Annotated in this window: 94 protein-coding genes, 2 tRNA genes, 2 pseudogenes and 1 riboswitch; of the genes and pseudogenes, 42 read left to right on the top strand and 56 right to left on the bottom strand. The window is 46.2% G+C overall.

The window, feature by feature from the left end; genetic code table 11:
- From NC994_RS18920 to NC994_RS18930, 3 genes and pseudogenes are all read right to left on the bottom strand, one after another.
- A pseudogene (locus NC994_RS18920) lies at positions 1 to 74 on the bottom strand (IS1 family transposase); the annotation flags it as partial.
- 38 nt (positions 75 to 112) lie between these two features.
- Positions 113 to 940, bottom strand: a complete 828-nt coding sequence (locus tag NC994_RS18925; RefSeq protein ID WP_190431715.1) for an SWIM zinc finger family protein — start codon at positions 938 to 940, stop codon at positions 113 to 115.
- A 68-nt stretch (positions 941 to 1,008) separates the two neighbouring features.
- Positions 1,009 to 4,200 carry a DEAD/DEAH box helicase gene (locus NC994_RS18930; protein WP_190431717.1) on the bottom strand — a complete coding sequence of 1,064 codons (3,192 nt, stop codon included), beginning with the start codon at positions 4,198 to 4,200 and terminating at the stop codon, positions 1,009 to 1,011.
- 165 nt (positions 4,201 to 4,365) lie between these two features.
- Between NC994_RS18930 and NC994_RS18935 the strand changes: the two genes are divergently transcribed.
- From NC994_RS18935 to NC994_RS18950, 4 genes are all read left to right on the top strand, one after another.
- The gene (locus tag NC994_RS18935; protein WP_199302422.1) at positions 4,366 to 4,719 is read left to right on the top strand and encodes a hypothetical protein; all 354 of its coding nucleotides are present in this window, start codon (positions 4,366 to 4,368) and stop codon (positions 4,717 to 4,719) included.
- Between the two features lie 336 nt (positions 4,720 to 5,055).
- Complete coding sequence (locus NC994_RS18940; RefSeq protein WP_190431719.1) at positions 5,056 to 7,212, top strand: polyribonucleotide nucleotidyltransferase; 2,157 nt, start codon at positions 5,056 to 5,058, stop codon at positions 7,210 to 7,212.
- Positions 7,213 to 7,850: 638 nt separating this feature from the next.
- A riboswitch (cyclic di-AMP (ydaO/yuaA leader) is annotated at positions 7,851 to 8,041 on the top strand.
- A 163-nt stretch (positions 8,042 to 8,204) separates the two neighbouring features.
- Positions 8,205 to 9,482: a glycosyltransferase family 1 protein gene (locus NC994_RS18945; protein WP_190431722.1), complete on the top strand. Its 1,278-nt coding sequence runs from the start codon at positions 8,205 to 8,207 to the stop codon at positions 9,480 to 9,482.
- Between the two features lie 362 nt (positions 9,483 to 9,844).
- Entirely contained in the window at positions 9,845 to 10,066 is a 222-nt protein-coding gene (locus NC994_RS18950; RefSeq protein WP_190431724.1) for a hypothetical protein, read from the top strand.
- 114 nt (positions 10,067 to 10,180) lie between these two features.
- On the opposite strand, the gene NC994_RS18955 is transcribed toward NC994_RS18950, so the two are convergent.
- A complete protein-coding gene (locus NC994_RS18955; RefSeq protein ID WP_190431726.1) occupies positions 10,181 to 10,588 on the bottom strand; it encodes a pentapeptide repeat-containing protein in 408 nt (135 codons plus the stop codon).
- Positions 10,589 to 10,923: 335 nt separating this feature from the next.
- Here NC994_RS18955 and tpiA point away from each other — a divergent pair, with 335 nt between their 5' ends.
- A complete protein-coding gene (gene tpiA / locus NC994_RS18960; protein WP_190431850.1) occupies positions 10,924 to 11,649 on the top strand; it encodes a triose-phosphate isomerase in 726 nt (241 codons plus the stop codon).
- 61 nt (positions 11,650 to 11,710) lie between these two features.
- The gene (gene folP / locus NC994_RS18965) at positions 11,711 to 12,664 is read left to right on the top strand and encodes a dihydropteroate synthase (RefSeq protein ID WP_347276926.1); all 954 of its coding nucleotides are present in this window, start codon (positions 11,711 to 11,713) and stop codon (positions 12,662 to 12,664) included.
- A gap of 111 nt (positions 12,665 to 12,775) precedes the next feature.
- Here the strand turns inward: folP and NC994_RS18970 are convergent, their stop codons facing one another.
- The 4 genes from NC994_RS18970 to NC994_RS18985 form a co-directional block, all read right to left on the bottom strand.
- Positions 12,776 to 13,588 carry a stomatin-like protein gene (locus NC994_RS18970; protein WP_190429171.1) on the bottom strand — a complete coding sequence of 271 codons (813 nt, stop codon included), beginning with the start codon at positions 13,586 to 13,588 and terminating at the stop codon, positions 12,776 to 12,778.
- A gap of 160 nt (positions 13,589 to 13,748) precedes the next feature.
- Positions 13,749 to 15,563 carry an alpha/beta hydrolase gene (locus NC994_RS18975; protein ID WP_242032488.1) on the bottom strand — a complete coding sequence of 605 codons (1,815 nt, stop codon included), beginning with the start codon at positions 15,561 to 15,563 and terminating at the stop codon, positions 13,749 to 13,751.
- Positions 15,564 to 15,754: 191 nt separating this feature from the next.
- Positions 15,755 to 18,046 (bottom strand): polysaccharide biosynthesis tyrosine autokinase, encoded by a 2,292-nt coding sequence (locus tag NC994_RS18980; protein WP_190431749.1) that lies wholly within the window; start codon positions 18,044 to 18,046, stop codon positions 15,755 to 15,757.
- A gap of 88 nt (positions 18,047 to 18,134) precedes the next feature.
- On the bottom strand, positions 18,135 to 19,553 hold the full coding sequence (locus NC994_RS18985; RefSeq protein ID WP_347276590.1) for an SLBB domain-containing protein: 1,419 nt from the start codon (positions 19,551 to 19,553) through the stop codon (positions 18,135 to 18,137).
- Positions 19,554 to 19,880: 327 nt separating this feature from the next.
- On the opposite strand from NC994_RS18985, the gene NC994_RS18990 reads away from it, so the two are divergent.
- The 10 genes from NC994_RS18990 to NC994_RS19035 all read left to right on the top strand — a co-directional run bounded on the left by NC994_RS18990 (position 19,881) and on the right by NC994_RS19035 (position 31,019).
- On the top strand, positions 19,881 to 21,251 hold the full coding sequence (locus NC994_RS18990; protein WP_190431758.1) for an O-antigen ligase family protein: 1,371 nt from the start codon (positions 19,881 to 19,883) through the stop codon (positions 21,249 to 21,251).
- A 274-nt stretch (positions 21,252 to 21,525) separates the two neighbouring features.
- Positions 21,526 to 22,440 (top strand): phytanoyl-CoA dioxygenase family protein, encoded by a 915-nt coding sequence (locus NC994_RS18995; protein ID WP_190431766.1) that lies wholly within the window; start codon positions 21,526 to 21,528, stop codon positions 22,438 to 22,440.
- 98 nt (positions 22,441 to 22,538) lie between these two features.
- On the top strand, positions 22,539 to 23,897 hold the full coding sequence (locus tag NC994_RS19000) for a flippase (RefSeq protein ID WP_190431768.1): 1,359 nt from the start codon (positions 22,539 to 22,541) through the stop codon (positions 23,895 to 23,897).
- Positions 23,894 to 25,087, top strand: coding sequence for a hypothetical protein (locus NC994_RS19005; protein ID WP_190431770.1), 1,194 nt, complete (start codon positions 23,894 to 23,896; stop codon positions 25,085 to 25,087). Before NC994_RS19000 ends, NC994_RS19005 begins: the two co-directional genes overlap by 4 nt.
- A 2-nt stretch (positions 25,088 to 25,089) precedes the next feature.
- Entirely contained in the window at positions 25,090 to 25,998 is a 909-nt protein-coding gene (locus tag NC994_RS19010) for a glycosyltransferase family 2 protein (protein ID WP_190431772.1), read from the top strand.
- 14 nt (positions 25,999 to 26,012) lie between these two features.
- On the top strand, positions 26,013 to 26,630 hold the full coding sequence (locus NC994_RS19015; RefSeq protein WP_190431774.1) for a DapH/DapD/GlmU-related protein: 618 nt from the start codon (positions 26,013 to 26,015) through the stop codon (positions 26,628 to 26,630).
- Positions 26,631 to 26,636: 6 nt separating this feature from the next.
- Entirely contained in the window at positions 26,637 to 27,368 is a 732-nt protein-coding gene (locus NC994_RS19020) for an acyltransferase (protein WP_190431777.1), read from the top strand.
- A gap of 49 nt (positions 27,369 to 27,417) precedes the next feature.
- Positions 27,418 to 28,341 carry an NAD-dependent epimerase/dehydratase family protein gene (locus NC994_RS19025; RefSeq protein WP_190431779.1) on the top strand — a complete coding sequence of 308 codons (924 nt, stop codon included), beginning with the start codon at positions 27,418 to 27,420 and terminating at the stop codon, positions 28,339 to 28,341.
- A 23-nt stretch (positions 28,342 to 28,364) separates the two neighbouring features.
- Positions 28,365 to 29,498, top strand: a complete 1,134-nt coding sequence (locus NC994_RS19030; protein WP_206753510.1) for a glycosyltransferase family 1 protein — start codon at positions 28,365 to 28,367, stop codon at positions 29,496 to 29,498.
- 30 nt (positions 29,499 to 29,528) lie between these two features.
- Positions 29,529 to 31,019: a hypothetical protein gene (locus NC994_RS19035; protein WP_190431783.1), complete on the top strand. Its 1,491-nt coding sequence runs from the start codon at positions 29,529 to 29,531 to the stop codon at positions 31,017 to 31,019.
- A 46-nt stretch (positions 31,020 to 31,065) separates the two neighbouring features.
- Here NC994_RS19035 and NC994_RS19040 read toward each other — a convergent pair whose 3' ends face one another.
- The gene (locus NC994_RS19040) at positions 31,066 to 31,668 is read right to left on the bottom strand and encodes a methyltransferase domain-containing protein (protein ID WP_190431785.1); all 603 of its coding nucleotides are present in this window, start codon (positions 31,666 to 31,668) and stop codon (positions 31,066 to 31,068) included.
- A 251-nt stretch (positions 31,669 to 31,919) separates the two neighbouring features.
- On the opposite strand from NC994_RS19040, the gene NC994_RS19045 reads away from it, so the two are divergent.
- From NC994_RS19045 to NC994_RS19055, 3 genes are all read left to right on the top strand, one after another.
- Positions 31,920 to 32,792, top strand: a complete 873-nt coding sequence (locus NC994_RS19045) for a glycosyltransferase family 2 protein (protein WP_190431787.1) — start codon at positions 31,920 to 31,922, stop codon at positions 32,790 to 32,792.
- Positions 32,789 to 33,991: a glycosyltransferase family 4 protein gene (locus NC994_RS19050; protein WP_190431788.1), complete on the top strand. Its 1,203-nt coding sequence runs from the start codon at positions 32,789 to 32,791 to the stop codon at positions 33,989 to 33,991. The genes NC994_RS19045 and NC994_RS19050 overlap by 4 nt, the downstream gene beginning before the upstream one ends.
- 146 nt (positions 33,992 to 34,137) lie before the next feature.
- Complete coding sequence (locus NC994_RS19055; protein WP_190431790.1) at positions 34,138 to 35,403, top strand: glycosyltransferase family 4 protein; 1,266 nt, start codon at positions 34,138 to 34,140, stop codon at positions 35,401 to 35,403.
- Here the strand turns inward: NC994_RS19055 and NC994_RS19060 are convergent.
- Both NC994_RS19060 and NC994_RS19065 read right to left on the bottom strand, forming a co-directional pair.
- Positions 35,394 to 36,725: a TIGR03279 family radical SAM protein gene (locus tag NC994_RS19060; protein WP_190431792.1), complete on the bottom strand. Its 1,332-nt coding sequence runs from the start codon at positions 36,723 to 36,725 to the stop codon at positions 35,394 to 35,396. The genes NC994_RS19055 and NC994_RS19060 overlap by 10 nt on opposite strands.
- Before the next feature lie 55 nt (positions 36,726 to 36,780).
- Positions 36,781 to 37,746 (bottom strand): undecaprenyl-diphosphate phosphatase, encoded by a 966-nt coding sequence (locus NC994_RS19065; RefSeq protein WP_190431794.1) that lies wholly within the window; start codon positions 37,744 to 37,746, stop codon positions 36,781 to 36,783.
- A gap of 382 nt (positions 37,747 to 38,128) precedes the next feature.
- On the opposite strand from NC994_RS19065, the gene NC994_RS19070 reads away from it, so the two are divergent.
- Positions 38,129 to 38,794 carry a DUF3120 domain-containing protein gene (locus NC994_RS19070; RefSeq protein WP_199299407.1) on the top strand — a complete coding sequence of 222 codons (666 nt, stop codon included), beginning with the start codon at positions 38,129 to 38,131 and terminating at the stop codon, positions 38,792 to 38,794.
- 139 nt (positions 38,795 to 38,933) lie between these two features.
- Complete coding sequence (locus tag NC994_RS19075; protein WP_190411854.1) at positions 38,934 to 39,923, top strand: FHA domain-containing protein; 990 nt, start codon at positions 38,934 to 38,936, stop codon at positions 39,921 to 39,923.
- Positions 39,924 to 39,937: 14 nt separating this feature from the next.
- On the opposite strand, the gene lipB is transcribed toward NC994_RS19075, so the two are convergent.
- Positions 39,938 to 40,633 (bottom strand): lipoyl(octanoyl) transferase LipB, encoded by a 696-nt coding sequence (gene lipB / locus NC994_RS19080; RefSeq protein WP_190431799.1) that lies wholly within the window; start codon positions 40,631 to 40,633, stop codon positions 39,938 to 39,940.
- A gap of 498 nt (positions 40,634 to 41,131) precedes the next feature.
- Between lipB and raiA the strand changes: the two genes are divergently transcribed.
- Together raiA and NC994_RS19090 are read left to right on the top strand one after the other, a co-directional pair.
- Entirely contained in the window at positions 41,132 to 41,788 is a 657-nt protein-coding gene (gene raiA / locus NC994_RS19085) for a ribosome-associated translation inhibitor RaiA (protein ID WP_190431809.1), read from the top strand.
- Positions 41,789 to 42,403: 615 nt separating this feature from the next.
- Positions 42,404 to 42,811: a hypothetical protein gene (locus tag NC994_RS19090; RefSeq protein ID WP_190431811.1), complete on the top strand. Its 408-nt coding sequence runs from the start codon at positions 42,404 to 42,406 to the stop codon at positions 42,809 to 42,811.
- A 23-nt stretch (positions 42,812 to 42,834) separates the two neighbouring features.
- Here the strand turns inward: NC994_RS19090 and NC994_RS19095 are convergent, their stop codons facing one another.
- A complete protein-coding gene (locus NC994_RS19095) occupies positions 42,835 to 43,734 on the bottom strand; it encodes a metal ABC transporter permease (protein WP_190411858.1) in 900 nt (299 codons plus the stop codon).
- A 148-nt stretch (positions 43,735 to 43,882) separates the two neighbouring features.
- Positions 43,883 to 44,653 carry a metal ABC transporter ATP-binding protein gene (locus NC994_RS19100; protein WP_242030569.1) on the bottom strand — a complete coding sequence of 257 codons (771 nt, stop codon included), beginning with the start codon at positions 44,651 to 44,653 and terminating at the stop codon, positions 43,883 to 43,885.
- A 141-nt stretch (positions 44,654 to 44,794) separates the two neighbouring features.
- Between NC994_RS19100 and NC994_RS19105 the strand changes: the two genes are divergently transcribed.
- The gene (locus NC994_RS19105; RefSeq protein WP_190431814.1) at positions 44,795 to 45,838 is read left to right on the top strand and encodes a metal ABC transporter substrate-binding protein; all 1,044 of its coding nucleotides are present in this window, start codon (positions 44,795 to 44,797) and stop codon (positions 45,836 to 45,838) included.
- A 204-nt stretch (positions 45,839 to 46,042) separates the two neighbouring features.
- Here NC994_RS19105 and NC994_RS19110 read toward each other — a convergent pair whose 3' ends face one another.
- The gene (locus NC994_RS19110; RefSeq protein WP_190431816.1) at positions 46,043 to 46,519 is read right to left on the bottom strand and encodes a DUF3592 domain-containing protein; all 477 of its coding nucleotides are present in this window, start codon (positions 46,517 to 46,519) and stop codon (positions 46,043 to 46,045) included.
- Between the two features lie 253 nt (positions 46,520 to 46,772).
- On the opposite strand from NC994_RS19110, the gene deoC reads away from it, so the two are divergent.
- From deoC to NC994_RS19130, 4 genes and pseudogenes are all read left to right on the top strand, one after another.
- On the top strand, positions 46,773 to 47,462 hold the full coding sequence (gene deoC, locus NC994_RS19115) for a deoxyribose-phosphate aldolase (protein ID WP_190431818.1): 690 nt from the start codon (positions 46,773 to 46,775) through the stop codon (positions 47,460 to 47,462).
- Between the two features lie 86 nt (positions 47,463 to 47,548).
- Positions 47,549 to 48,573: pseudogene (recO, locus tag NC994_RS19120) on the top strand (DNA repair protein RecO).
- Positions 48,557 to 50,251, top strand: coding sequence for an MFS transporter (locus NC994_RS19125; RefSeq protein WP_242030563.1), 1,695 nt, complete (start codon positions 48,557 to 48,559; stop codon positions 50,249 to 50,251). The pseudogene recO and the gene NC994_RS19125 overlap by 17 nt, the downstream one beginning before the upstream one ends.
- A 77-nt stretch (positions 50,252 to 50,328) precedes the next feature.
- Positions 50,329 to 51,519: a glycosyltransferase family 4 protein gene (locus tag NC994_RS19130; protein WP_190431822.1), complete on the top strand. Its 1,191-nt coding sequence runs from the start codon at positions 50,329 to 50,331 to the stop codon at positions 51,517 to 51,519.
- Here the strand turns inward: NC994_RS19130 and NC994_RS19135 are convergent.
- The 5 genes from NC994_RS19135 to NC994_RS19155 all read right to left on the bottom strand — a co-directional run bounded on the left by NC994_RS19135 (position 51,512) and on the right by NC994_RS19155 (position 57,977).
- Positions 51,512 to 52,477 (bottom strand): peptidase, encoded by a 966-nt coding sequence (locus NC994_RS19135; protein WP_190431824.1) that lies wholly within the window; start codon positions 52,475 to 52,477, stop codon positions 51,512 to 51,514. The two genes, NC994_RS19130 and NC994_RS19135, sit on opposite strands and share 8 nt — an antisense overlap.
- A 23-nt stretch (positions 52,478 to 52,500) precedes the next feature.
- The gene (gene secG / locus NC994_RS19140; protein WP_190411866.1) at positions 52,501 to 52,734 is read right to left on the bottom strand and encodes a preprotein translocase subunit SecG; all 234 of its coding nucleotides are present in this window, start codon (positions 52,732 to 52,734) and stop codon (positions 52,501 to 52,503) included.
- A 111-nt stretch (positions 52,735 to 52,845) separates the two neighbouring features.
- Positions 52,846 to 54,444 carry a 2,3-bisphosphoglycerate-independent phosphoglycerate mutase gene (gene gpmI, locus NC994_RS19145; RefSeq protein WP_190431826.1) on the bottom strand — a complete coding sequence of 533 codons (1,599 nt, stop codon included), beginning with the start codon at positions 54,442 to 54,444 and terminating at the stop codon, positions 52,846 to 52,848.
- A 945-nt stretch (positions 54,445 to 55,389) separates the two neighbouring features.
- Positions 55,390 to 57,084 carry an ABC-F family ATP-binding cassette domain-containing protein gene (locus NC994_RS19150; RefSeq protein ID WP_190411868.1) on the bottom strand — a complete coding sequence of 565 codons (1,695 nt, stop codon included), beginning with the start codon at positions 57,082 to 57,084 and terminating at the stop codon, positions 55,390 to 55,392.
- 395 nt (positions 57,085 to 57,479) lie between these two features.
- Positions 57,480 to 57,977 carry a hypothetical protein gene (locus NC994_RS19155; RefSeq protein ID WP_190429488.1) on the bottom strand — a complete coding sequence of 166 codons (498 nt, stop codon included), beginning with the start codon at positions 57,975 to 57,977 and terminating at the stop codon, positions 57,480 to 57,482.
- A gap of 329 nt (positions 57,978 to 58,306) precedes the next feature.
- Between NC994_RS19155 and NC994_RS19160 the strand changes: the two genes are divergently transcribed.
- A complete protein-coding gene (locus NC994_RS19160; RefSeq protein ID WP_190431828.1) occupies positions 58,307 to 58,519 on the top strand; it encodes a hypothetical protein in 213 nt (70 codons plus the stop codon).
- Between the two features lie 30 nt (positions 58,520 to 58,549).
- Here the strand turns inward: NC994_RS19160 and prfA are convergent, their stop codons facing one another.
- From prfA to rplC, 31 genes are all read right to left on the bottom strand, one after another.
- Positions 58,550 to 59,662, bottom strand: coding sequence for a peptide chain release factor 1 (prfA, locus tag NC994_RS19165; protein WP_190431830.1), 1,113 nt, complete (start codon positions 59,660 to 59,662; stop codon positions 58,550 to 58,552).
- Positions 59,663 to 59,755: 93 nt separating this feature from the next.
- Positions 59,756 to 60,010, bottom strand: coding sequence for a 50S ribosomal protein L31 (rpmE, locus tag NC994_RS19170; RefSeq protein WP_190411872.1), 255 nt, complete (start codon positions 60,008 to 60,010; stop codon positions 59,756 to 59,758).
- 113 nt (positions 60,011 to 60,123) lie between these two features.
- Positions 60,124 to 60,537 carry a 30S ribosomal protein S9 gene (gene rpsI / locus NC994_RS19175; RefSeq protein ID WP_190411873.1) on the bottom strand — a complete coding sequence of 138 codons (414 nt, stop codon included), beginning with the start codon at positions 60,535 to 60,537 and terminating at the stop codon, positions 60,124 to 60,126.
- Positions 60,537 to 60,992 (bottom strand): 50S ribosomal protein L13, encoded by a 456-nt coding sequence (gene rplM, locus NC994_RS19180; protein WP_190411874.1) that lies wholly within the window; start codon positions 60,990 to 60,992, stop codon positions 60,537 to 60,539. The genes rpsI and rplM overlap by 1 nt, the downstream gene beginning before the upstream one ends.
- A 101-nt stretch (positions 60,993 to 61,093) precedes the next feature.
- A complete protein-coding gene (gene truA, locus NC994_RS19185; protein WP_190431832.1) occupies positions 61,094 to 61,942 on the bottom strand; it encodes a tRNA pseudouridine(38-40) synthase TruA in 849 nt (282 codons plus the stop codon).
- A 58-nt stretch (positions 61,943 to 62,000) separates the two neighbouring features.
- Positions 62,001 to 62,351: a 50S ribosomal protein L17 gene (rplQ, locus tag NC994_RS19190; protein WP_190411876.1), complete on the bottom strand. Its 351-nt coding sequence runs from the start codon at positions 62,349 to 62,351 to the stop codon at positions 62,001 to 62,003.
- A gap of 107 nt (positions 62,352 to 62,458) precedes the next feature.
- Positions 62,459 to 63,427, bottom strand: coding sequence for a DNA-directed RNA polymerase subunit alpha (locus NC994_RS19195; RefSeq protein ID WP_190411877.1), 969 nt, complete (start codon positions 63,425 to 63,427; stop codon positions 62,459 to 62,461).
- Between the two features lie 135 nt (positions 63,428 to 63,562).
- Positions 63,563 to 63,958, bottom strand: a complete 396-nt coding sequence (gene rpsK, locus NC994_RS19200; RefSeq protein WP_190411878.1) for a 30S ribosomal protein S11 — start codon at positions 63,956 to 63,958, stop codon at positions 63,563 to 63,565.
- Between the two features lie 117 nt (positions 63,959 to 64,075).
- On the bottom strand, positions 64,076 to 64,459 hold the full coding sequence (gene rpsM, locus NC994_RS19205; protein WP_190411879.1) for a 30S ribosomal protein S13: 384 nt from the start codon (positions 64,457 to 64,459) through the stop codon (positions 64,076 to 64,078).
- A 61-nt stretch (positions 64,460 to 64,520) separates the two neighbouring features.
- A complete protein-coding gene (gene rpmJ / locus NC994_RS19210) occupies positions 64,521 to 64,634 on the bottom strand; it encodes a 50S ribosomal protein L36 (RefSeq protein WP_071782548.1) in 114 nt (37 codons plus the stop codon).
- Positions 64,635 to 64,761: 127 nt separating this feature from the next.
- Complete coding sequence (infA, locus tag NC994_RS19215) at positions 64,762 to 64,989, bottom strand: translation initiation factor IF-1 (protein ID WP_015203280.1); 228 nt, start codon at positions 64,987 to 64,989, stop codon at positions 64,762 to 64,764.
- A 194-nt stretch (positions 64,990 to 65,183) separates the two neighbouring features.
- Positions 65,184 to 65,750 carry an adenylate kinase gene (locus NC994_RS19220; RefSeq protein WP_190431834.1) on the bottom strand — a complete coding sequence of 189 codons (567 nt, stop codon included), beginning with the start codon at positions 65,748 to 65,750 and terminating at the stop codon, positions 65,184 to 65,186.
- Positions 65,750 to 67,090: a preprotein translocase subunit SecY gene (secY, locus tag NC994_RS19225; protein ID WP_190411881.1), complete on the bottom strand. Its 1,341-nt coding sequence runs from the start codon at positions 67,088 to 67,090 to the stop codon at positions 65,750 to 65,752. Before secY ends, NC994_RS19220 begins: the two co-directional genes overlap by 1 nt.
- Positions 67,091 to 67,138: 48 nt before the next feature.
- On the bottom strand, positions 67,139 to 67,603 hold the full coding sequence (gene rplO, locus NC994_RS19230) for a 50S ribosomal protein L15 (protein ID WP_190425624.1): 465 nt from the start codon (positions 67,601 to 67,603) through the stop codon (positions 67,139 to 67,141).
- 132 nt (positions 67,604 to 67,735) lie between these two features.
- The gene (gene rpsE / locus NC994_RS19235; RefSeq protein WP_190411883.1) at positions 67,736 to 68,260 is read right to left on the bottom strand and encodes a 30S ribosomal protein S5; all 525 of its coding nucleotides are present in this window, start codon (positions 68,258 to 68,260) and stop codon (positions 67,736 to 67,738) included.
- A 132-nt stretch (positions 68,261 to 68,392) separates the two neighbouring features.
- Positions 68,393 to 68,755 carry a 50S ribosomal protein L18 gene (gene rplR / locus NC994_RS19240; protein WP_190411884.1) on the bottom strand — a complete coding sequence of 121 codons (363 nt, stop codon included), beginning with the start codon at positions 68,753 to 68,755 and terminating at the stop codon, positions 68,393 to 68,395.
- Positions 68,756 to 68,757: 2 nt separating this feature from the next.
- Complete coding sequence (gene rplF, locus NC994_RS19245; RefSeq protein ID WP_190411885.1) at positions 68,758 to 69,297, bottom strand: 50S ribosomal protein L6; 540 nt, start codon at positions 69,295 to 69,297, stop codon at positions 68,758 to 68,760.
- 154 nt (positions 69,298 to 69,451) lie between these two features.
- Positions 69,452 to 69,853 (bottom strand): 30S ribosomal protein S8, encoded by a 402-nt coding sequence (gene rpsH, locus NC994_RS19250; RefSeq protein WP_190411886.1) that lies wholly within the window; start codon positions 69,851 to 69,853, stop codon positions 69,452 to 69,454.
- A 24-nt stretch (positions 69,854 to 69,877) separates the two neighbouring features.
- On the bottom strand, positions 69,878 to 70,423 hold the full coding sequence (rplE, locus tag NC994_RS19255) for a 50S ribosomal protein L5 (RefSeq protein WP_190411887.1): 546 nt from the start codon (positions 70,421 to 70,423) through the stop codon (positions 69,878 to 69,880).
- Between the two features lie 81 nt (positions 70,424 to 70,504).
- Complete coding sequence (gene rplX, locus NC994_RS19260; RefSeq protein WP_242028859.1) at positions 70,505 to 70,873, bottom strand: 50S ribosomal protein L24; 369 nt, start codon at positions 70,871 to 70,873, stop codon at positions 70,505 to 70,507.
- Positions 70,873 to 71,241: a 50S ribosomal protein L14 gene (rplN, locus tag NC994_RS19265; protein WP_190411889.1), complete on the bottom strand. Its 369-nt coding sequence runs from the start codon at positions 71,239 to 71,241 to the stop codon at positions 70,873 to 70,875. Before rplN ends, rplX begins: the two co-directional genes overlap by 1 nt.
- Before the next feature lie 224 nt (positions 71,242 to 71,465).
- Positions 71,466 to 71,714 (bottom strand): 30S ribosomal protein S17, encoded by a 249-nt coding sequence (gene rpsQ, locus NC994_RS19270; RefSeq protein ID WP_190411890.1) that lies wholly within the window; start codon positions 71,712 to 71,714, stop codon positions 71,466 to 71,468.
- A gap of 6 nt (positions 71,715 to 71,720) precedes the next feature.
- The gene (gene rpmC, locus NC994_RS19275; RefSeq protein ID WP_190411891.1) at positions 71,721 to 71,963 is read right to left on the bottom strand and encodes a 50S ribosomal protein L29; all 243 of its coding nucleotides are present in this window, start codon (positions 71,961 to 71,963) and stop codon (positions 71,721 to 71,723) included.
- 3 nt (positions 71,964 to 71,966) lie between these two features.
- Positions 71,967 to 72,389, bottom strand: coding sequence for a 50S ribosomal protein L16 (gene rplP, locus NC994_RS19280; RefSeq protein ID WP_190411892.1), 423 nt, complete (start codon positions 72,387 to 72,389; stop codon positions 71,967 to 71,969).
- 104 nt (positions 72,390 to 72,493) lie between these two features.
- Entirely contained in the window at positions 72,494 to 73,222 is a 729-nt protein-coding gene (gene rpsC, locus NC994_RS19285) for a 30S ribosomal protein S3 (RefSeq protein ID WP_190411893.1), read from the bottom strand.
- An 86-nt stretch (positions 73,223 to 73,308) separates the two neighbouring features.
- A complete protein-coding gene (rplV, locus tag NC994_RS19290; RefSeq protein ID WP_190411894.1) occupies positions 73,309 to 73,671 on the bottom strand; it encodes a 50S ribosomal protein L22 in 363 nt (120 codons plus the stop codon).
- Positions 73,672 to 73,737: 66 nt separating this feature from the next.
- On the bottom strand, positions 73,738 to 74,013 hold the full coding sequence (gene rpsS, locus NC994_RS19295) for a 30S ribosomal protein S19 (protein WP_190411895.1): 276 nt from the start codon (positions 74,011 to 74,013) through the stop codon (positions 73,738 to 73,740).
- Between the two features lie 91 nt (positions 74,014 to 74,104).
- A complete protein-coding gene (rplB, locus tag NC994_RS19300) occupies positions 74,105 to 74,968 on the bottom strand; it encodes a 50S ribosomal protein L2 (RefSeq protein ID WP_190411896.1) in 864 nt (287 codons plus the stop codon).
- Positions 74,969 to 75,084: 116 nt separating this feature from the next.
- Positions 75,085 to 75,387, bottom strand: a complete 303-nt coding sequence (locus tag NC994_RS19305) for a 50S ribosomal protein L23 (RefSeq protein ID WP_190411897.1) — start codon at positions 75,385 to 75,387, stop codon at positions 75,085 to 75,087.
- Complete coding sequence (gene rplD / locus NC994_RS19310; RefSeq protein ID WP_190411898.1) at positions 75,374 to 76,012, bottom strand: 50S ribosomal protein L4; 639 nt, start codon at positions 76,010 to 76,012, stop codon at positions 75,374 to 75,376. Before rplD ends, NC994_RS19305 begins: the two co-directional genes overlap by 14 nt.
- Positions 76,013 to 76,112: 100 nt before the next feature.
- Positions 76,113 to 76,751 carry a 50S ribosomal protein L3 gene (gene rplC / locus NC994_RS19315; RefSeq protein WP_190411899.1) on the bottom strand — a complete coding sequence of 213 codons (639 nt, stop codon included), beginning with the start codon at positions 76,749 to 76,751 and terminating at the stop codon, positions 76,113 to 76,115.
- A gap of 1,221 nt (positions 76,752 to 77,972) precedes the next feature.
- On the opposite strand from rplC, the gene NC994_RS19320 reads away from it, so the two are divergent.
- The 10 genes from NC994_RS19320 (at position 77,973) to NC994_RS19365 (ending at position 87,390) form a co-directional block, all read left to right on the top strand.
- The gene (locus NC994_RS19320) at positions 77,973 to 78,428 is read left to right on the top strand and encodes an NAD(P)H-quinone oxidoreductase subunit N (protein WP_190431836.1); all 456 of its coding nucleotides are present in this window, start codon (positions 77,973 to 77,975) and stop codon (positions 78,426 to 78,428) included.
- Between the two features lie 178 nt (positions 78,429 to 78,606).
- A complete protein-coding gene (locus NC994_RS19325; protein WP_190411901.1) occupies positions 78,607 to 79,212 on the top strand; it encodes a VWA domain-containing protein in 606 nt (201 codons plus the stop codon).
- Between the two features lie 76 nt (positions 79,213 to 79,288).
- Positions 79,289 to 79,783: a hypothetical protein gene (locus tag NC994_RS19330; RefSeq protein ID WP_190431837.1), complete on the top strand. Its 495-nt coding sequence runs from the start codon at positions 79,289 to 79,291 to the stop codon at positions 79,781 to 79,783.
- A 162-nt stretch (positions 79,784 to 79,945) separates the two neighbouring features.
- On the top strand, positions 79,946 to 80,551 hold the full coding sequence (locus NC994_RS19335) for a VWA domain-containing protein (protein ID WP_190411903.1): 606 nt from the start codon (positions 79,946 to 79,948) through the stop codon (positions 80,549 to 80,551).
- A 135-nt stretch (positions 80,552 to 80,686) separates the two neighbouring features.
- Entirely contained in the window at positions 80,687 to 81,295 is a 609-nt protein-coding gene (locus tag NC994_RS19340) for a VWA domain-containing protein (RefSeq protein ID WP_190431839.1), read from the top strand.
- Positions 81,296 to 81,406: 111 nt separating this feature from the next.
- A complete protein-coding gene (locus NC994_RS19345; RefSeq protein ID WP_190431841.1) occupies positions 81,407 to 82,639 on the top strand; it encodes a circadian clock protein LdpA in 1,233 nt (410 codons plus the stop codon).
- A 180-nt stretch (positions 82,640 to 82,819) separates the two neighbouring features.
- Positions 82,820 to 84,631, top strand: a complete 1,812-nt coding sequence (locus NC994_RS19350; RefSeq protein WP_190428646.1) for a R3H domain-containing nucleic acid-binding protein — start codon at positions 82,820 to 82,822, stop codon at positions 84,629 to 84,631.
- 381 nt (positions 84,632 to 85,012) lie between these two features.
- Positions 85,013 to 85,084, top strand: a tRNA-Gln gene (locus NC994_RS19355).
- A 124-nt stretch (positions 85,085 to 85,208) separates the two neighbouring features.
- Positions 85,209 to 86,006, top strand: a complete 798-nt coding sequence (locus NC994_RS19360; protein WP_190431844.1) for an HAD family hydrolase — start codon at positions 85,209 to 85,211, stop codon at positions 86,004 to 86,006.
- Between the two features lie 127 nt (positions 86,007 to 86,133).
- Positions 86,134 to 87,390 (top strand): DNA double-strand break repair nuclease NurA, encoded by a 1,257-nt coding sequence (locus NC994_RS19365; RefSeq protein ID WP_190411907.1) that lies wholly within the window; start codon positions 86,134 to 86,136, stop codon positions 87,388 to 87,390.
- A 9-nt stretch (positions 87,391 to 87,399) separates the two neighbouring features.
- Here the strand turns inward: NC994_RS19365 and xseB are convergent, their stop codons facing one another.
- Positions 87,400 to 87,669: an exodeoxyribonuclease VII small subunit gene (gene xseB / locus NC994_RS19370; protein WP_190426820.1), complete on the bottom strand. Its 270-nt coding sequence runs from the start codon at positions 87,667 to 87,669 to the stop codon at positions 87,400 to 87,402.
- A 27-nt stretch (positions 87,670 to 87,696) separates the two neighbouring features.
- The gene (gene xseA / locus NC994_RS19375) at positions 87,697 to 88,938 is read right to left on the bottom strand and encodes an exodeoxyribonuclease VII large subunit (protein WP_190426824.1); all 1,242 of its coding nucleotides are present in this window, start codon (positions 88,936 to 88,938) and stop codon (positions 87,697 to 87,699) included.
- 708 nt (positions 88,939 to 89,646) lie between these two features.
- On the opposite strand from xseA, the gene recA reads away from it, so the two are divergent.
- Positions 89,647 to 90,726, top strand: a complete 1,080-nt coding sequence (gene recA / locus NC994_RS19380; RefSeq protein ID WP_190411910.1) for a recombinase RecA — start codon at positions 89,647 to 89,649, stop codon at positions 90,724 to 90,726.
- A gap of 125 nt (positions 90,727 to 90,851) precedes the next feature.
- Here the strand turns inward: recA and NC994_RS19385 are convergent, their stop codons facing one another.
- Together NC994_RS19385 and NC994_RS19390 are read right to left on the bottom strand one after the other, a co-directional pair.
- Positions 90,852 to 91,625, bottom strand: coding sequence for an FHA domain-containing protein (locus NC994_RS19385; protein WP_339380224.1), 774 nt, complete (start codon positions 91,623 to 91,625; stop codon positions 90,852 to 90,854).
- 222 nt (positions 91,626 to 91,847) lie between these two features.
- The gene (locus NC994_RS19390) at positions 91,848 to 92,144 is read right to left on the bottom strand and encodes a DUF3493 domain-containing protein (RefSeq protein ID WP_190430332.1); all 297 of its coding nucleotides are present in this window, start codon (positions 92,142 to 92,144) and stop codon (positions 91,848 to 91,850) included.
- Positions 92,145 to 92,299: 155 nt separating this feature from the next.
- Here NC994_RS19390 and NC994_RS19395 point away from each other — a divergent pair.
- A tRNA-Thr gene (locus tag NC994_RS19395) sits at positions 92,300 to 92,371 on the top strand.
- A 270-nt stretch (positions 92,372 to 92,641) separates the two neighbouring features.
- Here NC994_RS19395 and NC994_RS19400 read toward each other — a convergent pair.
- Positions 92,642 to 92,848 (bottom strand): hypothetical protein, encoded by a 207-nt coding sequence (locus NC994_RS19400; RefSeq protein WP_190431846.1) that lies wholly within the window; start codon positions 92,846 to 92,848, stop codon positions 92,642 to 92,644.
- Positions 92,849 to 93,247: 399 nt separating this feature from the next.
- Here NC994_RS19400 and NC994_RS19405 point away from each other — a divergent pair, with 399 nt between their 5' ends.
- Positions 93,248 to 93,388, top strand: a complete 141-nt coding sequence (locus tag NC994_RS19405) for a hypothetical protein (protein WP_190431848.1) — start codon at positions 93,248 to 93,250, stop codon at positions 93,386 to 93,388.
- The last annotated feature ends 327 nt before the right edge of the window (positions 93,389 to 93,715 follow it).

Consider the following 93,715-nt stretch of genomic DNA (forward strand, 5'->3'; position numbering starts at 1 on the left):
CAAATGTAATTTTGCTTACCCCTTCTCTTGCCGTTTTTACGGATATGAGTAGATTGACAGTCTGGGCATTGCATCAAAACCAACCCTAATTCATCCCTCTATTATGCAATGCCTAACTCTCTTCTAAATTCATTGCCGCTAGAAAAGCTTGCTGACTGACTGTTTGATAAACGGTGTCTAGATATTGCATCACCGGCTGACTAGAACCGGATGCGAGAGGAATCGCTCCCAGTACATCTAATACAGTGTCGCCGGTCGGTGCAATCACCACCAGTGAAGAATCCAGCGGTTCGTCGTATTGCCAGAATTCCTCAACTTTAAGAGGAGTTGCTGGTAAGGATGAAGTATCCTCGCCCGATAGCTGGGATGTCTCAGCCGTGGTAATTTCATTCTCAGAATTTTGCTCGCTACCGCGTCTTAGCTTGCGTAAGGTATCGAGGATTTGTTCTTTGGGGCGTCCCCGCAACTGGAAGATGACGAAAGGATCTTCACTAAAGCGATCGCCTAACTGATAATAAACTGCACCAATGTGTTTGCAGGGAATTTCTTTATCCGGGCAACTGCACCGTGCATGGATATCAGACAAAGTAAAGGGAAATATACTCAAACCATTGGCGGTAAACACTTCTTGAATGTTGGGCGGCATTTCTCCCGCCAATAGTTGGGCAGAAAAAATCGCCCGTTGAGACATGGTTTCAATCACATAATCCCACTGTTCATCTGTAAAAGGGTCTAGGGATAGGGAAACTTGATAGGGTTCCGGTGCCGTACCTTGCACTTTTGCTAACACCTTTGGACCTTTAAATTCAATGCCGAGAACATTTCCCTGCATTGCATAATTTCGTGCCCTTTCCAATCGCTTTTTGAAGCGGGACTTCTCTAATAGATCGATCCATTCTTGTACCCACCATTCGCGGCTTTGAATTTCGTAATTGTTCATACTATGGCTTATTTGTTATTCGTCATTACTTTAGAAATCCAACTAACGAGTGATGACTCTGAACTGGCTCATTCATCATCAATTACAGCAGTCCGATCCAGCAGTAATAAATTGCGGAGTTGGTCAGTATTCAGTTCCGTAATCCACTGTTCACCGGCACCCACCACTTGCTCTGCCAATGCTTTTTTACTTTCAATCATTTCATTAATTCTTTCTTCGAGGGTGCCGGTACAGGTGAATTTATGTACCTGTACATTCCGGGTTTGACCAATCCGAAATACCCGATCCGTTGCCTGATTTTCAACTGCTGGGTTCCACCAACGGTCGAAATGAAAGACATGATTCGCACGTGTTAAATTGAGACCCGTTCCACCAGCTTTTAAAGAAAGAATAAAAATTCGGGGGCCTTCTGGGTCATTTTGGAATCGGTCAATCATTTCCTCCCGTTGTTGTTTGCGGGTGCCTCCATATAAAAATAGGGTTTCCCCACCTAGATGTTTCTCTAAATAGGGTTGAAGAAGTTTTCCCCACTCAGCAAATTGAGTAAAAATCAAAGCGCGATCGCCTTCTAATAAAGCTTCTTCCAACATCTCTTCTAAACGCTGAAGTTTGCCAGAGCGACGCTGTGTAACCAGTTCTTTTTCCTTTAAATATTGGGCGGGATGGTTGCAGATTTGCTTTAACTTTATCAACAAAGCTAAAATGATTCCCTTCCGTTGCACGCCCTCACTGGCTTCAATTTCAACTAGCGATTCTTCCACCAATTTTTGATAGAGTGCAGCTTGTTCGGCAGAGAGTCCGCAGAATACAGTCATTTCTTGCTTTGCTGGCAAATCTTGGATGATATTGCGATCGCTTTTCAGGCGGCGCAGGATAAAAGGACTAACCAGCGATCGCAATGTCTGCAACGAAGCCATATCTCCATATTTCTCAATCGGCAAGGCAAATCGGCGTTGAAAGAAATCCCGCGTTCCCAAATACCCCGGATTGAGGAAATCTAAAATTGACCACAGTTCTGCCAAGCGATTTTCCACCGGAGTTCCTGTTAGCGCAATCCGAAAACCTGCTTTTAACTGACGCACTGCTTGCGATTGCTTCGCCTGTGGATTCTTAATATTTTGAGCTTCATCCAGCACCACACCCCGCCAGGAAACACTCTGAAGGTCTTTGGCATCCCGAAACGCCAGTGAATAACTGGTAATTACCAAATCTTTGCCCTTAACGGCTTTTGCCAGCGCTTTCCCTTTCGGTCGTTTATCCCCGTGATGGACGACAACTTTCAGCGTGGGGCCAAATTTCTTAACTTCCCGTTCCCAGTTCCCCAAAACTGAAGTCGGGCAAACTAATAGCGTCGGTGCCTCTAATTTTTCTTCGTGTTGCAAATTTAGCAGAAATGCGATGCATTGAATTGTTTTTCCCAGTCCCATATCGTCTGCGAGACAGGCTCCCAAACCCCAGCGTTCGAGGAAAGAGAGCCAGCCGACGCCCCGCGCTTGATAAGGTCGCAACTGCCCCTGGAAATTGGCAGGAGGCGCGATCGCTTCCACCGCCTGATTATTGGTTAAAGTCGTTAGCAACTGCTGAAGCGGCCCTGCTGCCTCAAAGCTAACCACCGGAAGTTTTTCGATTACTTTGGTATCGCCGGTACTCAGCCGCAGAGCATCTTCTAAGGAGAGAGCCATCTGGTCTTTGGGCGTTGCCAGCAGCAACTGAGCGGCTTTAACATCGGAGGGTTGCAGAGCTATCCACTCCCCATTCACTTGCACTAGCGGACTTTGCAGGGCGATTAGGCGGTCAAATTCTTGTTTAGAAATCGTGCGATCGCCAATTGCTAATTCCCACTCGAAAGACAGCCAGCTTTGCAATCCCGACTGACCTTTGCCCGGTGTGGTGCTAGAGCGAATTTTCAGCCCCAAGTGCCTATTTTCTCCCTCCGCAGGCATCAGACTAGACGGCATCACGACTCCCAATCCACTGTCTTTGAGTCGCCATGCACCCGCCTTGATAAATTCGTATACCTGTACGGGTGTCAAGCGACAAGACTGTGGGCGACGTTCATGCAAGCTGGATTCAATGGGAGGATAAAGTCGGGCACCCAGACCTAAGCCACTCAGAAAAGTCTCCTGATGATGCTCAATTGTGCGACCTTTGAAGACCAAACGCTCTAAGGGATGGTTCCAGATAGTTTCTGCATTCACCAAAAATTCTGGGTCGCCCGTTGCCTGGAGAAAGTATTCTAAACTCCAATTCTCATCACCTGTATCAGGTGGTTGGAGAAGGAAACAGGTGCGAAATCGGTTTTGTTGGTATTGGCGGGTTCTCAATTCCCCGCTAGCGAACACCGGGACGAGTAAATGATCTCGTACTGGCGATGTCCAAGTCTGAAAGGCTGCTTCCAAGCGTCCAATTGCCGCCGGTTCTGTTTTGAGGGTATTGGATGCGGTAGAAAGGGCTTGCAACCACTCCTGCACTATCGGTTCTACTGCGGGTAAGGCAGAATTCCCAGCACTCGAACGCACTTGTGCGTCGATCGCACTGCCTAAGAATCCTAAGAGTAATTCCTTGGGTTCTTCTGGATCTAGTTGTTCTTTAGGTTTTTCTTTACCACTAACCTCCGAGTGTTGATAAGTGCGGCAGGCAGAGGGCATGAGCTGGGTAAACTTTTCCAAACGCACTTGATCTAACCCACTATCGAGTAGAGGTTGCCAAGCGGCGACAACAGTACCATCTGACTGCCGATGCAGGGTTGGTAAAAACTTAGATCGCACCAGAAGATCCAAAATCCAGCGGCTAACCTGTGCCCAAAAGCGTAAATCTCCCCCTACATAAGTATCAGATGCTTGAAAAGAGCCAAGGGGCAACGCTTGCAAAAATTGTATGGCTTCCAGAGGATCGAGACATAGCCCTTCAACTTGCCAGAGGTGTAAGGATAAGGTTGAAGCATCCGCACCGTCTGAAAGCATTTTGGTGGATAGCAGTGGGCAAACTGGATCTCCTGCCTCTATTTGGGTGGGCAAAGCGATCGCTTTCTTGTGCCATTTCTCGTTAGGCTGACTTTTCGCATGGCTGCGCGATTCTCCAAGGAGACTACGCGATCGCAAAAAAGCGATTAATTCTACCTGCGTCATCGCCATCGGATGGGATGCCACTGTATCGGGTTGAGAAGACATCGCAGGCGTCATGGGTCGCCAAATTTCTCCCCAAACAAATAGATAACCACCCTGAGGTTGAACGAGCCAACTACCGTGTAAAATTGCCATATTTAATAGCTTTTTTTGTGAGAATTAACTCAATTTATTAACGTTTATTAGAGCAGAAATTAGCAATTAGATAATTCGATGCTTTTTCCTTAGCTAAATTAAAGGCATCACTTTTTACAAGTTTTACTTAAAGATTAAAATTTATTTACTTTTTTAACGACCTTCTTGCCAAATGGGATTAAAGCCGAACTCGATCAGATGTTTCCTTCTGAGCAAGATGCAGTCAGAGAATTACTGAATCTGATTATTATTGAGGGTCAAACTTATCGCAAAAGTAAACCTCTATCCAAAGTAGAATTTGCTGCCTACTGGATGACCCACGATGCTTTTGTTGCCACCGACAACCACACTAAATCCACTAACGCCGATGAAAATCTTGGGAGCTTTACTATCTCAAGCCCAACTTTCCCGGACGGTGCAGCTACATCTGCAATGCTGGATTTATTGTACAACCTGCTTGAGCGGGGTCAAGGCATGAGTAGGTTGATGGAGATCAATGCTAGAAATAGCTGCCGTTAAGGGTTACACGGCGATGATGTTCAATTTTGTCTTGGCAATTAACACGCCTTCTATCCGATTGTGACAATCTTTAATATTTGAGAGAATCGGGCGGATTCTGAGCGCTGAACATTTATTTGATGGACTATCTCAGGGACGAGTAGGAGACGTCCTAAAGATGTACCGCTCTTTGCGCTAATTTATCAGCCGTCAGTTGTTATCGTCGATCCTCTGCGCCCTTACTCCTCTGTCCGTCCTCGTCTCCGGAATGCCGTCATCTACACTAAAGGCACCACCAGTACCTAAGTGCTACGATTGCGAAAGATAAAGAAAAATGATAGAAGGACAAAGTACCGCATGGTAGAGCTAGACAAGTCAATATCCTTTGATGGACGGGATATTCGACTGAAGGTGGGTTTGCTTGCCCCTCAAGCTGGGGGTTCAGTTTTAATTCAGTCAGGAGACACCGCAGTTTTAGTCACGGCGACTCGCTCCGGAGGCCGAGAAGGCATTGATTTCCTGCCGTTAATGGTAGATTACGAAGAAAGGCTTTATGCAGCCGGTCGGATTCCCGGTGGTTTCTTGCGACGAGAAGGGCGTCCCCCCGAAAAAGTAACGCTCACGGGTCGTTTGATTGACCGTCCCCTGCGTCCATTATTTCCTTCCTGGCTGAGAGATGACATTCAGGTAGTAGCAACCACGCTGTCGATGGATGAGCAGGTACCGCCGGATGTTCTGGCGGTAACAGGTGCTTCAATTGCGGTGCTTTTAGCACAGATTCCCTTCCAAGGACCGATGGCAGCGGTGCGGGTTGGTTTGGTGGGGGATGATTTTATTATCAATCCTACCTACGCCGAGATTGAGGCGGGGGATTTGGATCTGGTGGTGGCAGGCTCTCCAGATGGCGTGATTATGGTCGAAGCTGGAGCGAATCAGCTGCCAGAACAGGATGTCATTGAGGCGATTGATTTCGGCTATGAGGCGGTGCGCGACTTAATTGAGGCGCAGCGAGAACTCATGGCAGCACTGGGAATTGAATTGGTTCAAGAAATCCAGCCGGAAGTCGATTCGACCCTAGAGAATTTTATTCGCGATCGCGCGACTGCCCAAATCAAAGAAGTCCTCTCCAAATTTGAACTCGACAAAAATAGCCGTGACGCTCTTTTAGATCAGATCAAAGAGACACAAATCCTGGCAGCGATCGCAGAATTAGCTGAAGACGACCCCATCCGAGTTGCTTCTGCGGCTAACTCTAAAGCAGTGAGTAACGTCTTTAAAGACATCACCAAGAAGCTGATGCGCCGTCAGATTGTCGAAGACAGCGTCCGGGTAGATGGTCGCAAGCTTGATGAAGTGCGCCCTGTCTCTTGTCGCGTGGGTCTGTTGCCCAATCGGGTTCATGGTAGCGGTTTGTTTAACCGAGGACTGACCCAGGTGTTATCTGTTTGTACTCTCGGCACCCCAGGCGATGCCCAGGATCTCGCAGATGACCTGCATCCAGAAGATGAAAAGCGCTATTTACATCACTATAATTTTCCGCCCTTTTCTGTTGGGGAAACCAAGCCGATGCGGGCACCCGGTCGTCGGGAAATTGGTCACGGGGCACTAGCCGCACGGGCAATAGTGCCAGTGTTACCGCCGAAGGAAGACTTCCCCTACGTGATTCGGGTGGTGTCTGAAGTTCTTTCTTCTAATGGTTCCACATCGATGGGTTCGGTGTGTGGTTCCACCCTGGCTTTGATGGATGCTGGCGTGCCCATTGCGAAGCCGGTGAGTGGCGCAGCAATGGGACTGATTAAAGAAGGCGAGGAAGTTCGCATTCTGACTGATATTCAGGGCATTGAAGATTTCTTAGGTGACATGGACTTTAAGGTGGCAGGTACCGATACTGGTATCACTGCCTTGCAAATGGACATGAAGATCAGCGGACTGCCTCTGGATATCATTGCCAAAGCCGTCGAGCAAGCAAAGGGCGCTAGGCTGCACATTTTAGAGAAAATGCTGGCAACCATTGACCAACCTCGCACCGAGATGTCACCTTATGCACCTCGCTTGCTGACGCTCAAGATTGAGCCAGAACTCATTGGCATGGTCATCGGGCCTGGAGGCAAGATGATTAAGAGCATCACTGAAGAAACGGGTGCCAAAATCGACATTGAGGATGATGGCACGATCACGATTTCAGCAGTGGATGGCGAGAAGGCGAAGAAAGCCCGCAACATCATCCAAGGGATGACGCGGAGGCTGAATGAGGGTGATGTATACGCTGGTCGCGTAACCCGGATTATTCCAATTGGGGCGTTTGTGGAAGTGCTTCCCGGAAAAGAAGGGATGATCCACATTTCTCAACTTGCTGATTACCGAGTCGGTCGCGTCGAAGATGAAGTGGCTGTCGGGGATGAAGTCATTGTCAAGGTGCGGGAAATTGATAGCAAAGGTCGGATTAATCTGACGCGCTTGGGGATTCATCCAGATGAAGCGGCGGCTGCTCGTGAAGCGGCAGCAAGTCGCTAAAAAAAGCAATTAGCGATTAGCGATTAGCAATTAGGAATTGAAATTGCTAACCGCTAATCGCTGAACCGAGCTTTTTTCCTCAACAACTACCATTCCATTCGGTTATTAAATCTAATCTAATTATCCCGTAGCTATAGCAATCCTATTTGAGTTGCAAGCTAGGAGTTCAGATTCCTGACTTCTTCGATAAGTCGAATATCTCGCGTTTGAAAATGATTTAGCACCGAGCTATAAAAACTATAATTAGATGAATCATAGCAACAGTAAAGAGTTGTTTCTAGTAGTCTTTAACTCTTAGTTATGAGTTGGTTGATATTGAACGAATGACTGAAGGTTAAAGATGTAGAAAGCTTTTATTAATAACGAGTTGCATTTCTTGTCGTGTAGGTTAATGCCGTGCGCGAACGTTCGCTAACAAAAGTTAGCTGATGGTTTTCTTTACTTAGCCCAATGTACTCTATCGACCCCATCCGCCCACATCAAATGCTTGACTCGTAAGTCTGACGATTGGAGGGTAAGTATAAATATCATCATCGTATATTAAAAAACATCTATCTTAAGGTAGGTTGACAATTTTTAAATTGTAGTGTTAAGGTTGCAGTCAGTCTACATAAGTCAGCCTAATCCAGTATCTCACTTTAAAAAACGTACCTTATCTAATTAAGGTGAAGCTGGAGCGGAGGAACCAAATTTTGGGGCTTATCGATGAGAGATTAAAAATTAAAAATAGTAATCCTAATTTTTAATTTTGCATTCTTAATTTCTCAGAGAGGGACATCTCTCAGTCCTCGCCCGTCAGCTAACTCCGTCGGCATTGAGAGGAGACTGAAGAGTCAGCAATTTTGTAGAATTTGCGCGATCTCATCAGTGTCCTTGGCTGGTATCTGTTCGCTTCGTTGTACCTGCCCTCGACTATGAGTAGAGGCACATGCCGTGCTTCAACTGCTGGCGTAGGAAAGCAGGTGCGCTAGCTATGAGGAGAAAATCAACCGATGTTACTGACTGACAAAAATCGTATCGCCTTAATTTCAGTAGATGGCGATCCCGCGGTAGAAATTGGGCAAGAAGAAGCTGGAGGTCAAAATGTCTATGTGCGTCAAGTAGGATTAGCACTCGCTGAGCAAGGCTGGCAGGTGGATATGTTCACTCGCCGCAGCACTCCGGAGCAACTGGATGTCGTTCAGCATACGCCTAACTGCCAGACAATCCGATTAGCCGCTGGGCCAGCCCAATTCATGAGTCGGGATCGACTCTTCTGCTATTTACCAGAGTTTGTTGAACAATTCCAGGCATTTCAGCAGCGTGAAGGTTGGCAATATACCCTGGTGCATACCAATTATTGGTTGTCATCTTGGGTGGGAATGGAACTGAAAAAGCACCAACCTTTGATACAGGTACATACTTATCACTCGCTGGGGGCGGTAAAGTATCGTACAGTTTCCGAAATTCCAGCGATCGCTTCCACACGGCTAGCAGTTGAAAAAGCGTGTTTGGAAACAGTGGATCGAGTGATTGCTACCAGTCCGCAAGAAGAAGATCAAATGCGATCGCTTGTTTCCACTCAGGGACAGATTGAAATGATTCCCTGCGGTACAGATATCGTTAAATTTGGTTCCATTCAGCGCCAAGAAGCACGCCAACAGCTAGGAATTGCCAGCGACGCCAAAGTAGTGCTGTATGTGGGTCGTTTCGATCGGCGCAAGGGAATTGAAACTCTAGTCCGAGCTGTAGCAAAATCAAGCTTACGCAGGTCTTGCGACCTAAAGCTCCTCATCGCAGGCGGAAGCCGTCCGGGACAGAGTGACGGCATTGAACGCGATCGCATTGAGAAAATCGTAGCTGAAGAAGGCATTGGCGATCTCACTTGCTTCCCCGGTCGTGTGGAAGATAACGATTTGCCTCTCTACTACTCAGCTGCCGATGTGTGTGTTGTCCCCAGTCATTACGAACCCTTCGGTTTAGTTGCCATTGAAGCAATGGCTACCCGGACGCCGGTAATTGCAAGCAATGTAGGCGGCTTGCAGTTTACCGTAGTGCCAGAGGTAACGGGTTTACTGGTGCCTCCCAAACATGAAGTCGCCTTTGCACAGGCGATTGACCGCATCCTAGCCGATCCCGATTGGCGAGACCAATTAGGCCAAATGGGTCGCCAACGGGTAGAAATTGCCTTTAGCTGGAATAGTGTGGCATTACGACTCAGTCATCTGTACACCAAATTACTGTGCCAAGCCGCTGTTGGATCTGCGAGCAAACCTCAGCTAGTCGCTTGAGATTTTTCTCCCTGAAAAGTGCTGAGTCCTTTGGGATGGGATTTTCATCCCGATAGCGAGCAAGAAAAGGCACTAGAAAAGAGTTTCCATCCAACGTTGTGAGCTTTCAGTGTATAAGCGTTTCTTGCAATAAAAACAATCAATCTTCTTTGTTCCTCGCAAGGAGGAAATAAGACTCCCTCTTCGTTTCCGAAAGTTAGGACAGGTTCTCAATATTTTTGCAAGAACTCTATTCCCAAACCCTAGACAAATTTATTCCAAATCGATGGATTGTCGGTAAAAGCGGGATATCCATCCAATCATTTGAGAGCAATTCAAGTAGTAAGAAAACGGCAAATCACAAAATTAGGAGAGTTGAAATCATGCTGAATATCGGAGATAGCGTACTACATAAGAAAACCGGACGCTCTGGCAAGGTTTTTGCCTATGGCTATCAGATGGTTAATAGCACTTACTTGCCAACACTGATCGTCAGAGTAGTTGAAGCTGCAAGTTTAAACCAGAAAAGTTTTGTAGAAGATTTGTCTTCATCATGGATTTTGGAGCAAGAAGCTTCTCGGCTTTCGGCAAAGGCTGCACGCTAGAGCCTAGCCTGATTGTATCTGCGCTTTATGCGTAGGCGATCGCTCAAAACAAAACTCGGTCAGTTACTGACCGAGTTTTTTATTTTTGTCAAATATTTAGTTGTGAAAAACCTACTAATCCCATTTAACGTTATTCGGCAAAATCGCGTTGTCGAGAGCCGCATCCTTCAAGTTAGCATTTATCAAGTTAGCCTCTCTCAAATTGGCACTACTTAAGTCTGCTTTCTGGAGATCGGCGCTATTTGCAAATACACCCGTTAAATTAGCTTTTTCCAGATTAGCCTGCGTTAGATCGGCACCTTCTAAGTTCGCATTCGCTAGGTTAGCTCCCTGCAAATTTGCCCCTCTCAAATCAGCCCCAGTGAGATGGGCATTTACAAGATTGGCTCCTTTCAAGTCGTAGTCCTGACATTGCTTAGTTTCGATTAATCGTCTGACATGAGCGGGATTTTCGGCTCGGACGGGAGCAACTATGCCTAAGGGGAGCAGGAGCGCTGCGGCTGCTAAAAATTTTAGTTTCATATTTACTCCAATAATCTAAGTTTTTTATTTACGTTCTGGTATAATTTTAAACCTTAATTTTTTTGAGGAACATCCTACGATAGGGGGGAATCTTTTGGGTAAATACCCACCTAAAGTAATAAAAAGATTTTTGAAGTGAGTCGCGGCTAAGAGCAGCATCCGCAGGAGCGAGTGTTGGCGTGCAAGGATTGCGGGGTGAAATTATCGCGTCGCTTGACATTTGCGCTTTTAGCGACCAGAAAGTGTAAATGCGATCGCCTTTAAAGCAGGGGTTCCCCCGCCGTACTAAACTGGAGGTTACAGTTTTTAGCATTCTGAACTTGACTGAGTTAGCTGTGCGGAAAATAGTTATTGCCGGTAATTGGAAAATGTACAAAACTCAGACCGAGAGTCTGGAGTTTTTGCAAGGATTCATGTCTCACCTAGAAGAAACCCCAGACGAGCGGGAAGTAGTCCTAGCGGCTCCTTTCACTGCTTTGAGCATCATGTCTAAAAATCTGCACGGTAGCCGCGTGCAGCTGGGTGCCCAAAACATCCACTGGGAAGAAATGGGAGCCTACACAGGTGAAATTGCCGGACCCATGCTGACAGAAATTGGGGTGCGTTTCGTAATTGTGGGTCATAGCGAACGGCGTCAATACTTTGGCGAAACCGATGAAACTGTGAACCTACGGCTGAAAGCAGCGCAACGCTACGGTTTAACGCCCATTCTCTGCGTCGGCGAAACCAAGCAACAACGCGATGCAGGTGAAACAGAATCCCTGATTTCTACCCAACTGAAAAAAGGCTTGGTTGACGTTGATCAAGAGAACCTGGTTATTGCCTACGAACCTATTTGGGCAATTGGTACTGGCGACACCTGCGAGTCAAAAGAAGCAAATCGGGTGATTGGCTTGATTCGCACTCAATTGACAAATCCAAATGTCTCGATTCAGTACGGTGGCTCGGTCAAGCCCAATAATATTGATGAAATCATGGCGCAGCCAGAAATCGATGGGGCTTTGGTCGGGGGAGCCAGTCTGGAGGCTGCCAGTTTTGCCCGAATTGTCAACTTTCAATAAAGGATAAGGATGTTAGCGAAGCGGCGCTTTCTTCGCCGGATGACGGATGAATCAATCCAAAATCCAAAATAGCTTGACCCTGCGGGGTCAAACTTTTGACTGGGGACAGCGCACTTATTTAATGGGTGTGTTGAATGTGACGCCTGATAGTTTTAGTGACGGCGGAGACTTTAACACGCTAGGAGACGCCTTGGCTCAGGCTAAGCATCTTGTGGCAGCCGGAGCCAATATCCTCGATGTGGGGGGACAATCAACCCGCCCCGGAGCCGCCCAAATCTCTCTGGAAGAGGAATTGGATCGGGTGCTACCAGTAGTGCAAGCCCTCCGAAAGGGTGCAGAAGGAAAGATCGAGGATGACTCCGATTCTGCGGTAGGAGTCATAGAATCTGCTCAACACGGCAATCCCTTATCCCACCCTCCGGGATACATCCCTCATCCTTCTGAGGTTCCGATTTCCGTGGATACAACACGGGCATCTGTGGCACGGGCAGCGATTGGGGCGGGGGCTGATATCGTCAATGATATTTCCGGCGGTACTTTCGACCCGGAGATGTTTGCTGTGGTGGCAGAGTTGGGAGTCCCCATTGTGTTGATGCACATCCGAGGGACGCCAGCTACCATGCAGCAGATGACGAATTATCAGGACTTGATGGGGGAAATCTCCGAGTTTTTGTCAAGTCAAATTGAGCAAGCGATCGCATCTGGCATCGATCGCTCAAAAATTATCATCGATCCCGGCATTGGCTTTGCCAAAACTTACGAGCAAAGCTTGGAAATTTTGCAACGCTTACCGATGTTGCATTCTTTGGGCGTTCCTTTGTTAGTGGGACCATCCCGGAAAAGTTTTATCGGGCGGATTTTAAATCAACCCGATCCCAAAGCCAGAGTGTGGGGAACGGCGGCGGCTTGTTGCGGAGCGATCGCGGGAGGTGCTGATATCCTCCGAGTTCACGATGTCCAACCCATGCATGATGTCTGTCGCGTCGCGGATGCCATTTTCAGAAAACAAAAATAGAAAAGCTAAGAGCGATCGCTGTCTTGAAATGCCTTAAAAAGTGATGTTTTTAATTTCAAATCAGCTCGACTCTTAAAACTCTTTTCATTTTTGTTTTTTACCTTTTACCTTCTAAGTTCCCGATCCATTGCCATTAGAGCCATTAGGCGGTTCAGGAGTAGACATTAAATCAGTCATGGCTTCTGATAAAGCTTTCGGGTCCATAAATACCACTTTGGAGTTAGGACTCGCACTCAATTTCTGATTGGCATCGACATATCTTTGAGCAACGAGAAACTGCAATACTTCTCTACTTAAAGGTTGTGACTGCAAAGCTTGGCTCAGAATTTCTATCGACTTCACAGTTCCCTCCGCTTCCAAGATGGAAGCGCGTTTCTTACTTTCCGCTGCTCGTTCCAGCTCCAGAGACTCCAAGACAGTTTTTGCGGGCGTAATGTCTCGTACCTCGACGCGAGTCACCTTAACTCCCCACGCAGCCGTCGCTTCATCCAACTGCTGTAACAAAGTCTGATTAATTTCGGTTCTGGAAGAATACGTTTGCTCCAGTTCCATTTGACCAATCGCAGAGCGAAGCGTTGTCAAAACTAAGTTTTCGATTGCTTGCTCAATATCTTCAACGGCGTAGTAGGCTTTTTCCAAATCCAGAATCTGCCAGTACACCACTGCATCAACTTTCAGCGAAACGTTGTCTTTGGTAATTGCCTGTTGAGGGTCAATATTCAAAAACTTCTCGCGGCTGGTTTCCTCCACCACAATTGAGTCAACAAAGGGAACGATAAAGTTGAGACCGGGCGCGAGTCTTCGATTGTACTGACCCAAGCGCTCTACTAAAGCTTGATTTCCTTCGTTGATAATTTTCACAGAACCCACTGTATAGCCGATAATCACTAAGGCGAGGGGGGCAAGAATCGTGATGGGGTCCATAATGCGCTCTCTCCTGAAGAGGCTACTGTCAAAAGTAGCGATTAGCTTAATGCTAACTTTTAATTAGTCACAGCTTGACTTTGATTAAATCAGGATTTTTATCCAAAACTCGGAGCCTTGCCTTAGTTTTGAGAAACATTTCATTGGGATGCCCGCCTTTCTAGGGCAGTGGTGGCAAAGCCAGCCACGAAGTAACGCTTGGGGGTAGTTGCGTATTCAGGCGCAGCGCCAGTTCTGGGGTAGAGAGAGATTGGGCGTAGGCGGGTGTTAAAAAGGGTTCGTAAGTTGAGGCGGCTGGAGTCAGCTGTTTGACAAATGCCAAGGTGACGCCTTTAAGCAGCTGACGCAGGGGAGCCGCTACTTCACCAGTGCGTTCGTTGACGAGGGTTGTTTGAGTGAGCTGTTCGCCTTGGCTACCAGGAGCAAAATCGCTAATGCTTAAGTGAGTTCCGCCAATTGCTGTGAGGAGATATTTCGGGCTGGGTAGTTGGGTAAAAGGTCGTAGTTGATGGTTCAGCGATGGAGTGAGGGGATCGCTGGTGCCAGTCAAGATTAAGGTAGGAGTGCTAACTTTGCCAAGACCTTTTTTCCCAAATAAGTCTCCCACGACGGGGTTCAGCGCGATCGCTTGCGCCACGCGCCGATCCCGCAAGCTCAAACGTTGGTCGGGCAGATCCGCTGCTGCACACTGCAACCAATCGCCCCCCGATTTTCCTAGAGGATTGCGATTTTTGCAAAATTGTCGTAACTCATCTAGATTCAGTTCGCCTCCCGCCAACGCTAAAGCCGTGTAGCCGCCCAAGGAATGACCAATCACGCTCACTTTCTCGGTATTCAGCTTCCCCTGAAGAGAACCTGGTAGCTGGTTTAGCCGAGCTAGCTCATCAAGCAAAAAGCTAATATCTTTGGGCATGGCGACAAATTCGGACGCCGGTAACAAAGGTACTAAACCGGGTACTCCCACAGAGTTGCTGCCAAAATGCCCGCCAAAGATTTGGTTGGCATTGCTGCCCGGATGTTCGATGGCGGCGACGGTGATGCCATGAGACGCTAGGTGACGGGCTACATAAGCCAGGAAGGAGCGATCGGCTCCAAAGCCGTGGGAGAGGACGACGAGGGGATTCTGAGAATTTTGGTAAGGGGGCTTCTCGTTTGTGTTTGCCCAGTAAAGATCGACGACGATCTTGCGATCGCTGGTGTATGTCCCCAGAATCGGCTCTTGGCGTCGCCAGTCGTGAAAGGTCAGAGTCTGCTGCTGTACTGTTTCGGAACCCGCTTGGGCGGGGTTAAAGGCAGGACGAAATTTTCCTTTGGTGACGGTCAGTTCCCGCTCCAGTAGAGGGCCTAAAGCTCCGCTTTGCCAGTAGGGGGCGTTGAATTCTAGGGCGATCGCGATCGCTGAAGAGGCGTCTATGGTAATGGTGTCGGCTGGGTAGGACTGCAAAAAGCTGATAACGCTTAAGCCGTTGGCTTGCCGCAAGGCTAGAGTTAAACCTGCTTGCAGTTGTTCTACCGTACTATTCGGGAGCGCCAACCCCAGCTTCTTGATTAATTCTTCTCCAACGGGCGATCGCAACACGTCTTTTACCACTTTGTCTCCCAAATTCGGATCTAGGTGCAAGCGACGGTTGAGGATGTCTCGAAATTCTGAGCTGAGCAATGCCTTGTAAGGCTTGAGACTTGCAGGAACTTCCCCCGTTTTGGCAAAATCCTCTAAATCTTCGATCGCGACCGATTGCTGAAACGGTCCCAAGCGCAGCGTTACCCGTTCTGCTGCTAAGACGGGTGCCTCAATTAACAAAAGTGCGATCGCGTTGCTTAAAGAAGTTAGCGTAACGCCCCATAATAAGCTTTGAGCAAGTAAGCGCGTCCGTCCGATCTGCCTTGCCGTTTCTGAAAATGGCGGCGTTTGCGTTCTTGAAAGCGACTTTCGGAAACCCTTGTCCCGAAACCAGTCCAGCTTTAACTTCATCATTTCCATTCACCCCGTTTGAGTGCAGCAGCGCCGTAATGTAGAAGCAATTCGATTGTGGTTGTTCCCATTCTTAAAAAGCTCTGCACTTGTGCGATCGCTTTTATAGAAACTGGATAGTCAGTGCTGTTAGCACAGCAAAGCCAAGCATGGACTCAGCGAACATAAGAATACGCCCCTGCCCCGAAGCTCACTTAATTGCGACTATAGGTGCGGCTATAGGAAGGATACGCGGGAGAAGTATACCCTTTAATGCCATTGGCGACGATACCCAAGACTGTGCCACCGGAGATTTTTAGTCCATCTAATGCTTTCATCAGCATGGAACGGTCTGTTTGATCGATCCCCACAACTAAAATAGTGCCATCTGTATTCGCTGCCAAGATGTTGCTGTCTGCTAAACCAACTAGGGGTGGTGAGTCGTAGATCACTAAGTCGAAACGGGCTTGAAATTGCTCGATCAGATACTGCATTTTATCTGACGAAAGCAGTTTGATCGGGTCTGAAGAGTTGTGACCCGATGTTAAGACAAACAGGTTGTTGTCTTCTGGCGATCGCTGAATGGCATCATTCAGACTCAAATCCGTGGCGATGATATCGCTGAGTCCGCGCACGTTCGGTAAGCTTAAGCGAGTATGCAGACTCGGACGCCGCAAATCGGCGTCTATCAATAATACCCGCTGACCAATTGCCGCTGCGGCTTTCGCCAAGTGAATGGCAACCGTTGATTTTCCATCTCCCGGTGTTGCGGAACTGATTGCCAAAGAAGTAATCGGCGTCCCGGAACTGAGCAAGCGAATATTGGTATAGAGAGAACGGAAGGCTTCCAAAAATGGCGAATCGGTGTATACATTTAGCTTCTTGCGACCATTGCCATTTGCTTTATTGTCACCCAAAAGTTGATTTAAACCGGCAACATCCGCTGCGGTAGAGAGTTTGCTGGGTTTCTTGGGCGGTTTCTTGAGTTCCTTGGCAAAAGGAATCACTCCCAAAATCGGCAGTTTCGTTTCCCCTTTGACATCTTCGGGGGTATGGAAGACTGTATTGAGAGCCTCGATGAGAAAACCCAACCCGATACCCAATAGCGCACTTAAAACAATTGCGATCGCTAACTGTTTTTTCGTTTGTTTCGTCGCTACTGATATCAGGTTGCCATCTTCATCGCGCCGTAGCTGAGGCTCTTCAATGAGTTCCCAAGGCACTTCCTGCTGGGCAGCATCTAAGTTCAAGGCTTCTCGTTTGCCTAAAAATTGCTTGAGGTTATCGGTTGCAACTAATAATTTTCGCTGTATATCGGCGTGCTGGCGGGCTACCGCAGGTAATTCTTGCAGTTGTGCTTTGATTTTCCTTTCAGTTTTCAGAATTGTTTGGTAGCGCTCCTGTATTCCTTGGATTCTTCCCTCCAATTTTTTGAGAAGCCCTTGGGCTTGTTCGCTCAGCAACCGTTGCAAATTTTCCCGCTTTTCCTTAAGAACCAGAATCGGTGGGCTATCGTCCCGAAATTGGGGGGATTGTGCCGCAATAGTACTATCTAGAGTTTGAATCTGCGCTAGCAAGGTTTCGTAGGTTTTTGCATCAGTAGACAAAATTGCGGTAGAGTTCCCTTCTTGCAACTGTTTTTGCATACTGGTATATTGCGCTTGCGCGTCAGCGAGTTCCGCTTGGGTATCCGATCTTTGTCTTTCAAGCGTCAAAGCCTGCTCGTATAGCAAGGAATCTGCTTGTTCCGGATCGCTGACATTATACTGCTGCCGCAGTTTTTGGAGTTGTGCTTGCAGCGTATCAACTTGCCCTTGTAGCTGAGGTAGCTGCTGATTGATAAACTCAATTCCTTGTTTAAGGCTTGACAGGCGCTCTTGGCGGCTGTAATTCAGATAATTTTTATAAAGACTATCCAATATAAACTGAATTTTTTGCTGGTCTTCATCCCGGTAACTAACTTCTAAAATTTTGGTGCCGTATTGAACTCCATCTTTTTCATAATTGACTCGAAAAATTAAGAGTTTCGTCATTAAGGAGTTATATGTTATCTCCGGATATTTTTTTTGCAATTCCTTGATGACTGGCAACATCAATTTCGTACTTTGCAAAACTCGAATTTGCGTCTCATAATCCAATAAACTAGATTTTTCTACTTCGATTTTTTGGATATCTGCATTGTTCGTTTGAGACGATAAAAATTGCTTCGCCAATCTATCTTCAGCAGTCACGGGTTCCACCAAAAGCCGAAAAGCTCCTTCGTATTCTGGAGCAATCTGCTTTGAGGTAAAGACAATCATGCTTCCTGACATGACAGTTAATATAATTGTTACCCCTGCCATAATTGGGAGTCGGCGGCGCACAACCCCTAGTAGCCATGCCAAGTCCAGCTTCTGTTCCTCACTGTCGTCAGAGGGTCGAGTCAGGTGCCCTGGCAAGGACTGAGTCAACTTGCTATTGCTAGTGTGCTTATTAAAGAACGGCTGTGAATTGTGTTCGGTATCCATTTACCTATTAGATAGAAGTAGATAGAACAAAAAAAGCTAACTACGGTTTAAGAAAACGTTTATAGATACACCCTGAATATATGCTTACCTAGTCATCGTCTCCCAAAATTCCAAATAAATTAAAAATGTTGAAGAATGTGAAAACCTTTTCGATCGGTTCTAAGAATGTTCGCACACTGTCAGAAGTTTTGGCGCTTCCAGAACGGCTGACGACAATAATGTCGTTATTGCGGACGAGTGGATTATTTGTCTCATTGATTCCTTGGGTTAAATCAATATTGACTTTACTTTTTGACACTGTACCGTCAGGGTTGAGGCGAATTAAATCAACCGCCTTTCGATTCGCTCTAGCATCATTGAATCCTCCCGCAGTCAGCAATGCTTGATTCAAGGTTGTGTTTGGCGCAACCTGCACCACTCCTGGACTTTTCACTTCTCCGACCACACTTACCTTAATAGTACCGGGAGAAAAGCTAGTGGTCGCTAATTCAGAAATTTCTGCCGGGTTAACTGCTGATGCAGTGGGAATGAAAATGGTATCTCCATCTTGCAAAAGCGTATCTTGACTGAAATCCCCAGCCTGCAAGAGTTGCCAAAGATTCAGATCGATAATTTGTTCTGTCCCTGCTTTGGTGAGTCGCCGCAGCTGGATACGGCGAATATCAGCCAAGGGCTTAATCCCCCCAGCCAAATCGATTGCCCGCGTTACAGTTGGCAGTCCCAGGGTTCTTTGCTCTAGTGTTGTCTTTCCTCCAATCACAACATAAGTACCAGGACGGTTGACTTCTCCTACGACTGCAACACTGCGGGGTTCTTCTAAAGGAGGTGAAAAACGAGTTGTGGCAATTTGACGTACTTCGTCTAAGTTAATGGTGCTGGTTGTGGGAATAAAGACAGTGTCTCCATCCCGCAAATTTAAATCTTGCCTGCTGTCGCCGGTTTGTATCAGATCCCAAAGATTCAGATTGATTACTTGCTCGGAACCGGATGCTAGCTTGCGACGCACCTGAACCTTACGAATATCAGCCGTCAGCGTAATTCCCTGCGCTAGCTCAATTGCCTGGGTTACGGTGGGATATTGGAACCCAGGCACGCTTCCGACTCCGGCTATCAAAGGAATTGTGAAGCCCCCTGGGCGAGTTACCTCTCCTCCCACCCGAACGTTGATCGGGCGAGGAGACAGAACGTTAATGGTGATGATGGGTCGTTTGAGGAAGCGAAAGTATGCAGATGAAATAGCATTCGTCGCTTGTGGCACGGTTAGCCCCTGAACCGATAGGGTTCCAATCAAGGGTAGGGATAAGGAGCCATCTGCGAGAACTTGGTACTCGCCGCTATATTGGGGAACCTCGAAGATATCAAGGCGGATGCGATCGCCTCCACCCAATGTATAGGCTATATCCGGTCGAGCAGGATTAGTATTCGCTTGTGCAAGAATTGTAGGTTTTTGAAAACGCGGTACAGTCGCCTGGGTAGGATTGGGGCAAGCAAAGGCAAATGTTGCCACTAAGGTTATTCCGGCAGAAGTTCGAGTGAGTTGTCTATAAAAACCTAGATCGACCATACATAACCTACTTGTTTTATATTTTTAAATTTAAGCTGTGTGAGTAGAAACCTGCCACTCTAAATAGTATTTATTTATCCTCATTTTATAGGTGAATCTCTTAAACCTATTTATAGTAAGCTTTTTGAAGTTACTAGTTTTTAGTTTGTATCTTTAAAAGAATTAAATACTCGTAAATATACGGAAATACATTATTCTTCTCTGGTTTAATCAGTCGCTATACTCATATAGGGTCAGCTTCGCGTTATTTCTTGTCTAAGAATATTAAACATGAGTACTCTCGCTTCAAACCCTCTATTGTTAATAATCGCTGCCACCAGTGCGATTATTTATATCTTATTATTGTTTAACTTTGCTGGTAGAAGTCAAGCAACCTCTAAAACATTAGAAAAAATTTTTATTGGTTTAATAATCTTTGCGATTGCAGGAGTTACTTTAACCGGATTTGATAAAATCCATCCTAGAGCTTTATATCTACAGGGAAAAAAGCTTTATTCGACAATTTTTCAAATCGGCATTTACGCCACCTTTATATTCATTATTTATTCGCGATTCTTGCAAAACATTAAAGATTCAGTTTTTGTTATTTCTAGGCTTCTCATTAATAATGTTTATTTTTGCGGATTACTCTTTTTATTAATTCTATCCGCGGCTTGGTCAGAAACTCCAACTTATACACTCAAAGCTAGTATAGTTTTTTTAGGCACAACTGCTTTTTGTGTTTACGTTGGTAAGCAGTATAAATGGAAAGAACTATTTGATTTATTGCTTACTATCAACAAAATCATACTTTTACTGAGTGTATTTTATGCTTTGTTCAGACCGTCAATTGGAGTAACGTCTAAGGGCTGGCAAGGAATTTTACCCCACGGAAATGCTTTTGGATTCTTGATGGGTCTAACAGCTGTCATGTGTTATATACAGTCAGTTCGCAAACCAAAAACTAAATGGCAATCTCTGGGTTTTGCTGCTTTATCTATTTTTGCTTTACAACGCTCAAACAGCGGAATGGGGAAAGTTCTGTTGGTTCTACTGATAAGCGTGTTAATCGTTATCCGCTTTATCAAAAACTTGCCTCCCCGATTAGCTTTTGCCTGCATAATCTTTTTTATGGCTATCGCCATGTGTTTGTGTATTGTAATTACCCAAAATGCCGAATTTATTATTGTAGATACACTGAATAAAGATTTGACATTAACTGGACGCACAGACTTCTGGCCTTTAGTCATCAACCACATTAAACAACATCCATTGCTGGGATATGGATACCAAGGATTTTGGCAGTCTTGGCGAGGAGCAGCCGATCCAGCGGCTGACATCATCGTGGTAAAAACCCAATTTAAGCCAGAACATTCTCATAATGGTTTTTTAGACCTAGCTGTAGACTTGGGATTCGTAGGATTAGGGTTCTTTTGTCTTTCTTTCTTAACAAATATTGCTTTAGCAGTTCAGTATATGAAACGTACCCAAGAACCTGAATTAGTCATGCCCCTGCTACTGATTACCTGGGCAGTTCTGACAAATATTACTGAAACTGGATTGATATCAATTACCTATGCTTGGCTGTTTTATGTTATAGCAACAGTTCGATTATGCCTGGACGCTACAGGAAACAGTTCTCAAGAGAATTCCAGCGCTTAAGAACTGGTTTGCCGGTCTTGAGGGGTGCCTAACAAAGCAGGCGATCGCTAGAAGGGTTAGAGGCTCGGTAAGCGATCGCTTTAATTAAGGATGAGTTTCAGCCAAATATGTTAAGCCGTGTTGCAATAACATTCAACACTTTTTCGGGATATTTACGTAGGAAAATTTTCTCGATCTTTAATTTCCGGATATTTACGTAGGAAAATTTTCTCGATATCTAATAATATACGTTTAAAAGTGAACTAAAACAATCAGTTCCTAAAGGATTTAATTTATGGACACACCTAAAAATTATTACGAAACTAACGGATACTATGTCTTTAGAAATCTCATTCCTGAAAGTTTGATTAATAATATTTTAAAAGAGTATAAATCCAATATTCTTTCATCTAACTCTCCTTTCTTTAGACAATCAACGAATAAATGGGAAACCAATACAATTACTCCCAATGGATACTCTGAAGAATCTTTTAGAGATGTTCACGATTACCCAGATTATCCAGAATTTACTGAGGCAGCTAAAGAAATTTTCTGTTTGCAGCAGGTTAGGGAAGCACTGACTGAACTGACGGGTAGTGAGGAGCATAACCTCATGCAAACTATGTTCTTTGATATGAACACAGCTACCCCTGCCCATCAAGATTGGTACTATTTAGATTCCATGCCTAATGGTCATTTGCTGGCTGGATGGTTTGCTCTAGAGGACATCCACGAAGAAGCGGGTCGATTTTATGTTTTACCAACATCCCATCTCGTTGACTTTGAGTTAACAGATGATGAAAAACTATCTAATCGGTTTTATTTGGAAAAGTTGAAGGAGTACATCAATGCTCACAAGAGTAATATTCAAGCTCCTGCCTTGAAAAAAGGAGATGTCTTGTTCTGGAACTCTAGAACGATTCACGGTTCCTTAGAAACACTTAATCCTCAATATTCTCGCAAATCTCTCACCGCTCATTATTTACCAGCGGTATATCAATTCGGTAGCCGCAATGCAGAATCTCCGACTGCTGTAGATTATGCCACGTACAAAGGAATGAAGTATCGTTTGATTCCTGCAATGTACAAAAATTATTCAGCAGCCGCAAAACTGAAAACAGATTTCTTGCAGTATTTGTGGGAGCAACCAAAACTAATGCGAACCGCAAAATTTGTGAGAAAAGTTTTGCAAGGTGCTAAAGGTAAATAATCGATTCTGTTCTGTTCATCGCAAAAACAAATAGGGTTCTGTAGGACGACCTAGTTCTCGAACCCTATTTTTATCCCTTTATAAATTGCCCAATTCTGATGTTAGACAAGCTGAGTCTGGTCAATCAAAAGCTTAGCCCTGGTCTACGCAAGGTGTTCAGCAACATCGCGTGGCTGTTCGCTGACAAAATCCTCCAAATGGGCTTAAGCCTAATTGTAGGGATATGGGTGGCTCGCTATCTAGGGCCGGAACAGTTTGGCTTATTTAATTACGCGATTGCATTTGTAGCGCTGTTGGGGCCAATTGCCAACCTGGGGCTTGATAGTATCGTAGTACGCGACATTGTGCGCGATCCGTTTACCAAGAATGAAACACTTGGGACTTCCCTCGTACTAAAACTTATCGGCGGTGCTGTAACAACTTTGTTAGCGGTTGGCGCAATTTCCTTACTACAGCCCCAGGACTCTTTAACTCATTGGCTGGTAGGAATTATCGCTGCTGGAACCATTTTTCAAGCTTTCGAGACGATCGATCTTTGGTTCCGCTCACAAGTTAAATCCAAGTATACAGTTGTTGTTAAAAACTGCGCCTATTTGCTTGTCTGTGCTGTCAGAATTGTCTTAATTCAAATTAAAGCTCCTCTCATTGCATTTGCCTGGGCAAGATGTGGAGAGCTTGCCTTAGCTGCTGTGGGATTGATAATAATTTATCAGACTAGTGGGCAAGATATAAAAGCATGGCGTAGCAGTCTCCTTCAGGCGAAGAACTTAATCAAAGAAAGCTGGCCCCTGATTGTGTCAGGAATCGCCATTTATATTTATTCCACTATCGATCAGGTCATGCTGGGTTCCTTCTCTGCTCAAGAACTTAAATTCGATCCTAAATATGAATTAGGCATTTATGCCGCTGCTGTGAAGATCTCGCAGATATTTGATTTTATTCCCTCTATCATGCAAATATCTTTTTTCCCAAAACTCACTGAGGCGAAGGCTCAAGGGGAGATTGAATATTTCAAAAAATTTCAGGCTTACTTTGATTTAACCTTAATTTTGTGGTTGATAATCGCAATTCCAGTTTCACTGCTTTCCACTTACGTCGTTCATTTCTTGTACGGAGATAAGTATGCAGCTTCAGCAATAATACTATCAATCTATGTTTGGTCACAGTTTGGTAGCGGTTTTGGTCTTGCAAGAAATGCGTTTATTATGATTGAAGGAAAAGCCAAAAATGAATTACTTTTAACCTTTATAGGGGCAGTCGTAAATATAGTTTTAAATTTATATCTAATTCCTAAGAATGGAGCGGTTGGAGCTACCATAGCAACTTTGATTACTTATTTTATTGTAACTATAGTTCTCAACTTTATAATTCCCGATTTAAAGCCAATCAGTAAGTTTATTTTGCGTTCTTGCAATTTATATAAGGCTGCTACAAGAATTAAAGGAATCGTGCAATGATTGAAATAAAACCAAGCATTCAGCACAAATCCACCTGTCCCCACAGCGGTACACTGCTTAATCCTCAAGGTATTCTTTGGCAGGGAATGCATATTTGCGTAAAATCTAAGTGCGGCTCCTGTAATACAGAAATTATTGAGGATTTAGAAGTTGGTCATGCTGTCACTTTTCCTTATCAAATTGATTTAGCAAAAGGCGACGTTTTTGGAAATGAATCTTGTAAATATTGGTTAGGTCAAAAACTTCTTTACTCTCTGCAAAATCCCCAATCTGAAGAGATTGCGATATCTAAGGAGGTTTTTAAGCAGCATCAACGTGTCATTATCTTAAACTGTATTGATTATCTTTATGGGCATAGTTTGTTAAAGCTGCTTAATGTCCAAAGATATCTAAATAATTACCCAGATTGCGGCTTAATTGTCATCGTCCCAAAGTTTTTGAGATGGATGGTTCCAGAGGGCGTTACAGAAATTTGGACGGTAAATATCCCTTTACAGCAAGGGCAATGCTACTATCCGAAGTTTGACCAATTTATCTCTGAGGAATCCAAGCGTTTTGATAAAATTTACGTAAGTAAGGCATATTCTCATCCGAGTCAGTTTGATATTAGTAAATTTACGCGGGTTCCCACTCATAGCTTTGATAAAGATTCAAACCAAATAACCTTTATTTGGCGCGACGATCGGATTTGGTGTAATCCGCTTCTCTTCAAAACCTTGAGGAAATTAAAGATGGTTGATATTGCCCTCAAGCTTCAGAATGAAAGAGTGCAAAAACTATTTTTAAAGATTCGCTCTAAAGTTCCTTTAGCAAAGTTTACGATCGCTGGTTTGGGGAGGAAAACTCAGTTTCCCGACTGGATTGAAGATTTGCGGGTAAACAAGTTTAATTCAGACACTGAGAGGCAAATGTGCCAAGTTTATTCCCAAAGCCGCTTGGTCATTGGTGTACATGGTTCTAATATGCTGTTACCTTCTGGTCATGCTGGCATGACTCTCGATCTGATGCCAGAGGATCGGTGGGGAAACGTGGCGCAAGATATCCTCTATCAAGAGACAGAGCCTCGATTGGCTGCTTTTCGATATCGCTATGTTTCGCTTCAGACTCCTTTAGATGAAATAGGAGCGATCGCTTCCAGTATGCTCCTACATTACTCCGAATATAAACAGAATATGACTGCTGATAAGTGACCATGAAAACTCCCGTTGCTTTGTTAATCTTTAAACGACCTGAGACTACAGCCAAGGTTTTTGAGGTAATTCGTCAGGCAAAACCGCCGAAGCTTTTAGTAGTTGCTGATGGCCCTCGTAGCGATCAACCAGGTGAAGCAGAAAAGTGCGCTGCTACTCGTGAAATTATTGACACTGTAGATTGGGATTGCGAAGTTCTAAAAAATTATTCAGATGTAAATTTAGGCTGCGGTTTACGTCCAGCTACAGGTATTAATTGGGTATTTGAACAAGTAGAAGAAGCCATCCTTTTCGAGGATGATTGTTTACCTCATCCAACTTTCTTTCAGTTTTGCGAGGAGTTATTAGAAAAATATCGCGATGATGAAAGAGTAATGAGTATTGCGGGAACCAATCTTTTAAGCGAACGGAAGTTACCTGGACAAAGTTATTATTTTTCCTACTTTGGTGGAAATTGGGGTTGGGCATCCTGGCGTAGAGCTTGGAAATATTTTGATTATGACATTAAGCAATGGCCTGAGATTTTCGAGAGTCGGTTCCTAGAAAATTACTTAAGGGTACCAAAATATTATTTGTTTTGGCAAAAAATATTTCAAGATGCCTACCAAAATAAAAACAGATCCTGTTGGGATTATCAATGGTTGCTAGCTTGTTGGCTTCAACATGGATTAAAAATAGTGCCTGAAGTTAATTTGATTACGAATATTGGTTTCGGAGCCAATGCAACTCACACTTTTTCTACTGAAAATCCCTTAGGTAAAATGGGGACGCAAGAAATTAGCTTTCCTTTGAAGCATCCTCCTTTTATGATTCGAGATGTAGAAGCAGATACCTTATTTCAAGAAAACTTTTTTGACAATAGAAGCCTATTTACTAAAGTTAAAAATAAACTTCAAAGAAGTTTTGCTTAAGGAGTAATTACGAGATGAACCCCTTCTCCAAAATTAAGTCTAAAATTAATGCTAATTTAACCAAAAAAAAGTGTGTAATTGGCAATAATTCAAGCGTTTTAGACCACAATTCACTGATAAGCCACGATCGCGATAAAAATAGTATTATTCTGGGTGAAAACACTTACATCGAAGGTCAATTAATGACTTTTCCGGGAGGAAAAATAAAAATAGGCAATTTCTGTTATTTAGCCCAAGGCTCTAAAATTTGGTCAGACACTTTAATTGAAATAAAAGATAGAACAATCATTGCTCATAATGTAAATATATTCGACAATCAAACTCATCCACTCGATCCGGTAGCGCGTCATCAACAATTCGTTCACATTATCCAAAAAGGCTTTCCTAAAGACTTAAACCTAAATGGAAAACCAGTCATTATTGAAGAGGATGTTTGGATTGCTTGTAACTCAATTATTCTAAGAGGGGTGACGATTGGAAAATGCTCAATTATCGGTGCTGGCTCAGTCGTTACGAAAGATGTCCCTGCTTGGACGATTGTTGCGGGGAATCCAGCCCAGATTATTGGCAAAGTTCCTGAAGGTGAACGGAAGATTTTAAATAGCAAAGAAGTAGTAAGCGATCGCGGGTAAAAATCAATGAAGCGCTTTATAGTATCTAAACTAACAGACGCTCAAATAGACAGGATTAAATGGCTAGGAGGTAACTTAAAAGCCCATTTTAGTAAAAGGCAAAATGTAGGTAAAAACTCTTATATCGATCCATCGGTTCATGTACTAGGGTGGGGTAATGTAAAAATTGGTCAAAATTCAGTTATCGGTTCGGAAACAGTAATTGTCATTAACAAACGAGAAAAAGAAAAAATTTCTGTCATTGTTGGTGATAACTGTTTTATCGGTCGCAGAAACTTTTATAGTGCTGGAGCTTTAATAAAAGTCGGTGACTACAGTTTAATTGGTAATGACTGTAAACTGTTAGGAAGTGGGCACGAATACACTTCTCCGTTTATTCCGTATCACACTGCTTTAACAACTACTGATGGAGTAATAGACATCGGCACAAATTGCTGGCTGGGTGTAGACGTGACTATTTTGAAAGGCGTCCAAGTAGGATACGGCTCAATCATTGGAGCTTCCACCGTAGTAAATTGCAATATTCCCCCATTCAGCGTGGTGGTGGGAAATCCATGTCGAATCGTTAAAAGATTTGATATGCGATCGCAAGAGTGGGTAAGGGCTAAAGATTATTCTGAAGATGGCGATCGATATCTTCCTGGTGAAGATGAATATTTAGCAATATTAAAAAAAAATTTTCCCGCTACTAGAATGCCAACAATCGCTGTTAGCAAGTTCTTCGGGGATTTAGACTAACAAAGTAGGAAGAAAATAGATAATTTACGAATAAATAAAAAATATTTCCATGAAAACTGTTTTAATTACAGGTGTAACAGGGTTTATCGGGCGATATGTTGCTCGTCAGTTTACAGAAACTGGATGGAGTGTTATTGGGCTGGGAAATCGCCCTCCAGAGAATGCACCTAGACAAGATTTGTTTCGCTATGAACAATTAAATTTGCCTTCTGCGGATCTAGCAAAAATTGTTCAAGAGTTGCAACCGGAAGTTTGTATTCACTGCGCTGGAAGAGCTTCAGTAGAGCTTTCAATTGGCGATCCATCAGCAGATTTTAGCAACAGTGTTGCTGTCACTTTCAACCTTTTAGATACATTACGTCTTTATGTTCCAAAATGTCGTTTAATCTATCTTTCTAGTGCTGCTGTCTATGGAAATCCAGAAACCTTACCCATTCAGGAAAACCAAAGCTTGAAGCCAATTTCTCCCTATGGCTTTCATAAGCTGATGTCTGAGCAACTTTGCGCTGAGTTTTTCCAAGTTTATAACTTACCCACTGCTATAGTACGCATTTTTTCGGGTTATGGGCCAGGACTGAGGCGACAAGTTCTTTGGGATATGTGTCAAAAAGCTTTGATAAACCCCGCACTAAAGTTACGAGGTACTGGCAACGAAAGCCGCGATTTTATTCATGGTAGAGACGTAGCAAGGGCACTTCAGATTCTTGCTGAAAAAGCTAATTTTGAAGCCGAGGTTTATAACCTTGCAAATGGTGTCGAAACAACAATCAAAGAATTAGCAGCATTAGTGTTAGCCAAACTAGGGGAAGATATTCCGGTTGAATTTGATAATAGTACTCCTGTCGGAACTCCAATAAACTGGCAAGCCGATATGAGCAAACTTGCCCAAATTGGATTTACCCCTGAAGTAACGATAGAAAGGGGTGTAAACGTCTATGTTCAATGGTGTCGAGCTGAGATTTTAGGATGGTAAAAAATCTACATATTTGCCTCAACATGGTGGGTGGCTCTGGCTGGCTAGGGGGCGTGCTATATATTCAGAATTTAGCTCGTGCGATCGCTACTTTACCAGAAACAGAAAAAGCGAATATCAAGCTAACAATCGCTGTTCACGATAAAGATATAAATTTAATAGAACCAGCCCGGGGTTACGTTAACCAAATTTATGCTACTTCCAAGTGGCAGCGTGCCTATCTAAAAATGTGTAATTTTTTAGCTGAGCGTATCTCTTTCATTCCTCTGGAACTACTAAATCCTCAAAAAATAAATTTTCTTTACCCGGCGATAGCAGGAACCCGCTCACCTTATCACTGGGGAGGTTGGATTCCTGACTTTCAACACTATCACTTACCCAACCTTTTCTCTCCGGAAGAAATCGCTCAACGTAATCGAGATCAGCAACAAATTGCTCACGCTGCTCCTATTATTGTCCTCAGTAGCAATATGGCACAAGAAGACTTTAAACATCTTTATCCGGAAGCAGCTTCTCGAAGTGTTGTAATGAATTTTGTAAGCTGTCCCGCACCTGAATGGTTTGAGTTAGATCCCAAACTAACGCAAGAAAGTTATCAACTTCCAGATAAATTTTTCCTGATCAGCAATCAATTTTGGAAACATAAAGATCATGCTGTGGTAATTGAAGCTTTGGGGCTACTGAAACAACAGGGGCTTACACCTACCGTTGTTTGTACTGGAAGTGCTACTGATTATCGTAATCCTGATTATTACAATTACCTCTTAACAAGAATTGAGGAATTAGGAATTAGCGAACAAGTACGTCTTTTAGGATTAATTCCTCGTGTAGACCAAATTCAGCTCATGAGGAGGTCTTTAGCTGTAATTCAGCCTTCTTTATTTGAAGGTTGGAGTACGGTTGTAGAGGACGCACGTTCTCTTGGTAAACCCATGTTACTTTCTGACTTTCCTGTTCACCTGGAGCAGAATCCTCCTGATTCTTACTTTTTTGAGCGTAGTAATGCGGAACAACTAGCAGCACTGATTGATAAAAGTTTCACTACATTAACACCAGGACCAGATGTAGAAAAAGAAAGTTTAGCTAAACAGGATAATGTTGAACAAATCAAAGGATACGGTAGGCGTTTTTTAGAGATAGTACGCAGTGTTGTATAACCAACAAAATTTTATCTAGGGATTTTTTAGATGTTGAAACGCTCAGAGAAATACTTACATTACGTACTCTTTGATACGCTCAAAGAAAAGAATGTTATTCCTCCAGCCTTTTTCTGGATAGCTGTAGCTACTTTGTATGCAGTAGCGAATGCGCCGAAGAATAGGATAATCATGGCGTTTCAAGCAATTTTCAATCGCCTGCCTCAAGATTGGGTTTCTACAACTGTTCAAGCAATCGAAAGTCGTTTCAGCCAAGGGGTAATTTCTCCAGAAATCCTAGCCAAAACTGCTCCGCAGCAACTAGCTGAGATTACTACTAATTACGGCATAATCCCTATCAAAGGATTTCTCTTTTTTATCGCAACTTTAGTTATTGCATACCCAATTTTAATATCGGTTATTAAGCCGCGCCATTCACTATTTCAGTTTGGGTTTAAAAGAAGAGCGATCGCGTCTCTAACCATCTTTGCAATTATATCTTTACTCATCGTCCCTTTTCGCTATCCTTTAGGTCCAGGGGTGATGGGTTTAGAGTATGCCATTAGGAGTTTAGAGCCTTTTAGTCAAAATGCTGACTGGTATTATCGACGCTTGTTTATGCTAGCGATCGCTAACTTTATCCATATGAGTGGACCATTCCTATATTACATTTTTTCTCTGGCTTGTACCTATCTTTTAATCTTCTTGACTTTAACCTTTATCGACTCCAAAATCTTCGGTTCAAAAGAGACTGATGAGGGGCAACAAGAAATTGAATCCAAATCGATAAATTATCAAAAACTTGGTTTATATTACCTTTCAATTGCAACCAGTAGTTATTTAATTTTTAATTGTCAATTTCCGGGCTATGTCGATCAGTTATTTTTTAGCCTGCTATTACTTCCAGCTTGTATCCCTATGACTCGGCAGGGAAGACTCGCAACCCTTGCTTTTGCCTTAGCCACACATGAAGCCAGTGCTTTTGTCTTTATCCCAATTGTTATTTTCTGTTTTCCCAGAAGAGAAGTATTAACCGCTTTATCCTTAGTCCCCATTTATTGTTTTATTTGGTTTGCTGGCAGTGGATTTTCTCTGGATAGTCCAGTAAAGGCACACTTGATACTGGAGAATAAGACGGCATTGCAGTACTTAGCTGAAAATCCAATGTTGGGGTTAGCAGGGTTCTTTTTCTCCTACAAGCTATTGTGGATTATTATCCTGTATATCTTGTGGATACTTTGGCGTCAGGGCGAGACACTTTTGGTAAGTGCGATCGCTTGCATCATTGCATTCCCTATTTCTACAATGTTTTTGATTGTGGATACTAGCAGAAATGTAGGCTATGGTTTCTTTGGAATGTTAATTGCTTTTGCTATCCTGATTCGGGAAGAAAAAGTTTTTTCGGGGCATCTTATATTATTTTATATGGTCATTCTAAATATTATTATTCCTTCATACTATGTAGGTTTAAACACGGGTTTTCAGACTTATATGGGTCTGTATCATCTTATCCCTCTTTTTCCCTCCACTTATGTTCCATAAATATAAAATTTTAGGGTGAGCATTGCCCACCCTACTCATTCAACTATTATTTAATACATTCCATAAATAGGGATTCTGGGCGTTCTTCTCGTTCTGCAATCCCTGGTATTTTACTGTCTCGGTAGTTGCCTCTAACCACTTCCCGAAATCCAGTATCCAAGAGAATTTTTCGCAACGAGTTTTCGTTATAGTGCCAGTGGTGGCGATTTTTTTCTAACGTCTGCGTTGCTTCTAAAAATTCTGTCAAAAATACTTCAGGACAGCTAGGATTGTAGCTCTTTATTAATTGATCGAGGTCTGGAACTGCAACCCGAAATATTCCACCTGGCTTCAGAACTCGATAAACTTCAGAGATACAATTTAAAGCGCCTTCCAAGTATAAATGCTCAAGTACATGAGATGTATATGCTGCATCAACACTATTATCAGACCAGGGAAATTTTTTAGTCAGATCCAGATATGTAAGCTGACGAAAAATTCCTTTTTGATGCTCGTCATATCGTTCTCGATCGAGCTTCCCTACTTTATACATGAGATCAGGTAAAAAGGGGATTTTTGAAACCCAGATATGAGGAGTAATATCTGTATTGATCCAGCCAGAGAAAATGCGGTCGAAAGAGCCTAAATTTAATTTCATTGCCTCAGACATATTGTTGACCTCAGAAAGTGAATTAAGCCGCTATAAATTAGCTTAATAAAAATCAATATCAAGAATATTGAAAATATTCTTTAATTTTAGAAAAGGTAAGCTTAGGGCTTGCTAAATTGTAGAATATAGGTTGACCAAAAAAAGCAATTACATTGATACATTGTTCATGCTTCTAATTTTAGTATTCCCAAGTTCAGGAATAATATAGCTATTATGACAACTAACATTTATTTTAATAATGTGAGGCGCTGATGGAAAATACTAGCATAGCTGTTCTTATCACTTGCTATAACCGCAAGCAAAAGACTTTAGCAAGTCTAGAGGCACTTTTCAACCAGGTACTCCCAACTAACGTTAATCTTTGGGTCTATCTTGTAGATGACGGCAGTACTGACGGTACAGCAGCAGCCGTCAACCAACATTATCCTCAAGTAAAGATTATCCAGGGAGATGGAAATTTATTCTGGAATGGAGGAATGCGAGTGGCATTTTCTGAAGCCATTAAGCACCCTCATGATTATCATCTCTGGCTGAATGATGACACGCTAATTTACCCAGAAGCTTTAAGTAATTTGCTGACAACCTCTCATTTTTTAGCCTCGCAAGGAAATGCAGCAGCCATTGTAACCGGGGCGACTTGCGATCCGGAGACGAATACGGTTTCTTATGGCGGCGTCGTGAAAAGTACGTGGTGGCATCCCTTCAAATTTCGCTGGCTAGAACCGAGCCAAAAAGCTATACGATGTGACACCATGCATGGAAATTGTGTATTGATTCCTAAAGAAATATTCCAAGCAATCGGAAACTTAGATCCTGACTTTAAGCATTATGCGGGAGACTTTGATTATGGGTTACGCGCGAGAGGAAAAGGATATACGGTTTGGTTAGCTCCAGGCTACATCGGAACCTGTTTAGGAAACCCTCTGTACGCAAACTGGATGGATTCTAATTTGCCGATTCGCGAACGATGGCAAAAGGCAGAACAACCTAAAAATTTCACATTTCAAGAAAGGAAGTTATTTGCTCAGCGCCATGCTGGAATTTTATGGCCTATTTATTGGTTGCTGCCCTACAGAAAATTGCTTTTCTCAAGCTTTAGCAAACGGGGACAGGTGGGAACATGAAAATTATAAATTCTGGCGATAAAAAATTAAAAATAGACGATCTCCGCATTGCTATTGCGATCCCCTCAGTCGAATTTGGCTCTTACTGGCGACCTGTTTTGTACGAACTTACGAAAATCTGTAAGAATACAATTTTTTATACTGGCTGTCTTTGGCCGAAATTCGATGCTGATGCTCCAGGAGCTTCCGCGGTTAAACTTGTAGGAAAATTTAAATTTGTAGAAGCAACTCAAGTATCGGGTGGCTATGGTCGCGGTTTTATGGTAGCTTCCCCAAAGATTGTAAATGAGTTACTTGAGTTTAAGCCTCATGTTGTTTTTGTCAGCGCTTTCTCTATATGGACTGTTTTAGCACTGCTTTTCAAACCCTTGGGAGGTTGGAAAGTTGTAATTATTTATGATGGCAGTTCACCGAATACAAACTTTGAAGATTCTAAACTTCGTACCTTTTCGCGTCGTTTAATGGTTAAATTCACAGATGCTTTTATTGCTAATAGTAATGATGGCACAAAGTATCTTCATAAGGTAATTGGAGCTAAGGAAAGGAGAATTCATACTAAAACTTATCTGGTGCCTGAACCCCAAGCTTTGCGGGAACGTCTTGAAGCTGCAAAACCTAGTGAACTAAAGCTAAAGCGTCCGGTTTTTTTATTTGTCGGACAAGTGATTCCTAGGAAAGGAATAAAGCCCTTATTGGAGGCATGTTCTCTTCTTACAAGCCAGGGATATTCTGATTATTCGTTGCTAATTATTGGAGATGGAGCGCAACGTGAGGAATTGGAATTTTTTATTAAAAACAATAATCTAACAGAGCGTGTGACCTGGACAGGATGGGTAGATTACGGGCAACTAGGGGCATATTTTCAGGATGCCGATGTCTTTGTTTTTCCTACCTTTGAAGATGTATGGGGAATGGTGGTGCTGGAGGCGATGGTATTTGGCAAACCCATATTGTGTTCTAAAGGTGCAGGCGCTTACGAAATGGTGATAGAAGGAGAAAATGGGTATTTGTTTGAGCCGCAAAACCCAGAAGAAATTGCTGAAGGAATGCGCCGTTTTATAGATAATCCAGAGCTTGCTGCCTCAATGGGAGAAAAATCAAAGCAGTTGATCGGGCAGTACACTCCAGAGGCAGCAGCCAAATCGATGGCAGAAGTAGCAATGAATGTTTTACAAAAAATTCAAATAAATGCCGAATGATATTGAATTGAGACAGCGCTTCTAAAATTGCGTTTCTCAGCTTAGGCTGGAAACCAAAAAAATAATTTTGGGTAAATGGGTAATTTTGAAAGTGGGTGGGAACTATAGATAGAGAAAACGGCTAATTTTATAAAAGGTAAAAGCCTATGAAAATCCTTCTATCTGCATACGCTTGTGAGCCTGAGTGTGGCTCTGAGGAAGGGGTAGGCTGGAATACAGTTCGGCAAGTAGCAAATCATCACGAAGTTTGGGTGTTAACTCGAATTGGTTATCGTGCAGCAATTGAAGCCGAGCTAGCTTGTCACCCGGTTCCCAATTTACACTTTATTTATTTCGATCCATTTAATTGGACGGAAGATTGGCGGAATAAACAAGGGTTAGTGCAACTTCATTACTACCTTTGGCAAATCCAAGCTTATTTTCTGGCAAGGCGGCTGCATCGGGAGATTGGCTTTGACTTGGTGCGTCATGTCACTTATGTGAAACACTGGTCTCCTAGCTTTTTAGCCCTATTGCCAGTCCCCTTCATTTGGGGGCCTGTCGGAGGTGCTGAATCGGCTCCAAAAGCTTTCTGGAAAGATTTTAGTCGGCGTGGCAAGGTTTACGAATTGCTGCGAAACTTCGCTCAATCGCTGGGTGAACAAGATCCATTTGTGCGGCTGACTGCAAAGCGAAGTTGTGTAGGATTAGCAACCACTGAGGAAACGGCAGAACGCTTGCGATCGCTTGGAGTAAAAAATGTCCAAATCGCTTCGCAAGTGGGTTTATCTAAGGAAGAAATTAGTCAATTGGCGCACCATATTGTGCCTGATGATAGTCCCATACGGTTTACTACCGTGGGTCGGCTCATCCACTGGAAAGGAGTCCATCTGGGGATTCGAGCTTTTGCTTTGGCTCAAATTCCCCAAGCAGAATACTGGATTGTGGGAGATGGACGGGAACGGCAACAATTGGAAGCGATCGCTCACTCACTGGGAGTGGCGGATAAAGTTCGCTTCTGGGGCGCTTTACCGCGCCAGGAAACCCTATCTAAAATCGGGCATTGCCACGTCCTCGTTCATCCCAGCCTGCATGAATCTGGGGGATTTGTCTGCGCGGAAATGATGGCGGCGGGGCGTCCAGTCATTTGCTTGGATCTGGGAGGGCCAGCGGTACAGGTAACGGAGGAAACTGGGATTAAAGTGGCTGCGATAAATCCCGAACAAGTCGCACGCGACGTAGCTGCTGCGATGACTCGTTTAGCGGAAGATCCAGCGTTACGGGTGCGAATGGGACAAGCGGGACAAAAGCGGGTGAAGGAAGTCTTTGATTGGGATCTCAAGGAAAGGCTTTTGCTCGATTTGTATGAAAAAAGGCTATCTCAGTCCGCTATCGTCCCTTCACTTGCTAAAGGCTTGACGGATCAAGGGTGAATGCAGGCGTCGATGAGTTCTTCGATGCCATTGATAGGCAAGATTGGTGTACCCAACTCAGTGGCGAGTTGTTCCACAGTCATGTCATCCAGGAAGCAAGAATCGCCATGTTTTAGCATGACTGAGGGGAGGAGAATGCGATCGCCCAAATCTCTTCCCTTTAGTTTCAGCAAATCTTGACCCGTTAACAAACCAGTGACGCTAATCTCTTGTCCCCAGTATTCGCTACGCAACGCCGCCAGATTTACTTGCAGTCCTTGCACTTGATTCAGGCGTTGCAAGATAGGCTCAAAGGCTTTTTCCACTGCATTCCCCACCACCCAAGTTAATTTCTGGGATGTTTTTAAACGTCGCGGCAATTTTTTCTCAGCAACCTGCTGAAATTCCTTGAGAAATTGGCGAATCGAACCGACCCCATTGCCGATTTGAGGATAGTCTTCGTAGTCTGATTCAGGCGGTAATTCTTGCCCAGCAATTAAAAACCACTCGTCGGCTAACCAGGCGAAAGTAGATCCCATCTGGTTGCGGAATTTCTCCTGGAGTACCTGGACTTGCAAAATCACTTCAGCGGCTTTCTGGGGCGTCACTGGGGTTAGTTCGTCTTCGGTTGGACGGAAACGTGTCAAACCGACCGGAACCACTGCCACAGAGGCGACAGCCGGGATATCTCCCTGGTGAAAAGAGGCTAAATCCCCCAGGGTAGTCTCTAGGCGATCGCCATCGTTAATGCCAGGACAGAGAACAACCTGGGCATGGATTTGCAGACGCCGTTCTTGAAACCACCGCAGTTGCTGCAAAATCTCAGCGGCGCGGGGATTTTTTAACAGGCGGCTGCGGACTTCTGGTTCGGTAGCATGGATGGAAACGTAGAGGGGAGAAAGGCGCATCTGCTCAATCCTGTCCCATTCCCTCTGGGTGAGATTGGTCAGGGTTAAGTATGAGCCATAGAGAAAGCTGAGGCGGTAGTCGTCATCTTTGAGATAAAGCGATCGCCTTTTACCGGGAGGCTGTTGGTCGATGAAGCAGAAAGGACAGCGGTTATTACACTGAATTAAGCCATCAAATAGGGCAGTTTCAAATTCCAAGCCCAAATCATCGTCGTAGTCTTTCTCAATTTCCACCGAGTGGCTTTTGCCAGCAGTATCTAAAACTTCCAGTTCCAGCACTTCATCCGCACACAAAAACTGGTAGTCAATAAGGTCGCGGGGGCGCATCCCGTTGATGGAAACAATTGCATCTCCCGGTTCAAACCCGACTTCGGCGGCAATGGAGTCGGGGAGAACCTGGGTAATTAAGGCTGGACGAATAGAAATCTCGCTCATAAAACTAGGAGGAAACGAACCGCTTCAGGCACGGAGGGAGGAGAAGAAAAAGTAATTAAATATTAGGGATTAGTTTGACGAAGATCGCGCCCAAGATAGCTATTCCAAATGCTAACCGATACCAAATAAATACCCACGTACTCTGGGTTTGCAGGAAGCGCAGCAGCCACGCGATCGCGAGATAGGAAAATACTCCTGCTGAGATGACTCCCGCCACCAGAGACAGCAGTCCACCATCTCCCAGCCCTGTTTCTACAACATCTTTTAATTCCACTAACCCCGCTAGGGTAATTGCTGGGATTCCCAATAAAAAAGAAAAGCGTGCAGCGGTTGCCCGTTCTAAATTCATAAATAGTCCAGCAGTCAGGGTAGAGCCGGAGCGAGAAACGCCGGGAATTAGCGCCAAAGCTTGCGCCAAGCCCATCAAAATGCCATCTTGAAGTGTTAATTGCTCAAAGTTACGCTTTTTATGCCCAATACGCTCTGCAACGCCCAACAATAAAGCCATGAAAATAGAGGCAATGGCGATCGCTGCCATACTGCGTAACGGGGAGTTGTCAAAGTCGGGAATAAACTTTTTGATCAGCAGTCCAAAAAAGAGGATGGGTAAGGTTCCCAAAACGATTCCCAGTGCCATACGGAAGTCGTTGGATTCGTAATTCTTGTGAGCGATCGCCTTAAATGCACCCGTTGTAATTTGTGTCAAATCCCCCCAGAAATACCACAGCACTGCGGCAATACTGCCCAGCTGAATCACGGCGGTAAAGGCGACTCCTGGATCGCCCCATCCTAGCGCCACCGGCACCACCTTCAAATGCGCCGTACTACTAATGGGCAGAAACTCAGTCAACCCTTGCACCATGCCCAGAACCACCGCTTGAAAGATATTCATCTGGGGTGTGGTTGCGGCAACGGGTACCACGTCTTGCGCCCTTACCATCGCTTCTAAGGGGAAGGTCAACGCAGCGCTGGCAGCACCGACACCAAGAATCGCCAATTTTTTACGTTTTGATACAGCCATGAAATCCTCTAATAAGCAGCATTCCAGACAAGTCAGCCTTTCTTTTTTCTTCTTTGCGAGTCACCGGCAGAGGCATCTTGCGCCACTACACATAGCACAGGCATTACATAAGACGAGCAATTTTTAGAAAATCTCCGACTCTCAACGCCGAGTTCCTCCCAACTTCCCATTCATTTTCTGCCACCCTACTCCGAAAAGCCACTTGTATTGCTCAATAAAACTCAGCTAAGATTTCTATATCCCCCCCTAGGGCATTTTTCCTGTGATATCGTAAAAGATGTAAACTAAAGTAAAGAATATTAACAAAATCTTGTTTAACGATACCTGGTTTTCTAATTCATCTTCTTCTGTCCCTGGTAATCTTCCCCAGCCAAGTAAAACTCTGTTGGGGTTTTTTGATTGGGGAATCGGCACCCGCCAAGCTTGGTTAGTTTTCGCAGCTGCGTCTTTTCTGGTATCCGTGCCAGTGTTTGTGCAAGCCCCTTTAGTGCGGCTGCTACCAGAACTGAGTTTAGTAATGACAGCCGGGTGGGTTTGGCTGAGCGTGGTTCTCAGACGGCGTCCTGCGACTCATGTGTGGGGAGATTTGCTGCTGGGATTTAGCTGGAGTTGGTTGGCAGGGTCGATTTATTGGGGCTGGCTGCGCTGGGAACCCACGATCCACTTGCCGGTGGAAGCAATTGGTTTACCGTTTGCCTTATGGTGTTTGACCCGCCGTTGGGGTCTTGTCGGCAACCTATTTTATCTTGGCTCCCTGTTTGGCACGGCAGTAACAGATATATACTTCTACTTAGCTGGTTTGATTCCACACTGGCGAACCGTCATGCAAGTTGCACCAAGCGAGGCATCACTGGTTTTTCAAAGTGCGATCGCTCAAGTCAGCACCCCCTGGGGAACCAGTTGGGCAATCGTGCTTCTCGGAATCCTGTTAGGCGTTGGTCTGGTACCATTGCGATCGCGCCAGCTGCATTGGTGGGCGTTTGGTGGAGCCGTTTTGAGTACAATCTTGGTAGACGGTCTGTTTTGGCTGGCTGCTACTATGGCTTAAAAATATCTTGAAAGTGTCCCCTGAAAAATTTATTCATGTCGGGACATCTAGTTACAAAGGTTCCCAAATTACCCATCAAGCTCCAGAAGAAAGCTAAAATTTAACCACTCCATACGATGCGTCGTTGCTTCTCTAGCCTGTGGTGACTTTGCGACCCACTCCTTACTTACTCCTTCGTACCGAGTCCGGCAATCGCTATCTCCCCTTGGTAAGTAGTAACTGCTGGACAGTTGGTCGCAGTGACGACAACAATTTTGTGTTGCCGGATCGTTGGATTTCTCGCAACCATGCAATGTTGCAGTGTACCGAAACCGGCGAGTTCTACCTAATTGACCTAGGAAGTCGCAACGGCTCCTTTGTTAATGGCAGACGAGTCAGTATTCCAGTTACTTTACGCAATGGCGATCGCCTTACCTTTGGTCAGACGGATCTAGAGTTTCACTGTCCTACCGCCAACCGCAACAATGAGCCATTGCCAAGCGGGGACAAGGATACACTGACTTCGACTTTGCACGTACGCCGTCTGATGTCAGTCATGGTGGTAGACATCCGCGACTTCACAGTTCTCACCCGGCAACTAGATGAAAAAATATTATCGGCGGTGATCGGTACTTGGTTCCGCCATGCAGGAAATATTATTCGAGAGTATGGCAGCTGGGTTGATAAATATATCGGCGATGCGGTCATGGCGATTTGGTTTCATGGACCCCAAGGAGTGACCGATGAGGATATGCTCAACATTTGTCAAGCAGTGAGCGCCCTCCATAAAATCACAATGGATTTGAGTAATAAATATCCCGTGCCCTTTCCGCTGCGAATTGGGGCAGGAATTAATACGGGTTTTGCAATGGTTGGGAACACGGGTAGTGGCGATCGCCCCGATTACACCGCGATTGGGGATACGGTGAATGCGGCATTTCGTCTGGAATCTGCCACCAAGCAACTGGGTCTGGATATTGCTGTGGGAGAAACCACTCACGAATATCTCATCTCTTTAGCAAAGCAAGAGACTGGTTTTAAGCAATATATCGTCAATCTCAAGGGCTATGAAGTGCCCACCGTGACCTATGCAGGCTCCTACGCTGACTTAGATAGTTTTTTGCAGGTCAATACGCTCAATAAAGACTAAACAGCAATAAACAATTAGCAATTTTGCACAATTAGCTGAACGTGGAAAACTTCCGCAAAGGCTTTCGCTACTTCTTGGCGCACTTGGTGCAAGTCAATTCCGGGTACGAATTGGGCAAGACTGCCAACCGACTTATCAGCAATACCGCAGGGGACAATGCGCTCAAATCCGGTAAGGTCGGGACAAACATTTAAGGCAAAGCCGTGCATGGTAATCCACTTGCTGACCTTAATGCCAATCGCTGCAACCTTACAGCCTTCCAGCCAAACGCCAGTCATTCCGGCAACGCGATCGCCCTTTAACCCGTAAACATCCAGTACCCGAATCAATACCTCTTCTAACTGCCGCAAGTACCAGTGCAAATCTTGCTGGTAATAGCGCAGATTAAGGATTGGGTATCCCACTAACTGACCCGGACAGTGGTATGTTACCTCACCCCCTCGTTCCACTCGGAAAACCTCCCAGTCGGTCGCTGCGGGATCAAACTTAAGAAATTCCAGACTGGCTCCCTGTCCAAGCGTGTAAACGGGCGGATGCTCTAGCAAAATCAGGGCATCCGCCAGACTAGGGTCGTTGATGCGTTCGGAAACTAGCGATCGCTGCCAGTCCCAAGCTGCCGAATAGGGCATCTGCCCCCGATTGTATAACCGGAGTTGGCGCAGTTGCTCCGAGGCTTTCCCAGTAGACCCTTCAGACTTACTTAAAATCATGGCAAAAATCAACAGTAATTTGACTTATATTTTTTGCATAATTAATCTGCTGGAATCAAGAAATGTCAAAAGATGCAAAGGATTCTGAAGAGAAGTCAAAGGCATAAGTTCTCTAGAATACAAAGTGCTAGTGTTGAAGTTATAACCTCAAGTGTTGAGGGAGGATGTCTCTTCAAAATAACCCCAAAGATAGACTTGGAGATCGCAACCAAGCTGGGGAATGTACATTAGTTAAATAGCACCCTAGGAAACCTAAACAAAAACAGCGGCAGTTGCTTATTTGCGATAGAGCTGCTGACAACCCCTCTAGCTGGGGGACTGCCAGCAAGAACATCCTAGCAACAGTGTGAAATCGGGAAAAATTTGCTACTGCTCAAAGTTTTGGCTCCGTTCAACGTTTGCTAACACCAAAAAACGGGAACGCGATTGCTACTGAGAAAGCCGCAATTCTGCTGAGCTTTCTAAATTATCACAACGGTACAGCATGGAGTATCCGGTATGAAGCTTGTTATCCACGGCAAAAACATTGAAATTACCGACGCGATTCGTGAGTACGTAAATCAAAAAATTGACAAGGCAGTCAGCCACTTTCAGAGTTTAACGAGCGAAGTAAACGTGCATCTTAGTGTGGCTCGCAATCCCCGGATAAATCCAAAACAAGCCGCTGAGGTGACTATCTTTGCCAACGGTACAGTAATCCGTGCTGAAGAGAGTAGCGAGAGTCTCTACGCGAGCATCGACCTAGTTGCCGATAAAATTGCCCGCAAACTCCGGAAATATAAAGAAAAGCGTCTGGATAAGAAGACTCAGACTCAAATGAAGACTGGCATTGCGGTAGAACAAGAGCCAGTGCCAGAGGATCTCATTGGTTCTCGCACCCCCGAACTCCCCTCAGAAGTGGTGCGTACCAAGTACTTCGCAATGCCGCCAATGACGATGGACGAAGCCTTGGAACAGTTGCAACTGGTGGATCATGACTTCTATATGTTCCGCAATGCCGAAAGCGGTGAGATTAACGTTATTTATGAGCGCAACCACGGTGGTTATGGAGTAATTTTGCCGCGTAACGGGAATGGACATACCCATCACAAAAATGGCAAAACTGACAACCACAGCAGTGGAACGGCAGAAAAGTCAAGCTCTGCAAAGGCATAAACAGAACTGAAGAGCATCTAGATTCTCGTTCCCAGACTCTTAGTTGGCTCTGACTTGATCGGGTAGGGGCATCCACAAGGAATGCCCCTACCTTCCTGATTTCACAGGATCGCCCCACAGGTTGTAGAGAAACTTTTTCTTGCAAATCGCACTCGCCACTACTGTGCTGGTATTGATTCCAATTTAGGTTGCGATCGCTTTCCCAGCCTCATTACGAAACTGAGCGATCGCACCTTGCATTGCTCGTAGTTCATCTTCTGAAATTCTTAAACAATTTGTCTACATAACACTTTGTTGAAACCCTAATTTCTAACGATCAACACAAACAAGAAATTAGATAAACTTAGCGTCACAGTAGTTTTATCCCTGGGTTTTCTTCGGCAGCCACTTGCAGGTATCTTTCAACTAAGTGCTGCTATCGTTCCCTTCAAAATCAACCAGATGCAGTTGAAACTTCAAAACAACTTCTTTCTCAACTTTTAAAGGAGCTAGTTGGCAATAAGTAGGATCGTCGTTGCGATGAGTGGGTCAACATGACCAAACCTATATTAAGCCAGAGGATGAGAAGGATAAACAAGTATTAACCTGAGACAAGCGGGTTGTACAAAAAACAGGTTGGTAGAGAAAAAGGAAGGTAAAGTCATTATGCATGAGGTATCAGAGGAACACGCGAAGGCCGCAGAGGAACACGCGAAGGTCTCAGAGGAACATGGGAAGTTAATCGAGGAGGTAGGAAAGACTCTAAAGGAGCGTGGAAAGAGCGCCCAAGAGCATGGAAAGTTGATAGAAGAGTACGGAAAGGCCACACAGCAGCATGCGAAGGCATCGCAGCAGCACGCGAAGGCATCGCAGCAGCATGATGGAAACTCAACAGAGGAATTCGTGAAAGCTGCACAGGAACACTCCAAGGCAACAGAAAAACATACCAAAGCAGTCAAGGAGTTCCTCCAGGTAGCACAGGAGTTCGTCCAGGTAGCACAGGAGCAGGTAGAGACATCCAAGAAATTGTTGGACAAACGATAACTTGATTTGGATATCTATATGCCTTACGAGCGCGATCGCATCAGCTGTTTCAACTCTCGCCAAACTGGCGAGAGTTGTCCAAAATCCGATTGTTTATTCGTGAAGATTCCGTAGCTAGGGCTGAATAATAAAGCTAAAACAAATAATCCTGATGCAACTAATACAATCGCTGGGCCGGAGGGCAAATTTTGGTAATAACTGAGGTACATCCCGCTGATGCTGGAAATAATGCCAATCCCCGCCCCAACTATCATCACATTGTGCAGCCGCTTCACTAATAGATAGGCGGTTGCTCCTGGTGTAATTAACAGCGATAGCACTAGGATGACACCCACAGCTTTCATGCTGGCAACAATGGTTAAGGCAATCAGCAGCATTAAGCCAAAATTGAGCAAGTTAGTAGGCAATCCCGCTGCCTGCGCTCCCAATGGATCGAAGGTATAAAATAATAATTCTTTGTACAGTAGCACGACCACCAATAGGACAATTGCGGCAATGATCGCAGTGTCGCGGACTTCTTCAACGGTCACACCCAAGATATTGCCAAATAAGAAGTGATTGAGGTCAATTTTGTTATCTTTTTGGATCGTGGTAATTAAGGTGACGCCGAGGGCAAAAAAGGCAGAGAAAACAATACCCATTGCGGCATCTTCTTTAATTGGCGATCGCGTTCTGATCCAAGCGATCGCCATCGTACTCAAAACCCCGGCAATAAATGCCCCGACAAAGATATTGGCACCTACCATAAACGCGATCGCTAACCCTGGCAAAACCGAGTGGCTGATGGCATCTCCCAACAATGCCAGCCGTTGCACCATCAGATAGCTACCGACAACAGCGCACAGCAAGCCGACGAGAATGGCAATAATCAGCGATCGCTGCATGAAGCCGTACTGCAACGGCTCAATCAACGCTTCTAACATAAAAATTTAGAGGATTCTAACCGCTCCAGGCGCAAAGGACACAAAGTTTAAGAGGGAGTGAGAAGTGATTTCTTTAATTTAAAACTCACTCCGGGCGGATTGATGAAATATATTTCTGGGCGGATAGATAATGAGATAAAGACCGCCTCTACGCAGCTGCTTCTGTAAAGAACATCACCTGCCCGCCATAGGCACGATACAGGTTTTCCTGACTCAGCACCTCGTGGCGCGAACCGGAGGCAATTAACTCAGTATTCAATAAAATTAAGTCATCAAAGTGGGTGATAGATGCCCCTAAGTCGTGATTGACAACGAGAACCGTTTTTCCAGCGTCGGCAAGGTCGCGGAAAATGTCAAAAATAATTGCTTGGGTTTTCTGATCGATCCCGGCAAACGGTTCATCAAAGCAGAAAACCTCTGCTTCTTGGGCTAAAGCCCGCGCTAAAAATACCCGCTGCTGCTGTCCTCCGGAGAGTTGTCCAATCGGGCGATCGCGATAATCGCTCATTCCCACCCGATCCAAAGCATCTGCTGCCACCCGTCGGCTTACCGTAGAGAAGCGACGAAACCAGCCAGTTTTCTTGACACGCCCCATCATTACAGCATCCCAAACCGTCGCCGGATAAGTCCAGTCAATTTGCGATCGCTGCGGCACATACGCTACCCGTTCCCGTTGCTCCATCAAAGGTCTATCGCCATACAGCACCGTGCCACCCGTCACGGGAATCAATCCCAACATCGCCTTCATCAAGGTACTTTTTCCCGCACCATTGGGGCCAATAATCCCTGTCAAACGTCCCGGTGCCACTACACAACTGACATTCCGTAGCGCCTCTACCGTGCGGTACTGCACTCCCACCTGGCTGATTTTAATTGCTGTAGATGCCTCTAGTGAGGCGGCTGGCAGATGGCAAACCATCTTTGCCCAATCGGTATCAGGAGAGAAGGTGGCAGTATTCATAGGGTGGTTTTATCTTGCTTTCTTTTTAGATTACTCTAATAATGAAAAGAATATGAAAACATCTATAAAGAGAAATAATCTAAAAGATAGGTGAAATTGATGGTACAGCGCTCTAGGCTCTCCCAAAAGGTAAAAGAAAGTAATTTTTGCCTTTCCCAGGCAAAGTCGGAGAATCCTCTAGCTCTGGTTTCTAGCCTTTGCCTGGGAATTCTCTTGCCTTTTGCTTTATTCAGCTGTACCCAGCCTTCCTCAAATCGTGCAAATCCAATTGCAAATGGTAAACCTAATGTAGTTGCCACTAGCACTATCATTGAAGACTTGGCTGCGGAGGTGGCGGGAGACGAAATTCAGATCCAAGGCATTCTTAAACCGGGAACCGATCCCCATGTTTATGAACCTGTGCCTCAAGATAGTCAGGCTTTAGAGAAAGCGAACCTGATTCTATATAACGGCTATAACCTGGAACCAGGGCTGATTAAACTGATGAACGCAACCGGCGGCAAGATTCGCAAAGTTGCTGTAGGGGAAGTTGTGAAGTCTTTGCAACTGGATAAAGGCAGAGGAGAAGTGGTGCCAGATCCTCATGTTTGGGGCGATGTTGATAACGTCATTCAAATGGTAAATGCCATTCGTGACGCCTTGATTGAGCTATCACCCGAAGACAGAGAGAAATTTACTCAGAATGCAGCGCAGCTAACGGGTGAATTAAAACAACTGGATAGTTGGATTACCCAGGAAATTAAAACGATTCCAGAAAATAAGCGCAAATTAGTAACAAGCCACGACGCTTTTCAATATTATGCTCGTGCCTATAGCATTCCCGTTGCTGGCACTTTGATTGGCATCAGTACAGAAGAACAACCCAGCGCCCAAACAGTAAAGCGATTAGTAGAATCTGTAAAGGCAGCGACTGTACCGACGATTTTTGCAGAAACAACGATTAATCCGGCTTTGATTAAGACTGTAGCCGAGGAATCTGGGGTAAAGTTAGCCCCACGCCAGCTCTATTCTGACTCGATTGGTGCTGCTGGTAGCGATGGAGATTCTTACATTAAGATGATGGTTGCGAATACCCGCACGATTGTGGAAGCTTTAGGCGGGAAATATACGCCATTTGAGGTAGCAAAGACACCGAAAAAATAAGCTGTTTAGATAAACTAGCGTCAATTAAGATAAAGAGCGATCGCTTTCACCTGCATTAAACTGAAGCTAGAGTAGGTTACACAAAGCGATCGCTCTAAAACTTAGACTTAAAACTTAACTGTCTGATATCGGAAAAAAATTTTGGATTTTTTTTAACTGAGCTAAAAGTTACTAAATATATTCTTTGTACACCAAAATTTACTCCTAATTTATCAAAGATTCTTCATCAGCAAAATTCCCTGTAGTTTGAGATTTTTTGATAGGGAAAGAGTTAACAAGCATATTTAAACCTATTCCGGCAAAAAGACCACCCATCCCTAATAAAAAAATAGCTGCAAACCAAAGTGACCAAAAAAAGTTTATCTCTGCTTCGTTCGGACTATTAGGATTATAAATGATTGGAACAGATTGCCCAACTTGATATCCGGGTGGATTACTTCCCATATTGGATTCAACCTTTACGATCTCTCCATTTGGTGTCTGAAATTGGAATAAAGGGAAATAAATATGTGATTTTCTAGATGCTTGAAGTTTCAAATCAATGACAGTACCTGTAGTGGAAGACGAGTTTTTAATAAAATCTTGCGTTTGATGGTAATTTACAAAACTACCAAGTAGCATACCCGCTCCAACTACAAAAAATATGCTACCCATTGCCATTAACCCTTGCTTATCAGACATTTTCAACTTATTCTCCTTTTCCTAAAAATTTTTGAACTAAGTTTGCGACAGCTTAACTATCTAATTTCTCTCACTATCTCCTGGCTGGGAGTGTCAACCCCTCATCAGGTAAGGAAAGAACAACTGTCTATTTGGATGACCTGTACGATTAAAGCTACAGACAAGCCTGTAAAGATTCCGCGATCTTTTGTTTAATTTTTCTTAAATATCTGATAAAACTTAACAATAGGTGAGGTGAGCGAGAGGAGAAGCAATGGCTGTTACTCAGCCAAATATTGATATTGCTCCATTGATCGATCATGCGCTGCTAAATCCAACGGCTACTCCAGAGCAGGTTAAGCAGTGGTGTGAAGAAGCTGAAAGGTTTCAGTTCGCGGCAGTGTGCGTCTATCCGGCATACGTGCGGCAAGCGGCTGAGCTTCTCAAAGGCAGGCGGCCCAAAGTCTGTACAGTCATCGGTTTTCCCTCTGGAGCGACGACATCGGCGGTTAAGCTCTACGAAGCCCAAGAAGCCGTCGAAAATGGGGCGGAGGAATTGGATGTTGTCATCAACCAGGGTTGGCTGAAAATTGGGAAGACTGAGGAACTACACCGGGAAATTGCAGAAATTTGTGAAACGGGTCAAACTGTCAAGGCAATTTTGGAAACCACCCGCCTGACAGATGCAGAGAAACGACTGGCAGCGGAAATATGTATGGATGCAGGAGTGGCATTTTTAAAAACCAGCACTGGTTTGTTTGGGGGTGCCACAGTAGCGGATATCCAACTTTTGAAAGAAGTCGCACGAGAACGGGTCGGAATTAAAGCATCGGGGGGAATCCGTACCCCGGAGCAAGCCTTGGAGTTAATCATGGCAGGAGCGACGCGGTTAGGCACGTCGCACGGCCCCGATCTGATTCGTCAGCGCGATACGCTGGAGAAGGAGGGAAAGGGGAATTGGTAATGAGTAATCGGGAATGAGTCTGCTAACTCTTGACCCATTACCTCTTGATCAATTACCCATCACCTCTTGACCAATTACCCCACGTCATGAGTCGAACTTACAAAGCAACCGGAATCAATCTAAAGAGTATGGCGCTGGGCGAGTCTGACCGGCTGCTAACGATTTTGACGCCTGAATTTGGTTTGATTCGGGCTGTAGCACCGGGGGCACGCAAGCACCACTCGAAGCTAGGCGGTAGGAGTGCTTTGTTTGTAGTGAATGAGCTACTGATTGCCAAAGGGCGATCGCTCGATAAAATTACTCAGGCAGAAACGCTAGAATCTTTCCCCGGCTTAAGTCAGGATCTCCAAAAACTGACAGCCAGCCAATACCTGGCGGAAGTGGTTCTATGTCAAGCGTTGAGCGACCAACCGCAAATGGAATTGTATGAGCTGCTCAACGAACATCTGCATCGGTTAGAGCGGTTGCCTGCCAACAGCGCGGCTCTGGTTTTAGCTCACTTAGCCCACGGCGTGTTTCACCTGATGGCTTTGGCTGGCGTTGCGCCTCAGGTTCAACATTGTTGTGTCTCGCGGCATCCCCTGATGCCGGAATTTACCGATCCAGACTGGCGGGTTGGGTTTAGTACTGCTGCTGGTGGAACGGTGAGCTTACCAGCATTAGAACGCCTGCAAGCCGAAGCGCGATCGCGCACTTCTGCTAGTACAGCAAAAGGCATGGCAGTAAAGGAGAAATTCTCGCCTACAGCCATCGGCTTTTCACCTCAAGGTCAAGGCACAGTGCCAGAGGAAGCCAGTGGGAACTACCAAACAGTTGTTCATCCACAAACGCCCTTGATGCTGAACACCAAATTGAACGCCATCGAGCTGGCGCTGCTACAGCAGCTGGCTCAGCCAGAGCTACCCCAGAACGGAAAAAGCAATGAAAAATTAACTCATCCGACATCCCTAACCCCTCATCCTTCCGAAGACTCCGCTTGGGTTTCAGTAGAGCAACTGTTACGTCAGTACGTCCAGTATCACTTTGGTCGGTCAATTCGCTCTGCTGCTTTGATGGATGCTTGTTTCTCGTCCCAGCTGAATTTATCCTGAACCATGATGCAACGGTATGATTCCGATCTACAAGCTCGAATGTCCCTAAGTCAGTCTAGACAGAGGATTGAGGACGGCGAACGGTGGACTGAGGAAGGAAAATTTCCTCGCTCTTCCGGACTCAGCGTTCCCGCTTCCGAGCGCCCCCACCCTGCTTTTACTGGATCGTCAACACCTACCACATCACGCCCCTTGTCTGACGAGCGCTTAACACCCCCTGAAACTTCTGAATGGGAAGAGGTTCGCCCTGCGATTTCTTTCCCCCACTCCCCGGTGGACGATGCTGTAACCCCAGAGATAGATACAGAAACAGAAACGGACGCTCCCTCAAATGGAGGGTTGAACCACAGCGCCTCACCGTCCAATCTGGTTGTCAATGAGGAAGTAAAGAATGAGGAAGTAGAGGAGGACGCACAAGGATTTTTGCCGGTTCTAAAAAACCGGAATTTCCTGGCGCTATGGGGGGGACAAGTTTTCTCGCAGATAGCGGATAAGGTGTATCTGGTGCTGGTGATTGCATTGATTGCCACTCACTTTCAAGCACCCGATCAGACAATCAGCGTGTGGGTATCGGCGATCATGATGGCTTTTACGATTCCCGCCATACTGTTTGGTTCCGTGGCGGGTGTGTATGTCGATCGGTGGCCTAAGAAGGCAGTGCTAGTGGCAACGAACCTGCTGCGGGGGGTACTGGTTTTAGCAGTGCCACCGCTGCTGTGGATCTCGCATGGCTGGTTAACTCTTGGAGGGTTGCCGGTGGGATTCTGCATCCTGCTGGGATTAACGTTTCTGATTTCTACACTGACGCAGTTTTTTGCTCCTGCCGAGCAGTCAGTGATTCCGCTAGTTGTGGGACGCCATCATCTGCTTTCAGCGAACTCGCTGTACACGATGACAATGATGGCTTCAGTGATCGTGGGATTTGCCGTGGGAGAGCCGTTACTCGGAATTGCCGACACCCTGGTGGGACGTTTGGGTGGGGGAGCGGACATTGGCAAAGAATTGGTGGTGGGTGGCAGTTATGCGATCGCGGGATTGCTGTTGATGATCCTCCGCACAGGGGAAAAAACGAACGCTCCCGAACACGAATCACCCCATGTTTGGGAAGACCTGCGCGACGGACTGCGTTACCTAAACGAACAAAGCCGCGTTCGCAATGCCCTGATCCAACTGGTAATTTTATTTTCAGTTTTTGCGGCGCTGTCGGTTCTAGCTGTGCGGATGGCAGAAGTTATTCCTGGTTTGAAATCCTCTCAATTCGGTTTTTTACTCGCATCTGGTGGGGTTGGCATGGTTGGGGGGGCAACGGTGCTAGGACACTTTGGGCAGCGGTTCTCCCATACTCGGCTTAGCCTCTATGGTTCTATCGGAACGGCAGCCTCTTTGGTTGGTCTGGGATTGTTTACGAAGCAGCTATTGCTGGCATTCCTGTTGACAACGCTTTTGGGCTTTTTTGGGTCGCTGGTGGCTATCCCGATGCAGACAACCATCCAAGCCGAAACTCCCGACCAAATGCGAGGGAAAGTCTTTGGGTTACAAAACAACGTCATTAATATTGCTCTAAGCCTGCCTTTAGCCTTAGCAGGCGTTGCAGAGACGATTTTGGGTTTACAGGCAGTATTTCTCGGTTTAGCAGCGATCGCGATCGCAGGAGGACTCTTAACCTGGTATATTTCCGGTACAGGAAAAGAAAAGTGATGAGTTTTGAATGACGAGTTTTGAATGATTAACTCATAACTCAAAACTCAAAACTAAAAACTCAAAACTCTTAGAAAATGCACATAGCCTGGCTCGGAAAAAAATCACCCTTTTGCGGCAATGTCACCTACAGTCGAGAAGTTACGAATGCGTTGTTAGACCAGGGGCATCGAGTTAGCTTTCTCCACTTTGCCCAAGACGAAGAATCTGACCTCCAGGCTTGGCCTGGATGTGAAGAAGTGTCTCTACCTTTCCTGTACAAGTCCCAGGTTTATACGATTCCCACCCTGAGATCGAGAAAGGTTTTGACGCAATCGCTTGAAGAGCTAAAGCCAGACCTGGTGCATGCCTCGCTCACTTTATCACCCCTAGATTTCCTACTGCCGGAAATCTGCGAAGAACTGAATTTACCCCTGGTTTCCACCTTCCATACCCCTTTTGATGGGAAGCGACGCAATCTCAAATCAGGAACGCAACTGCTGACTTATCAGCTGTATGCACCTTTTCTGGCATATTACGACCGGACAATTATCTTTTCTCAAGTTCAGCGGGATTTACTAGCACGATTGGGAGTGGCAGCATCAAAGGTAGCTGTGATTCCGAATGGCGTTGATGTCCAGAAGTATTGTCCAGGGCCTTCTAACATCAAATCTGAATTAAACGCTAAGCGCCTCTTTGTCTACCAGGGTCGAATTGCTACCGAAAAAAATGTGGAAGCAATGCTCCGAGCCTGGAAAGAGTCAGAAATGGGGCCAGAGTGTAAATTATTAATTGTCGGCGACGGGCCGATGAAGCCCTCTTTAGAGCCTTTTTACGACTCAGAATACGGAATCATCTGGTGGGGAACCGAACCGGATGAGCAACGGCGAATCGAAATTTTGCGGGGAGCTGATGTGTTTATTCTGCCTTCTCTGGTGGAAGGACTTTCACTTTCCCTACTAGAAGCAATGGCTTGTGGCGTCGCCTGTGTAGCAACTGATGCTGGTGCTGATGGTGAAGTTTTGGAGGGGAATCCTTTAGAGGGAGACGCTGGGATAATTCTCAGAACTCAAGGGGTTGCGGGGCAGTTGCAAACTCTACTGCCTGTGTTACGAGGCAACCCGGAGTTTACGCAGCGACTGGGACAAAAAGCGATCGCAAGGGTTTTAGAGCGATATACCCTTAGCCGCAACATCGAGCAATTAGTAAAACTTTATACTGAGTTGCTACAGGAACGCCGAGTCCAGTTGAGTGATTGGCGTTATCCAGGGAGAACGAAAATCAGCTAGTCATCCTCCTCAAGGAGTAATCGCGTATTGTTTTATTCGCCAATACTCTACGCTTAAGCTGGCTTTGGGTGGCATTGGGCAAAGGCCATCCCAGTCGCGTTGGCTGCTGGTAGATCCGCTTGAGGGTGTTGATGTCTCTCGAAGAAATTTGGGGAGGATTACGCACCTGAGAAAAATACAGGGCATCTGTTTCTAAAGGACTGTGCCCCCAGATACCTAGTGCGTGCCCTAGTTCGTGACGGGCAGCGGATTGAATATAGTCGCCGGTTTGAGTTGGACTCAGTTGGATCGTAAATCGATGGGATAGTACAGATGGCGTGCCCGTCGCTGGGTTGAGGTAGAATTCATAGCGGGTTTCAGCAGAACGAGCGCGAGGCAGGTGAAATTCCCCGGTGCGGCGGTTAAAGGATGGCTTGAGGGGAGGAAGAGATCGCACGATCTTGATATCAGCTATCTCTGACTGCTCGACCACTTGGAGGGGCAAATAAACGCGCCATTCCTGCACAGCTTTTAACACAGCACTTGCCCACTGTTGGCTGGCGGTGGAAGTTTCTGGCATCTCTACGAACACCTTAACCGGAAACTGCGACCAAACCAGATAGCCAACGGGGGTAGGCTTCACCTGAGAGAAGTAATCACCACTGTTGCTGGTATCTTGCCATTGCAACAGTGTCGGTGGTAAGACGTGCGCTCGGAGTGTCGGCAGGGAGGTTGCTGATAGCGGGCGTGACCCTTCAGAAGTCCAAACATCACCCGCATCCACCACTCGAAAATGGGCTAAAACCGCCAATAAGCAAGTAGCGATCGCGATCCCCACCCGAATGAATCGTTTTGAGTTTTGAAAAGAGTTTGGATACCACAGGCGGTTCTGTAGGCTTCGTTTAAGAGTTTGAAAGTTTGAGGGTTTCGCCTTTTTTACTTTCCCACTTTTCTCCTTTTTCCACTCAAAAATCATCATTCATCATGCGTCACGATTTGATGCTATTGCCATAACCGATCCATGCTCAAAATTACCGACAAACCCAGAAAGATGACAGTGAATATCCAGGTTACTCGGTTCAGGGCTGTTTCTGCACTTCTAGTGCTGGTAAACAATTGAGCCTGTCCGCCAATCCCCCCAATTCCGTCTCCTTTAGGACTATGTAGCAGCACTAAAACAATCAGAATTGCGGAAGAAACCGCCCATATAATTTGCAGGATGCTATATAAATTCATAGTTGGTTGTTCGGTGTCAGTTTTTAAGAATTGTGAATTGCGGATCGTTAAGAGCTAACCGCTAAGCATCAGAAAGATGCAATGAGTCATTAGCTATTAGCTCCTAGCACTTTACAGAGAAACTCGCACGGGTGTGCGATTGGCGCGGACATCAAATTCCAGAGGAACCAGCATCGAACGACCTGTCATCTCTACTGGCTGTGGCAGCTTTAAGATTTCCAGAATCGTCGGTGCAATGTCCGACAAACGTCCATCACTTCGCAAAGTCACTTCAGTCCCATAGCCGGGAATTTTTAACCCTTCCCCTTCCACCAGGATAAAGGGCACAGGGTTCGTTGTGTGAGCCGTCCAAGGGTTGCCTTCTTTATCTTGCATATATTCAGCGTTCCCGTGGTCGGCAATGATGATCGCCGTGCCACCCGCCTTATTGATGCTTTCTAGAAGGCGTCCCAAACATTGGTCTACCGTTTCCAGTGCTTGAATGGTGGGTTCCATCTGACCTGTATGCCCCACCATGTCTGGGTTGGCGTAGTTGATGACCATGAAGGAGTAAATGCGTTTTTCAACGGCAGCGATCGCTACATCCGTCGCCGCTGCTGCTGACATCTCCGGTGCTTGGTCATAGGTTGGAACCATTGGACTCGGTACCAGTTCCCGATCTTCCCCTTCAAAAGGCTGTTCCCGACCGCCGTTGAAGAAATAAGTAACGTGGGCGTATTTTTCGGTTTCAGCAGTCCGAAACTGGCGCAGTCCCCGACTGGCAATGACTTCTCCCAGGATGTTACTCAGGTTCTGGGGTTCAAAAGCCACCAAAACTGGCAAATTCGGTTCGTACTGAGTAAAAGTAACAAAGCTCAGCGGCTCGATATGCTGTCGTTCAAACCTCTTAAAGCCGGGAGACACAAAGGCTTGGGTAAGTTGTCTGGATCTATCGGGTCGGAAGTTAAAGAAAATCACACCATCCCCCGCTTCTATAGCTCCAGGAGCAATTCGGGTTGGGATAATAAATTCATCGGTAACATTTTCAGCATAGGAAGCCTGCAAAACTTCTTGCGCCGAGCGACCATCTCCCAAGCCATCCTGAGTCATCACATCGTAGGCGCGTTTCACCCGATCCCACCGCTGGTCTCGATCCATTGCGTAGTAGCGACCGCTGAGGGTGACAATGCGCCCGACCCCAATCTGGTCAATGTGGTCTTGAATCTTCTGAATTGCCTCTATCCCCTCGTGGGGATAGGTATCGCGTCCATCTGCGATCGCGTGGATACAAACTGAGGGAATCTCTTGCGCTTTCGCTAAATCCAGTAATCCTAGAAGATGCGCCAGATGAGAATGCACCCCACCTTCGGAACAAAGCCCAACTAGGTGAAGCTTACCACCCCGGCTCTTGACTTCCTGACAGACTTGCACCAGTGCAGGATTGCTCAGTAAACTACCGTCTTCCACGGCGTCTGAGATCCGAACTAATTCTTGCGGTACAACCCGACCAGCACCAATGTTGAGATGGCCTACTTCTGAGTTACCCATCTGACCTTCTGGCAACCCTACAGCCTTGCCGGAGGTGTAAATGAGTGTGTGGGGATAGACTGCCCAGAGGCTATCCATCACAGGTGTGTTAGCGGCGGCTATGGCGTTTCCATCGGTTTCTTCGCGGTAGCCCCAGCCGTCTAGAATGACTAGCACCACGGGAGAGACAGGTGCTTGCGCCATACTCAATTGCCCTTTGTTTTCAGTAATTTCTCCGTCATGATATCATCGCCCTTTGTACTCGCAGTGTTATTTTTAGCAGCTTCTGTTAGCTTTTTTAGTTTTTTTGCCAGAGACAGCACAGCAATTCTCTCTAGATCGGATGACTATTTTATTACAGGGTTCTGAAGACAGTCCTGGTAGGAAGCGATCGCTAAAAGTACGTAAGGGAGCGCTACTCCCTTGATGACAACCGCTTGACGCACCTGCAAGAGCAGTAGGCGTCAAGCCCACACATCGCCTAGTCTGCCACGATGCGTTGGTCTTCCCCGGTTGTTGTGTCTGTTAAACCATCTAACCCGCACTAGGAAACAAGTCTAATAAGGTACAGGCTTTGCAAGCAGGCTTTTTGGCTTTAAGAACAGATCGACCGTGATATGTCAAGAAAACGAAACAATTCCCGATTCTTGCTGGAGCGTAGAGTGGTTTCTAACTCAGCGGGATCTGCCAAGAGCGATCGCATTGAGAAACCAGCGATACAGTTCTGCGGTAACTTGGATGCCTAGCTCGTCGGTGCCTTGAGCCGCCATAGTTACAGCCAGCAGCAGATGCACAGGCGGTTCGTAATTGAGATGACAAGGAAAGTCTGCATAAAGCGGCTTCCAAGGCTCCGAGATTTCTAAGGCTTGTTGCTAGTTGTTCGCCAGGTCGAGGAAAGTGGGCACGATTTCCTCCCGCGATGGAAACTTAGTCTTTTTATTATAACTTGCATCTACCTAAAGTAAGACTTTTGGAAACTTGGAAAGCCCACCCTAAGCGCCGTACCTTTTTAGCTCTCAAGAACGCAATAAGCAAGGGTTGAAACCTATCTTTATTGCCAAAGGAACGTCAGCAGTGGTGAGACTACTGCTGACGTTCCTTTGCGACGATTCTTTACGTTCTCTGCATTTAAAAAACGACTTCTAGACTTTATTTGCGTTTGCTAGATTCCTTAGCAGCTTTTGCAGCTTTCTTAGCAGCTTTATCAGCAGCGATCGCCTCTAATCTTGCCTGCTCTTTTTCTTCAGCAATTTTGTCTAGATAGTAATGGTAATCTCCTCGATACAGGCGGAATTCGCCGTCACGGATCTCGACAATTTTATTGGCAACTTTGGAAATAAAATATCGGTCGTGGGAGACTAAAATTACCGTACCTTCGTAGTTTTGGATTGCCTCTTCCAACATTTCTTTAGCCGGAATATCCAAGTGGTTAGTAGGCTCGTCCAAAATCATTAAATTAACTGGGCGCAAAAGCATTTTTGCTAACGCCAGACGAGCTTTTTCACCCCCGCTCAGAGCCTCAACTTTTTTAAATACGGTGTCACCGCTGAACAAGAAGCGTCCTAGAAGTGTGCGAACCTCCTCATTTTTCCACTCAGGAACTTCATCATGGATAGTTTCCATGACAGTTCTAGACAGATCCAACGCTTCCGCCTGATTTTGCTCAAAGTAGCCAGGAATCACGTTGTGAGCGCCTAATTGAACTGAACCTTCAGTAGGTTGTTCCATGCCCATAATTAGACGCAACAAGGTTGATTTTCCAGCCCCGTTCGGACCGAGAAAGGCAATGCGATCGCCTCGTTCCATTAGTAAATTCGCATCTAAAAATAGAATTTTTTCGTCGTAAGTATGTACCAAATTCTGAATTTCTACTACCTCGCGACCACTGCGGGGAGCGTCAGGAAAGCGGAAGCGCAGGGTTCGTAATCCCCCAGTCGGCGCTTCAATCCGTTCGATTTTTTCTAGTTGTTTCTCACGGCTTTTGGCTTGGGTGCTGCGAGTAGCACTGGCACGGAAACGGTCAACAAAGACTTGCTGCTTTTCTAGTTCTTTTTGCTGGCGTTCGTAGGCGCTAAGTTGGGCTTCTTGGTTTTCCGCTTTTTGTTGTAAATAAGCAGAATAGTTGCCTAAGTAGGTGGTAGAAACGCCGCGTTCTGTTTCTACAATTTGGGTGCAAAGACGGTCGAGAAATTCTCGGTCGTGCGATACTATCACGATTGGAGTCTTCAGCCCTTTGAGGTAGGTTTCCAGCCACTCAATGGTTTCTAGATCCAGGTGGTTCGTCGGTTCATCCAGTAGTAATAAATCGGGTTTTTGGAGTAAGATTTTGCCCAAACTCATCCGCATTTGCCAGCCACCGCTGAAAGCGCTAACGAGGCGATCGCCATCTTCTGGCGCAAACCCCATTTCTGGCAACATCTTCTCAATCCGTGCATCTAACCCATAGCCATCCAACGCTTCAAATTGCCGCTGTAGCCGATCCAATTTGTGGATCAGGCGGTCTAATTCCTCTGGATTCGCAGTTTCCATTTCTCTCGGCACCTGCGCTAGAGCGTGCTGTACTTCGTTGGCTTCTTTAAAAACCGTCCAAAGTTCTTCTCGCACAGTGCGCGTCGGATCTACCTCAAATTCTTGAGTCAGATAGGCAATGTGCAAATTTGCAGGACGAATCACTTCCCCAGCAGTGGGTTCCATTTCCCCTGCAATAATTTTGAGCTGAGTCGATTTTCCGGCACCGTTAACGCCGACTAAGCCAATGCGATCGCCCGGTTTGACTTCCCAGTTGACATCCTTGAGAACTTCGCCGGTGGGATAAATTTTACTGATATGTTCAAGTCGTAACATCAAGAGTCTCCAAGGATGCTGGGGGAATGAGCGAATTATTTGACGGATGTCCGTTGGTATTGCCAGTAAGTCCGTCAGGCGATCGCGAGAGTCCAGTTTATCTTAACAAAATTTAATTCTAAAATCGGAATTGGCAACTGTTGGAAGGCAAGTTGAAAATCCAACAGCGCGATCGCCTTTCTCTAGGTGTACTGAGTGGAAAGCTGATTTTAGATTACATAAGTCCTTCTTCTCGTCTATGACTTCAGGCGCTTTTGTTATCACCTGCTCACAGCAAATAACAACTACTGGTATTCCTTGATTCAGGAAAGTGATTAAAGATTAGTAAATCTTCTCCAGCCTCAAATTTCCCAAATAATCAGTTGTATTTAATTTTTCCCGCACGCTTACTCACATTAGCGATCGCCTCTGGGAGGTGGCCCATCCCGCACTTCAATCAACTCTTCAATAGATTTCCCTACGATTCGTGCAATTGGCCCTAGCTGATTATCGTTAATTTCTTTTCCTAAGAAAATTTCTTTCAGCTCTTTCCAAGACAATCGATAAGAGTCGCAGAATCGGGCAAATTCTTTATCACTAATATCAAGTTCATCTTGTCTATCCCTCAACAGCAAGGCGACCGCCGCCGATCCATATTTAGGACGCTCGGTACTTGCAATATATCTTTTCATTAAAAGATCGACTCTACTCGTATCGCCCCCTGCCTCAGTTATCAAGTCAAAACAAGCCATTTTGAGAGCTTTGCGTAGCCGTTCATCTTCATTGAGAAAGTCAACGATTCGGAGTGCATATTCTGGTTTTATAAATCCAACGACTGCTCCCTTATAGTAGATTGGAGAATAGGGATCGTTTGGATCGTAATTCCAATCCGAAGCTTGATTATTGTTTGGCATCTCGGCACCTCTGGTCAACGCTATTTATACAAGCCTTTAGAACGGTTTTTTTAAGGAATTTACAAGAGTCTATTTTTACATTGATTTACTTAAACATAGAGTTAGAGAACCTTGACTTAATAGTGTTATTAATAATACATGAGGAATTATTGATATCTCTCTAATAAGAATAAAATACAAGAAAAAAAGGCATTTGGACAGTTTGATTTATCCTAGTCTCACTTCCAATCCACATAGATAGAGGAAAAGTTAGCTCTTTTTTAGGTAAGGGCGATCGCTATTCCAATTTTCGAGCAACACAGCAGGGTCTAACCGTTCCTTAGCTAATTTTGCCAGAATTTCAGCCTGCGGATAGTGATATAGGAGGCAAAACCGCTGATGTTGAAGCGATCGCGTCTAAGAGCAGGTTTGTTAATTCTCCAGCATTCGCTGGCAGGCTGAGTTTCCCTGATTATGGGCAATTTACTAGATATGATTTGGAAAAAATAAAAACCCAGCCGTTTATACGTCGGCTGGGTTCAGGATGGCAAAAACGCGATTAATCGCGTCTGTCGATACATTTAGCGCTCATCTTAATTAAGCGACTCAGCGTTGGTAGTGGAAGCGGCTAATTCTGCCAAGCGTTCTTGCTGATCTTGAGAAATACAAGCCTGAATAATATGTTCTAGGTCGCCTTGCAGAACTGGGTTAAGGCTGTAATTCTGACCCAGGCGATGGTCGGTGACGCGGTTATCTTTGTAATTGTAAGTACGAATTTTTTCCGAACGGGAGCCAGTACCTACCTGAGAACGCCGCATGGAGGTCACAGCTTCCTGCTGTTCGCGCAGCTTCATTTCGTAAAGCTTGGCACGGAGGATTTGCATCGCGCGTTCTTTGTTTTGCAACTGCGATCGCTCTTCCGTACAGAAAATCCGAATCCCCGTCGGCTTGTGGAACAAGTCGGCAGCAGTTTCTACCTTGTTCACATTTTGACCGCCAGCACCGCCAGAGCGAGCTGTACTCATTTCAATATCCTTCGGGTCAATGTGTATCTCTACATCATCCACCTCTGGCATTACTGCCACTGTTGCCGTTGAGGTGTGAACCCGTCCTCCAGCTTCCGTCACTGGCACTCGTTGTACCCGATGGACGCCTGCTTCAAACTTCAGTTGGCTGTAAACGTTGTCGCCCTGGATTTCCAAGATGGCTTCTTTAAAACCACCCGACTCTGCCCGCGACTCGCTGAGTAACTTAATCTTCCAGTTTTGAGTTTGGGCGTAGTAAGAGTACATCCGCACCAAATCTCCCGCCCAGATACTCGCCTCATCTCCACCTGTACCTGCGCGAATTTCCAACATGATGTTTTTGTCATCATTGGGATCGCGGGGCAAAAGTAAAATCTTGAGGCGTGTTTCCAAATGCTCAAGCTTGCTTTCCAGTTCTTCCACTTCCAAGGCTGCCATTTCCTGCAACTCAGGATCGCTGGCAGATTCCTTCTGTACCAGTTTTGCTCCCACCAAGTTTTGCTGAGTTGTTTTCCAGCTTTCGTAGGTATTAACAACTTCCTCCAATGAGGAACGAGCTTTTGCCACCCGTTGATACTCATCTGGATTGGAGGCGGTATCTGGATCTGCCAGTCGGCGAGTTAACTCATTAAAGGTTTGCTCAACGGAATTTAATTTTTCCAGCAGGTATGTTTCAGCCATAGGAAATGCGATCGCTCCACAAAAACAGCAGGAAAGCTTATCATCAATAACTTCGACCCATCAGGCGGGTCGCGCTACGAGCAAGCCGGCCCGCTACTTTTTGCCTTGGGAACCCGAATCATCACCTTGGGCTTGGGTAGTTTCCAACATTCCATATTTCCGCATGAAGCGCTCTACCCGACCTTCGGTGTCAATAATTTTCTGGGTTCCAGTGTAAAAGGGGTGGTTCCCCGACCAAACATCAACGTGAAGTTCTGGCTGTGTTGAGCCAACGGTCATTACCACTTCTCCGTTGCAGTAAACTTTTGCTTCTGGATACCACTCTGGATGAATTCCTTGTCTTGCCATGATTACTCCTCGACTGGGTAATGTCCCTATATAATTCTAGCTTTCCAGGATCAGCGAGTGCGAGGCAGACCTCGCACCTACCATCGATAACCAACTCAAATGCGATCGCTTTTTTATCGCTTCGAGTACTGCGGAGCCTTCCGGGCTTTGTGCAAGCCGTATTTCTTCCGCTCTTTCGCTCTGGGATCGCGGGTTAAGTAGCCTTCGCTTTTCAGCGGTTGGCGATTGTCCGGGTCGAGTTGGCACAAGGCTCTCGCTACTCCCAAACGAATCGAATCAGCTTGCCCCGTTAATCCACCACCGTGGGCTTTCACCAGAATGTCATACTCATTTTCCAGACCCAGAGTTTCCAGGGGGGCTTTTGCCGCTGACATATAAGCCGGTTGGTAATTGAAGTAATTGTCGCCCGGTCGGTCATTGACAATCATTTGACCGCTTCCGGGAACCAGGCGAACTCTTGCTACGGACGACTTCCGGCGACCTGTTCCCCAATAAACGACTCGACCACTTTGTTCTACTGCTTGCATTAATTTTCTCCTCCTGGAATTGTTTGAATTTTGAGTTCCTGGGGCTGTTGAGATTCATGGGGATGGGATGGTCCCGGATAAACTTTCAGCTTGGTGAACAGTTGTTTCCCTAGAGAACTCTTGGGCAACATCCCGCGCACGGCGTGTTCGATAATCCGCTCTGGGATACGGCCCTGTAGCTTAGCAAAGGTTTCCGTCTTCATTCCGCCCGGACGTCCAGAATGTTTCCGGTAGAGCTTTTGAGTGCGTTTTTTTCCGGTGACTACCACTTTTTCGGCATTGACGACGATCACGAAATCGCCGGTATCCAGATGGGGAGTAAAGGTAGGCTTGTTTTTGCCTCTGAGAATCATGGCAATTTCACTCGCCAGACGACCCAGCCGCTGCTCTGCGGCATCAACGACGTACCAATTGCGTTCGATGGAATCTTGAGATGGGATGGGGGTTTTGTTCATGGTTCTTTTTATACGCTTCAAGGGGTGAGTCAAAAGTTGGTAAGTTGGAGCTTTGAATGTTGAAGAACCCTGTAACCTTCAACCTTCTCATCTTCAAGCTTTCAACTTAGGCAATATTCGGCGGTGACAGTCGGCAAGACCAACTTAGGCTGGGTGTCAAACCAGACTTCCGGGGGAAAGGGAAACTCTGGGTAGCCAACTCGCAACAGGCACAAGCCTTTAGCGGGCGCAGAGTACTTTACTTCGTGACGACGCTGGTTTAGCCACAACTCGGTGAAGCTTTCTGGCGATCGCTCTCCCTTTCCTACCTGCACCAGTAATCCCACCAGCAGCCGCACCATGCCATACAAAAATCCGTTGGCTTGAATCTCAATATGAATAAATGAGCCGTCTCGGTAGCACTCTGCCGCCTGCACATCCACCCAGGAATGCGATCGCGCCGAATTTGCCCTGTGAAAAGCAGCCAAATGATGGCTACCTATCAAAGGGGTTAAAGCTGCCTGGATGAGAGATTCATCTAGCGGTGCATAATAATAATGCCAACTGAAGGGCTGCACAAACAAGTTTGGCTTGGGATCTGTATAGAGCGTGTATCGATACCGACGCCAGCTCGCAGAAAACCGAGCGTGCCAATTTGAACCTACAGCCGCTGAGGCTCGAATCAGAATATCATCGGGCAGATGAGAATTAAGAATCGCAGCCCATTTATCAGGCGGAATGGGACCCGTAGCCTCAAAGTGTGCCACTTGTGCTGCTGCATGCACACCGCTATCAGTGCGCCCCGCACCGTGTAGAGTAACAGGTCGTTCCTGCACCTTAGACAGAACTGTTTCAATCTCTTCCTGCACGGTGCGCCCATTAGGTTGTCGCTGCCAGCCATGAAAATGAGTGCCCAGGTATTGGATTACCAGGGCAACTCGCTGGGTTGATAATGGCATGGCTTGTAACATGATGAGCTTTGAGTAGTGAGTAGTGAGTTTTGAATTCTCTCAGTCCTCAGTCCTCACGTTAAACCAGCTCGATAATTGCCATTTCAGCATTATCACCCCGACGTGGCACAGTTCGCAGGATACGGGTGTATCCCCCGTTGCGTTCGCCGTAACGGCTAGCGGCTTGCTCAAACAGGGCATGAACCAACTGTTTGTCATAAATGTAGCCCATGGCTTGCCTGCGGGCTGCCAGAGAGCCGTCCTTTGCCAGAGTAATCATTTTTTCCACTTCCGGGCGCAGCGCCTTAGCACGCGTCTTTGTGGTTGTGATTCGGCCCTGACGGATTAATTCGGTTGTCAGCGCCCTTAACAGCGCTCGACGCTGGTCGGCAGGCTTACCTAGTTTTGGAATACGACGACAGTGACGCATAACGATTTTGAATTGCTAATTGGGAATTGGTAACTGCTAATGGGTACTCGGTGAAGAAGTAATGGGTAATCGGTAATTAATTCTACCTATTACCATTACTCTTTACTTCAAGTTGTTTTCGCAGCCTTTTCGTGAGGCAGGGTAATTCCTAGTCGCCGCTGTAAGGCTTCGATGACTTCTTCTGCCGACTTTTGACCAAAGTTTTTAATCTCTAGTAGATCCTCTTGGCTGTAATCCAGCAAGTCAGCTACAGAGTTAATTTGCGCTCGCTTGAGACAGTTGTATGCCCTCACCGAAAGCTGCAATTCTTCGATTGGGATCTGGCTGGTAGGATCTTCATCATCGGCATAGTCTACCGTCATCGGATCGAGGGTGATATCTTTCAGGGGATTGAACAAATCCACCAGAATACTTGCCGCTTGAGAAAGTGCCTCTTGGGGACTGAGGCTGCCATTCGTCCAGATTTCAAGGATTAGTCGGTCTCTTTCCAGAGAACCGTCAATCCGGGCATCTTCAATGCTGTAGTTAACTTTATGCACGGGCATAAACACAGCGTCAATCTGGAGGAAGTCCAAAGCAGCAGTGTCATCTCGTCCCCGGTCTACGGCGCGATATCCCTTTCCTCGTTCGATGCGGAATTCCATTTCCAACCTAGCGTCGTCTGCTAGGGTAGCAACGTATTGATTAGGATCGACCACCTCAACTTCAGAGGGTAAATCAAATCGTCCGGCTGTCACCGTTGCTGGGCCTGTGACAGTTAATCGAGCAATTTGGGGATGGGAGGAGTGACTTTTGAGTACAATGTCCTTCATGTTCAGCAGAATTTCTAGGACATCCTCCCGAACTCCCTCAACTGTGGCAAACTCATGATTAACCCCAGCAATCCGAACAGCTGTCACGGCTGTCCCTTCTAAATTAGACAGTAGAACCCGCCTCAGCGCATTGCCGACGGTGGTACCTTGACCCCGTTCTAGAGGCTCCAGGACAAATTTGCTATATTGGCTCCGATTATTCTCAGTTTTGGACTCTACACACTCAATTTGAAACTGCGCCACGGAGTGACCTCCCTTCTTCATAAAACCCCTGGAAAGAACGCTAGAAGCTCTTCCCTAGCATTGCCCCTACTGTCTCAATGCCAATTTAGCAGTTAGCTGTTTGCCACTTGCTGCTAATTACGAATTGCTTTGACAGCGATCGCTGTCAAAGCAATTCTAGACTCGACGTCGCTTGGGCGGACGGCAGCCATTGTGGGGGATTGGCGTCACATCTCGAATTAAGGTAATTTCTAGCCCCGCCCCTTGCAGCGCTCGAATCGCGGTTTCTCGACCAGCTCCTGGACCGCTAACCATGACTTCGATCTGACGCATCCCCTGATCGGTCGCTCGGCGAGCCGCGCTTTCAGCTGCGGTTTGCGCTGCAAAAGGAGTTCCTTTTTTCGCTCCTTTAAAGCCACTTGAGCCAGCTGAAGCCCAGGAGAGGACGTCTCCATTCGTGTCAGAAATCGTGACAATCGTGTTGTTAAAAGTAGACTGAATGAAAGCTACGCCATTAGGTACGTTGCGTTTTTGTTTTTTTGGACCTGTTTTTTTTGTTGGTTGTCGCGCCATGTGGATCTAGTTGACAGTAGTTATAATGGGTTGGCTGAATTGGTTGGTCAATTTTGCTTTTAGCAAACGACCGAAATCCAAGCCTCTGCTTTTAGCTTTTCAGCTAGCACAAGAAGGTTATTTCGGCCCTGGTGCCTTTCTCTTACCTGCGACTGTGAGACGTCTGCCGCGACGGGTTCGCGCATTTGTACGGGTTCGTTGACCCCGAACTGGCAAGCCCATTCGATGACGCCGACCCCGGTAGGTGCCAATGTCAATCAGGCGCTTGATGTTCATCGCCTCCCAGCGTCTGAGATCCCCTTCAATTTGATAGTTGCTTTCCACTGCTTCGCGCAGAGCAGCAACGTCGGAATCACTTAAGTCTTTTACTCTTGTGTCTGGATTAACTTTGGATGCTGCCAAAATTTCTTTGGAGCGCGAGAGTCCAATTCCATAAATGTAAGTCAGACCAATTTCTACGCGTTTATCGCGAGGAAGGTCTACCCCAGCAATCCGTGCCACGCTTGTTGTCTCCCTAGTCTTGCTTTTAGTGCTATAAACTTGTCCTGAGGATCGGGTTGAGTTAACCTTGGCGTTGCTTGTGTTTTGGGTTAGAACAAATCACCATGACTCGACCGCGCCGCCGAATGACGCGGCATTTTTCACAAATTTTTCGGACTGATGCTCGAACTTTCATGCCTATTTTGGCTACATTGCAAGCTCTACATTATATCACTTTTTAAGTGTATTTAAAAGTTCATCTAATTGATGAAGTTTTTCATAACACAAGCTTTTAAAAACGAGCGAGTCGCTTTTTTTGGCAACTACTTTTTGTTGCGTAGCCGGTAAGTTATTCTGCCTTTGGTTAGGTCGTATGGGGTGAGTTCCACTTTGACGCGATCGCCCGGTAGAATTTTGATGTAATTCCGGCGGATTTTCCCAGAAATATGGGCTAATACATTAAACCCATTGTCTAAATCGACGCGAAACATTGCATTAGGCAGGGATTCTGTTACCGTGCCTTCCATTTCAATTAAATCTTGTTTAGCCAAGTTATCCTTTTCCTCAATTCTTCAGCTTGCCTACTGTCATTCACAGCTCATTCCCCTGACTGACAGTCAAGGTCTTATTAACATATTTTATCAAAAATTTACTTCATCAGGTTGGGGGTCAGTCCCAGCCGCCAGTCGGAAAGTAGATTGGCAACGAACTGACCCCTGACATTGGGAGATCGCACCCGCTCCTGTCAAGAATGAACAACTTGTTTGAGTGCGGAAGTAACTTCCTCTAGAGAGCGATCGCCATCAATTGAAACCAACTGTTGGCGCTGCTTGTAGAAATCAATTAGCGGAGCCGTTTGGTTGCGATAAACTTCCAAACGATGACGAATGACTTCTTCTGTATCATCCGTTCGTCCTTGCTTGCGACCTCGTTCCAGCATCCGATCTACCAAAACTTCGTCCGCAACTTCCAGATTGAGAACGTAATCGGAGACTTGGTCTAATTTTTGCAACAATTCATCCAGAAAAGTCGCCTGAGAGACGTTACGGGGGAAACCATCTAAAATCCAACCGGATTGGGCATCTGTTTGGGTCAAGCGATCGCGCACCAAATCCAATATCAAAGCATCGGGAACCAACTCACCTCGATCCATATAGGACTTCGCCTTCAAACCGAGTTCAGTTCCAGCCGCCTTGGCATTTCTCAAGATATCACCCGTGGAAACATGAGGAATTTCCAGCTCTTGAGCGAGGATATGTGCCTGAGTTCCCTTCCCTGCTCCTGGCGGCCCCAAAAAAATCAATCGCGTCACTACTGCTTCACCATTCCTTCATAGCGCTGGGAAATGACATAGGTTTGGATTTGCTTTGCTGTATCAATTGCCACGCCCACCAAAATCAGCAAAGAAGTAGCTCCCAGCCCTTGAAAAGTTGTAATGCCGGTGGCTCTTTCTACAATTGTGGGCACAATTGCCACTAATCCCAAAAAGATAGCGCCTAAGAAAGTTAGCCGATTCAAAACTCCTTCCACGTAATCGCTAGTAGCCCGACCTGGACGGATGCCAGGTATGCTGGCTCCCATCTTTTTCAAGTTCTGTGATAAATCCACAGGATTTACAATCAAAGATGCGTAAAAGTAGCTGAAAAACAGAATCAAGATCAGATAAACGACCTCATAAACTCCGGGCGTCTGACTATTGGGATTTAGAGCATTCGCAACTTGATTGAGAACTTGATGTATTTGACTCAAGACCGGATTATTGCCCGTATTTTGAGTCATCTGAGCTAGGAAACCTGGGAAAATTAGAACGGAAGAGGCAAAAATGATCGGCATAACTCCACCCTGGTTCAGCCGCAAAGGCAGGTAGCTCGTCCTTTCCCGGTAGAGTCGTTTACCTACCTGTCGGCGTGCCGAAATAATCGGAATCCGCCTGGTTCCCTCCTGCACAAACACAATTCCCAAGATCATGACTAGGAAAACTAGCAGCAGAATGATCACGGGTCCTACATTGCGATTGTCAACCTGGGCATAATTAATAGTTTGCCCAAGCGATTTAGGTAGAACTGCAACAATATTGATGAAAATCAACAAAGAAGCGCCGTTACCAACCCCCCGCTCGGTAATCAGCTCTGACACCCACATAACAAACATTGAACCAGCGGTTAGAGCGAGTGCAGTCTCCGCGATAAACAGGGGTCCCCGAACGTTTGTTGCATAGCGTTCAAGCCATACCGCAATGAAGCTAGTTTGAATCAAAGCCCCTCCCAGCGCTACATAGCGAGTAATCTGAGAGATTTTTCGCCTTCCAGCTTCTCCTTCATCCTTCTGCAATTTTTCCAAAGAAGGAATGGCAGCTGTTAGTAATTGGATAATGATGGAGGCATTGATATAGGGCAAAATCCCTAGAGCAAAAATCCCCAAGGCGGTAATTCCGCCCCCAGAGAAGATGTCCAGAAATCCAATTAATTGGTTATTTTGAATATCTTGAGCAAACCTAGCCCGGTCAATTCCTGGTACTGGCAAAAAGATGCCAATGCGAACTAAAATCAGCAAGCCGATGGTGAGAAGCAGCCGACCTCTAAGACCGGCTGCTTGAGCCATCTGTGCAAAGGTTTCCTGAGCAGTTGGGCTTTTGTCTCGACTAACGACCATGTAAGGAATACCTCAACGATGAGCAAGAGACGCTGGCATGCAATATGTTTAACCCTTATGGGCACGGGCAGCAACAACTTCACAACTGCCACCAGCGGCTTCAATCTTGCTGCGAGCCGAGCTAGTGAAAGCTGCTGCTTTTACGTTCAGAGCCACATTCAGTTCACCGTCACCGAGGATTTTCAGAGAACCATGATTTGCGGTGAGAATGCCAGACTCCATCAATGAGTCTAGAGTCACTTCCGTGTTAGCAGGGAGTGATGCCAGCTTACTTACGTTGATCGTAGTGTATTGCTTACGATTAATGACCGTAAAGTGCTTTAACTTAGGCAGGCGACGGTACAGTGGCATTTGTCCGCCTTCAAATCCGGGTCGTGTGCCCCGCCCCGATCTAGATTTTTGACCGCGCATCCCAAAGCCACCACTGGCACCTTGACCAGCTGCTATACCTCGTCCAATGCGTCGGCGGCGCTTCTTTGAGCCTTTTTTAGGAACTGCATCTTCTAATCTCATTCGCTTGACCTTGAGGATTGACGACTTATTTTTTGGGGAAGCTATTAGCTGTTAGTGTTTTGTTGTTTGTTCAAGATATTAAAGTTGCCTTTAAACTGAGAGTCACTAATAGCTAATCGCTGATGGCTAAATTTAGGCGTAGAGATTTTCGATAGGAATCCCGCGTTCTTCAGCCACTTCAGAAAATGTACGCAAGGTGGAAAGAGCATTCACGGCGGCTCTAGCATTGTTCAAAGGGTTATTAGAACCCAGCTGCTTTGCCAAGATGTTCCGCACACCTGCTAACTCCAGCACAGTACGTACAGCACCACCGGCAATAACGCCCGTTCCTGGAGCTGCGGGTCGCATCATCACTTGGGCACCACCCCCAGCTCCGTTAATAGGATGGGGGATAGAATTTGCCTTGGTCAAGGGGATGTCAATTAAGTGTTTTTTGCCATCGGCAACGCCTTTACGAACAGCTCCAATTACATCACTTGCTTTGCCAACGCCGACGCCAACTTGACCGCGCTCATTGCCAATGACAACGATCGCGCGGAAGCTGAGTTTTTTACCGCCTTTGACGACCTTACTAACACGACGGATCTGGATCACCCGTTCTTGAAAGGTGATTTCTTTTTCCCGACGCGCAGAACTTTTCCGACGCTCTTTTGCCATAGTTTTATCCTGAACCTTGAGAGTGAAAGTAAAAACTAAAAATGTAAAAAGGCAAAAGAAAGAGAAATCAAAGGTAGAAATATGAACATAAAAACTTCTTTCTTTTTACTTTTGCCTTTTGCATGCTTGTCTTTAGAAATCCAACCCAGCTTCGCGAGCAGCGTCTGCCAGGGCTTTGATTCGACCGTGATAAAGGTTGCCGCCTCGGTCAAAGACAACCCTCGAAATGCCTTGAGCGATCGCTCGCTGAGCAATTAACTTGCCTACCTCAACAGAGGCGGCACAGGAAGCTCCTGTTGTTAACTGTGATTTTAGATCCGGTTCCAAAGTTGAGGCACAGGCAAGAGTACGTTGTTGAGTGTCGTCAATTACCTGGACATAAATGTGCTGATTGGATCGAAAGACAGCTAACCGAGGACGCTCACTACTGCCATTTACCTTACGCCGCACCCGGTGATGCCGACGTTGAATTAGTTCTTTACGAGTTAGCTTCATCTTTACTTCTTACCTGCCTTTCCAGCTTTACGTCTTACGACTTCACCCGCATAGCGAATGCCTTTACCCTTGTAAACTTCCGGTGGACGGACAGCACGGATTCGAGCAGCGATATTTCCTACGATTTCTTTATCAATGCCGCTTACAACTACATTTGTGTTGTTTTCTACGGCCATTTGAACACCGTCGGGAGGTTCAATCTGAACTGGATGACTGTAACCCACGCTCAGAATCAGATTGCGACCTTGAACTGCCGCACGATAACCGACTCCCTGGATTTCTAGACGACGCTGAAATCCTTGGGAAACTCCATCGACCATGTTGGCAATCAGAGTACGAGAAAGACCGTGGCGTTGACGAGCTGCGCGAGATTCATCCCGCCGCTTGACTAAGATCGTTTCTCCCTCCTGCTCTATACTCACCTCAGATGGTAGAACCCTGGATAGTTCTCCTTTAGGCCCTTTCACTGCAACATGTTGCCCTTCGATCGAGACTTGTACCTTAGCAGGAATATTAATAGGGCGTTTGCCAATACGAGACATGACTTAATCCTCCTAATCAATTAGCCGTTAGCCGTTAGCTGTTAGCTGTTAGCTTTTGGTCTATCGGTGAGTCCGAAAGTCTGTGCTTTTCTAGGTTTTTGAAACCTACCAGCCAATCGAGCTAATAGCTAATAACTAATAGCTATTAGCTTATCTACCAGATGTAGCAAAGCACTTCTCCACCTACACCCTGACGCCGTGCTTCCCGGTCAGTCATAATGCCGCTGGAGGTAGAAATGATCGCAATTCCGATACCGCCCAGCACGCGGGGTAGTTCTTTGCGGTTAGAGTAGACCCGCAGACCAGGTTTGCTGACCCGCTTTAAGGTATTAATAATCGGTTGACGGTTTTTGCCTTTGTACTTTAGAGAAATTAGCAAGTGTTGCTTAATCCCTTCGCCAACTTCTTCAAATTCAGCAATAAAGCCTTCCTCCCTGAGGACTTTGGCAATACTGCGAGTCATCTTTGTCGCTGGTATTTCTGTTGTTTGGTGCCGCGCCAGATTCGCATTCCGAATGCGAGTCAGCATATCTGAAATTGTGTCGTTTGCCGCCATTATTCCCTCCTTATTTTGACTGCCTCATTGATCCCGGAAAGGCATTCCCATTTCTTTTAGCAAGGCGCGGCCTTCTTCGTCGGTATTTGCTGTAGTAATAATGGAAATGTCCATGCCCCGAATTTGGTCGATGCTGTCGTATTCGATTTCTGGAAATATCAGCTGTTCTCTAATGCCTAGGCTGTAATTTCCCCGACCATCAAAGCTCTTGGGACTAATGCCGCGAAAGTCCCGAATCCGTGGCAAGGACAGGTTAATTAATCGGTCGAGAAAGGCATACATCCGATCCGCCCGCAGAGTCACCATCACGCCGACTGGCATCCCTTGGCGAAGTTTAAATCCAGCGATCGCCTTTTTCGCCCGCGTCACTACTGGTTTTTGACCCGTAATTTTGGCAATTTCAGCAAGGGAAGATTCCAACGCTTTAGCGTTGGTAGAAGCCTCACCTAGACCTCGATTAACCGTAACCTTTATGACTTTGGGTACCTGATGGGTATTCGTGTAATTAAACTGAGTCATCAGTTTAGGAACGATCGTATCTTGGTACAGCGTTTTCAGTTTTTGTGTCATTGTTTTTTTCCTTAATATCCCTGGGCTTGGTCAGGGGAAATAGCAGTTAGTAATTAGCAATATGCTGTAACTAACAACTATTTAGTCAATAATTTCACCCGTCTTTTTGAGCATCCGCACTTTGCGTCCTTCTTCATTCAAGGTGTAGCAAATGCGGCTGGCAATCTTTTGTTGAGCCGAGTAAAGCATCACGTTAGAGCTATGGATTGGTGCCTCTACTGTCACGATTTGACCGGATTCACCTTCTTGCTGAGGTTTAACGTGCTTGGTTTTAATGTTGATGCCTTTGACAATTACTCGACTTTCTTGGGGAAGCGTCCGCAAAATTTCACCAACCTTGCCTTTATCACGACCGGCAATCACTTGTACTGTGTCGCCTTTTTTGACATGCATTTTATAGCGCTGGGGAAGCTTCGTCCCGTTTCTTTTAGACTGTTTTTTTGCGGCCATTAGAGTACCTCCGGAGCTAGAGAAACAATTTTGGTGAAGTTTTTGTCGCGCAGCTCGCGTGCAACTGGCCCAAAAACGCGCGTCCCTCTAGGGTTGCCATCTGCGTTGATGATGACGGCGGCGTTATCATCGAAGCGAATACTCATACCGCTGTCCCGGCGCATATTTTTTCGGGTACGGACAATCACGGCTCGCACAACATCCGACTTTTTAACCGCCATATTGGGAATGGCATCTTTGACGACCGCAATGATTACGTCGCCAACACCGGCATAGCGTCGGCCACTGGCACCTAAGACGCGGATGCACATCAATTTACGAGCGCCGCTGTTGTCTGCGACATTAAGGTAAGATTGGGGCTGAATCATAGTTCTTAGCTTCGGATGCGTAAGTTTTGAATAATAGTTTTGAGCTGTAAGTTTTAAGTTTTAGCAAAAGAAAGAACCTAAGAAGTTTGATTTTTATTCCCGACATTCTTTCGTTAGATTTCCGCTTAAAACTTGTTACTGACGGGTTTACCTCATTAAATATCGGTGTCAAATCGAAATTTTCGATGAACCCGCCTTTACAAACTCAAAACTCATAACTTTACTTATTGAACCTCACGGTTGAGAATTTCAGCGACTGCCCATCGTTTGGTGCGGCTGAGAGGACGTGTTTCGGAAATCCGGACGCGATCGCCTACCTTGCACTGATTTTCTTCGTCGTGAGCTTTGTAACGCTTTGTACGCACTACAATTTTTCCGTACTTAGGGTGCGGTGAGCGGTTCTCGACAGCAACCACTACGGTCTTTTGCATCTTGTCGCTGACGACCAAGCCAACTCGTTCTTTAACTGCCATTGGGGTCTACTCCTCGGATGTTGCATCTGGTTGTGGCTTTTGAGCCTTTGCAGCCCGTTGCCGCTCCCCTTCTACAGTTAGGAGCTGACCTAAACGATGCTTCGTATGCTTGAACTGGTGTAACTTTTCCAAGCGTCGGGTTGCCTGTTGCAGCCGTAAATCAAACAGCTGACGCTTGACAGCTAAAATTTCTTCAGCCAGTTCTCGATCGCCTAAATTTCTGGCTTCTTCTATCTTGGGCAGAGCCATAACTCACACAGTCCCTTCTTCTTCACGAGTGATGAACTTCGTCTTAATTGGCAACTTGTGGGAAGCTAGACGCATCGCCTCCCTGGCGGTTTCTTCAGGAACCCCGGCAATCTCAAACAAGATCCGGCCTGGCTTCACGACAGCTACCCAAAATTCCGGCGAACCTTTACCAGAACCCATACGGGTTTCAGCAGGGCGCATTGTAACTGGTTTATCCGGGAAGATCCGAATCCAGATTTTTCCACCCCGACGGATGTAGCGGGTCATGGCTCGGCGGCTGGCTTCAATTTGACGGGAGGTAATCCAAGAAGGTTCTGTGGATTGGAGGCCAAAGTCACCGAAGTTTAGGCTACTGCCGCGAGTTGCCAAACCGTTCATCCGCCCGCGCTGCTGTTTGCGAAATTTTGTTCTTCTGGGACTTAACATGACTTGGTAAGGGGTAATTGATAATTGGTAATTAGTAATTGGTAACTGGTAATTGGGCGTTTTCTTTTTGATTACCCATTACCGATTACCGATTACCTATCAACCTATTCATTAGAGCGGTCTTCAAATTGCTGGCGACGACGCTGTTGACGACGTCTAGGCTGAGCGTTGTTAGGAGCCGGAATTTCTTCCTGACCAGGAATCACTTCACCTTTGAAGATCCAAACTTTAACGCCAAGAATGCCGTAAATAGTTTTGGCAGTGCGGTAAGCGTAGTCAATGTTGGCTCGAAGAGTATGCAGAGGAACTCTGCCTTCCCTTGTCCACTCGGTTCGGGCAATTTCCGCCCCGTTTAACCGTCCGCTGACTTGTACTTTAATTCCCTGGACTTCAGCTCGTTGGGCACGTTGAATCGCTTGACGCACGACGCGCCGGAAGGAAACTCGTCGCTCTAACTGTTGAGCAATATACTCAGCAATCAGTCCGGCGTCGGCATCTACCCGTGCTACTTCGATCACGTTGATCCGAATTTGACGATTGCCACCGCCTAAAGCTTCTTGAAGATCGCCGCGTAATACTTCAATGCCAGTACCACCGCGACCTACCACAACACCCGGTCGAGCTGTGTGGATTTCTAAGTCAATTTGATCGGCTTTGCGCTCAATCCGTACTTGGGAGATACCAGCGTTACTGAGTTTTTTCTCTACGACCTGCCGAATAGTGTGGTCTTCTTGCAGGAGTTCTGGGTAGCGCTTAGCATCCGCAAACCAACGGGAGCGATGTTCTTGGGTAATCCCCAGCCGAAAACCAATTGGATGAATTTTCTGTCCCACGAATGCGTCCTCTTAAATCAGCTAATTGCTAATTGCTAATTGTTCAAAAGCTTGTTTCTGACAACTAGCGCTTAGCCAAAGTAGTGTTATTCATCTGCCGCTGCTTGTGCAACAGCTACAGTGATATGACACGTTGGTTTACGAATTTGATATGCACGACCTTGAGCGCGGGGTCGGAAGCGCTTCAAGGTTGAGCCTTGGTCAGCATAAGCCTTAGAAACCACTAATCTCGCGGGATCTAAACCGGCGTTATGTTCGGCATTGGCGGCTGCTGAGCGCAGTACCTTGCGGACGGGATCGCAAGCCCGATAGGGCATAAATTCCAGAACGATCAGTGCTTCCCGATAGGAGCGTCCCCGAATTTGGTCGAGAACCCGGCGCACCTTGTGGGGAGACATCCGGATGTATCGCGCGATCGCTTTCACTTCTTCTGTAGTATCAACTGCCATAGATTTCTCCCTTTTAATAATTTTGAATTTGGAATTCTGAATAATCTCAAAACCCAAACTTCAAAATTACCTCTTTGCCTTGGAATCTTTCGAGTGTCCCCGGAAGGTGCGAGTTGGAGCGAATTCTCCCAACTTATGCCCTACCATTTGCTCAGTGACGTAAACTGGCACGTGAGTCCGCCCGTTATGAACCGCGATGGTGTGACCTACCATTTGCGGCAATACAGTTGAAGCACGAGACCAAGTTTTAATAACCTGCTTATCGCCCCTAGCATTCAAATTTTCAATCTTTTTCAACAAATGGTCCGCAACAAAAGGACCTTTTTTAAGAGAACGACCCATAGTTCAAATAACCCCAATTACTTCTGGATTTTTGGATCTTGGATTTTGGATTTTGGACGTATTGCTAATCTAAAATCCAAAATCTAAAATCCTAGGACTCCCGACCGCCCCGACCTCGCTTAGAAGATTTGCGACGACGCCGGACAATTAATTTATTGCTTGGCTTGTTCCGCTTACGGGTCTTAGCACCTAAAGTTGGCTTACCCCAAGGTGTGACTGGTCCACTTCTACCAATTGGTGCCCGTCCCTCACCACCGCCATGTGGGTGATCGACTGGGTTCATGACACTGCCTCTTACCTTCGGACGGCGTCCCTTCCAGCGATTACGACCAGCTTTACCAGCACTCAAGTTGCGATGCTCAACATTGCCGACTTGTCCGATGGTAGCGTAGCACTCGCGGCGGATCATGCGGACTTCACCGGAGGGTAGCTTGATGGTGACATAGTCACCTTCTTTAGCGACTACTTGTGCAGTGGCACCAGCAGCGCGAACAATTTGCCCGCCCCGTCCAGCAGTCAGTTCTACGTTGTGAACGGCAGTTCCTAACGGAATTTTGCTTAATGGTAATGCGTTGCCAATTTCAATTGGGGCGTCTGGGCCAGCAGTGATAACTGTACCGACGGTTAAGCCGACTGGGTGAAGAATATACCGCTTTTCGCCATCCTGGTAATAAACCAGGGCAATCCGGGCATTGCGATTTGGATCGTACTCAATGGTTGCCACTTTTGCCGGGATATTACGCTTATCGCGGCGAAAATCGATTTCCCGGTAGAGTTGTTTATGACCACCACCCCGACGGCGGCTAGTAATCACCCCACGATTGTTTCGACCTTTGGGGCGATGCTTTGTGTAGGTTAGTGACTTTTCCGGCTCACTCCGCGTAACTTCGGCAAAGTCCGAAATGGTAACTTGACGAGTACTGGGAGTATAAGGCCGATAAGAACGGATGCCCATAACTTAAAAAAGAGGTTTGAAGGTTGAAGTTTGAAGACGCTTGTAGGGCGGCTTTCCGTTGAGGTGGTTGAAATTAGTTAAAATTTAAAATTTCAACTTTTCAACTTTCCAACTTATTAAACTTCTGGGAAGAGGGTGATGGTTTCTCCGCTTGCCAGAGTTACAATTGCTCGCTTGTACTGAGGCTTAAACCCTGCAAATTTGCCGACGCGGCGCTTTTTGCGCGGTAGGCGAAGGGTATTCACACTCACAACCTTTACTTTAAACAGGTCTTCAATTGCTGCTTTAATTTCTGGCTTAGTCGCTTTGGGAACAACTTCAAAGACATACTTGTTCTGCTCCATCAGCAGAGTTGCCTTTTCAGTTACGATCGGTCGATACACCAGATCCGCAAGTTCGCGGGGGTTATACTGACTCACTGTAAACCTCCTGAATTTTGGCAAGGGCGGATGGCGTTGTCACGATTTTGTCAGCTGCCAACAGGTCAAAGATATTCAATTGGGTGGCAGGGATGATCTTCATTTTGGCAACGTTCCGGGCTGACAAATAAACGTTTTCTTCCCGTTCAGCTAGGATCAGCAGGACTTTAGAATCTGGTTGGACGCCCCAACGTGCGATCGCTTCTACCAATTCTTTAGTCTTAGGCCGAGGCAACTTGTCAGCAAATTCCTCCACCACAATCATGTCTTCAGCTCGGCTAAAGAAGGCGGTTCTCAGTGCTAAACGCCGTTCCTTCCGGTTCATCTTTGTATCATAGTCTCTTGGCTTGGGACCAAAGATGACACCGCCGCCTCGCCACAGTGGTGAACGAATCGACCCAGCACGAGCGCGACCCGTCCCTTTTTGACGCCAAGGCTTACGACCTCCCCCCCTAACTTCCGCGCGGGTTTTGGTGCTGGCTGTGCCTTGACGAGCATTCGCCTGTTGCCTTACTAAGGCTCGGTGGACGATATGAGCCGCATTCTCTTCTTTAGCAACTTTTAATTCTAGAGTTGCCTGTCCGACCTCTTCCCCGTTCCAGTTTCGTACTACACAGTTAACCATATCCGTTGTCCTTTGTTCGTTGCTAATTGCTAATTGCTAATTGAAGATTGCTAAGTATCAAAAGCTCTTAGCGATTAGCCAGCCTGACCTTAGAAAATGACTACTTTCGACCTACTTTCTTGGCAGGAACAATATTAACCAGCGCCCCTGGCTTACCAGGAACCGCTCCTTTGATCAGTAGTAAATTGCGTTCTGCGTCTACCCGCACTACTGTCAATTTGCGAACGGTAACGCGCGTGCCACCTAGACGACCTGCCATCCGCTTACCAGGATAAACACGCCCTGGTGTGGTTCCAGGACCGATCGAACCAGGTAGACGGTGGTTTTTGGAACCGTGGGACATGGGTCCTCGCTTAAAGTTATGGCGTTTTTGATAACCGGCGAAGCCTTTTCCGATGCTTGTGCCGATTACATCCACAATTTGACCCGCAGTAAAAATATCTGGTTTGAGTTCTTGCCCTAGCTCAAACTCTCCCACATTCTCAAAGCGATACTCTCGCAGTTTTTTCAAGGGAGGAGCGCTTGATTTTGCCAAGTGACCCAATTCAGGCTTGTTCAAACTCTTGGGTTTGACTTCTTTATAACCAAGCTGGACGGCAGTATAGCCATCTGTTGCTTTGGTTTTAATTTGCGTAACGGTGCATGGCCCTGCTTGAATGACCGTCACAGGAATTGCTTTTCCTGTTTCGTCAAATATTTGGGTCATGCCGAGTTTGGTGCCGAGGATACCAACAGACACGGCTTTCTGGTCTCTCCTTTTTACACAGTACAAAGAGGCGGGATTACGAGTATTTCGTAAATCCGCTTGCTCCAACAAACGTTGTTATCAAACCAGCCAGCTGGGACGCATCCTCGGATTGAGAGAGGCAAGCTTTCAAGTCAGCCTAATTTAGGCTTTTTCTTTAGCTGGGATGAAGCTATTCGACGGTCGGGTAAGCGCTAGAAGCGCGTTGCCTATATTCGCGGGGACTTAGGTGGCAAGCCATCCAGTATCCGAGAAAGCGAAAGGGCTTTTTCCGGCTGAAAAGGGTTCTTCTCAAGAAACCTTCTAGATCGTCGCTAATCCTGAAATCGATGTCTCTGTTGCTTTACGCTCGCTGGGGGCACTAACCTCTTATGAGAAAGACTCAATAGTTTTTCACTCGGAAGGCGTGCTGTCCCTGGACTCGATTTCAACTTCAGCGGCAATAGCTGCTCGAATTTTGATCACAATCGTTAACTATAAACGATTTGTTACAACTTGTCTAGCAATTGTGCCAAAAAAATTTAGCAGTCTGCTGGATCGTCTGCCTCGCTTGTCGTGCAACTCCAGATCCAGAAGACAACTGTCCAGTTAACGGCTTACGGATAGATAAGGAAGAAGGCGAGCGCATACCAACGACCCGCACTTAGGTCGGTTATAGCATTTCACAATGTGTTTGCACAGTATTTGTAAACACTGTATTACAACTCCGGCGACATCTTCCCTACAGTTAAAAGGACTACAAGAAATTGCAGATAGAAGCGAGCTGGCTTTCAAGTATAGATTCAGCCGTTCAACGTTACCTGTTTGAGCTTTGTTTTTCCGACCTGCGGGATTAAAGCGCAATCAGGGATTACCACTAGTACATGATTTTTGGGATTAGGTCGATTGCGATTCCATCTTCACGAGAAGCCTATTCACTTATTTTCAGTAGATGTTGAGTCAAAATAATGTCAAATATTTACAGCTCTACGTAGCGATCGCATCTCCACAAAAAGCGCGATCGCCCAAACAGTTTAACCTCGATTGTCTGTAAGCCTATGTTCAAACGAGGCTCAAAACTCAACACTGTCTGGAAAAAGTGCAACCTTACTAAAATTTTCAAAGCTTTTGTTGCACATTGCTTTTTGCTTAAAGTTGATAGGTTCCTCAACGCCCAACTATAATAAATTGCCAGCAGCAATTAACAAAACTTAAAGCTGGGTAGAACATAAAAATATGGCACTGATCACCATCGGCAATCAATTCGTCAAAGACTTGGAAAAGTCAGGTGCTTTAGGAACGTATGTACCCTTAGAAGGAGGGTTTGAAGGGCGTTACCAGCGGCGGTTGCGTGCAGCTGGCTATACCACTTTAAGCCTATCAGCACGGGGACTCGGCGACGTAGCAACGTATTTAACTGGCGTACACGGCGTTCGTCCCGCGCATTTGGGCAAGAAAGACATTCGTGTTTACTACGTGCCACCTATCGTGACCTATCAGTTGGAACAACTACCTCCCAAATCGAAGGGACTGGTGCTGTGGATAATTGAAGGACACGTACTGTCCCGTGAGGAAGTGGAATATTTAACCACCTTGCCAAGTATAGAGCCACGCCTAAAGATTGCTGTAGAAATGGGAGGCGATCGCGCTTTCCGCTGGACACCGCTTAAAAACACGATCGCTGCTGCTTAAACCCGCGTCAGTCAATCCAATCTTAGGGTCGCACCAATGCTTGGGTGTAGCTCTAAGTCATGTCGAGCTAAAACGAGCTGGAACGTCTGAATAGTCAAGCTTTATGACCTACAGACGTTTTAGCTCGGCTAGAGGATTTTGATACCTTTAAAGAAGTAAGCAAATAAGGCAAACTCTTATGGTAGAAAACCGCGACTATACATTAATTATTGACAAAAGCGGCAGTATGTCGATGACAGACCAGCCAGGCGGGAAAAGCCGCTGGGTCATGATGCAGGAGTCTACTCTCGCTTTAGCCAGTAAATGTGAAGAATTTGATCCGGATGGCATCACTATCTATCTATTTTCCGGTCGATTCAAACGCTATGACAATGTAAACGCCAGTAAAGTCGCACAAATTTTCCGCGAAAACGAACCGTCTGGACGCACTGACTTAGCGGCAGTCCTTCTAGATGCGACGAATAACTACTTCCAGCGTAAAGCAGCAGGACAAACCAAGCCCAATGGAGATACCATTTTAGTCGTCACAGATGGGGAACCGGATGACCGGAAAGCGGTAATGAAGGTAATTATTGAAGCGTCGCGCCGTATGGATCGGGATGAAGAACTCGCGATTTCCTTTATCCAAGTTGGCACAGACGCGCAGGCAACAAAATTTCTGAAAGTGCTGGATGATGAACTGCAAAGTGCTGGGGCAAAGTTTGATATCTGCGACACAGTCACGATGGATGACATGGAGGACATGACCCTAACGGAAGTGTTGATCAATGCCATTATTGACTAAGTTCAAAGTCTAATTTGGGATTTGGGATTTTGATCGTGAAGAGAAATCTAAAATCTCTCTAGAGGCGTCCAAAATTATGGAATCAATCGATGACATACTCGCGGCAGTCAAGGCTGAGTATGAGACAAAAGATAAACCAAAAGAACTGCAAAAACCGCCACAACTGAAAGAAGAACCAGTCAAACCGCAACCAGCGAACTTCTTACAAAATCATTCTGCGAACCTCCCGCTTGCAAACACAATTCCGGAATTGCCCCGGCAAAAATGGCAAAACGAGCCGATTAGCTCATCTGAAGACATTGTTCTGGCTCAAATTAGGGCTGAGTTTGAAGAACAAGAACGTACAGAACAGCTAAAAAAACAGCAACAACTCAGAGAAGAACAACTCAAACAGGAGCAACTAAGGCAGAAACAACGGGAAGTATTCAAAAACCAAGCGCGAGAATGGCTGAAAAATTTAAAGCCACTTTCAGAAGAAGGTCTTTGGTTTGAAGAGTTTGCCGATGCATATCCCTCTAAACTTGAGGCAGCGATTGATTATTTGCAAGCCTTGCGGGAGACTAAGCCGTAGAAGCCAGCAGCGATCGCCAGAATGATAATTAATTCCCTCTCTGCTGTAGAAATTTTTATATTTCTTTTATCTAATCCAACTAGATAGTCACAGCAGGTGGGCTAGGCTAGATTGGGAAATCTTGACAAACACTGGAGGTTATCTTTGGTGGAAGGAGGATCTGTGGCAGAAGACCGTGACTATACATTAATCATCGATAAAAGCGGGAGTATGTCTACCCCAGAGCCACCGAGCGGTAGAAGCCGTTGGGAAACCGCAGAGGAATCTACTCTAGCGTTGGCGAGAAAATGTGAAAAGTTCGATCCCGATGGGATTACGCTTTACCTATTTTCCGGTCGGTTTAAGCGATTTGATAATGTGACTTCTAGCAAGGTAGCGCAGATATTCCAAGAAAACGATCCCTCTGGCACTACGAATCTTGCCGATGTCTTGAAAAACGCCACCGACAACTACTTTGAGCGGAAGGCGGCTGGTCAGACTAAGCCAAATGGCGAGACAATTCTAGTGATTACAGATGGTGAACCCGATGACCGCAAAGCCGTGATGCGGGTGATTATTGAAGCCTCTCGCCGAATGGATAGAGATGAAGAATTAGCCATCTCCTTCATTCAAGTGGGTTCGGATCAAACGGCGAGTCGGTTTCTGAAAGCCTTGGATGATGATTTGCAAGGTGCCGGGGCAAAGTTTGATATTTGCGACACTGTAACGCTGGATGACATGGAGGGCATGACTTTACAGGAAGTGTTGCTCAACGCCATTAACGACTAGGTGCTATCTGTTTATTTTGGATTTTGGATTCCATATCTGAAATCCAAAATTTTGCTTGCCAGTATTTAATCGCAATTTTGTTGTGGGATCAGCAGCAAGTCATTCAATCTAAAGAAATAATAGGGAGATTAGCTAATGAGCACAGAAGATCGGGATTATACGTTAATTATTGACAAAAGTGGCAGTATGTCTACGCCAGACCAGCCGGGAGGCAGAAGCCGCTGGGATGCGGCACAAGAGTCTACCTTGGCGTTGGCACGAAAATGCGAACAGTTTGACCCGGATGGGATCGCAGTTTACTTATTTTCCAGCCGATTTAAACGCTATGAGAATGTGAATTCCAGTAAAGTCGCACAAATTTTTCAAGAAAACGACCCGGCTGGCACAACTAATTTAGCAGGTGTATTACAAGATGCGATCGCTGCCTACTTTCAGCGGAAAGCAGCCGGTCAGACTAAGGTGGGTGGCGAAACCATTTTGGTGGTCACAGATGGTGAACCCGATGACCGAAAAGGCGTGATGCGGGCGATTATTGAGGCGTCCCGACAGATGGAACGCGATGAAGAACTGGCGATTTCGATGATTCAAGTAGGGTCAGACGCTACAGCAGCTCGGTTTTTAAAGGCGTTGGATGATGACTTACAAGGTGCAGGGGCAAAGTTTGATATCTGCGACACGATAACGCTGGATGACATGGCAGATATGACCTTGGCGGAAGTGCTGCTCAATGCGATCGCTGACTAAAGGCAAACCCCTGATGCTTACGGTTTCTATGAAAGGGGGAGTGGTGAAAACTCCCCTAATTTTTGCTACTTGGATCTCCCCATTTATCCGGGAACGCACTAGCATATAAGGGTGACTGATACCTACTATCCTTTGCGTTCCTTAAGAGAGGGTCACTGGTTTAAGCTCATTTGCGGAGCTAGTTTCCAACACCTCCCTGCCGTCCGAAATCTTACGTTGGCATATACCCTTGCTGGGGCTGACTGTATCGATGTTGCCGCTGACCCAGCAGTTATTGCTGTGGCGAAAGAAGGTATAAAGGCTGCGGCTACCCTTGCCGATGCCGCCCGCGATCGCGGCTATTGCGTAGAAGGTTTGCCGTGGCTGATGGTCAGCCTAAATGATGGGGAAGATCCTCATTTCCGAAAAGCTGAATTTAACTCAACTGAGTGTCCAGCAGATTGCTGGCGACCTTGTGAAAGTATTTGTCCGGCTGATGCGATCACTTTTGACTTTGGCCAGAACGGTTTTTCAGGGGTGATCGATCAACGTTGTTATGGCTGCGGACGGTGTATTCCCGTATGCCCAAATAATTTAATTTATACTCGTTCTTATGTATCCGCACCGGAAGCGATCGCACCTTTGGTATTTCAAAGCGGCGTAGATGCCTTAGAAATTCACACGCAAGTTGGCAGAGTAGAAGACTTTAAACGACTCTGGAGTGCGATCGCGCCTTGGGTAAACCAGCTCAAGCTTTTAGCCATTAGTTGTCCAGATGGTGAAGCGATGCTTGATTACCTCCGAGCGCTATACGAATTGATGGCACCCCTACCTTGTCCTCTCATCTGGCAAACAGATGGGCGTCCTATGAGTGGCGATATTGGCGATGGCACAACGATAGCTGCTGTAAAGTTAGGTCAAAAAGTTCTAACTGCGGGATTGCCCGGATATGTGCAGTTAGCAGGAGGCACTAATCGCCACACTGTTGGCAAACTTAGGACAATGGGACTGCTCAACAACCACCAAAAGCCAGAAGTCCAAGAGTCAAAAGTCGGAAGGGCATCTCTATCAAGCATCCCTGTAGGGAACCAGGGATCAACGAAAAACCCGCCCAAACCAACTCAAACTTTTCCCGCTCAATCCCCCAATATCGCCGGGATTGCTTATGGCAGCTACGCTCGTGTTTTGTTATCACCCATTTTGGATGAATTAGAAAAAATGAATATAAACGAAGTAGGTGGGAATGCCTCCGCGTCAAGTCAAACACCTTTACCTAGACGCTTGGAAGAAAAGCCGGATTTACTCTGGCAAGCTGTTGATCTTGCTCACTCGCTAGTTTCTCAACTCAAAACCTTTTCCCAATAGCCAGTGGAAGCGCGATTTTAGATATGTCATCGATTAAAAGGTTGGAGGTTAAAAGATTGACGATTTGCAAAAAGCGACTTTTCAACCTTGCGATCGCCAACCTGCAACGCTTCCCAGGTAAAGAACAAACATCAGTTATTTAAATCACCGATTGTGGATAAAAACGTCACTGTACAAAGAATGCAGATTACAGACGATCTCCAGAAATTACTGGACGTGTTACCGAATGAAATTCGGCAACCTTTAGAGCAGCATCCGGGACGGGATAAGTTAGTTGAGGTTGTCCTAGACTTGGGGCGTCTTCCAGAGGCTCGGTTTGCTAAACAGGCAGAGTATCTCTCCGAAACGCCAGTATCGAAAGAACAACTGAATTATTGTGTAGACCGGGTAGGAAATTTTGGTGGGGATAACCGAGCAGGGCTAGAGCGAACTCTGCACCGGATTAGCGCTATCCGCAACCGAAGCGGCGAGATCATTGGTCTTACCTTGAGGGTAGGTCGAGCCGTGTTTGGCACCATCGGCATGATTCGCGACTTGGTAGAAACAGGTCAATCGATTCTGATGCTGGGGCGTCCCGGTGTTGGCAAAACAACAGCACTGCGGGAAATCGCCAGAGTTTTAGCCGACGATTTACAGAAACGAGTTGTCATTATCGACACCTCCAACGAAATCGCTGGGGATGGTGACGTTCCTCATCCAGCAATTGGTAGAGCTAGACGGATGCAAGTCGCCCGTCCCGAACTCCAGCATCAAGTCATGATTGAGGCAGTGGAAAACCATATGCCAGAAGTCATCGTCATTGATGAGATTGGCACAGAACTAGAAGCCTTGGCAGCTCGAACGATTGCTGAACGAGGTGTTCAACTGGTGGGTACAGCTCACGGAAATCGGATTGAAAATCTGATTAAAAATCCAACGTTATCTGACTTAGTGGGTGGCATTCAGGCCGTAACTTTGGGAGATGACGAAGCCAGACGTCGGGGTAGCCAAAAGACGGTATTGGAGCGCAAAGCCCCGCCAACCTTTGAAATTGCTGTTGAAATGCTAGAACGGCAGCGCTGGGTGGTGCATGAAAGTGTTGCCGATACCGTTGACACCCTGCTGCGGGGGCGTCAGCCGGGTTATCAAGTTAGGACAACCAGCGAGACTGGGGAAGTTACGATTACCCATGAGACCCCCCAAGCACCGTCACTCATGCGACCAGCGATGAGCGGAGGTAGCCGTATATCCTCCACCCACGACGCCCCAGCGCGACCAATGGGCTGGCGGGCTTCTGGGCAAATGACTCCATTACCAATGCAGTCAGAATCAACGCGAGGCATGAGGGCAGAACCGCAAAACCTATTAGCTAGAGGAGAAGAATCTGCCTCTACTTCATTGCCTGTCTCTTCTAACCTTGCACCTTCTTTTGAGCAGATGCTGGATCAATCTTGGCATCAACCTCAGGCGATCGGAAATGAAACCTTTGTGGGGCCAAATGGCGAAGAGTTGCCATTGCACGTTTATCCTTATGGGGTGAGCAGCCAACAATTAGAGCAAGTCATTCGGGTGCTGAATTTGCCCATCTTGCTGACGAAGGATATGGATAGCGCGGATGCAGTTTTGGCGATTCGGTCGCACGTAAAAAACCATTCCAAGCTACGGCATATTGCCAAAGCCCGTCAGGTTCCCATCCATGCAATTAAGGCAAGTACCATTCCCCAGATTACCCGTGCCCTAAGGCGTCTGCTGGATATGGATGACTCTCAGGTTCTAGATGTCCCCGAACTCAGCTTATTTACTAGTAGCGGTAGTGAAGACGAGATTGAGGCTCTCGAAGAAGCCCGCCTTGCCGTGGAGCAAATCGTGATTCCTAAAGGACAGCCGGTGGAACTCCTGCCGCGTTCTTCTAAAGTTCGTAAAATGCAACACGAACTCGTCGAACACTATCGTCTCAACTCTGACAGTTTTGGGGAAGAACCGAACCGACGGCTGCGAATTTATCCCGCCTAATCGAAAAAGCTGTGGATCTATATGGGGCGTTGCACAGTAGAAAGATGATAATGTCGTGCAAAGACGAGGTAGCGCGGAGTTTAAAAGAAAATCATCGCATGATTGTGCAACACCCTATATGGGTTTTGAGGAGGTAAAGATGTCGAAAAAGCTAAAACACTTTCCCGGCACGCTTTCCATAAGAGGGGGAGAAGCTGGCTAGGAGAGCCACACTGTTTAACTGGTAAGCGTTCAAGAAGCCTTTTCTATGAGTCAATTTCCAAAAATCCATACTGAGTCTTCACCATTTACCCACTGATGAAGAAGGATTTAAGAGAAATTTTCTAAAAGTGGTTGACAATTCCCTAGTAGGAACTGCTACTATAGCGAAGGTTGATGCGATGGGGTGTCGCCAAGTGGTAAGGCAGCTGGTTTTGGTCCAGCCATTCCGAGGTTCGAATCCTTGCACCCCAGTTAAATTTTGAAACCTAAATTTTGAGAACTCTAGTAGAGGCGCGGTTCCTCGCGTCTCTACTAGTTATTGGGCTTGTTGGGCAAATTGTGCCAAGATAAACCGAAAGATTGCGGCTTTAGAACCATGCGTGCAAGTTATCCAAATATTCTCGCCCTTGACTTTGACGGTGTTATCTGTGACGGGCTAATCGAGTATTTTCAGACAGCTTGGCGCACCTACTGTCAAATTTGGGCACCGCCTAATCTCACACCTCCACATGGTTTGGCTGAAAGTTTCTACCAGCGACGACCGATTATAGAAATCGGTTGGGAAATGCCGGTGGCAATCCGGGCGCTAATATTGGGCATTCCCGACGAAAAGATGTTGCAAGATTGGTCAAGGGTGGCTCAGCAAATCTTGCTAGAAGATAATCTAAATGCGGCTGATATCGGCACGAAGCTCGATCTTATCCGGGATGAGTGGATTGATAGGGATTTAGAGGGTTGGCTAGCCTTGCATCGTTTCTATCCAGGTGTTGTTGAAAAAATGCATCGGATGGAATCGGAGAAGGCATCGCTTCCAGATACACCCATCCAAACGTACATCATCACTACCAAAGAGGGACGCTTTGTCCGCCAGTTGTTGCAGCAACAGGGTATCCAACTACCCGATCGATGCATTATTGGGAAAGAAAATCGGCGTCCTAAGTACGAAATTTTGCGCGAACTCAGCAGCGATTCGTCGGTTCACCTTTGGTTTGTGGAAGATCGCTTGAAAACTCTGCAAACTGTGCAACAGCAACCAGACCTCAATGATATCAAGCTGTTTCTTGCCGATTGGGGCTACAATACTGCTGCTCAACGAGAGTCGGTCGCGTATCAGGAGCGAATTAAGCTTTTATCTCTGTCTCAGTTTGCTCAAGATTTCTCGGCTTGGGCTTAGATGAGAAAAGGGAACCCAAGGTTAAGGGATGAAGAAGTATCAAGTGTAAATTATAAATTCATCCCGATCGCCTTGATGTTTCATGCTTTAAGCTGAGAGCTGATAGGCGAAAAGCGGATAGCTGACTATGCTTGACCTAACCAAACTCGCGCGGCAAATGCAGGGGATTAGTCAACACCTGACGGTAGAGGCTGCTGCCAGTCGCCAACGCTTGGAACGCGCCCAGCACTTACTGACGCTGGCTCAAAAGTCTCAGGCAGATTTAGTACATCTGCAAGAAAAGTGGCGCGATCGCTTGGGGTTTGCAGCAGCCGCACCCATTGAATCTCTAAGCACTGCCATTGACCTTCCTACCCCTCCGGCTGTCCATACGATTATTGCTACAGACGGGTCTCAGATTGCTCCGAGTCACCATGAAATTGCCTACTGCTATCTGATTAATGTGGGTCGGGTGGTGCTGCATTACGGACAAAGCTTGTATCCGCTCTTAGATAGCCTGCCAGAAGTCTTTTATCGCTCGGAAGACCTATATATTTCCCGCCAGTGGGGAATTCGCCCTGAGGAATGGATGGGCTATCGACGCACGGCTTCGGAGGCGTCTGTGTTGGCAGAATTGGCTGCTAGCTGGATTAACCGACCTTCACAAGTCACGTCAAGACAGGGAAACGGAAACAGAAAATCGGAAATTCCATCTTCAATTCCCGATCCCAAATCCCCAATCCCTGCCCTAGCAATGGTAGATGGATCGCTAATTTATTGGTTTCTGGAGCAGTTACCAGGGGAAGCCCGCGACCATATTTTGCCTCCGATTCTGGAAGCTTGGGATGTTCTACGCGATACGGGGATTCCAATTATGGGCTACCTGAGCGCTTCTCGCAGCAGCGAAGCACTGAACTTCCTGCGTTTGCCAGCCTGTCCGCATCCAGTTCCCGACTGTATGACTCATTGTCCTGGTCAGTTTGACCGGGCACCCTGCCAGGTTTTCGATCCTTTGCGGGATACTGCCCTCTGGGCGTCTCAATTGCAGCCCGGTCAACGCAGTCCTCTATGGCGCAGTTCTGCACGAATTCTGGAGTTGTACGGTGCCCATCAAATCTACTTCTGCTACGTCCATGTCGGGACTGAAATTGCTCGCGTGGAAGTTCCCGCTTGGGTGGCGGAGAATCCAGAGAAGCTGGATGTTTCGCTCAGCTTGATGTTGGCTCAGGTGCAGAAGGGTTATGGCTATCCGGTGGCGCTTGCAGAGGCACACAATCAGGCAGTCGTGCGAGGGGGCGATCGCGCTCGTTTCTTTGCCTTACTCGAACAACAAATGATTAAGGCTGGTTTGAGAAATGTCGGGACTTCCTATAAAGAAGCCAGGAAGCGCGGTAGTATCGCCTGATGGCATCTCTCAAAAGGACGTTGGCTCGTCTGCCAGGGTCTCAATTAATAAATTCATCTGCTGTTGCCGCTCTTGCAGAAAGATTTCACATTGGCGCAAGTATTCTACCGCAGCGGTAAATTCTTCAAAAACATCGGCAAGTTCTAGTTTTCCGGCTTCAATTTGCCGAATGATCCCTTCAACTTTGGCAACCGTCGCTTCGTAGTTCCAATCTTTCGGAAATTGGGTATTGACGCGGCGATCGCTTGAGCCGTCGGTGGTGCTGGTGGGTTTGCTCATAAAAAATCCCCGTATCGCGTGAAATAGCTACTCCTTGCTATTTATAATTTCACTAATTTTGACTTTAATTTGTCCTGTGCCCAGCTGAACTTGTAGTTCCTGTCCGAGTGCCAGTCCTTCGGTGGAACGCGCGATCGCACCATCTTGTTGTCGGACTACGGCGTAACCTCGTTGCAGAACGCTTTCAGGGTCAAGCGTGGCTAGCTTTTGTCGGAGCATCTGACAGTGTTGGTTTGCCTGTGCTAAATGTCGCGCCGTTCCTTGTAACAGTTGTTGACGTTTCCAAGCGATCGCTTGTTTTTCTTGGTGAATTTGTCGGTCTAACGGAATCCGCCCCAAGCGGCTTCGCACTCTTTGCAATTGTGTTTGAGCGTTTTCCATGTGTTGATTTACGGCTTCAGTCAAGGCGAGGACACGTTCCTGGTGTTCTGCGTAAAGACTTGCCAGTTCTGGAACCACTTGTTCGGCGGCGGCGGTGGGAGTGTGAGCATAAGCATCGGCAACTAAGTCAGCCAAAGATTCATCTCGCTGATGACCAATGCCAGTAATCACGGGAATCGAACAATTTGCGATCGCTCGCACTACCCGTTCATCATTGAAGCAAGCTAGCTCCTCAACCGCACCACCCCCGCGCGACAAAATTAAAACTTCAGCGCGACCATCCCGTTCCACTCGCTCAATCGCCGAGACAATCAATGCTGGGGCTTGTTCGCCCTGAACTAACGCCGGTGAAAACAAAACTTGCAAACCCGGATAACGTTGCTTGAGCGTGCGTTGAATATCTCCCCAGGCAGCAGCTTGTGGCGACGTGACAACAGCGATGGTTTGGGGATGAGTGGGGAGCGATCGCTTGCGTTCTGGATCGAACAATCCTTCTGCCTCTAACCGATTTCGCAGCTGGCGATAGCGCAATGCCTGTAACCCCTCTCCCGCTGGTAGCGCCTGCCAGACAATTAGCTGGTACTGTCCTCGCTGGGGATAAACTCGGATACTGCCCAAAACAATCAACTGCTCTCCTTGCACCGGCAGCTGCATCAGCTTATTTAGCTGACTGTTCCATATCACACAACTCATTGCCGCCTTAGCATCCGGATCTTGCAGGGTGAAGAATAGTCCACTGCGATACTGAGAGGCGCTGGAGACTTCACCTGTCACCCAGACTTGCTGTAGTTGTTCATCCTGCTCTAACAGCAGTTGCAAATAAGACGTTAACCCAGCCACCGATACAGCTGTATCTGGAACCAGCTGATTGGAAAGATAATAGTTCATCGCCGAAAGATAAGGAAAATATAGGAATTGAGGCATCAGGAAACGCAGAGGATGCTCAAATAAGCCTAGATCAAGCCATTTACAGTTTCTGTCTCTAGATTAGCGAGACTCGGCTGCATTCGTTGACTTTTGACAAAACTGACGTGACCAAAGTGGCGATCGCAAATCTCACTTGTTGCTTAAAACAGGCTAGACGTTTATTGACCGATTTTCTCTCTCAGTGTTGGTTAAAAGTAGAACATTTGAACTACAATAGAGATTCCTATCGCGAGCCTTGCCAGGGGGTTCCCCCATCCGTGTAAAGCTTGATGTAAGGGCACTTGCGGCTCTCATTTGTTGCTAAAAGTGATATAATAAAATATCTGAAACTAAAATTTGTCGCTATTTGGGACAATTTTAAGTTTCGGTGCCAATCGTTGAAGTAACCCTAGTTAGTGGAAATTTCCTACTCACTTACAAAGCCAAAAACTTGGTAAACCTGAGTGGGCAAATGGCTAAAACCAGCATTCATTTTGTATCAAAAGGCGGTGGATTCCATCGTTTCTGCCTGTGGAGGCTGTAAGGATGTCTTGTTAGACATTTCTACTATCAGAACCAGCCATCGAAGCAGGAAACTCCAGTCCGCGAGGCGGAGAAGCCCACACAAAAGCAACTTTTGCTAAGTGTGAAAAAAATCTCACCACACCTGATTCTGTTCTTGAGGCATTAATGGCTATCCAAATCACGAACAATCCCGACAAGGACAAAGCCCTGAGCCTGGTGCTAAACCAAATTGAGCGCAGCTTTGGCAAAGGAGCAATTATGCGCCTAGGAGATGCCACCCGCATGAAGGTGGAAACAATTTCCACTGGAGCGCTGACCCTGGATTTAGCTTTGGGCGGTGGCTTGCCGAAGGGACGGGTGATTGAAATATATGGCCCGGAAAGTTCTGGTAAGACAACCCTCGCTTTGCACGCGATCGCTGAAGTGCAAAAATTAGGAGGAGTCGCTGCTTTTGTTGATGCTGAACACGCTCTAGATCCTGCTTACGCAGCCGTACTGGGCGTTGATATTGACAATCTTTTGGTTTCTCAACCCGACACCGGAGAAGCTGCCTTAGAAATTGTCGATCAGCTAGTTCGCTCTGCGGCAGTGGATATCGTGGTCATTGACTCGGTAGCTGCTTTGGTGCCTCGCGCTGAAATTGAAGGCGAAATGGGCGATTCCCACATGGGTTTGCAAGCCCGTTTGATGAGTCAAGCTCTTCGCAAAATTACTGGAAACATTGGTAAATCCGGTTGTACGGTCGTTTTCCTCAACCAGCTGCGACAAAAGATTGGCGTCACCTACGGCAACCCAGAAACAACCACTGGTGGTAATGCCTTAAAGTTTTACGCTTCAGTGCGCTTGGATATTCGTCGGATTCAAACGCTGAAAAAAGGCAACGAAGAGTTTGGTAACCGAGCTAAAGTTAAAGTTGCCAAAAATAAAGTCGCCCCGCCCTTCCGCGTCGCAGAGTTTGACATTATCTTTGGCAAGGGAATCTCGACATTAGGGTGTATGGTTGACCTAGCAGAACAAACTGGGGTCATTACCCGTAAAGGAGCTTGGTATAGCTACAACGGTGATAACATTGCCCAAGGCCGGGATAACAGCATTAAGTACCTGGAAGAAAACTCTGAATTAATTCAAGAAATTGAGCAAAAGGTACGTCAAAAGCTAGAGATGGGGGCAGTTGTTCCTGCCAACTCTGTCACGCGAGTTGACGCCGAAGACGAAGAGTTAGAGGAAGAACTTTTAGACGACTAAAAGCGCTGTAGGGTGGGCAATTCTACCCTATAAATCGTTTTTTGGGAAGCTTAGGGCTACTGTTACACATAAAAAAACCCGTTTTCTTATTGGAAACGGGTTTTTCGTATAAATTCTTATAAAGTTTAGTTTTGTGTGCCTGGATCGGAAATTCGTCTACTGAAAAAACGGTCTAAAATTTCTGATTGCTGAGTCGGAGTTAGCTGAGGGTCTACAGGAGATTCCAAAACTGGGACTAATGGATCTCTAATGGCAGAGGGGCCAGAGAGGAAATGTAGAGTCTCTTTTTGGCACTCGGTGTTGGGAGGCTGAACTGTTGTAGGAGAGGTAGGTGTTTCTACTTCTGTAACCGGAAGCGATTGCTCTGCATTTGTCAGGGCATTAATTTCTGCCATTAGGGTTGAAGAGACATTATCCACCATGCAGATAGTATTGCCCAGGAAAAAGGAGAAAGCCAGACCACCTAGACGAATGCGATCGCCGTCCTTGAGAAGAACACGTTTGTATACGGGTTCGCCATTAACGAAAGTCCCATTTGTACTATTCAGGTCAACCAGATAAAACCCCTGATCGTCGATATATCGAATCGCTGCATGATTGCGAGACAACCGTCTATCCGGAATCGGTAGAGCAGCTTGACGCGCCCGCCCCAGTGTCCAAATTCGCTGCGGCTGAAACAACATTTGCGTTTTAGCATCTATTAAATTTGTGACTAGATAGACTTGCTGCTCCTGCGCTACGCCTTGGATATATCGAGGTGCAATGCCACTAAGAAATTTATTGCCGCTATCTTCTAGCTTCAGAATCTCATCTAGTAAACCACGATGATGCTCATAGAGCTTAAGGAATACCTGATATAGACCCAAGCGTTGTTCTAGTTCCATGTGTTGGGATGACACTTAATCTTAGGTGAGGCTCAGCCGATGAAGTAACGCAGAACCTTATCGGCTTTCAACAAGGGAAGCCAAAGACTGCAAGAATGTCGTTAAGCCAAATAACTGAATCTAGCCTATTTTACTCGCAAGTTCTCAGGGTGCGAAATACTCACCAGATCCCTTCTTTCAAGCTTAGATTGTCTTACCCCTTAGAGGAATCCGCAAGATTACTGGAAACGATCAGCTTTATGGCTTACGTTGGGATTTTTGTTCTAGGCGAAACAGCCAAACCATCAAAGCAACTACGCCAATTTGTAGTGCTAAGTTAGGCACGGCTGAGGCAATTTCCCGACCGGAGGCTAACTTGGCAAGAAAGACCATCCCTCCGATAAAGCCAGAAGCGCCGCACGCCACATAAACAAATTGCCTAAGACCTTTGTAGGGAGTAGCAAGTTCAGCTTTTAGTTGTGCATACTGTTCAGCACTGACTTTCCGAGTGCCTTTGATGTTGCGGGTGCGATTTTTTAATTTTGGGTCTACCATCCGTCTCGATCCCCACCGACTTTAGATCCATCTTGGCATGATGGTGGTCGGCAGCAGCGGCGGCTGGTGCTATAAATTTGAACGCGATCGCATTTCTTCCAGAAATTGGGTGCAACAGTTTCTATCTAAACCTGCTACGATAGTAAATCGGCAGTGCCGGTGTAGCTCAGTGGTAGAGCATTCGATTCGTAATCGAACGGTCGGCGGTTCAAATCCGCCCATCGGCTTGAATCAAATTGTACAGTGACTAATTATTTGTCATCGGTGACAGATTGTTGTCGTCGTGACGAATTGTGTGTCGTTGAGACAAATTAATGTCGCTGAAGCAGCAGTGACAAATTGATGTCATTTAATCTCTATCACTCAAAGCGCATAACGATCACGAATCGAATGCTCCTTTCAACCCACTCTAACACCTACAGTTCAACCCACTCCTAGGTGGGATGGTCGTTGAAACTTGGGGTATTTAAAGATCAAGCCCAGAAGATTGCCCACTTTCAACCCACCCATAGTTGGGATGGTCGTTGAAACCCTCTACTGTCAGCATCTTGCACTTGATAGCGATCGCTATCAAGCCACCCCCTGTCGGGATGGTCGTTGAAACGGTATAGGAGGCGATCGCCTGTTCTTCTCCCTTGCTCTTTCAACCTACCCCTAGTTCGGATGGTCGTTGAAACGTTGAAAATTCGATCCAACACGGTCATCGGATTTTCTTTCAACCCACCCCTAGTTGGGATGATCGTTGAAACAACACGGGTTTCTTCAAACTCGCTCGTGAAAGGGTTCTTTCAAACCACCCCTTAGTTGGGATGGTCGTTGAAACGGTCGGGAGGGTGTCCCACAGAAGAATCCACGACTGCTTTCAAACCACCCTTAGTTGGGATGGTTGTTGAAACCACTGCAATCAACTTCGATTGAAAAAGGTTGAGCCAACTTTCAAACCACCCCTAGTTGGGATGGTCGTTGAAACTTGAAGTCTATCTGCGATTCCGACTAATCAGAAACGCCTTTCAAACTACCCCTAGTTGGGATGGTCGTTGAAACTTTAGTAGATGAGCGATGCCCTGAAATAGCTGAGAACTTTCAACCCACCCCTAGTTGGGATGGTCGTTGAAACAGCCTTCGTTATCGATTGCAACGATACAGTGAGTGCGACTTTCAACCCACCCCTAGTTGGGATGGTCGTTGAAACCCGTTCTCGGACAGTCGATGGGAATAACGAATTCCTTTCAACCCACCCCTAGTTGGGATGGTTCGTTGAAACTTAACGGGACTCGCATTCCCCATTATTTTGACTATGCTTTCAACCCACCCCTAGTTGGGATGGTCGTTGAAACCTCCTTCGTTGCAAAAAGGCGGTAGATTTATGATCCTTTCAACCCACCCCTAGTTGGGATGGTCGTTGAAACTTGAGGTAGTTATTAGTAGGGTGCTTAAGAAAAGCTTTCAACCCACCCCTAGTACTCTGTCAAAGGTAGTTTGATGGGTAGTAATAAGGGCTAAGCTAAAAAAATCCGGCTTTTGTATGCACTAACTCCTACCAAGTCTTCCCATGAGTAAGAAATATATTG

Origin of the sequence: Trichocoleus sp. AS-A1, assembly GCF_039962015.1 — a bacterium.
In the GTDB taxonomy this organism is placed as follows: Bacteria; Cyanobacteriota; Cyanobacteriia; order Cyanobacteriales; family FACHB-T130; genus FACHB-T130.

Excerpts from the sequence above, each read along its gene's own strand:
- NC994_RS18925 (WP_190431715.1), bottom strand. The coding sequence starts at position 940 with ATGAACAATTACGAAATTCAAAGCCGCGAATGGTGGGTACAAGAATGG.
- NC994_RS18930 (WP_190431717.1), bottom strand. The coding sequence starts at position 4,200 with ATGGCAATTTTACACGGTAGTTGGCTCGTTCAACCTCAGGGTGGTTAT.
- NC994_RS18940 (WP_190431719.1), top strand. The coding sequence starts at position 5,056 with ATGGTAGAGCTAGACAAGTCAATATCCTTTGATGGACGGGATATTCGA.
- NC994_RS18945 (WP_190431722.1), top strand. The coding sequence starts at position 8,205 with ATGTTACTGACTGACAAAAATCGTATCGCCTTAATTTCAGTAGATGGC.
- NC994_RS18950 (WP_190431724.1), top strand. The coding sequence starts at position 9,845 with ATGCTGAATATCGGAGATAGCGTACTACATAAGAAAACCGGACGCTCT.
- NC994_RS18955 (WP_190431726.1), bottom strand. The coding sequence starts at position 10,588 with ATGAAACTAAAATTTTTAGCAGCCGCAGCGCTCCTGCTCCCCTTAGGC.
- NC994_RS18970 (WP_190429171.1), bottom strand. The coding sequence starts at position 13,588 with ATGGACCCCATCACGATTCTTGCCCCCCTCGCCTTAGTGATTATCGGC.
- NC994_RS18975 (WP_242032488.1), bottom strand. The coding sequence starts at position 15,563 with ATGATGAAGTTAAAGCTGGACTGGTTTCGGGACAAGGGTTTCCGAAAG.
- NC994_RS18980 (WP_190431749.1), bottom strand. The coding sequence starts at position 18,046 with ATGGATACCGAACACAATTCACAGCCGTTCTTTAATAAGCACACTAGC.
- NC994_RS18990 (WP_190431758.1), top strand. The coding sequence starts at position 19,881 with ATGAGTACTCTCGCTTCAAACCCTCTATTGTTAATAATCGCTGCCACC.
- NC994_RS18995 (WP_190431766.1), top strand. The coding sequence starts at position 21,526 with ATGGACACACCTAAAAATTATTACGAAACTAACGGATACTATGTCTTT.
- NC994_RS19000 (WP_190431768.1), top strand. The coding sequence starts at position 22,539 with ATGTTAGACAAGCTGAGTCTGGTCAATCAAAAGCTTAGCCCTGGTCTA.
- NC994_RS19005 (WP_190431770.1), top strand. The coding sequence starts at position 23,894 with ATGATTGAAATAAAACCAAGCATTCAGCACAAATCCACCTGTCCCCAC.
- NC994_RS19010 (WP_190431772.1), top strand. The coding sequence starts at position 25,090 with ATGAAAACTCCCGTTGCTTTGTTAATCTTTAAACGACCTGAGACTACA.
- NC994_RS19015 (WP_190431774.1), top strand. The coding sequence starts at position 26,013 with ATGAACCCCTTCTCCAAAATTAAGTCTAAAATTAATGCTAATTTAACC.
- NC994_RS19020 (WP_190431777.1), top strand. The coding sequence starts at position 26,637 with ATGAAGCGCTTTATAGTATCTAAACTAACAGACGCTCAAATAGACAGG.
- NC994_RS19025 (WP_190431779.1), top strand. The coding sequence starts at position 27,418 with ATGAAAACTGTTTTAATTACAGGTGTAACAGGGTTTATCGGGCGATAT.
- NC994_RS19030 (WP_206753510.1), top strand. The coding sequence starts at position 28,365 with ATGGTGGGTGGCTCTGGCTGGCTAGGGGGCGTGCTATATATTCAGAAT.
- NC994_RS19035 (WP_190431783.1), top strand. The coding sequence starts at position 29,529 with ATGTTGAAACGCTCAGAGAAATACTTACATTACGTACTCTTTGATACG.
- NC994_RS19040 (WP_190431785.1), bottom strand. The coding sequence starts at position 31,668 with ATGTCTGAGGCAATGAAATTAAATTTAGGCTCTTTCGACCGCATTTTC.
- NC994_RS19045 (WP_190431787.1), top strand. The coding sequence starts at position 31,920 with ATGGAAAATACTAGCATAGCTGTTCTTATCACTTGCTATAACCGCAAG.
- NC994_RS19050 (WP_190431788.1), top strand. The coding sequence starts at position 32,789 with ATGAAAATTATAAATTCTGGCGATAAAAAATTAAAAATAGACGATCTC.
- NC994_RS19055 (WP_190431790.1), top strand. The coding sequence starts at position 34,138 with ATGAAAATCCTTCTATCTGCATACGCTTGTGAGCCTGAGTGTGGCTCT.
- NC994_RS19060 (WP_190431792.1), bottom strand. The coding sequence starts at position 36,725 with ATGAGCGAGATTTCTATTCGTCCAGCCTTAATTACCCAGGTTCTCCCC.
- NC994_RS19065 (WP_190431794.1), bottom strand. The coding sequence starts at position 37,746 with ATGGCTGTATCAAAACGTAAAAAATTGGCGATTCTTGGTGTCGGTGCT.
- lipB (WP_190431799.1), bottom strand. The coding sequence starts at position 40,633 with ATGATTTTAAGTAAGTCTGAAGGGTCTACTGGGAAAGCCTCGGAGCAA.
- raiA (WP_190431809.1), top strand. The coding sequence starts at position 41,132 with ATGAAGCTTGTTATCCACGGCAAAAACATTGAAATTACCGACGCGATT.
- NC994_RS19095 (WP_190411858.1), bottom strand. The coding sequence starts at position 43,734 with ATGTTAGAAGCGTTGATTGAGCCGTTGCAGTACGGCTTCATGCAGCGA.
- NC994_RS19100 (WP_242030569.1), bottom strand. The coding sequence starts at position 44,653 with ATGGTTTGCCATCTGCCAGCCGCCTCACTAGAGGCATCTACAGCAATT.
- NC994_RS19105 (WP_190431814.1), top strand. The coding sequence starts at position 44,795 with ATGGTACAGCGCTCTAGGCTCTCCCAAAAGGTAAAAGAAAGTAATTTT.
- NC994_RS19110 (WP_190431816.1), bottom strand. The coding sequence starts at position 46,519 with ATGTCTGATAAGCAAGGGTTAATGGCAATGGGTAGCATATTTTTTGTA.
- deoC (WP_190431818.1), top strand. The coding sequence starts at position 46,773 with ATGGCTGTTACTCAGCCAAATATTGATATTGCTCCATTGATCGATCAT.
- NC994_RS19125 (WP_242030563.1), top strand. The coding sequence starts at position 48,557 with ATGATGCAACGGTATGATTCCGATCTACAAGCTCGAATGTCCCTAAGT.
- NC994_RS19130 (WP_190431822.1), top strand. The coding sequence starts at position 50,329 with ATGCACATAGCCTGGCTCGGAAAAAAATCACCCTTTTGCGGCAATGTC.
- NC994_RS19135 (WP_190431824.1), bottom strand. The coding sequence starts at position 52,477 with ATGATGATTTTTGAGTGGAAAAAGGAGAAAAGTGGGAAAGTAAAAAAG.
- secG (WP_190411866.1), bottom strand. The coding sequence starts at position 52,734 with ATGAATTTATATAGCATCCTGCAAATTATATGGGCGGTTTCTTCCGCA.
- gpmI (WP_190431826.1), bottom strand. The coding sequence starts at position 54,444 with ATGGCGCAAGCACCTGTCTCTCCCGTGGTGCTAGTCATTCTAGACGGC.
- NC994_RS19150 (WP_190411868.1), bottom strand. The coding sequence starts at position 57,084 with ATGTTACGACTTGAACATATCAGTAAAATTTATCCCACCGGCGAAGTT.
- NC994_RS19155 (WP_190429488.1), bottom strand. The coding sequence starts at position 57,977 with ATGCCAAACAATAATCAAGCTTCGGATTGGAATTACGATCCAAACGAT.
- prfA (WP_190431830.1), bottom strand. The coding sequence starts at position 59,662 with ATGGCTGAAACATACCTGCTGGAAAAATTAAATTCCGTTGAGCAAACC.
- rpmE (WP_190411872.1), bottom strand. The coding sequence starts at position 60,010 with ATGGCAAGACAAGGAATTCATCCAGAGTGGTATCCAGAAGCAAAAGTT.
- rpsI (WP_190411873.1), bottom strand. The coding sequence starts at position 60,537 with ATGCAAGCAGTAGAACAAAGTGGTCGAGTCGTTTATTGGGGAACAGGT.
- rplM (WP_190411874.1), bottom strand. The coding sequence starts at position 60,992 with ATGAACAAAACCCCCATCCCATCTCAAGATTCCATCGAACGCAATTGG.
- truA (WP_190431832.1), bottom strand. The coding sequence starts at position 61,942 with ATGTTACAAGCCATGCCATTATCAACCCAGCGAGTTGCCCTGGTAATC.
- rplQ (WP_190411876.1), bottom strand. The coding sequence starts at position 62,351 with ATGCGTCACTGTCGTCGTATTCCAAAACTAGGTAAGCCTGCCGACCAG.
- NC994_RS19195 (WP_190411877.1), bottom strand. The coding sequence starts at position 63,427 with ATGAAGAAGGGAGGTCACTCCGTGGCGCAGTTTCAAATTGAGTGTGTA.
- rpsK (WP_190411878.1), bottom strand. The coding sequence starts at position 63,958 with ATGGCGCGACAACCAACAAAAAAAACAGGTCCAAAAAAACAAAAACGC.
- rpmJ (WP_071782548.1), bottom strand. The coding sequence starts at position 64,634 with ATGAAAGTTCGAGCATCAGTCCGAAAAATTTGTGAAAAATGCCGCGTC.
- secY (WP_190411881.1), bottom strand. The coding sequence starts at position 67,090 with ATGGTCGTTAGTCGAGACAAAAGCCCAACTGCTCAGGAAACCTTTGCA.
- rplO (WP_190425624.1), bottom strand. The coding sequence starts at position 67,603 with ATGAGATTAGAAGATGCAGTTCCTAAAAAAGGCTCAAAGAAGCGCCGC.
- rpsE (WP_190411883.1), bottom strand. The coding sequence starts at position 68,260 with ATGGCAAAAGAGCGTCGGAAAAGTTCTGCGCGTCGGGAAAAAGAAATC.
- rplR (WP_190411884.1), bottom strand. The coding sequence starts at position 68,755 with ATGAAGCTAACTCGTAAAGAACTAATTCAACGTCGGCATCACCGGGTG.
- rplF (WP_190411885.1), bottom strand. The coding sequence starts at position 69,297 with ATGTCTCGTATTGGCAAACGCCCTATTAATATTCCTGCTAAGGTACAA.
- rpsH (WP_190411886.1), bottom strand. The coding sequence starts at position 69,853 with ATGGCGGCAAACGACACAATTTCAGATATGCTGACTCGCATTCGGAAT.
- rplE (WP_190411887.1), bottom strand. The coding sequence starts at position 70,423 with ATGACACAAAAACTGAAAACGCTGTACCAAGATACGATCGTTCCTAAA.
- rplX (WP_242028859.1), bottom strand. The coding sequence starts at position 70,873 with ATGGCCGCAAAAAAACAGTCTAAAAGAAACGGGACGAAGCTTCCCCAG.
- rplN (WP_190411889.1), bottom strand. The coding sequence starts at position 71,241 with ATGATTCAGCCCCAATCTTACCTTAATGTCGCAGACAACAGCGGCGCT.
- rpsQ (WP_190411890.1), bottom strand. The coding sequence starts at position 71,714 with ATGGCAGTTAAAGAACGAGTTGGCTTGGTCGTCAGCGACAAGATGCAA.
- rpmC (WP_190411891.1), bottom strand. The coding sequence starts at position 71,963 with ATGGCTCTGCCCAAGATAGAAGAAGCCAGAAATTTAGGCGATCGAGAA.
- rplP (WP_190411892.1), bottom strand. The coding sequence starts at position 72,389 with ATGTTAAGTCCCAGAAGAACAAAATTTCGCAAACAGCAGCGCGGGCGG.
- rplV (WP_190411894.1), bottom strand. The coding sequence starts at position 73,671 with ATGGCAGTTGATACTACAGAAGAAGTGAAAGCGATCGCGCGATACATC.
- rpsS (WP_190411895.1), bottom strand. The coding sequence starts at position 74,013 with ATGGGTCGTTCTCTTAAAAAAGGTCCTTTTGTTGCGGACCATTTGTTG.
- rplB (WP_190411896.1), bottom strand. The coding sequence starts at position 74,968 with ATGGGCATCCGTTCTTATCGGCCTTATACTCCCAGTACTCGTCAAGTT.
- rplD (WP_190411898.1), bottom strand. The coding sequence starts at position 76,012 with ATGGTTAACTGTGTAGTACGAAACTGGAACGGGGAAGAGGTCGGACAG.
- NC994_RS19320 (WP_190431836.1), top strand. The coding sequence starts at position 77,973 with ATGGCACTGATCACCATCGGCAATCAATTCGTCAAAGACTTGGAAAAG.
- NC994_RS19325 (WP_190411901.1), top strand. The coding sequence starts at position 78,607 with ATGGTAGAAAACCGCGACTATACATTAATTATTGACAAAAGCGGCAGT.
- NC994_RS19330 (WP_190431837.1), top strand. The coding sequence starts at position 79,289 with ATGGAATCAATCGATGACATACTCGCGGCAGTCAAGGCTGAGTATGAG.
- NC994_RS19340 (WP_190431839.1), top strand. The coding sequence starts at position 80,687 with ATGAGCACAGAAGATCGGGATTATACGTTAATTATTGACAAAAGTGGC.
- NC994_RS19350 (WP_190428646.1), top strand. The coding sequence starts at position 82,820 with ATGCAGATTACAGACGATCTCCAGAAATTACTGGACGTGTTACCGAAT.
- NC994_RS19360 (WP_190431844.1), top strand. The coding sequence starts at position 85,209 with ATGCGTGCAAGTTATCCAAATATTCTCGCCCTTGACTTTGACGGTGTT.
- NC994_RS19365 (WP_190411907.1), top strand. The coding sequence starts at position 86,134 with ATGCTTGACCTAACCAAACTCGCGCGGCAAATGCAGGGGATTAGTCAA.
- xseB (WP_190426820.1), bottom strand. The coding sequence starts at position 87,669 with ATGAGCAAACCCACCAGCACCACCGACGGCTCAAGCGATCGCCGCGTC.
- xseA (WP_190426824.1), bottom strand. The coding sequence starts at position 88,938 with ATGAACTATTATCTTTCCAATCAGCTGGTTCCAGATACAGCTGTATCG.
- recA (WP_190411910.1), top strand. The coding sequence starts at position 89,647 with ATGGCTATCCAAATCACGAACAATCCCGACAAGGACAAAGCCCTGAGC.
- NC994_RS19390 (WP_190430332.1), bottom strand. The coding sequence starts at position 92,144 with ATGGTAGACCCAAAATTAAAAAATCGCACCCGCAACATCAAAGGCACT.
- NC994_RS19400 (WP_190431846.1), bottom strand. The coding sequence starts at position 92,848 with ATGACCGTGTTGGATCGAATTTTCAACGTTTCAACGACCATCCGAACT.
- NC994_RS19405 (WP_190431848.1), top strand. The coding sequence starts at position 93,248 with ATGGTCGTTGAAACAGCCTTCGTTATCGATTGCAACGATACAGTGAGT.